Annotated in this window: 88 protein-coding genes (1 of these 88 cut by a window edge); 35 read left to right on the forward strand and 53 right to left on the reverse strand. The window is 70.4% G+C overall.

Annotated elements, in window-relative coordinates:
* Positions 1-12 precede the first annotated feature (12 nt).
* Entirely contained in the window at positions 13-1,233 is a 1,221-nt protein-coding gene (locus tag BHS09_RS00480) for an ABC transporter permease (RefSeq protein WP_140786579.1), read from the forward strand.
* A gap of 97 nt (positions 1,234-1,330) precedes the next feature.
* On the opposite strand, the gene BHS09_RS38775 is transcribed toward BHS09_RS00480, so the two are convergent.
* Positions 1,331-1,501: a hypothetical protein gene (locus tag BHS09_RS38775; RefSeq protein WP_163884368.1), complete on the reverse strand. Its 171-nt coding sequence runs from the start codon at positions 1,499-1,501 to the stop codon at positions 1,331-1,333.
* 156 nt (positions 1,502-1,657) lie between these two features.
* Complete coding sequence (locus BHS09_RS00485) at positions 1,658-2,386, reverse strand: hypothetical protein (protein ID WP_237080480.1); 729 nt, start codon at positions 2,384-2,386, stop codon at positions 1,658-1,660.
* A 147-nt stretch (positions 2,387-2,533) separates the two neighbouring features.
* Here BHS09_RS00485 and BHS09_RS00490 point away from each other — a divergent pair, with 147 nt between their 5' ends.
* The 3 genes from BHS09_RS00490 (at position 2,534) to BHS09_RS00500 (ending at position 5,756) form a co-directional block, all read left to right on the forward strand.
* The gene (locus tag BHS09_RS00490) at positions 2,534-3,781 is read left to right on the forward strand and encodes a phospholipase D-like domain-containing protein (RefSeq protein ID WP_140796879.1); all 1,248 of its coding nucleotides are present in this window, start codon (positions 2,534-2,536) and stop codon (positions 3,779-3,781) included.
* Between the two features lie 35 nt (positions 3,782-3,816).
* The gene (locus BHS09_RS00495; protein ID WP_140796880.1) at positions 3,817-5,133 is read left to right on the forward strand and encodes an outer membrane protein assembly factor BamB family protein; all 1,317 of its coding nucleotides are present in this window, start codon (positions 3,817-3,819) and stop codon (positions 5,131-5,133) included.
* Between the two features lie 92 nt (positions 5,134-5,225).
* Complete coding sequence (locus tag BHS09_RS00500) at positions 5,226-5,756, forward strand: GNAT family N-acetyltransferase (protein ID WP_140786582.1); 531 nt, start codon at positions 5,226-5,228, stop codon at positions 5,754-5,756.
* A gap of 2 nt (positions 5,757-5,758) precedes the next feature.
* Here the strand turns inward: BHS09_RS00500 and BHS09_RS00505 are convergent, their stop codons facing one another.
* Entirely contained in the window at positions 5,759-7,426 is a 1,668-nt protein-coding gene (locus tag BHS09_RS00505; protein WP_237080105.1) for a type VI secretion system contractile sheath small subunit, read from the reverse strand.
* Between the two features lie 273 nt (positions 7,427-7,699).
* Between BHS09_RS00505 and BHS09_RS00510 the strand changes: the two genes are divergently transcribed.
* Positions 7,700-8,803 (forward strand): lytic transglycosylase domain-containing protein, encoded by a 1,104-nt coding sequence (locus tag BHS09_RS00510; RefSeq protein WP_140796882.1) that lies wholly within the window; start codon positions 7,700-7,702, stop codon positions 8,801-8,803.
* 33 nt (positions 8,804-8,836) lie between these two features.
* Here BHS09_RS00510 and BHS09_RS00515 read toward each other — a convergent pair whose 3' ends face one another.
* The 5 genes from BHS09_RS00515 to sitA6 all read right to left on the reverse strand — a co-directional run bounded on the left by BHS09_RS00515 (position 8,837) and on the right by sitA6 (position 15,461).
* Positions 8,837-9,607 carry a cysteine peptidase family C39 domain-containing protein gene (locus BHS09_RS00515; protein ID WP_237080106.1) on the reverse strand — a complete coding sequence of 257 codons (771 nt, stop codon included), beginning with the start codon at positions 9,605-9,607 and terminating at the stop codon, positions 8,837-8,839.
* Positions 9,608-9,696: 89 nt separating this feature from the next.
* Positions 9,697-11,037, reverse strand: a complete 1,341-nt coding sequence (locus tag BHS09_RS00520) for a sigma-54 interaction domain-containing protein (RefSeq protein ID WP_140786586.1) — start codon at positions 11,035-11,037, stop codon at positions 9,697-9,699.
* 58 nt (positions 11,038-11,095) lie between these two features.
* The gene (locus BHS09_RS00525) at positions 11,096-13,849 is read right to left on the reverse strand and encodes a protein kinase domain-containing protein (protein WP_140796884.1); all 2,754 of its coding nucleotides are present in this window, start codon (positions 13,847-13,849) and stop codon (positions 11,096-11,098) included.
* 195 nt (positions 13,850-14,044) lie between these two features.
* Positions 14,045-14,767: a SitI6 family double-CXXCG motif immunity protein gene (gene sitI6, locus BHS09_RS00530; RefSeq protein WP_140796885.1), complete on the reverse strand. Its 723-nt coding sequence runs from the start codon at positions 14,765-14,767 to the stop codon at positions 14,045-14,047.
* A gap of 16 nt (positions 14,768-14,783) precedes the next feature.
* The gene (gene sitA6 / locus BHS09_RS00535) at positions 14,784-15,461 is read right to left on the reverse strand and encodes a SitA6 family polymorphic toxin lipoprotein (RefSeq protein WP_140796886.1); all 678 of its coding nucleotides are present in this window, start codon (positions 15,459-15,461) and stop codon (positions 14,784-14,786) included.
* A 66-nt stretch (positions 15,462-15,527) separates the two neighbouring features.
* Here sitA6 and BHS09_RS00540 point away from each other — a divergent pair, with 66 nt between their 5' ends.
* From BHS09_RS00540 to BHS09_RS00590, 9 genes are all read left to right on the forward strand, one after another.
* Positions 15,528-15,938, forward strand: coding sequence for a hypothetical protein (locus tag BHS09_RS00540; protein ID WP_140786590.1), 411 nt, complete (start codon positions 15,528-15,530; stop codon positions 15,936-15,938).
* 136 nt (positions 15,939-16,074) lie between these two features.
* On the forward strand, positions 16,075-17,601 hold the full coding sequence (locus BHS09_RS00545) for a CoA-acylating methylmalonate-semialdehyde dehydrogenase (RefSeq protein WP_140786591.1): 1,527 nt from the start codon (positions 16,075-16,077) through the stop codon (positions 17,599-17,601).
* A gap of 72 nt (positions 17,602-17,673) precedes the next feature.
* On the forward strand, positions 17,674-18,927 hold the full coding sequence (locus tag BHS09_RS00550) for a GTP cyclohydrolase II (RefSeq protein ID WP_140786592.1): 1,254 nt from the start codon (positions 17,674-17,676) through the stop codon (positions 18,925-18,927).
* Positions 18,920-20,131, forward strand: coding sequence for a DUF1688 family protein (locus BHS09_RS00555; protein ID WP_140786593.1), 1,212 nt, complete (start codon positions 18,920-18,922; stop codon positions 20,129-20,131). The genes BHS09_RS00550 and BHS09_RS00555 overlap by 8 nt, the downstream gene beginning before the upstream one ends.
* 12 nt (positions 20,132-20,143) lie before the next feature.
* A complete protein-coding gene (gene upp, locus BHS09_RS00560; protein ID WP_140786594.1) occupies positions 20,144-20,779 on the forward strand; it encodes a uracil phosphoribosyltransferase in 636 nt (211 codons plus the stop codon).
* Between the two features lie 111 nt (positions 20,780-20,890).
* Positions 20,891-21,406 carry an MXAN_0125 family MYXO-CTERM protein gene (locus BHS09_RS00565; RefSeq protein WP_237080107.1) on the forward strand — a complete coding sequence of 172 codons (516 nt, stop codon included), beginning with the start codon at positions 20,891-20,893 and terminating at the stop codon, positions 21,404-21,406.
* A 389-nt stretch (positions 21,407-21,795) separates the two neighbouring features.
* Complete coding sequence (locus BHS09_RS00575; RefSeq protein ID WP_140796887.1) at positions 21,796-23,118, forward strand: CapA family protein; 1,323 nt, start codon at positions 21,796-21,798, stop codon at positions 23,116-23,118.
* A gap of 132 nt (positions 23,119-23,250) precedes the next feature.
* Positions 23,251-25,287 (forward strand): putative metal-binding motif-containing protein, encoded by a 2,037-nt coding sequence (locus tag BHS09_RS00580; RefSeq protein ID WP_237080108.1) that lies wholly within the window; start codon positions 23,251-23,253, stop codon positions 25,285-25,287.
* Positions 25,288-26,181: 894 nt separating this feature from the next.
* Positions 26,182-28,068, forward strand: coding sequence for a putative metal-binding motif-containing protein (locus BHS09_RS00590; RefSeq protein ID WP_140796889.1), 1,887 nt, complete (start codon positions 26,182-26,184; stop codon positions 28,066-28,068).
* On the opposite strand, the gene BHS09_RS00595 is transcribed toward BHS09_RS00590, so the two are convergent.
* Positions 28,039-29,340 (reverse strand): chloride channel protein, encoded by a 1,302-nt coding sequence (locus BHS09_RS00595; RefSeq protein WP_140796890.1) that lies wholly within the window; start codon positions 29,338-29,340, stop codon positions 28,039-28,041. The genes BHS09_RS00590 and BHS09_RS00595 overlap by 30 nt on opposite strands.
* A gap of 220 nt (positions 29,341-29,560) precedes the next feature.
* Here BHS09_RS00595 and BHS09_RS00600 point away from each other — a divergent pair, with 220 nt between their 5' ends.
* Positions 29,561-30,610, forward strand: a complete 1,050-nt coding sequence (locus BHS09_RS00600; RefSeq protein ID WP_140786600.1) for an SGNH/GDSL hydrolase family protein — start codon at positions 29,561-29,563, stop codon at positions 30,608-30,610.
* A gap of 103 nt (positions 30,611-30,713) precedes the next feature.
* Here the strand turns inward: BHS09_RS00600 and BHS09_RS00605 are convergent, their stop codons facing one another.
* Positions 30,714-31,631, reverse strand: a complete 918-nt coding sequence (locus tag BHS09_RS00605; RefSeq protein ID WP_237077907.1) for a hypothetical protein — start codon at positions 31,629-31,631, stop codon at positions 30,714-30,716.
* Positions 31,632-31,711: 80 nt separating this feature from the next.
* Here BHS09_RS00605 and BHS09_RS00610 point away from each other — a divergent pair, with 80 nt between their 5' ends.
* Complete coding sequence (locus BHS09_RS00610; protein WP_140786602.1) at positions 31,712-32,362, forward strand: hypothetical protein; 651 nt, start codon at positions 31,712-31,714, stop codon at positions 32,360-32,362.
* Complete coding sequence (lnt, locus tag BHS09_RS00615; RefSeq protein ID WP_140796891.1) at positions 32,359-33,996, forward strand: apolipoprotein N-acyltransferase; 1,638 nt, start codon at positions 32,359-32,361, stop codon at positions 33,994-33,996. The genes BHS09_RS00610 and lnt overlap by 4 nt, the downstream gene beginning before the upstream one ends.
* 173 nt (positions 33,997-34,169) lie before the next feature.
* On the opposite strand, the gene BHS09_RS00620 is transcribed toward lnt, so the two are convergent.
* Both BHS09_RS00620 and BHS09_RS00625 read right to left on the reverse strand, forming a co-directional pair.
* Positions 34,170-34,514 carry a hypothetical protein gene (locus tag BHS09_RS00620; protein WP_237080109.1) on the reverse strand — a complete coding sequence of 115 codons (345 nt, stop codon included), beginning with the start codon at positions 34,512-34,514 and terminating at the stop codon, positions 34,170-34,172.
* A 42-nt stretch (positions 34,515-34,556) separates the two neighbouring features.
* The gene (locus BHS09_RS00625; RefSeq protein ID WP_140786604.1) at positions 34,557-36,080 is read right to left on the reverse strand and encodes a GMC oxidoreductase; all 1,524 of its coding nucleotides are present in this window, start codon (positions 36,078-36,080) and stop codon (positions 34,557-34,559) included.
* A 151-nt stretch (positions 36,081-36,231) separates the two neighbouring features.
* Between BHS09_RS00625 and BHS09_RS00630 the strand changes: the two genes are divergently transcribed.
* Positions 36,232-37,098, forward strand: coding sequence for an alpha/beta hydrolase (locus BHS09_RS00630; RefSeq protein WP_140796892.1), 867 nt, complete (start codon positions 36,232-36,234; stop codon positions 37,096-37,098).
* Between the two features lie 3 nt (positions 37,099-37,101).
* Here BHS09_RS00630 and BHS09_RS00635 read toward each other — a convergent pair whose 3' ends face one another.
* From BHS09_RS00635 to BHS09_RS39095, 16 genes are all read right to left on the reverse strand, one after another.
* On the reverse strand, positions 37,102-38,559 hold the full coding sequence (locus tag BHS09_RS00635) for a reverse transcriptase family protein (protein WP_140796893.1): 1,458 nt from the start codon (positions 38,557-38,559) through the stop codon (positions 37,102-37,104).
* A 400-nt stretch (positions 38,560-38,959) separates the two neighbouring features.
* Entirely contained in the window at positions 38,960-40,813 is a 1,854-nt protein-coding gene (locus BHS09_RS00640) for an SWIM zinc finger family protein (RefSeq protein ID WP_140786607.1), read from the reverse strand.
* Positions 40,810-47,346, reverse strand: coding sequence for a HEAT repeat domain-containing protein (locus BHS09_RS00645; RefSeq protein WP_174260628.1), 6,537 nt, complete (start codon positions 47,344-47,346; stop codon positions 40,810-40,812). Before BHS09_RS00645 ends, BHS09_RS00640 begins: the two co-directional genes overlap by 4 nt.
* An 84-nt stretch (positions 47,347-47,430) precedes the next feature.
* On the reverse strand, positions 47,431-48,318 hold the full coding sequence (locus BHS09_RS00650; protein ID WP_140786609.1) for a cupin domain-containing protein: 888 nt from the start codon (positions 48,316-48,318) through the stop codon (positions 47,431-47,433).
* A gap of 15 nt (positions 48,319-48,333) precedes the next feature.
* A complete protein-coding gene (locus BHS09_RS00655; RefSeq protein ID WP_140796895.1) occupies positions 48,334-51,066 on the reverse strand; it encodes a hypothetical protein in 2,733 nt (910 codons plus the stop codon).
* A gap of 18 nt (positions 51,067-51,084) precedes the next feature.
* Positions 51,085-51,939, reverse strand: a complete 855-nt coding sequence (locus BHS09_RS00660) for a phospholipid scramblase-related protein (protein WP_140796896.1) — start codon at positions 51,937-51,939, stop codon at positions 51,085-51,087.
* A 49-nt stretch (positions 51,940-51,988) separates the two neighbouring features.
* Positions 51,989-55,171 (reverse strand): carboxypeptidase-like regulatory domain-containing protein, encoded by a 3,183-nt coding sequence (locus BHS09_RS00665; RefSeq protein WP_140796897.1) that lies wholly within the window; start codon positions 55,169-55,171, stop codon positions 51,989-51,991.
* A gap of 69 nt (positions 55,172-55,240) precedes the next feature.
* The gene (locus tag BHS09_RS00670) at positions 55,241-55,951 is read right to left on the reverse strand and encodes a lysophospholipid acyltransferase family protein (protein WP_174260473.1); all 711 of its coding nucleotides are present in this window, start codon (positions 55,949-55,951) and stop codon (positions 55,241-55,243) included.
* A gap of 103 nt (positions 55,952-56,054) precedes the next feature.
* Positions 56,055-56,819 carry an alpha/beta fold hydrolase gene (locus BHS09_RS00675; protein ID WP_237080110.1) on the reverse strand — a complete coding sequence of 255 codons (765 nt, stop codon included), beginning with the start codon at positions 56,817-56,819 and terminating at the stop codon, positions 56,055-56,057.
* A 185-nt stretch (positions 56,820-57,004) separates the two neighbouring features.
* The gene (locus BHS09_RS40020; RefSeq protein ID WP_140796899.1) at positions 57,005-60,229 is read right to left on the reverse strand and encodes an AAA family ATPase; all 3,225 of its coding nucleotides are present in this window, start codon (positions 60,227-60,229) and stop codon (positions 57,005-57,007) included.
* The gene (locus BHS09_RS00685; RefSeq protein WP_174259157.1) at positions 60,226-61,479 is read right to left on the reverse strand and encodes a metallophosphoesterase family protein; all 1,254 of its coding nucleotides are present in this window, start codon (positions 61,477-61,479) and stop codon (positions 60,226-60,228) included. Before BHS09_RS00685 ends, BHS09_RS40020 begins: the two co-directional genes overlap by 4 nt.
* Positions 61,480-61,711: 232 nt before the next feature.
* The gene (locus BHS09_RS00690) at positions 61,712-62,047 is read right to left on the reverse strand and encodes a hypothetical protein (protein WP_140796901.1); all 336 of its coding nucleotides are present in this window, start codon (positions 62,045-62,047) and stop codon (positions 61,712-61,714) included.
* 144 nt (positions 62,048-62,191) lie between these two features.
* On the reverse strand, positions 62,192-63,073 hold the full coding sequence (locus BHS09_RS00695) for a class I SAM-dependent methyltransferase (RefSeq protein ID WP_140786617.1): 882 nt from the start codon (positions 63,071-63,073) through the stop codon (positions 62,192-62,194).
* On the reverse strand, positions 63,070-63,807 hold the full coding sequence (locus tag BHS09_RS00700) for a hypothetical protein (protein ID WP_140796902.1): 738 nt from the start codon (positions 63,805-63,807) through the stop codon (positions 63,070-63,072). The genes BHS09_RS00695 and BHS09_RS00700 overlap by 4 nt, the downstream gene beginning before the upstream one ends.
* Complete coding sequence (locus tag BHS09_RS00705) at positions 63,804-65,162, reverse strand: sensor histidine kinase (protein WP_140786619.1); 1,359 nt, start codon at positions 65,160-65,162, stop codon at positions 63,804-63,806. The genes BHS09_RS00700 and BHS09_RS00705 overlap by 4 nt, the downstream gene beginning before the upstream one ends.
* The gene (locus BHS09_RS39095; RefSeq protein WP_237080111.1) at positions 65,159-65,581 is read right to left on the reverse strand and encodes a hypothetical protein; all 423 of its coding nucleotides are present in this window, start codon (positions 65,579-65,581) and stop codon (positions 65,159-65,161) included. Before BHS09_RS39095 ends, BHS09_RS00705 begins: the two co-directional genes overlap by 4 nt.
* Before the next feature lie 173 nt (positions 65,582-65,754).
* Here BHS09_RS39095 and BHS09_RS00715 point away from each other — a divergent pair, with 173 nt between their 5' ends.
* Together BHS09_RS00715 and BHS09_RS00720 are read left to right on the forward strand one after the other, a co-directional pair.
* Positions 65,755-66,642, forward strand: coding sequence for an EamA family transporter (locus BHS09_RS00715; RefSeq protein ID WP_140786620.1), 888 nt, complete (start codon positions 65,755-65,757; stop codon positions 66,640-66,642).
* A gap of 88 nt (positions 66,643-66,730) precedes the next feature.
* Positions 66,731-67,372, forward strand: coding sequence for a hypothetical protein (locus BHS09_RS00720; protein WP_237077911.1), 642 nt, complete (start codon positions 66,731-66,733; stop codon positions 67,370-67,372).
* Here the strand turns inward: BHS09_RS00720 and BHS09_RS00725 are convergent, their stop codons facing one another.
* The gene (locus tag BHS09_RS00725; RefSeq protein WP_174260474.1) at positions 67,373-68,113 is read right to left on the reverse strand and encodes a TRM11 family methyltransferase; all 741 of its coding nucleotides are present in this window, start codon (positions 68,111-68,113) and stop codon (positions 67,373-67,375) included.
* Positions 68,114-68,242: 129 nt separating this feature from the next.
* On the opposite strand from BHS09_RS00725, the gene BHS09_RS00730 reads away from it, so the two are divergent.
* Together BHS09_RS00730 and BHS09_RS00735 are read left to right on the forward strand one after the other, a co-directional pair.
* Positions 68,243-69,028 (forward strand): alpha/beta fold hydrolase, encoded by a 786-nt coding sequence (locus tag BHS09_RS00730; RefSeq protein WP_140796905.1) that lies wholly within the window; start codon positions 68,243-68,245, stop codon positions 69,026-69,028.
* A 25-nt stretch (positions 69,029-69,053) separates the two neighbouring features.
* Positions 69,054-69,491: a hypothetical protein gene (locus BHS09_RS00735; protein ID WP_140786624.1), complete on the forward strand. Its 438-nt coding sequence runs from the start codon at positions 69,054-69,056 to the stop codon at positions 69,489-69,491.
* 868 nt (positions 69,492-70,359) lie between these two features.
* Here BHS09_RS00735 and BHS09_RS00740 read toward each other — a convergent pair.
* The 3 genes from BHS09_RS00740 to BHS09_RS00750 form a co-directional block, all read right to left on the reverse strand.
* Complete coding sequence (locus BHS09_RS00740; protein WP_140796906.1) at positions 70,360-70,890, reverse strand: hypothetical protein; 531 nt, start codon at positions 70,888-70,890, stop codon at positions 70,360-70,362.
* Between the two features lie 106 nt (positions 70,891-70,996).
* Positions 70,997-71,692 carry a molybdopterin-dependent oxidoreductase gene (locus BHS09_RS00745; RefSeq protein ID WP_140796907.1) on the reverse strand — a complete coding sequence of 232 codons (696 nt, stop codon included), beginning with the start codon at positions 71,690-71,692 and terminating at the stop codon, positions 70,997-70,999.
* Positions 71,685-72,344, reverse strand: a complete 660-nt coding sequence (locus tag BHS09_RS00750) for a cytochrome b/b6 domain-containing protein (RefSeq protein ID WP_257792130.1) — start codon at positions 72,342-72,344, stop codon at positions 71,685-71,687. Before BHS09_RS00750 ends, BHS09_RS00745 begins: the two co-directional genes overlap by 8 nt.
* A 289-nt stretch (positions 72,345-72,633) precedes the next feature.
* Here BHS09_RS00750 and BHS09_RS00755 point away from each other — a divergent pair, with 289 nt between their 5' ends.
* From BHS09_RS00755 to BHS09_RS00785, 7 genes are all read left to right on the forward strand, one after another.
* The gene (locus BHS09_RS00755; RefSeq protein ID WP_140786628.1) at positions 72,634-73,737 is read left to right on the forward strand and encodes an outer membrane beta-barrel protein; all 1,104 of its coding nucleotides are present in this window, start codon (positions 72,634-72,636) and stop codon (positions 73,735-73,737) included.
* A gap of 108 nt (positions 73,738-73,845) precedes the next feature.
* Positions 73,846-73,935 (forward strand): K(+)-transporting ATPase subunit F, encoded by a 90-nt coding sequence (gene kdpF, locus BHS09_RS00760; protein ID WP_140786629.1) that lies wholly within the window; start codon positions 73,846-73,848, stop codon positions 73,933-73,935.
* Between the two features lie 9 nt (positions 73,936-73,944).
* Positions 73,945-75,666 (forward strand): potassium-transporting ATPase subunit KdpA, encoded by a 1,722-nt coding sequence (gene kdpA, locus BHS09_RS00765; protein WP_140796908.1) that lies wholly within the window; start codon positions 73,945-73,947, stop codon positions 75,664-75,666.
* 1 nt (position 75,667) lies between these two features.
* The gene (gene kdpB, locus BHS09_RS00770) at positions 75,668-77,728 is read left to right on the forward strand and encodes a potassium-transporting ATPase subunit KdpB (RefSeq protein ID WP_140796909.1); all 2,061 of its coding nucleotides are present in this window, start codon (positions 75,668-75,670) and stop codon (positions 77,726-77,728) included.
* A 14-nt stretch (positions 77,729-77,742) separates the two neighbouring features.
* Positions 77,743-78,378, forward strand: coding sequence for a potassium-transporting ATPase subunit KdpC (gene kdpC / locus BHS09_RS00775; protein ID WP_140786632.1), 636 nt, complete (start codon positions 77,743-77,745; stop codon positions 78,376-78,378).
* Between the two features lie 87 nt (positions 78,379-78,465).
* Positions 78,466-79,635, forward strand: a complete 1,170-nt coding sequence (locus BHS09_RS00780; protein WP_140786633.1) for a sensor protein KdpD — start codon at positions 78,466-78,468, stop codon at positions 79,633-79,635.
* Complete coding sequence (locus BHS09_RS00785) at positions 79,632-81,479, forward strand: HAMP domain-containing sensor histidine kinase (RefSeq protein ID WP_140786634.1); 1,848 nt, start codon at positions 79,632-79,634, stop codon at positions 81,477-81,479. Before BHS09_RS00780 ends, BHS09_RS00785 begins: the two co-directional genes overlap by 4 nt.
* 111 nt (positions 81,480-81,590) lie before the next feature.
* Here the strand turns inward: BHS09_RS00785 and BHS09_RS00790 are convergent, their stop codons facing one another.
* Positions 81,591-82,058 (reverse strand): hemerythrin domain-containing protein, encoded by a 468-nt coding sequence (locus BHS09_RS00790; protein WP_140796910.1) that lies wholly within the window; start codon positions 82,056-82,058, stop codon positions 81,591-81,593.
* Between the two features lie 173 nt (positions 82,059-82,231).
* Positions 82,232-83,593 carry a sigma-54-dependent transcriptional regulator gene (locus BHS09_RS00795; RefSeq protein ID WP_140796911.1) on the reverse strand — a complete coding sequence of 454 codons (1,362 nt, stop codon included), beginning with the start codon at positions 83,591-83,593 and terminating at the stop codon, positions 82,232-82,234.
* Between the two features lie 70 nt (positions 83,594-83,663).
* Between BHS09_RS00795 and BHS09_RS00800 the strand changes: the two genes are divergently transcribed.
* Positions 83,664-84,140, forward strand: a complete 477-nt coding sequence (locus BHS09_RS00800; RefSeq protein WP_237077912.1) for a hypothetical protein — start codon at positions 83,664-83,666, stop codon at positions 84,138-84,140.
* Between the two features lie 373 nt (positions 84,141-84,513).
* Positions 84,514-86,109, forward strand: coding sequence for a methyl-accepting chemotaxis protein (locus BHS09_RS00805; protein WP_140796912.1), 1,596 nt, complete (start codon positions 84,514-84,516; stop codon positions 86,107-86,109).
* Between the two features lie 61 nt (positions 86,110-86,170).
* Here the strand turns inward: BHS09_RS00805 and BHS09_RS00810 are convergent, their stop codons facing one another.
* Positions 86,171-87,826 carry a formate--tetrahydrofolate ligase gene (locus BHS09_RS00810; RefSeq protein ID WP_140786638.1) on the reverse strand — a complete coding sequence of 552 codons (1,656 nt, stop codon included), beginning with the start codon at positions 87,824-87,826 and terminating at the stop codon, positions 86,171-86,173.
* A 206-nt stretch (positions 87,827-88,032) separates the two neighbouring features.
* Entirely contained in the window at positions 88,033-88,449 is a 417-nt protein-coding gene (locus tag BHS09_RS39100) for a hypothetical protein (protein ID WP_237080112.1), read from the reverse strand.
* A 153-nt stretch (positions 88,450-88,602) separates the two neighbouring features.
* Here BHS09_RS39100 and BHS09_RS00820 point away from each other — a divergent pair, with 153 nt between their 5' ends.
* Positions 88,603-90,147, forward strand: coding sequence for a sensor histidine kinase (locus BHS09_RS00820; protein WP_237080113.1), 1,545 nt, complete (start codon positions 88,603-88,605; stop codon positions 90,145-90,147).
* Between the two features lie 7 nt (positions 90,148-90,154).
* Here BHS09_RS00820 and BHS09_RS00825 read toward each other — a convergent pair whose 3' ends face one another.
* The 9 genes from BHS09_RS00825 to BHS09_RS00865 all read right to left on the reverse strand — a co-directional run bounded on the left by BHS09_RS00825 (position 90,155) and on the right by BHS09_RS00865 (position 101,088).
* Positions 90,155-91,033, reverse strand: a complete 879-nt coding sequence (locus tag BHS09_RS00825) for a sulfite exporter TauE/SafE family protein (RefSeq protein ID WP_237080481.1) — start codon at positions 91,031-91,033, stop codon at positions 90,155-90,157.
* Complete coding sequence (locus tag BHS09_RS00830; RefSeq protein ID WP_140796916.1) at positions 91,033-91,644, reverse strand: rhodanese-like domain-containing protein; 612 nt, start codon at positions 91,642-91,644, stop codon at positions 91,033-91,035. The genes BHS09_RS00825 and BHS09_RS00830 overlap by 1 nt, the downstream gene beginning before the upstream one ends.
* Positions 91,645-91,661: 17 nt before the next feature.
* Complete coding sequence (locus tag BHS09_RS00835) at positions 91,662-92,366, reverse strand: MBL fold metallo-hydrolase (protein ID WP_140786643.1); 705 nt, start codon at positions 92,364-92,366, stop codon at positions 91,662-91,664.
* A 242-nt stretch (positions 92,367-92,608) separates the two neighbouring features.
* Complete coding sequence (locus tag BHS09_RS00840) at positions 92,609-93,895, reverse strand: sigma-54 interaction domain-containing protein (RefSeq protein WP_140796917.1); 1,287 nt, start codon at positions 93,893-93,895, stop codon at positions 92,609-92,611.
* A 29-nt stretch (positions 93,896-93,924) separates the two neighbouring features.
* On the reverse strand, positions 93,925-95,196 hold the full coding sequence (locus BHS09_RS00845; RefSeq protein WP_140796918.1) for an NAD(P)/FAD-dependent oxidoreductase: 1,272 nt from the start codon (positions 95,194-95,196) through the stop codon (positions 93,925-93,927).
* A 150-nt stretch (positions 95,197-95,346) separates the two neighbouring features.
* Entirely contained in the window at positions 95,347-98,049 is a 2,703-nt protein-coding gene (locus tag BHS09_RS00850; protein ID WP_140796919.1) for a DUF748 domain-containing protein, read from the reverse strand.
* 364 nt (positions 98,050-98,413) lie between these two features.
* A complete protein-coding gene (locus BHS09_RS00855; RefSeq protein ID WP_140796920.1) occupies positions 98,414-98,833 on the reverse strand; it encodes a hypothetical protein in 420 nt (139 codons plus the stop codon).
* Between the two features lie 12 nt (positions 98,834-98,845).
* Positions 98,846-99,469, reverse strand: a complete 624-nt coding sequence (locus BHS09_RS00860; RefSeq protein ID WP_237080114.1) for a hypothetical protein — start codon at positions 99,467-99,469, stop codon at positions 98,846-98,848.
* Between the two features lie 215 nt (positions 99,470-99,684).
* Positions 99,685-101,088, reverse strand: a complete 1,404-nt coding sequence (locus BHS09_RS00865) for an ELWxxDGT repeat protein (RefSeq protein ID WP_237080115.1) — start codon at positions 101,086-101,088, stop codon at positions 99,685-99,687.
* Positions 101,089-101,545: 457 nt separating this feature from the next.
* On the opposite strand from BHS09_RS00865, the gene BHS09_RS00870 reads away from it, so the two are divergent.
* Positions 101,546-103,240 carry a DUF885 domain-containing protein gene (locus BHS09_RS00870; protein WP_237080116.1) on the forward strand — a complete coding sequence of 565 codons (1,695 nt, stop codon included), beginning with the start codon at positions 101,546-101,548 and terminating at the stop codon, positions 103,238-103,240.
* Positions 103,241-103,248: 8 nt separating this feature from the next.
* Here the strand turns inward: BHS09_RS00870 and BHS09_RS00875 are convergent, their stop codons facing one another.
* The 5 genes from BHS09_RS00875 to BHS09_RS00895 form a co-directional block, all read right to left on the reverse strand.
* Positions 103,249-103,689 (reverse strand): fibril protein, encoded by a 441-nt coding sequence (locus BHS09_RS00875; RefSeq protein WP_237080117.1) that lies wholly within the window; start codon positions 103,687-103,689, stop codon positions 103,249-103,251.
* A gap of 112 nt (positions 103,690-103,801) precedes the next feature.
* Complete coding sequence (locus tag BHS09_RS00880; protein WP_140796923.1) at positions 103,802-104,779, reverse strand: 4-hydroxy-3-methylbut-2-enyl diphosphate reductase; 978 nt, start codon at positions 104,777-104,779, stop codon at positions 103,802-103,804.
* A 111-nt stretch (positions 104,780-104,890) separates the two neighbouring features.
* Positions 104,891-107,014 (reverse strand): M56 family metallopeptidase, encoded by a 2,124-nt coding sequence (locus tag BHS09_RS00885; protein ID WP_140786651.1) that lies wholly within the window; start codon positions 107,012-107,014, stop codon positions 104,891-104,893.
* A complete protein-coding gene (locus BHS09_RS00890; RefSeq protein ID WP_026113917.1) occupies positions 107,011-107,406 on the reverse strand; it encodes a BlaI/MecI/CopY family transcriptional regulator in 396 nt (131 codons plus the stop codon). Before BHS09_RS00890 ends, BHS09_RS00885 begins: the two co-directional genes overlap by 4 nt.
* 149 nt (positions 107,407-107,555) lie before the next feature.
* Positions 107,556-108,371, reverse strand: coding sequence for a sterol desaturase family protein (locus BHS09_RS00895; protein ID WP_140786652.1), 816 nt, complete (start codon positions 108,369-108,371; stop codon positions 107,556-107,558).
* A gap of 278 nt (positions 108,372-108,649) precedes the next feature.
* On the opposite strand from BHS09_RS00895, the gene BHS09_RS00900 reads away from it, so the two are divergent.
* Positions 108,650-108,994 carry a hypothetical protein gene (locus BHS09_RS00900; protein WP_140796924.1) on the forward strand — a complete coding sequence of 115 codons (345 nt, stop codon included), beginning with the start codon at positions 108,650-108,652 and terminating at the stop codon, positions 108,992-108,994.
* An 8-nt stretch (positions 108,995-109,002) separates the two neighbouring features.
* On the opposite strand, the gene BHS09_RS00905 is transcribed toward BHS09_RS00900, so the two are convergent.
* From BHS09_RS00905 to BHS09_RS00915, 3 genes are all read right to left on the reverse strand, one after another.
* Positions 109,003-110,106, reverse strand: coding sequence for a hypothetical protein (locus tag BHS09_RS00905; protein ID WP_140796925.1), 1,104 nt, complete (start codon positions 110,104-110,106; stop codon positions 109,003-109,005).
* A 15-nt stretch (positions 110,107-110,121) separates the two neighbouring features.
* Positions 110,122-111,558 (reverse strand): vWA domain-containing protein, encoded by a 1,437-nt coding sequence (locus tag BHS09_RS00910; RefSeq protein ID WP_140786655.1) that lies wholly within the window; start codon positions 111,556-111,558, stop codon positions 110,122-110,124.
* A 113-nt stretch (positions 111,559-111,671) separates the two neighbouring features.
* On the reverse strand, positions 111,672-114,530 hold the full coding sequence (locus tag BHS09_RS00915; RefSeq protein WP_174260475.1) for a PAS domain S-box protein: 2,859 nt from the start codon (positions 114,528-114,530) through the stop codon (positions 111,672-111,674).
* 233 nt (positions 114,531-114,763) lie between these two features.
* Between BHS09_RS00915 and BHS09_RS00920 the strand changes: the two genes are divergently transcribed.
* Positions 114,764-115,343 carry the 5' portion of a sensor histidine kinase gene (locus BHS09_RS00920; protein WP_174259160.1) on the forward strand. It continues 1,145 nt past the right edge of the window, so the window shows 580 of its 1,725 coding nt (coding positions 1-580); its start codon is at positions 114,764-114,766; its stop codon lies off the right edge, out of view.

Raw genomic sequence — 115,343 nt, forward strand, 5'->3', positions numbered from 1 at the left:
GAGACGGCGGCGATGATGGCAATCTGGGACACCCTGCGGCTGGCGTTCGGAACGTTCCGTTCCAACCTGCTGCGCTCATTCCTGACGCTGCTGGGCATCGTCATTGGCGCCACCACGGTGGTGTCGATGATGGGGCTCATCGAGGGCCTGCGCATCCAGGTGAACGAGAGCATGTCCGAGCTGGGCTCCGACTGCTTCCAGGTGCAGCGGCTGCCTTTCGGCGGAAACCTGTCCCTGGCGGAGCTGGCGCGGCGGCCCCGGCTGAACGAGGGCGATTTGGAGGCCATCCGGCTGCAGCCGTCGGTGCTGCTGGCGGCGGCGGAGGACTCCAAGGGTGGACAGAAGGTGTCCACGCAGCAGCGCGAGTCGCGCCCCAATGTGACTATTTGGGCCGGCACGCCGGAGTACTTCCAGACGAACTCGGTGGTGGTGGAGTTCGGGAGGCCCTTCACGGACGCGGAGTACCTGGACGGCCGCCGCGTGGCGGTGATTGGCCAGGACCTGGCGGACACGTTGTTCCCGGGCGTGCAGCCCCTGGGGCAGAACATCCGCATCCTGGGGCGCAGCTTCCAGGTGATTGGCACGCTCAAGCGCCGCGGCAGCTTCATGGGCGGAGGCAGCCAGGACAACCAGGTGATGATGCCGCTGTCCGTCTACAAGGCGCTGTTCGGGGTGCGCAACTACCGGGTGAGCGTCCAGGCCCAGTCGGCGGAGGTGCTCCAGCGCGCGCAGGACGAGGTGACGCTGCTGATGCGGCGGCGCCACAACCTGAAGCCGCTGGAGGAGGATGACTTCTTCGTGTTCTCCAACGAGAGCGCCACGGAGATGTTCAACAACATCTCGAAGGTGATTTCCGCGGCCAGCTTCGGCGTGTGCATGCTGTCGCTGCTGGTGGGCGGCATCGGCATCCTGAACATCATGCTGGTGGCGGTGACGGAGCGCACCCGGGAGATTGGCATCCGCAAGGCGCTGGGCGCGAAGAAGCGCCGCATCCTCGCGCAGTTCGCCATCGAGGCGGTGGTGCTGTCGCTGGTGGGTGGCGTGTTGGGCGTGGGCCTGGGCATGGGCCTGGCGCACCTGGCGAAGTGGATGGTGGGGCTGCCCGCGCAGGTGCCGGCCTGGGCGGTGATGCTGTCGCTGGCCATGAGCAGCGGCGTGGGCCTGCTGTTCGGCATCTACCCGGCCGCGCGCGCCGCGAAGCTGGACCCCGTGGAGGCCATGCGGACGGACTGACGCCACGCCGGTGCCGCAGGGTGGCTGGGAATGAAACGGGGCCTCCTCCGCGCGGTGCGGAAGAGGCCCCAGGTGTTTCAGCACGTGTGTCCGGGGATTACGGACACGGGGTGCCGCAAATCCACTCACCGGTGATGGGGTGCTTGTAGCAGGGCGGCTGGCAGTCGTCGGCGACGGCCGTGGCCGGCGTCATGGTGATTCCCAGGCCCAGCACGGCGGCGGCGGCGGTGAGGACGACGGCGATTCGGAGGTGCTTGCGAGCAGTCATTGCGGTCTCTCCAACAGCGGTGTCCGTACAGCGCGGCGGAGTGTGGAGCCCAGGTCTGACAATCACAATGCGCCGCGTGTCACACGCACTGCGTCTGAGACTGCAAGGACTTGGGCGGTGCACAACGCGTGTGTGTGTGAAGCAGATGCAGCGGAACTATTGCGTGTGTCCGTCTGGGCGAGGTCCACTGCCTGCCCATTGATAGCCCAACGTCGCGCCCACGCCGATGAATCCCAGGGCGATGAGCTGACGGCCGCTCTTCAAGCGGGCGCTGGGCTTGGACAGCTTCACCAGGGACTCGTGGACGATGACGCCCAACAGCGTGCCCAGCGCCGCGCCGCCGAGCGCGCCCAGGTAGGCACGGCCCGGATGGTGACTCTTGCCAAAGGCGAGCTCGCCCAGGCCCCACGTCCCGAGTGCGGTCAGGGGCGGTGTCAGCACGAAGCCGCCGCTGAAGGCCACGGTCTCCAATTCCATCCACCGCCCCGGGCTGGGCGCCGCGGGGCGGAAGAAGAGGAGCCGCGAGGGGATGGCGCCCAGGAGCATTCCCGCCGCCGTCTCCGTCGCGGTGGCACCCACGCGCGTGTCCCCGCCCACGCGGCTGGCGCCCCAGACGCCGGCCACGGGAAGCAACGCGAGCCCTCCGTGCGCCACCCAGGCCCCCTTGGGGAGCGGCACGTCCTCCGGTTCGATGTACGTGGGCACGGCCGCTCTTTCCGGTGACGGGGCGGCGGGCGTGTCGAAGTACTTGGAACGAGGCTCGGAAGGTGGGGTGTCGCGCAGCGGTGCGTCCGCGGCGACCGCGTGACTCACGGTGGGCAGCAGGCAGCCCAGCAGCAGCGTGCACGCGAGGGTGGAGCGTCGGTGAGAAGGCACGTTGGGCATTGGCGACACGCGGTGTGTCCCGAAGGTGAGCACGCGGGGCGGGGGCTTCCACCCTCACGGTGGAGATGTGCCGTTTACGCGGCTCGGGGTGTCTTCCGTGAGACATCGGCAGGTGCGCCGCGGGCCATGGGCGCTTAGCTTCCGGCAGTGAAGCTCGCCTGGCTCGTGCCCGTGGTGTTGATTGCCGCTGGGTGCCCCGCTCCCAATCACCGGCATGACCTGCGCCTGCGCTCATTGCCGGGAAGCAGCCCGGAGGCGCGTTCGCTCGCGTTCTTCCAGTCGCTGGGCGTGGCGCTGGTGCCGGGCCACCGCGTGGAGCTGGTGGAGAACGGCTTCATCTTCGACGCCATCGAAGAGGAGATTCTCGCCGCGCACACCAGCATCCACATCACCAGCTACATCTGGCGGCCCGGTGAGCCGTCGGACCGGCTGGTGCGGGCGCTGGCGGCGCGGCGGCCCGGGGTTGCGTGCCGCGTGCTCGTGGACCCGTTGGGCAGCGTCAACTTCGAGGCGGTGATGCCCGCGCTGGCGGCCAGCGGCTGTGACGCGCGCTACTTCCGGCCCATCCAAGGTGACTTCGTGGCCCTGGACGCGGTCCGTCTCCGGGCGCGGAGCCACCGGAAGCTGGTGGTGCGGGATGGCGAGGTGGGCATCACGGGTGGCTGGGGCATCTGGAAGAGCTGGATGGGGAATGCGCAGGGCGCGGATTACTGGCGCGACATGAACATCCGCGTGGAGGGCCCGGCCGTGCGGGACATGCAGGTCGCCTTCGCCCAGAACTGGCAGGAGTCAGGTGGGGATTTCCTGCCCGCGACCGACTTCCCGGAGCCGCGCTACGCAGGGGACGCGCGCGCGGGCTTCGTGGCCAGCACGGACAACCGGTTCCTGTCGGACGCGCGGCGAATGACGCTGCTCACCATCGCGGCGGCGAAGGAGCGGCTCTGGATTGCGAACTCGTACTTCATCCCCTCCGACGCCATCAGTGACATGTTGTTGGAGAAGGTGAAGCAGGGCGTGGACGTGCGGGTGCTGGTGCCCGGGCGGCACCATGACGTCGGGCCGGTGCACGCGGCGCAGCGGGCGACGTATGCGCGCTTGCTGGAGGGTGGCGTGCGCATCTGGGAGTACGAGCTGTCGATGATGCATTCCAAGACGATGCTCGTGGATGACTCCCTGTCCGTCGTGGGCTCCACCAACATGGACCCGCTGGCGTTGACGACGTTGGAGGAGTGCTCGGTGGTGGTGGAGGACCCGGCGCTGGCGGCGCAGCTCGCCGCATCTTTTGAGAAAGATTTACGCCACTCGCGAGAAATTCACTGGAGCGGGTGGAGGCGGCGCGGGCTCTTGCAGAAGCTGGGCGAGCGGCTGCCGTGGTTCATCGGCAACTATCTCTGACGCAGCAGTGCAGGGCCGGATGGTAGAAACCGGGCATGGCTCGCGCCCGCCCGACATCGCCTCGTTGCCCCCGCTGTCATGCGCCCATCGTCCTCGAGGAAGGCCGGGTGCTCTACACCTGTGGCTACTGCAACGCCTCCATCGACACGCAGGGCGAGAAGGCGCCGCGTCCCGAGTATCAGGCGCCGGCCTCGACGGGGGCGGGAGGGAACACGGGCGGCCTGTTGGTGGGAGGCATCCTGTCGCTCTGCTTCACGGCGGGGCTCGTGGCCTTTTACAGCTTCAGCTCCGTCACGGAGTCCACCAGCGGGCCCACCCCCACGAGCGTCCCGGAGCCGTCTCCCGTCGTCGTGGCGCCGCCACCGGTGGCGGAGAAGAAGGCGAAGTTCCAATGGGACTCCCAGGGTGTTCCCCTCGCCGTGGACCTCAACGGTGACGGAACGGACGACATCATCGGCCGTATCCGTCGCCTCAGTCTCGTTCCCGGAAAGACGGAGACGCGCAACCAGGTTGCCGCGTTCGATGGGAAGTCGCTCGACCTGCTCTGGGAAGCGGACCTCGAGGGGACGATCTCGGACTTGTCCGGCGCGGTGCACGTCGTTCACCAGGGCGGCCGCGTGGTGATGAGTGAGCCGGGCGCGGTGCATCTCCTCGAGCCGAAGACAGGCAAGCCGCTGGGGCGGGTGGCGCTCTCGGACAAGCCCAGCAGGCTCTGCATCCCGAAGGGCGACACCGAGTCCGTCTGGGTCGAGGTGGTGGATGGGCAGAACCTCCTGTTCAACACGAAGACGGCGACCGCCCGGCCCGCCATCGAGCCTCCGCCCCCCTGCGCGCCGGTCAAATGGAGCCACCATCTCTGTTTCGTTCCGGTGTTCAGGAAGAGTCCCGTCCCTTGTGCGCGCCCGCGCAACCTTCCCGCCGTTCCCGGATTCCGGGCGGAGAACGTCTACAAGCTCGAGGACCTGGACGTCGCGATGGGTGCACGGAGCCCTGGGAGCCGGGTGCCCATGGTGGCGGTGTTCCGGCGGGGCGAGAAGGCCGCGCTGTGGGCGGAGAACGTCGCCGACATGGACCCCAGGAACGTGAAGGAGTCCACGGTGGACGTCGTCGACTTCTCCGAGGACTCGCTCTTCATGGTCTACGCGTTGAAGGAGGGCGGGGAGCAGCTCGTTCGTAGGGACCTGCTGAAGGGGAGCGTGGGGTGGGACGTCCCCATTCCCAACTCCCGGAGCGGCTCGGGGGTGTCCCAGATTCGGGAGCACGGTGGGCGCATCTATGTCCCTCACTGGGTGTGGCTGGATGTCTTCGACGCGAAGACGGGCAACCTGATTGGCACCCTGGGCGCGTGGTGACGCCGACGCAGTGTCGGCCTGCACGCAGACATGAGCGCGGCTGGCTGGGGTGAAATCGCGCGGACGCGCGGCCAGTCGTAGAGTTCCGGGCCATGGACACCCGGCATGTCGTGGAGCGGGCCCTCGTTCGCGAGGCACGGCCCGAGGATGACGCGGTGGTGGGGGACTTGTTGGTGGAGGCCTTCCTCACCCAGTACGCGAAGAAGCTCCCGGACGTCGTCTATGGCGACGAGCGCAAGCGCGAGCTGCGGGACGTCGCGTCCCGGCGCAAGGTGGCCACCGTGCTGGTGGCCGAGGTGGACGGGCAGGTGGTGGGCACTGTCGCGCTCTTCAAGCCGGGCGCGCCGGGCTCCGAGGCCTGGCTGCCCAACGCCGCCGACCTGCGCGGGCTGGCCACCGCCGTGAGTCACCATGGCACCGGGCTGGCCCGGCCGCTCATGGACGCCGCCGAGGCCCTGGCCCGGGAGTGGGGCGTGGACGCCGTGTGCCTCCACGTCCGAAGGGGCGCGGAGGGCGTGGGGCGCATGTACCTGCGGCGGGGCTTCGTGCGCGAACCCGTGGGCGACCTGGACCTGCCCACGGTGTTCCTCGAAGGCTACGTGCTGCGCTTCAAGAAGGACTGACTTCAGCCGCGCAGCGGCAGGGTGAAGGCGAGCTGGAAGCGCGTGCCCGCGTGCTCCGGGCGGACGGTCGCGGTGACGTGCACGCCGCGGCCGTTGTCCGTGGCCACCAGCTGGCCGCGCAGCTGCCCGTTCTCCGTGGCGCCCCGGAAGAGGAACACCTCCGCGGCCTGCGAGAAGATGGCGTCCACGTCGTCGCCGCCGGTGCCCGCGGGGAGCTGGTCCCGCACCCAGGTAGCGAAGCGCACGATGCGCCCGGTGAGCAGCTGCGCGGGCAGCGGCACCGCGTAGCCTCCGCCGAAGACCATGGGCGCGGCGGCCAGCAGCACCGCGTCCGCGTTGCGCCCGCTGCCCAGGCCCAGGATGCCGCGCTCCTCCAGCCGCGCCTGCGCCCGGATGGGGAGGAAGTGCTCGGTGGGAATGCTCAGCCCGGTATCGCGGCCGGTGGGCAGCTCCCACATGGCGGGCGCCTTCAGTCCGCCCTGCTGGCCCATGATGCGCGCGAAGGCGCTGGTGTCCCGGAAGCTGGCCGCCAGCATCGCCGCCACCGCCAGCGCGGGGCTGGTGAAGCTCACGCGCCGGGCCGCGCCGCGACCCTCGCTGGCCACCACCGCGCGGTTGATGACGGCGCACAGCCAGCGCGCGGACTCGTCCTGGCGCAGCTCCGTCCAGGCCTCGGAGACCTGCTCGCGTTCCTCTTCCAGCGCCGTGGCCAGCTCCGCCTGCGCCACGCCCAGGAGCGGCGCGGACACGGCGGCCACCACCGGAAGCTGCGCGCGCTCGCCCATCGCCGCGAGCTTGCCCAGGAGGGCGACGTCGTCGGTGGCATCCACGATGAAGACGGCGTCAGGGCGTTCGAAGGGCTCGGCGCCTAGCGCGCCCTGCACGGCGTCCAGCAGCCCGGCGCGCGCCACGTCCAGCACCTCCACGGAGATGCCCGAGGAGGCGGGCACCTGGTCCAGCAGCCACTTGAGGCCGCGCCACCCGGACTCCAACTGGGCCACGGGCTCGGCGCCGAGCAGGTCCTTCGCCGTGAGGAGCAGCGCTTCCTCCACCAAATCCCGGGCCGTCTGCCGGGTGGCGGCCTCCGGCGTGACGACGGGCGCGGGCGTGGCGGGCACGCGCGGATTGATGGCGCGCAGGAAGGCATCCACCGCGCGGGACGCGGCGGCGGGCGTGCTCGCGTCGGCGCGGCTGAGGAGCGTCTCCACCAGGTCCTCGCCAGATTCGGTGGGCGCGGCCGGAGCGGTGGGCGCGGCCGGTGGGGCGGAGGCGGCGCGCAGGGCCTCGGCCACCGCGTCCGGCAGGCGGCCCGGGCCGGTGACGGTGGCCACGCGCGTGGCGGCCTCCTCGGGCGTCAGCGTGCGCAGCGGGTCGGACGTGGACAGCGATTCGTGCAGGTGCTGCAGGGCGCGCAGCTCCGGGACGCGGGTGATGACGTCCGCGAAGCTGAATGCGCGGAGCCGGTCGAAGGACAGCTCGACGGTGCGCGTGTCACCTGCTCCGAGCCGGTCAGCCACGGTGACGCGGAGCCCGCTGGCGGCGCGCGTGAGCTCATCCCCGAAGGTGTTCACCGTGAGCGGGAAGCGCCGACCCGAGGGAGACGGGGAGAAGGCACCCACCACCAGCCAGCGCACGCGCGCGCTCTCGGCACTGCTTCCGTTCTGGCTCATGTCCCGCATCCCCTCCACGACGAGAAGGCCGCTACGTTAGCGCGCCAGCATGTCGGCACGGCTGCCGGACGGAGCCTGGTGACTGCGACCACCGCCCCCCTGACGGCAGTCACCAGGGGCCAGGGCCTCGCGGGGCGCGGGCGCTCCCGGGACTCAAGTGAAATCAATGACTTGGCGGGTGAACGAGGGCTCCTGGTGGTTGGCACACCTGCTGCTACTGGTGCGTGGGTCGCCTACAGCAGCCCTCCAACCCCTCCCCGAAGGAACTTCCCCATGCGCCTCTCTCCTCTCAGCGGCTCCGCCTCTTCCGCCGTCCGCTCCCCGGCCCAGGATGTCTCCGTCTCCCGGCCTTCCGCGTCGCTGTCGGGTCCCTCGAGTGCTTCGGCCCAGAAGCCGTCGCTGGGGCGCATCGGGATGCAGCAGGATGGCTTCGACCTGGGCGGCGGCAAGGCCGCGTCCGTGGGAAAGCTGCTTGAGGGAGCCATGGCGATCATCAGCACGCTCACCCAGCTCCAGCAGGCCATGCAGGGCGGCGCGGCCGGTGGCGCGCAGGGCGCTTCGTGCGGCCAGGGCTCGTCCCCGTCCAAGTGCTTCTCGGACAGCTCCTTCTCGCCCGCGTCGGCCTGCGGTGGCCGTCCTCCCGTGGAGCTGAACCCCAGCGCTCAGGGCCCGTCTCCGTTCATGAATGATCCGGTGGAGGGCCTCATGTCGGCGCCGCCGGCGGGTGGCCCCGCGCCCGCTCCGGTGAGTGGCATCGAGGGCGCGCCTGTTCCGGTGGGTGGCCCCGCGCCTGTTCCGGTGGGCGGCATCGAGGGCACGCCGGTGGGGGGCTCCGCGCCCGCGCCGGTGGGCGGCATCGGCGCGGCGCCCTCGGTGGGCGCGAACACGAGTGCCGGCGGCGCGAGCCTGGGCGGCAACCTGCCTCCGGCGCTGGAGAAGCTGCGTCCGGCGCTCGAGTCCGCGGCGGCCAAGACGGGCGTGCCGGTGGAGATGCTGGCCGCGCAGGTGTGGGCGGAGTCGCGCGGTGACGTGGCCGCCACGTCCACCAACGGTGGCAACGGCCTGACGGACACCGGGCTGATGCAGGTGAACCCCAACACCTTCAAGGAGCTGCAGGGCAAGTACCCCGAGCTGCAGGGCAAGAGCCTCTCCGACCCGGCGACGAACATCCTCGCGGGCGCCTGCTACATGAAGGACATGAAGGAGCAGTTCGGGAACTGGGACCTGGCCCTGCGCGCCTACAACTCCGGTCCGAACGGCGTGGACAAGAGCAACCCGCACGCGATTCCCGCGGGCACGGGTGACGCCATGTACGTGCAGAAGGTGAATCAGTTCGCCAGCACCCTGGCTTCGGGCCAGGGCACGCTGCCGGCGTAGTCGAGGCCGGCAGGTCGGACGGCGGCGGGAGGCTCAGGAAGACTCGCGGCCGAAGCTGCCGCGAGCCCGGGAGCCACCACCGTCGGTGTTGCCCAGGACGCTGGTGTGGAGGGAGCTCTTCTCCACCAGCGTGCCTTCGTCCATGGCGCTCTGCGGGTCGCCGACGACGAGCATGCCGCCACCCTGGTGCAGCTCCCACGCGGAGCCCACGGAGTCGGCAATCTGCTGACCGGACACGGAGTACTTGGAGCCCGTGTTCGTGTCCTTCACCTGGTAGTTGCCCTTGTCGTCCATGGCGTCGACGACGACCCAGTGCGAGCCGCCGGCGACCTTGGAGTCCACGCCCGTGGCGAGCCGGTTGGTGTCCAGTTGGACGACGACTTGCTGCCCGCGGGCCAGCGCCTCGTTCACCGAAGGCATGTCGAAGTTCGAGGTGCCCTTCTTCACCTCCAGGCCCTCGTGCGCGAGCATCTTCGCGAGCTCCTCCGGGGTCGTGCCGCCGCCGTCGGTGAAGCGCGACTCCAGCGCGTCCATCTTCTGCGCCGCCGACGCGGAGTCCTTGCCCGCGGTGCGCGACAGCAGGGTGGCCACCGCGGCGCCGCAGTTGGCGTCCTTGGTCTGCTTGATGACTTCCGATGCGTCCGCGGCCTCGAAGCTGTCGGTGAAGTACCGGGCCACCACGTCGGGGACGGACGGCTGCTGGGGAGCCTGGGCCTGGGCGGGGCCGGACGCGGCGGGCGGGACGCTCTGCTGCGGCCGGGTCTCCGAGGGCCTCGCGATGGACTGGAAGAGGTTCACTCGCATGGGCGGTCTTCCCTGGGGGATGGGCGGAGCCCGCATGGCTCCAATCCGAGGTTATCTCCAAACTCTGGAGAAAGTTGTTTCCGCGGCGCTCAGAGGCCGCCGTTCGGTTCGATACCGTGCTTTTTCAGGAGCTTGCGGAGGTAGACGCGGTCGATGTCGGCCTCGCGGGAGGCGCGGGAGATGTTCCCCTCGCAGCGCTCCAGGAGGTTGCGGAGGTAGTCGCGCTCGAAGCCTTCCACGAGCCGCTCCTTGGCCTCCTTGAAGGGCAGGTCCAGGTCGGCCGCGCTGTGGCCCCGCTCGCTGTCGGCGGACTCGAGCTCCGGGAGGGCCTCCTCGCCCAGGTTCACCACCTGTTCCACCACGTTGCGCAGCTCGCGCACGTTGCCGGGCCAGGGGTACTGGGTGAGCAGCGCGCGCGTCTGGTCCGACAGGGCGCTGGGCGGGCGGCCCGTCTGCTCGAGCATGGTGTCGATGAGCAGGGGGATGTCCTCGGGGCGCTCGCGCAGGGAGGGCATCGTCACGCGGAGCACGGCGAGCCGGTGGTAGAGGTCGCGGCGGAACTTCCCCTGCCGCACGGCGTCCTCCAAATCCCGGTGGGTGGCCGTCACCACGCGCATGTTGACGGTGACGTAGTCATTGGCGCCCACGCGCTTCACCTGGCGGCGCTCCAGCACACGCAGCAGGCGGGGCTGGAGCTCCAGCGGCAGCTCGCCGACTTCGTCCAGGAAGACGGTGCCGTTGTGGGCGCGCTCGAAGGCGCCGGCGCGGTCGCTCTGGGCGTTGGTGAAGGCGCCCTTCACGTGGCCGAACAACTCGGACTCGATGAGCGAGGGGGCCACGCCCGCCAGGTCCACGATGACGAAGGGCCCACTGGCGCGGCGGCTGGCCTGGTGGATGGCTTCGGCGCACAGGTCCTTGCCGGTGCCCGTCTCGCCCTGGATGAGCACGTCCGCGCCGCCCGGGGACAGGCGCTCCAGCAGGGTGAACACCTCGCGCATGCGGCGGCTGTTGCCCACCAGCGCGCCGAAGCGGTCGCGGCTGGAGAGCAGGAGCGTGCGCTTCGCCGTCTCCTCCGGCACCAGTTTCAGCTCGGTGGTGCCCAGGGTGATGACGGTGCCCGGGTGCAGCTCCAACTCAGTGAAGCGGCGGCCGTCACACGAGGAGCCGTTGCGTGAGCCCAGGTCGGTGGCCACCACGTGCTCGTCGTGGACCGTCAGCTTGAGGTGCTCGCGGGAAATCGTCTTGTCGGTGAGGACGATGTCGCACGTGGGGGCCTTGCCCAGCACGTATTCGGGCTTGGTGAGCGCATGGCTCTGGCCGGACTCGGGGCCGGACAGCACCATCAACTTCAGCCGGACCCGGCCTTGCCGCGCGCGGCTCAGCGTCAGCGTCGGGTCCAGCGCGGGATCCTCTTCGTTCGACGGGGCCACGGGGGCGGGACGCTAACACGGTCGACGCGGCCCGCCACCCGTTGGGTCCGTGGCGACTTCACCGCCGAGGCTTGCGACCCGCGGGCCGGGGGGCAGGCTCGGGCGGCAGCGTCGAGAGCCAGGCGTCCACGTCCGCCACCCGCGCCTCCATGCCGGCCTCGGTGAAGCGCGCCCGGGCCTGGGCCGCCTCCCCGCGCGCCGCCGGGGGCTGCTGCGTCATCCACAGGGCGCGAGCCAGGGCGAAGCCGGACTCGGCCAGCACGTCGGGCGGGGCCGACACGAAGGAGACGGCCTGCCGCAGCGGCGCCACCGACTCGTTCGCCTTGCCCAGCTCCAGCAGGGCCTGGCCCACGCCGTCGTAGGAGTACTGGAGCCGCTCGTCGTCGGCGGGCAGCGCCGCGCGCTTGATGAAGAGCGCCTCTTCGTAGGCCTTCAGCGCCTCGTCGTAGCGCTTCATCGCGTGCAGGCACATGCCCACCTCGTCCAGGGCCTCCGCGTACAGGACGCTCGTCTCGCCCCGCGTGGCCTTGCGGACCTGGGCCGCCGCCTGCGCGTGCTTCAGGGCCTTGGCGTCCTGCTTCAGCTCGCGCAGCGTCAGCGACAGCATGCCGTGGCGCTGGGCCATGTCCGGATGCCAGGGGCCCACCGCGGCCTCCGTCAGCGTCAGCGCTTCCTCCAGTAGCTCCACCGCCTTCTCGGGCTGTTCCAGGTCCAGCATCACGCCGCCCAGCAGGAAGGTGGTCCGCGCGCGCTTGGGGTGGCCCAGGGGCAGGGCGCGGGCCTGGAGCGCCTTGGCCTGCTCCAGCAGCGTGCGCGCGTCCTCGAAGCGCTCCTGTGACACCGCGAGGTTGGCCTGGTTCATCCGCACGTCGGCTTCCAGCACGGGCTCGCCGCCCAGGCGCTGGAGAGTGGCGTGTGCCAGCTGGCCCCAATCCGAGGCCTGGGTGAAGTGCTGCTGACCGTCCTCGACGTAGAGCAGCTTGTTGAGGATGGCGACCTTCAGCCGGTCCGCCCGTCCCGCCTCGGCGTCGCGCACGGCGTGGAAGAGCTGCTTCGCGGCCTCGGGGGACTGGCCGTTCTGCTCCTGGAGCCAGCCCAGGTGGAAGCGCAGCTCGGCTGTGAGCGGCAGGTGGCCGGTGGCCAGCACCGGTGCCTCCAGCGCCCGCGCCGTCTCCAAGGCTTTCGGATAGCGGCCCGCGTCCACCAGCGCCTTCACGCCCGCGAGCTGCTCCTCCAACTGCTCGATGTCGGCGCGCTTCGCCGCGTCCGAGGGCAGCCGCTGCTGTTCGGCCAGGGACTCCTCGTCCTCGCATTCGTGCAGCGAGGGCAGGGCGTGGACTGCGTCCACCGACTTCTCCACCAGCGCCGCGTCCGCGCTGGACAGGAGCGCCACCGTGGCGCGCACATCCTTGTGCCGCCGCGCCAGACACACTGTCCGCCGCGTCAGCAGCTCCTCCGTCTGCACGCCGTGGACGTGGGTGGCCTCGCAGGCCTCGGTGCTCTGCTGCTTCCACGCGCTCGCGTAGCCGTCCAGCACCTGGGACACCTTGCCGGCCAGCTCCTGCGCGAAGGGCTTGCCGGTAGCGAGGAAGGCCGCCTCCACTTGCTGCCGCGCCGCCGGGCTCCAGACGTCATCCATGCGCGCGCCCGCTGCCGCGCAGACCTGTGACTGCTGGTAGAGGACGCCGCCCACCAGGGCCACGCCCGCCGCCACGGTGCTCGCGCCCGCCACCCAGCGCCGCCGCTTCGTGAAGCGATGCTCCTGCGACAGGGCGCCCAGCAGCTCCGTCATGGACGCGAAGCGCGCGGACGGGTCCAGCGACAGTCCGCGCATCATCGCCTGCTTCACCCAGGCGGGGACCTTCACGTCGCGCGGCGGCTCCTGGATGAGGACGGGCGGCGGCAGGGGCTTGGGGGCCTCGCGCTCCAGGGGGGCCGTCACGTGCAGTGGCTCGGTGGCCTCGACCACGGGCTGGACCTGGGGCTTCCGCGAAGAGGCATACGCCTCCATCTTCGCGGGCTCGAAGGGCCGCTGACGGTAGAGCGCCCAGTACAGCGCGACGCAGAAGCTGAACTGGTCCGAGCGCGGGTCCAGGTCATCTCCACGGAACTGCTCCGGGGACATGTAGCTGGGCGTGCCGATGATGAGGCCCGCCTCCGTGAGGGGCGTGTCCAGCATGCGCCGCTCGGAGGGAATGAAGGCCTCTGAGTCCTCGGAGAGGGGCTCCTCCTTGGGAAGCGTGCCCACCGGCCGCGCCAGGCCGAAGTCGGTGACGAAGACGCGGCCTGCCTTGCTCACCAGTACGTTGGCGGGTTTGAAGTCGCGGTGCACCAGCCCGGCTTCGTGTGCGGCCTGGAGCCCCCGGCCCGCGGCGAGGAAGGACTCCAGCACCTCGCGCCAGGAGCGCTGTCCCTCCTTCACCCACGAGGCCAGGGTGCCGCCGTCCACCAGCTCCATGGCGAGGAAGACGCGGTCACCCCACACGTCCACGTCGAAGATGGGGATGACGTTGGGATGCGAGACGCGCGCCATGGCCTGCGCCTCGCGCAGCAGCCGCGCCCGGGCCTCCTCGGAGTCCGTGCGCGAGTCCGCGTGCAGCAGCTTGAGGGCCACCTTGCGGTCCAGGTCCGGGTCATAGGCCGCGTACACCACGCCCATGCCGCCTTGTCCCAGGCGCTTGAGGAGGAAGTAGCGCCCTACTTGGGGAACGGGTGGAGCGTCGTCGCGCCGCGACCCAGGGCCGGTGCCGAAGGCGTCATCCTCGCGATTGCCCGTGCCTGCGCGTCCTCTGTCGCTGTCTTTCATGCTCATGGCCGATGCACCTGGTCCGCGACTCTATCCGCGCTTGTCCATCAGGCCCATGTTCCAGCCCGTCCGCATGGTTGCCTACGCACCAGGCCGGTGTCGGTCGTCACCGACGTGTGTGGCCTGTCAGCTGGGGCGCCGTGGGGATGCAGGGGACGAACACTTGAAAACAGAAGAGGCGTGCAGTGCCTCGTCCGGGTGTCAACGGGTGGGCAGCTCGCGGAAGGTGATGCCGTCGAGCTTCTGTCGCCGCACGGCCTCCATGAATCGCTCGGTCCCAACGACCATGGTCGCGAAGTTGCCGACCCGGAACAGGTCGACTCCCGAGGGGATCGAGGCGGCATCCAGGATGGGCGCTTCCGGGCGCGTGAAGCCATGCCGGCCGCATGTCCCGCATGGAGGCGGTACCTCGGGGGGGATGCAGTCGGGATGCAGGCGGCCCAGAGGTTCAATCTGGAGCTCCAGGAACGCGGGTGGGTTCTTCTGACGGAACGTCAGCTCCGTCCGGCAACCCACCAGTCCTTCGACGCCTTCCCCTTGAAGGCGCTCCAACACATCGGGCTGGACCAGCAGCAGCAGTTGCTCGACCCAGGCGATGAGGCCGAAACGTCCCGTGCCCTTGCCCGTCAATGGACCGAAGCCTGTTCCAGGGGGAAGGGCCGCATGCGGAGGTGCCAGAGGGCGCACCAGCTCTCGGAGTCGTGCGAACTCCGGGAGCGGCTCCGGGCGAGGTCGCTCGAACATCTCGCGTTCGGGAAGGTGGGACAGGTCGACGCAGGCATAGTCGTGCCCCACATCACTCCACGTGGCGCCGCACATGGGGCAGTGCACTCCTGGGAGGCCCCACTTGTGCCACGCATCGATGTAGCCGCCCTGGTTCGATGCGACCGTCGCGTCCTCGCCTAGCCAGAAGAACCGTGTCATCGGGGCGTCGAAGTCCTCATGTTCCAGGGCGGGAGTAGTACGACTGGATGGGGCCGCCCAGAAGTTGGAAGCGGTAGATGAGTTCCCCCGCGTGTCGATAGATTTCCTCAGGTGTGGCCCTGGGATTGGCCAGCATGAAGTCGCGCCAAGCCTGATTCCAGGCGCCACCCCGGCCATCGCCGCCGTGAATCTTCCGGTGGAGGTCGCGGGGAATCGGGAGGGTGTAGTTGTGAATCTTGACGCCCTGCCGCTCGAACCACCTGGCGAGCAGCTCGGCCTGCGGGAAGATGTGGTGCTTCTCGAAGCGGCCGGCTGGACGCTGGTGTGAGGGCGGGACTGCGCGCTCACGAGCCCCATTCCAGTTCGGAAAGACCATGACGGGTACAGCGCCGTTCGAGCGCTTCGTGTCGCGTCCCCAGTTCCGGCGGGGCCCGCTTCCTGGCGCGGCTGCGACTGGAGGGCGTGCGGGAGGGAAGCGCACCGGCTGGACTTCAGGGGCAACGTCTTCGCAGAAGTAGAGCCCGCACACGTCGAGGGTGCACTGGACCGCGACACATGGAGCGTCGTCGGAGGGGCGACACACCTCCTGGTCTTCGTTCGGTCCTCTCCGGCGTTCGTCATGCGCAACGGTCGAACAGCCCAGCAGGGACACGGCCAGCAGGAGCCAGAGCGCATGGGGGCGTCGCACAGTCATGGGACCCTCGCCGACGGAAGGCCTGGGCGTGCACGCCCCCCGCTCCGCGGTTACCTTCAGGCCGCCATGTCCCTTCGCAAGGATTACATCGAGCGGCTCATCGAGGAGTTCGCCGCCGCGCTGGCCCGCATCATCAAGGCGCGCCGGGAGAAGAAGCTCGCGGACGCCCAGCGCCTCATCCAGGAGACGGCGCTGTCCACGCTGGGCATGGAGTACACCGCGCTGCTGATGGCGGACCCGATGTCCACCGCGCGACTGCTGGGCTCCCCTACGCGCGTGAAGGTGCTCGCGCGCCTGGTCGCCGAGGACGGAGAGCTGATCGCCGAGCAGGGCGACGCCGCCACGGCCACTTCCCGCTTCCACTACGCGCTCGCGCTGTACGACGAGGTCCAGGTCCTGGGCCTCACGCTGGACGCCGATGACACGGCCACCATCGCCCGGCTGCGCGGCCTGCTGACCGCGCCCGACGCCCACTGAACGCAATCCCTCACACCTGTCCGAGAGATGGGTCCGCTACCTGACAGAGCAGGCACCTGGATGTCTACCATTGGGCGTGTCCGAGGGCACCCTCGGGGACCCCTGGGTTGCATGTCAGTCCATTCCCCTGGTTACAATGGCAGGCCATTTCTTCACGCCAGACACCTGGGGGGTGTGCGTGTCCTTCATCCAGCTTCCGCGGAGCGTTGTCTCGTGCCGTAACCTCGTTGGAGGAAGCTGGCAGGTGCCGCCCGGTGCGGCGCACCTCGATGTCCGGAGCCCTTACACGGGCACCGTCATTGGCAGGGTTCCCCTCACGCCCGCATCGGGAGTCGCCCAGGCGGTGGAGGCCGCGAAGGCAGCGGCCTCTTCCTGGAAGGACACCCCGCTGCGGGAGCGCACGCAGTACCTGTACCGCTTCCGTCAGCTCCTCGAGCGGGATTTGGACTCCCTGGCCCAGCTGGCCGCAAGCGAGGCGGGGAAGACGGTGGCGGAGGCCCGCGCGGGCCTGCTCAAGGGCATGGAGGTCTGCGACTTCGCTTTGTCCCTCCAGAACCTCGACACGGGCGCGCACCTGGAAGTCAGCCGCGGCGTCTCGTGTGAGTACCGCCGCGAGCCGCTGGGCGTGGTCGCCGGAATCACACCCTTCAACTTCCCGGCGATGGTGCCGATGTGGATGTTCCCCATCGCCGTCACGCTGGGCAACGCCTTCATCCTCAAGCCGTCGGAAAAGGTGCCGCTGACCGCGTGCGCGCTGGGCGAGCTCATGTGCGAGGCGGGCTACCCCGCGGGTGTCTTCTCCGTCGTGCACGGCGGCAAGGAGGCGGTGGACGCGCTGGTGGCGCATCCGGACGTGCAGGCGGTGGGCTTCGTCGGCTCGTCCGCGGTGGCGCGCCACCTGTACGCGGAGGGTTGCAAGCGCGGCAAGCGCGTGCTGGCGCTGGGCAGCGCGAAGAACCACCTCATCGTCGTGCCGGACGCGGACCCGGAGCTGACGCCGCAGGCGGTGGTGGACTCGTTCACCGGCTGCGCGGGCCAGCGTTGCATGGCGGCCAGCGTGCTGCTCGCGGTGGGCAACGTGGAGTCCATTCTCCAGGAAGTCGTCCGCCGCGCGGCGAAGCTGGAGGTGGGCCCCGACATGGGCGCCCTCATCGACCGGGGCTCGTTGGACCGCCTGGAGACGGCCCTTGCTCGCGCCGAGGCCGAGGGCGCGCGGGTGCTGCTGGACGGCCGTGGACGCAAGCCGCAGGGCGAGCCGTGGGCCGGTGGCAACTGGCTGGGCCCCACGCTGCTGGACGGCGTGCGCCCGGAGATGGAGGCCGCGCGGCGCGAGCTGTTCGGCCCGGTGCTCTCCATCGTCCGGGTGCCCACGCTGTCCGCGGCGCTGGCGGTGGAGAATGCGTCGCCCTACGGCAACGCGGCGTCCATCTTCACCACGAACGGTGGGGTGGCGCAGACGGTGGTGGAGGGCGTGCGTGCCGGCATGGTGGGCGTCAACGTGGGCGTCCCTGTTCCGCGTGAGCCGTTCTCCTTCGGTGGCACGGGCGATTCGCGCTTCGGGCACGGGGACATCACCGGGCCGTCCAGCCTCGACTTCTGGACGCAGGTGAAGAAGGTCACCCGCAAGTGGTCGGCCCGGTCCGACGGCTCGTGGATGAGCTGAAGCGCGCCCCACGACGCGAAGCACCCCCCCGCACCCCGACTTTGCTCTCGCGCCCGCAAGGAGGGCGCTCCCATGGCCGAGAAGAAGAATCCCAATCACATCCGCCTCACCTCCCACCCGGATGGCGACGTTCCCAGTGTCCCCATCCACTGGGGAGCCGGTGAGCCGACGCGCCGGGGCCCCGTCGTGGCCACGCTGACGGAGGCCGGGCACCGCAACGTCATCGGCACGCATGCCGGCGCGTACGCGGTGTACCGCGCGCTCGCCGTGGCCGCGGGCATGCTGCCGCAGGACCACCGCGCGGACCTGAAGAACACCGCGCCCGCCGCGCAGGTGGGGCCGCATCCGTCGTGGAGCGACCCGCAGCGCATCGTCTCGCTGGACCCGTGGGGTGCCATCGCGCCGCAGGCGTTCCGGCCTTTCGCGGAGCAGGGCATCGACTTCCGGCCGACCATCGCCGTCACCAAGGCGCACATCAACTTCCCCGAGGTGCGCGACGCCATCGAGGCCGGGCGCCTGAAGCCGGACGGGGACCTGCTGCGCGACAACGGCGACATCAAGGTGACCAAGGCCGCGGTGGACCCGGTGTGGTACCTGCCGGGTATCGCGAAGCGCTTCGGCATGACGGAGAGCGCGCTGCGCCGCGGCCTCTTCGAGCAGACGGGCGGCATGTTCCCGGAGCTGATTACGCGCCCGGACCTGCACGTCTTCCTTCCGCCCATCGGCGGGCTGACGTTGTACGTCTTCGGCGGCATCGAGACGCTGGCGGACCGGGACGTGCCGCTGACAGCGCGCGTGCATGACGAGTGCAATGGCTCCGACGTGTTCGGCAGCGACATCTGCACCTGCCGGCCCTACCTGGCGCACGGCATCGAGGAGTGCGTGCGCACGGCGCAGGCGGGCGGCGCGGGGCTCATCGTCTACCTGCGCAAGGAAGGCCGGGCGCTGGGCGAGGTGACGAAGTTCCTCGTGTACAACGCGCGCAAGCGGCAGGAGGGCGGCGACTCCGCGGCCACCTACTTCCAGCGCACCGAGTGCGTGGCCGGCGTGCAGGACATGCGCTTCCAGGAGCTGATGCCGGACGTGCTGCACTGGCTGGGCATCACCCGCATCCACCGCTTCGTGTCGATGAGCGACATGAAGCACGACGCGATTACGCGCTCGGGCATCGAAATCCTGGAGCGCGTCCCCATCCCCGACGAGCTCATCCCCGCCGACGCGAAGGTGGAGATGGAGGCGAAGAAGGCCGCGGGCTACTTCACGCAAGGGCCGGTGGCGGACGCTGCGGGGCTGGCGCAGGTGAAGGGACGGGACCTCGATGTCTGATTCCGCATTGGCCAGGTCGGACCTCTCTCCCGCGGTGGCGTGGCTGCGCACGCCGTCCGCCATCCGGGAGCGGTGCCACCAGCTGTTGGACCTGGGGCTGGCGGGCAAGCTGGAGCACTTCCGTGTCGAGCCGTCGCGGCTGCCCATCGTCGTGGACACGGTGCTGCACGTGACGCGCGAGCACTACCCCACGCTGGACGTGCCGCTGCACAGCCGCTGGCGCCACTTCGACGTGGGCGGCGTGGCCCGGCTGGCGGAGCTGGAGGCGCGGCTGAAGGACGCCTCTCTCCAAGAGCGGGCGCGCGCGAAGCTGGACCTGGTGGTGGTGAGCGTACTGCTGGACGCGGGCAGTGGTCCGCAGTGGCGCTACCAGGAGGCCGGCGGGAAGACGTGGGCGCGCTCCGAGGGACTGGCCGTGGCCAGCTTCCGCATGTTCATGGAGGGGCGCTTCTCATCGGACCCGGACCGGCCGCTGCGCGTGGACGCGGAGGCGCTGGGCCGGCTCACGCGTGAGGCGCTCGCGCAGGGCATGCAGGTGACGGACACCAACCCGGTGGATGGCTTGGAGGGCCGGCTGCACCTGCTGCACGGGCTGGCGAAGGTGCTGCCTCGGCCGGGCGCGTTGCTGGACATCATCACGGCGCAGCAGCGCAGCGTGCGCGCCGCGGAGCTGCTGGGGCTGGTGCTGGAGGTGCTGGGCCCCATCTGGCCGGGCCGGGTGATGGTGGACGCGGTGAACCTGGGCGACGTGTGGCCGCATCCCGCGCTGGGGTCGGTGGAGAGCCTGGAGGCGCTGGTGCCCTTCCACAAGCTGTCGCAGTGGATGACGTATTCCCTGGTGGAGCCGCTGTCCGATGCGGGCGTGGTCGTGACGGAGCTGGATGGCCTCACCGGCCTGCCCGAGTACCGCAACGGCGGCCTGCTGGTGGACCTGGGCGTGCTGTCGCCTCGGGAGCCGCGCCTCTTCACGCAGTCCTTTCACCCGGGTGACGAGCCCATCGTGGAGTGGCGCGCGCTGACGGTGGCGCTGCTGGACCGGGTGGCGGCGCTGGTGCGTGGCCGGCTGGGCCTGAGCGCGGAGGAGCTGCCGCTGGGGAAGGTGCTCCAGGGTGGCACGTGGACCGCGGGCCGGCGCGTGGCGGCGGAGCGGCGTCCCGGGGGTGGGCCGCCCATCCGCGTGGACAGTGACGGCACGGTGTTCTGACGGGAGGACGCAATGGAATTTCCGAACTGCACGGTGGTGGACCACCCGCTGGTGAAGCACAAGCTCACGCAGATGCGCCGCGTGGAGACGAGCACCGCCTCCTTCCGGGCGCTGCTCCAGGAAATCTCACTGCTGCTCGCCTACGAGGCCCTGAGAGACCTCAAGGTGCGCGAGGAGGACATCCAGACGCCCATGGCGCGCACGATGGCGCCGGTGCTGGACGGCAAGAAGCTGGTGCTGGTGGCCATCATGCGCGCGGGGCAGGGCATCCTCGACGGGATGCTGCAGTTGGTGCCCTCCGCGCGCGTGGGGCACATCGGCCTGTACCGGGACCCGGAGACGCTGTCGCCGGTGGAGTACTACTACCGCGTACCCGGCCAGCTCGCGGACCGGGACGTGGTGGTGTGCGACCCGATGCTCGCCACGGGGAACTCGGCGGTGGCCGCGCTCCAGCGATTGAAGAAGAGCAAGCCCGGCTCGCTGCGCTTCGTGTGTCTGCTGGCGTGCCCGGAGGGCCTGACGAACCTGCGCGAGCACCACCCGGACGTCCACGTCTACACCGCGGCCATCGACGAGCGGCTGGACGAGCACGGCTACATCCTCCCGGGCCTGGGCGATGCGGGAGACCGGCTGTTCGGGACCAAGTAGCGCGGTGGAGGAGATACCCATTACCCGGCAACGGTGACTTGGCGTGCGGCCGTGTCCGGGACAGGATGCGCGCCGCGGACGGGGCCGGCGCAATCGGGTTGGGAGCAGTCGATGCAAGGAATGCTTGTTCGCGCCCGGCGCATGACGGCCGGGTTGGTCGGCGCCGGTGTGCTGGTACTGGGACTGTCGGGAATCGCCCGGGCGGAGTCGGAGCCGTGCGCGTGCTCCACATCGAACCAGAGCGTCGTCTCCGAGGTGCCGTGCCTCATTTTCCGCGCGTCCGTCAGCTGCGGACTGAGCAACGTGCGCAACGCCTGTGCGCAGACGGTGACGCTGGTCGACTGGCCGTTGTCGAGCTGTCCGGACAGCGTGTGCACCCAGGCGCTCGCGCCACGTGGAGAGGCGGGCTTCATCTTCGGCAGGGAGGAGTTCGAGAGAGAGCGCTTCGTCGAACAGGCCTACACGGTGCGCGTGGACGGCGTGGACCAGCGGCTCGCCATCAGCGCGGAGGTGACGTGCAGGGACGTCCGCGACTCCGATGGCTGTGCAGCGGCGCCGGGTGCGCTGGGCGCTGCGGGGGGGGCGCTGCTGGTGGGCGCGGTGGCTCGCCGGCGCCGTGGAGCTTGAGCGCAGGCCCTGAGCGGCGCTGTCCGCCGGGACGTACAAGTGTGCGCCGGCGGGCGGTGTGTTGCTGAAGTGGGTGAGCACGGCCACCAGCTCCACGTCCTGCAGGTGGCCCATGGACGACATGGGGGAGCCCCAGCGAGGGCTCGTCAGTCCGTAGAGGTGCGGCTCCACCCGGTATTCGCGTCCCCCCCGGCGCGGGGAAGAGGCGCGCGGTGTCCGTGAGGCCGGGGTACTGGTCCCAGCCCTGGCCTTCGCGGCCGTGGCAGTTGCGGCAGCTACCCGCACGAGAGTGACGCGAGCAGCGACAAGGGCAAGCCGTAGGAGCCGCGGTTCGCCGGCACCCGGGGTCCCCTTCCAGGGATGCCGGGTGTCTGGATTAGGGTGGAGGCGTGTCCGCCTCCGTCCTGCTGCTGTTGCCCCTGCTTTGTGCCTCCGCCCCCACGCGCGTGGAGCTGGTGTTTGGTGGGGATGTGATTCCCCATGGCGAGGTGAAGGAGGTCGCGAGGCTGCACGCCCGCACCGGGGCGCCGCCACCGGAAGGGGGCCGTGCGCCCTCGCTCAACCATGAGGGCTGGGACCATGTCTTCGGGCCCATCGCGGACGTGCTGCGCACCGCGGACGTGGGCGTCGTGAATCTGGAGACGCCCGTCACCGACAACAAGAAGGCGGTCGCGCGGGAGCTCTTGTTCAACGCGCCGTCGGCCATGGTGCACGCGCTGGCCTCGGCCGGGGTGAAGGTGGTGTCCACCGCGAACAATCACGCGAGGGACCAGCACCCCGTGGGTATGTTGGAGACGCTGCGGCACCTGGATGCGGCGGGCATCCGCCATACGGGCACGGGCGCGACGAAGGACGCCGCGTGGGAGCCCGCCTTCGTGGACGTGCGCGGCGTGAAGGTGGGGTTCCTGTCCTTCACGCGCATGCTGAATGGCTTCAGCAATCCGAAGGATGCGCAGGCGCCGCATGTCGCGCTGGTGCCCTATTCGCGGCACGAAGCGCACCGAGGGCTTCAACCCGAACAGGCCGTGGAGGCCGTGCGCGCCGCGGCGGCGCGGTGTGACGCGCTCATCGTGCTGGTGCACTGGGGGACGGAGTACAAGGCCACGCCGCTGCCAGAGGACCGTGCGTTGGGACGCGCGCTGCTGGACGCGGGGGCGAGGGCGGTCATCGGGCACCATCCGCACGTGCTCCAGCCGCTGGAGTCGTACCAGACGGTGGATGGGCGCAAGGGGCTCATCGCGTACTCGCTGGGCAACCTGGTGGCGAACCAGGACCGCTTCTACCGGCACGAGGTGGGGGCGAAGAGCTCGGGGGGCGACCGGCGGGATTCGATGTTGTTGCGGCTGTCGCTGGTGCGGCCCATGCCCGGTGTGTCGGTAGCGCTGGAGGAAGTGGCGGTGCTGCCGGTGTGGATTGAGAACAACGCGGTGGGGCGGGCGCGAAATGAGTCGCGGAACATCCAGCCAGTGCTCATCGACCGGGAGGTGGAGGAGGTGACGGCGCGGCTGGCGTTGCTGGCGGCGCGCCCCGCGCCTCTGGACAAGGAGACTCGCGCGCAGAAGGCCTTGCTGGAGCGGCGGCTGGAAGGCTCCAAGCACCGGCGTGAGCGCATCCTCCGGATGTTGCCGGAAGGGTTCGCGGTGGCGTCGCCCGAGTTGCGTCAGCGTGGGTCGGTAGCAGTGCCCCCAGGGCGGTTGGCTTCACAGCCTTGACGGTGAAGGCACACGGGGATGTGCCTCAGGCCATTCTGGTTGTGAGATGTCCATGGTCTTTCATTCAGGCGGACTTCAGGGTGAGTCGGCTTCTGGGCAAGTCACGCCTGGGGTTGGGGTAGAGTGCACCCTATGCGTCAATCCGCCATTCTCCTCCTGCCTCTGTTGTTGCTGGCCTGCAAGAAGGACTCGAAAGAGCCGGACACGAAGCAGGCTGCGGTTCACGTCAAGATTGGCCACCACCCGAAATTCAGTCAGGGCTGCATCACGGTGGAGGCCCATGGTGGCACCGGTGAGACGGTGCTCGCGGAGTTCAAGGAGCCCGGTCAGTTCGACTCCAACGACCCGGTGTTGAACGTTGCTGTCTTCCGGAAGGCGGACTGGGGGCGGGATGTCGAAATCACCGTCAGGGCTTTCGAGAAGGGCTGCGCGGCGGAGCAGTTGGTGGATGAGCGGAAGCAGACCTTCAGCTTCGCCTCCGCGGGCCGGCAGGAGTGGCTGCTCGAGGACCTGCACACCGCTGACGAGGACGGTGACGGCTTCGTCTCACCGGGTGGTCCGATGAACCGGGGGACGGACTGCGATGACCGGCGGGCGACGGCTTTCCCCGGCGCGCTGGAGCTCTGTAACGGCCTGGATGACAACTGCGACGGCCGGATGGAAACGGGGGTCGCCAACAGGGTCTGGTACCTGGACAAGGACCGCGATGGCTTTGGGCGCAATGTGCCCGGGACGGAGGCTTGTGACCCGCCGAGTGAACTTCATGTCGAGGTGACGGGGGATTGTGACGACGAGCGGGGCGACATCCATCCAAACGCCGTGGAGGCGTGCAACGGCTCGGATGACAACTGCGACAATCGCGTCGACGAGTTGTTCACAGAGGGGCCGGGTGCCCTGGGGACGGCTTGCACGGAGTTCTGCAGCGGGACGTATGCATGCAACGACGCGCAGACGGGGACGGTCTGCGTCGGCACGTCTCCGACGCCGCTCTATGCGGATGCGGACAGCGACGGTGAAGGAGAGAAGGACAGCGCGCCGGCGGGAGAACTGTGCCCTGGCGCACCCATGCCTCCGAAGATGGCGGACAACACGCGGGACTGTGATGACGCTGACCCCGGCACGAACACCCAGGCGACGGAGGTCTGCGACGGGCTGGACAACGACTGCGACGGGCAGGTGGATGGGCAGATGTCCTGCGGCTCGCTGCGGAAGGTGGAAGCCCCCGTGTTGGCAGGGGGCAATTGGACGACGGTGGCTGTTCACCCGGATGGCTACCCGGTGTGGGTGGCAGGATTGGATGGGAAGCTAGCGGTGAAGATGAACGCGGCCTCAGCGTTCGTGAGTCACGGCGGGGATACGACGACTCGGTGTGGGCCGGCCGGAAACACGCTGGACTGGCACGCGGCGTGGGTCAATCCCCATAATGCTTATCTTATCGTGGTTGGCGAAGACGGTTGGATTGGCGAGCACAACGGCGGCTCCTGTTCCCCAATCCAGATCAACCTAACTGGCAACAGCGATTACTTCTCCAGTGTCGTTGGAGTAGGGAACCCAGCTCAAGTATTCGTAGTCTCCACTTTGGGCCACTTGTATGAGTGGACAGGCGCTGCCCAGCGCCACGACTCATCCGGTCGGTACTGGGGGCTCCATGCACTCGGCCAGGATGCACTGTTCGCGGTGGGCTCGACAGGAAAGTCGTCACCGCTGGTACCGGGGGTGAATCTCTATATCCGCGATACCATCTGGGGCACTCCGGCTGCGCACAATCTCCAGGGAACTGAGGGTTACAACGGCGGCCTGCGCGCGGTGTGGGCTGCGAGCCCGAACCTTATCTACGCGGTGGGTGACGGTGGTTTGGTGGTGAAGGGTAGTGGGCAGTCGAGGGACTGGGAGCGGGTGCTCGCTCCGGCGGGGCCTGCAGTCAACTACGTCAGTGTGGCCGTCCCTCCCGGCACCGAAACTGCCTACGTCATTGGCAACGAGGGCACCACGGGACGACTGCAGCGGTTGACCCCTTTCGGTTGGGCCAAGGCGCCAGCCTTCACCCCAGGCGGGCCAATCGTGCCGCTCCGCGACATCGCGATGACCTCCTCAAGCAACTTCTGGATCGTCGGCGACGACGGCCACGTCTACCACTTCCCGGAGCCAGCTCCCTCTACTCAGCCATAGGTTGATGGGTTGGTGTCTGTCTGAACTAAGCTCCAGGCATGCTTGTTGCCATGACCTGGAGGCGGTGCCTGCCTCTCGCCGCATGCCTATGGATTGTCATTCCAGCGCATGCGGCCAGAGCGGATAGCGAATTTGAGCGCCATGTCTCGGAGGCGTGCGCCTCTATGATGACCTCGAGTATGAGCGTGCCCTCGAGCAACTGGATCGTGCTCGAGGGAGCCTCCGAGGGACGCGCGATCGAGTGTCGCTGGCGTTGCATCGCGGCATCATCAGCGCGGACCTCGGGCGGTGGCAGGCGGCGCGTGACGAGTTCCGCTCAGCCCTCCTGCTGGAGCCAGATGCTCGCCTTCCCTTGCGCGTTTCCCCCAAGGTCTCACGGGAGTTCGAGGCCCAGCGTGCGCTCGCGAAGGCTGAGCTGGCGCGTAGGCGAAAGGACTCGCCCACGCGTGAAGCGGCGCGCGTCGAGCAGTCCGAGGTGGAAACGGAGTCGATTGCGGACGCTTCTTCAGGGCTGCCTGCCGCGCTGACACCTGACCAACAGGCTACGGCTTCGAGCCCAATGGAAGTCCAAGGCACGACAGCTACGTCGAGCGCTCCCGGGATGCACATTGGGGGGCGACAGGTGCCGCTTGCAAGTCTGGTGCTGCTGGGTGCTGGCATTGCGGCAGGGGGGACGGGAACTGTCTTCGGCATTTCTTCTCGGGGACAGCTCGCGGACGCTCGGGAGGCAAGGTTCCACGAGCATCTTGTGGAACATCACGGCCGTGCGCAGCGCAGCGCGAGAGCGGCCAACGTCCTCTTTGGTATGGCCGGGGTTGCGGCAGCGGGTGCCCTGGTGACCTGGCTCTTGTTGGGAGAGCGGGACGAGGCCGTCACGCAGCAAGGGGGGGCACGATGATGCGCTGGAACGTGGCATTTCTGCTGCTGCTCACCGGCTGTTTCGTCCCGAGCCTGGAGGAACTCCAAGGCGAACGTCCCCGGGCCTGTGATGCGCAGCATGCTTGTGGTTCGGGGCAGGTATGCGTTTTGGGTGCCTGCCAGGAGAGTCCCTGTGGCTCAGCCTCGCCGACGGTGGCATACCTTGATGAGGATGGGGATGGTTTCTCCGCGGTGAATGCGCCTTCGCGCGTGTTCTGTGGCGCCGTTCCGGCTGGCTACGCCACGACCCTGGGAGACTGCGATGACGCGCGCGCGGAGGCTTATCCTGGCGCGCCGGAACTCTGTAACGGCCTGGATGACAACTGCGACGGCCAGATGGAAACGGGGGTCGTCAACAAGGTCTGGTACCTGGACCACGACCGCGACAGCTTCGGACGCAATGGGCCCGGCACGGAGGCCTGTGACCCGCCGAGTGAACTTCATGTCGAGGTGACGGGGGATTGTGACGACGAGCGGGGCGACATCCATCCAAACGCCGTGGAGGCGTGCAACGGCTTGGATGAAACCTGCGACGGGCGCGCCGACGAGTTGTTCATGGAGGGGCCGGGGGCGTTGGGGACGGCTTGCACGGAGTTCTGCAACGGGACGTATGCATGCAACGACGCGCAGACGGGGACGGTCTGCGTCGGCACGTCTCCGACGCCGCTCTACGCGGACGCGGACAGCGATGGAGAGGGCGAGAAGGACAGCGCGCCGGTGGGAGAGCAGTGCCCTGGCGCACCCATGCCTCCGATGATGGCGGCGAACACGCTGGACTGTGATGACGCTGACCCTGGCACGAACACTCAGGCAACGGAGGTCTGCGACGGGCTGGACAACGACTGCGACGGGCAGGTGGATGAGGAGATGTCCTGCGGCTCGCTGAAGAGGGTGGTGGACCCCGTGCTGGCAGGGGGCAATTGGAGGACGGTGGCCGTGCACCCGAATGGTTACCCGGTGTGGGTGGCGGGATTGGATGGCAGGTTGGCGGTGAAGATGAACGCGGCCTCAGCGTTCGTGAGTCACGGCGGGGATACGACGACTCGGTGTGGGCCGGCCGGAAACACGCTGGACTGGCACGCGGCGTGGGTCAATCCCCATAATGATTATCTTATCGTGGTTGGCGAAGACGGTTGGATGGGCGAGCACAACGGCGGCTCCTGTTCCCCAATCCAGAGCAACCTCCCTGGCAACAGCGATTACTTCTCCAGTGTCGTTGGAGTAGGAAACCCAGCTCAAATATTCGCAATCTCCACCTTGGGCCATTTGTATGAGTTTACAGGGGCGACCCAGCGCCACGACTCGCCCGGTCGGTACTGGGGGCTTCATGCATTCGGTCAAGATGCGCTGTATGCAGTGGGCTCGACAGGAGAGTCGTCTCCGCTGACGCCGGTGGCGAATCTCTATACCCGCAGCACCTACTGGGGCACTGCCGCATCGCACAACCTCCAGGGGACGGCGGGCTACAACGGCGGCTTGCGCGCCGTGTGGGCTGCGGCCTCGACGCTCATCTACGCTGTGGGCGACGGCGGCTTGGTGGTGAAAGGCAGTGGGCAGTCAAGGGATTGGGAGCGGGTGCTCCCGCCTGCGGGACCCGTGCTCAACTACGTCAGTGTGGCAGCCCCGCCGGGGATAATGAATGCCTACATCATTGGAAACGAAGGTAGCGTAGGAAGGTTGCAGCGGTTGACCCCTTACGGTTGGGCCAAGGCTCCAGCCTTCGCTACGGGCGAGCCAATCGTGCCGCTCCGCGACATCGCCATGACCTCCTCAAGCAACTTCTGGATCGTCGGCGACGACGGACACGTCTACCACTTCCCGGAGCCGCAGCCCTCAGCCGCCGCCCCGTCCCTCGGGCCCTGAGGGCGGGGTGCGGTCCTCGCGGGTCAGCTCCCGCAGGGCCACGATTTTCTCCAGCAGCGGCCCTCCGTGTTTCATCCGCGCAATCCGCTGTGACGGATAGATGCCCCGTTGCCCCGTGAGGAGGTACGCCACCGTGGCCACAATCGCGACGTGGGGCAACACGTTCGCCCCCAACAGCTCCACGGCCATGATGGACAGCGCCAGCGGCGTGTTCGCCGCCGCCGCGAACAGGGCCGCCATGCCCACCGCCGCGCCCAAATCCAACGGTAGGCCCAACAGCCGCGCCAGGACGTTGCCCAGCGACGCGCCGATGAAGAACAGCGGCGTCACCTCGCCACCCAGGAATCCCGCGGCCAGCGTCACCACCGTGAAGGCAAGCTTCCACGCGAACGCCGACACGGGCAGCGCCGGGTCCTCGAAGGCCCGCTGGATGCCCGGTACCCCCAGGCCCAGGTAGTCATCCGTACCGGCCAGCAGCCACAGCAGCAGCACGGCCAGACCGCCCAGCGCCATCCGCAGCGGCAACACCTGCACGCGCTGCTCCAGCAGCTTCTTCAGCCGGTGCATCAACTCCACGAACACCACCGCCACCACGGCCACCGCCACCGCGAACACCAGCCACTTCGCCAGCACCGCCACCGTCAGCGGCAGCGCCCCCGGCGCCGGATACGGCGTGTGGTGGATGCCCAGCCCCCGCGTCACCAAGTCGCCCACCACCGACGCCACCAGCGCGGGCAGCAGGGCCTCGTAGCCCATGCGCCCCACCACCACGACCTCCAGCCCGAACACCGCCCCCGCCACCGGCGTGCCGAACACCGAACCGAACCCACCCGCGATGCCCGCCGCCAGCAACTCGCGGCGCGTGTCCGGGCCCACCCGGAAGCGCCGCGCCACCAGGTCCGCCAGACTGCCGCCCATCTGCACCGCTGTGCCCTCGCGGCCCGCGCTGCCGCCGAACAGGTGCGTCAGCACCGTCCCCACCAGCACCATGGGCGCCATGCGCACCGGCACCTGGGCGTCGCTCGCGTGCACTGTGTCCAGCACCAGGTTGTTGCCCCCGCGAATGGGCCCACCCCACTTCCCGTACACCGCCCCCAGCACCAGCCCCGCCACCGGCAGCGCGTACACCAGCCACGGGTGCCCTTCCCGGGAGTGTGTCGCTTCGTCCAGCAGGTACAAAAAGACCGCGGACGCCACGCCGCAGACGACGCCCACCAGCCCACCCAGGAGCAGCCACTGCATCAGCGCTCTCGTGCCACGGGAAAGATTCACGTGAAACACTCCGGACCTGGGTGAAACATGATGAAACACCGCGTCAAAGGCTTGCTCGCGTCATTCTTACGACATCGTTTCAAACACGGGTGAGGTCATGCCAACACCAGCATTTCTGGCATGGTGCGTTATCCTTGTTTAAAGGTGATTTGCGAATCGACGCCATGTAGCCTCCGCGCTCCCCCAACAACCCCCCAGTGGGAATCCAAAGGAGCGGGGCATGTCTTTCCGTCACAGCGGGATGTCCGTCGTCGCCATGTGCGCGGCCTTCACGGTCGGTGGTAGCGCGATGGCGAGCACCCTCAACCAGAACACGTCGTGGACCATCGACCAGCCGTCGACGTCGACGAAGTACCGCGTGGTGGCTTACGGCGACTCCATCTACGCCGGCTACAACGGTTCCGTCTTCTTCTGGAACGTGGCCCGCCGCGCGGCGCCGGTGGTGCAGGGCGAGGACCTGGCGCGGAAGTGGAACGCGGACGTGGAGGTCATCCGCCGCACCAAGTCCGGCGCGAAGGCGGACGACATCTACAACAACAAGATTGTCTCTGAGCGCTCGTACATGCAGGCGGCCAACACCCGCGTCGTCATGTTCGAGATGTGTGGCAACGACTACCTCCAGGCGCGCAGCGCCTTCTCTGGGCAGACGGGCACCTGTAACTACTCCGGCCTGGAGTCCGCCCTGGCGACCTGCACCACGTACATGGAGCGGGCGATGCAGACCATCAACCAGTACGCGCCCGCCACCGCGACCAAGATCATCTCCAACATCTACTACCCGGGCTTCAACGCGGACAACGTGAACACCCAATGCCGGGACTCCGCCACGGGCCAGGTGGTGAACAAGCGGGAGAAGTTCCTGCCGCTGCTGGCGAGGAGCAACTGGCGTGCGTGCAGCCTGGCGGCTCGTCACGGCTTCAAGTGCGCGGACTCGTTCGCGGAGTACATGGCCGCGGATTATGACTCCAACGGCGATGGCAAGGTGGACTCCGAGGCCATTCGCTACATCGAGGGCGAGTCCGAGGCGGCGTACGTCCAGCGCATCTCCGTCACGCTGCGCTCCACGCTGCGCGACTCCAACACGCACTTCGTCAACGCGAGCACCAGCTACGACTACCTCCAGTCTGACGACACCCACCCGACCTACACCGGTGGCACCATCTCCAGCTCTGGCGGCACCGGCGCGCTGCCCGCCGACACCTCGACCTGGAACAAGACTGGCCACGACCGCATGGGCTGGGAGAGCGCGAAGTTCAACCCCACGCCGTAGTCGCTGCGACCGCGCTCACGCCTCGGGTGTGGGCGCGGTGCTTGGGCCTCCGGTTGCCTTCGGGAACCGGGGGCCTTGTCGTTTCCAGCGCCTGGCGCGCACGTCACATCATGAAGCGCGCGCCGATCAACCCCAGGGTGCCGACGTAGTAGACGAGCCAGCAGAACCACTCCGCCGCACGCCGCACGCCGCGCGCCCAGGCTGGCAGAAGCCACGCAGCCAGGAGCGACGCGCCCTCCGCGACGACGCGCCAGAAGCAGGCGAAGAGCAGCAGGCACAACGAGATGGGCGCGTAGTACCGGCCGAACGAACGCAGGTACGCGTCCAATCCGTACATCCTGTACTCACCCAGCGCGCCTCCAAACGAGATGACCTGGTACGAGTAGAAGAGGATGGCCGTGGGCACCAGCGGGAAGAACACGAACTTCACCAGCAGGTGGTACCAGCGCCGGCGCCACAGGGCATGGCGCGCCTGGGCGTAACGAACCAGCGTGTGGGATTGCGCGGCGCCCAGGGCTCCGTGCTGGCCCAGCGCGTTCAGCAGGGGCAGTGCGTCCTCCACCTCCAGCGCGTGGCTGAAAGCGCGGCCTGACCGCATCCGCAGCGCCAGGCCGGGGCCCGGGAGCGGCAGCCGCCAGGGGCGCACCGCGGCCACGGCTTCGAAGGGAATCTCCATCCGGGCGCCGCCGCGCAGCGTCAGGGTCCACTGGTGGGTGTCCACGCCCACGGTGGCCCGGCGGCTGCGGCGCAGCGCGGAGACGAACGCGAGCGGTAGCACGACTCGCAGCACCAGCCCGATGGCGATGGGCACGGGCTGCATCCGCTGGGTCCCTTCGGAAATTTCCATCCAGAGCTGCGCGGTGAAGTGGAGCAGGGCGCCCAGCGCGGCGAGCTGCGTCACCACCGCGAGCCCTCGCAGCCCGGGTGTCCAGGCGTGCACCGCGAAGCGAGCGGGCTCGGGCGTGGTGGCGGGTGGCGTGCCGCCAGGGGCATCGGTGACGAGAATGGACGAAGAGCTCATGAGGGTGAGCGGAAGGCGCTGTGTTTGCCTCGGAGGGAGTGGCTCCGTAGCATACGCAGCCCGGAGGTCTTCGCGCGAACATGAGGCCGCAGTCCCCTGCACCAAAGCGTCGCGTTGACAGCGACGGCGTCACGCACATCACGCCCGCTCGAACGGGGAAGGGTCTGGGCGCGTGGCTCGTGGGCGGCGCGTGTGTCTTCACGCTCGCGTGCATTGGCTTGAGTGTCTGGTGGGGCTCGACCGACATCGAGGTGGAAGCGCCGCCGCTCGCGGAGATGCCGCTGCCCCTTCCGTCTCCCACGCCCGAGGTGCGTGCCCGCGCGCCGCGGACACGACCGCCTCCCGTCACGGCTTCAGCTCCACAGCCTGGCCCCGAGCCTGTTCCCGAACTGGCCACCGATACCGACGTCCAGGAGCCGGCCATGGAATCCGAGCTGACGGGTATGCAGCTCTACCGGCCCGGGACGAAGCCCATCAAGAGGGGCCTCGTCGTCCCCGACGACTTCGAGCTGCCGCCCGGATACGTGCGTCATTTCCAGTACAAGGACTCGGGCGAGCTCGTGTCGGCCGTGCTGATGTTCCACCCCGACCATCAGCCCGTGGATGCGAACGGGCAGCCGGTTCCCAAGCCCGCAGACGGGCTGGTGCCCGAGGAGCTGGCCCCTCCGGGAATGCCTATCCAACGGTTGGAGCTGCCCGAGGGCGCGGAGAGTGGGGCGCCCTCGCCGTGACCGGTGTCCAGGTAGGGGTGGGACGCGGGCGGCGCTTGGCTGCGGCGCTGCTCGGTGTCCTGGGGACGACCGTGCTGTTCGCGCTGTTCGGGCGGTTGGAGGCGCGCTGGTTGGTGCTCGGCTGGGTGGCGATGGTGCCCTGGCTCGCGGCGCTGGACCGGGCTCGCTCGGCGCGTGAGGCGCTGGGCCTGGGCGTTCTGCTCAGCGTGGCGTTCACCGCCGCCGTCTTTCATTGGTTCCCCGGCGCGCTCCAGGCGTACTCACGGGCGCCCACGGTGGTGGGTTGGGCGCTGTTCCTGCTGGTGGCGCCGCTGCTCCAGCTCCAGTTCCCCGCCGCCGCGCTGGCCCGGTACGCGGCGCGGCGTCTGGCGCGGGAGGGGCAGGGCTGGTTGCCGCCCCTGGTGGGGACGCTCGCGTACGTGGGCGTGGAGGGCATCACGCCCAAGCTCTTCGCGGACACGCTGGGGCACGGCCTCTACGCCTCCGAGTGGCAGCGCCAGGGCGCGGACGTCGCGGGTGCGCCTGGGCTCACGCTGGTGCTGCTGCTGGGCAATGAGTGCGTGCTCGCGGCGGTTCGCCGGGCACGGCGGCAGGGTGGGCGTTCCGCCTGGGGGCCCATGGCGGGGCTCGCGGCGCTGGTGCTTGTGTTGTCGGGGTATGGCGCCTTCCGGCATGCACAGGTGCGCGAGGCAACCCGGCGTGAGGGCGGGCTGGTGGTGGGCGCGGTGCAGGCGAACATCACCCGCTATGAGAAGCTGAAGGCGGAGATGGGGGCCTACCAGGTCGTGCGGATGGTGCTCGACACGCACTACGCGATGTCGGACGCGCTGCTACGAGAAGGACCGCTGGACCTGCTGGTGTGGCCGGAGACGGTGTACCCCACGCCCTTTGGGACGCCTCGCAGCGAGACGGGCGCGAAGCTGGACGCGGAGATCGCCGGCTACGTCTCCGAGCGCGGCGTGCCGCTCGTGTTCGGCGCCTATGACTTGGAGGGCGAGCGTGAGTTCAACGCGGCCATGTTCCTGGGGCCGTCGTCACCTGGAGGCTCGCTCGAGCGCGCCGCGTACCGCAAGACGATGCTCTTCCCGCTGACGGAGTGGGTGCCGGACGCCATCGATACCCCCACGCTTCGCGAGTGGCTGCCGTGGACGGGACGCTGGAAGCGAGGGCCCGGGCCTCGGGCGGTGAGCTTCACGCTGCGCGACGGACGCCAGCTCCGGGTGGCGCCGCTCATCTGCTACGAGACCATCTTCCCCGAGTATGTCGCGCAGGGCGTGCGGCAGGGCGCGGAGCTGCTGCTCACGCTGTCCAATGACTCGTGGTTCACCGGCACGCCCGCGCCCCGGCTGCACCTGATGCACGCGGCCTTCCGCAGCATCGAGACGCGGCGGCCACAGGTCCGGGTGACGAACTCGGGTGTGACCGCGCTCATCGACAGCACGGGCGCGGTGGTGGCCGAGGTGGACGACAACCAGCGCGCGGGCCTCACCATGCGCGTGCCGGAGACGGCCGCGCTGACGACGCTCGCGCTGGCATGGGGTGACTGGCTGAGCCCATTGGCGCTGGTGTCAGCGGTGGTGGGCCTCGCGGGCGCGGTACTGGCGCGGCGGAGGGCTCGGCCCCGAGGGGCTTGAGGCCCTCGCGGGGATGCTCCGTGCCACCGGCACACGGGCTCAGGCGGTGCACGGTGGCCGCGAGCCGCTACGCTTCACGGCAAGCTCACAGCCTGGTTCCGCTATCGCGTTAGAGGGTGCGGCGCGTCCAGCCGTGCGAGCCACTGCGAGAAGGATTCGAAGTCCGGCGTTCATCACCCACTGGATTGCGAATCGAGGCGCGCACCCCGCATGGCGCGCACCGAGCGCGTGAGGCTCTCGATGGAGACCGTATGGCCGCGCTGAGCCAACCGCTCGGCGAGCACCGCCATCGATGCGTCATCGCCAAGTGCCATGAGCTCGCGGCAGGAAGGGTCGCTCGCCAGCCACGCGAGCGCCTCGCGTGTCGCGAGTCCCTTGCTTCCGCGCAGCCGATTCTCGACCTCGGGCCACAGCGCTGAGCGCCCTTCATTCGCGAGCGCCATCGCCCGGCCAAAATCGAGGTCGCCGCGTTCATCGAAAGCGGCGGGTTCGAACATCTCCTCAATCATCGCGAGCACGCTAAGGCATGCAGCGCCGGAGCCGCAACGCTCGCCACCACGTCACAGCCGCCCGGCCTTGAACTCCTCCACGATGTGAGCACTGGCACGCACGGCGATGGCCATCATCGTCAGCGTGGGGTTCTGCGGTCCCTGGGACGGGAAGCAGGCACCGTCGTTGATGAAGAGGTTGGGCACGTCCCAGCTCTGGTTGTGGGGATTGAGCACCGACGTCTTCGGGTCCGTGCCCATGCGCGCCGTGCCCACTTCGTGGATGGCCATGCCCGGCGTGGACAACGTGGCGTTGGCCTTCTCCACGGTGAAGCCGGCCGCCTCCATCATCTCCTTGCAGGCCGCCACCGCGTCCTCGGCCATCTTCAGCTCGTTGGCCGAATGCCGGCATTCGATGTGCGCGGCGGGGATGCCCCAGCGGTCCTTCACCGTCGGGCTGAGCGTCACGCGATTCTCCGCGCGCGGCACCATCTCCCCGAAGGGCACGAAGTGGCAGTTGTCTCCAAAGGTGAAGACCTGCACGCCGTAGCCGCGCGCGAAGTCCTGCTCTTTCGTGGCCACGTTGCGGAACTGGGGGATGTACGCCCAGCTATGCTCCTGCCGCTGGGCTTCGGGAGGCAGGTTCATCTTCGCCTCGATGCCCAGCATGTACGTGTGGTCCATCAGGTTGCGGCCCAGCTGCCCCGACGAGTTCGCCAGTCCGTCCGGGAACGCACTGCTGCGCGAGTGCAGCAGCAGGCGGGTGGACTCAATCGCGCCCGCCGCCAGCACCACCACCCGCGCGTGGGCCTCGTAGGACTTGCCCGACCTCGCGTCGAGGTAGTGCACCCCCGTGGCGCGCCCTGTCGCCGCGTCGTACAGCACCTGGTCCACCACCGCGTTCGTGCGCAGCGCGAGCCGGCCCGTCTTCAACGCGGCGGGCATCGTCACGGGCGCTCCCGCCGTGCGGCGGACGATGACGCGGCGCTCGGGCCAGCGGCGCTCCACCTGTTCCTTCAGGCGCTGCTCCGCGGGCGTCATGGTGATGGCACCCGCGAAGACGGAGTCCGGCAGCATGTCCAGGCCATCCGCGTTGCCGTGGATGCCCATCCACCGCTCCACCGTCTCGTAGTGCGGCGCCAGGTCCGCCAGCGTCAGCGGCCAGTCCGGCCCCTGCCCGTCCTGCGTGCCTGCTTTGAAGTTGAAGTCAGACAGCCGGTAGAACTGGCGCCCGTGCGCCTTCACCGACGTGCGCCCGCCCACCTGCCGCGCACGAATCCACGTGAAGGGCTGGTCCTCTGGCGTGGTGTAGGGATTGTCCACGTCGTCGACGAAGGCGTGCGGGTGGAAGGGCCACGCGAAGGTGGTGCTCTGCACCGACTGGCGCACCTTGCGCTGGTCGTCCGTCTCCGCCAGGTAGCCGAAGGATTGGCGCATGCGGTGGAGCATCCACAGCATCCGGTCCGCGCCCATGCCTCGGCCCGCTTCGAGCACCAGGACACGCAAGCCTGCTTCCGTCAGCTGCTTGGCCGTCCAGCCGCCGCAAGCGCCACCACCCACCACCACCACGTCGAACATCGTCCTGGATGTGCCCACAGGTTTCCTGGCGCGACAGTGCCGTCTTTGATGGCACTGTGAGTTGTCTACACGGAGTGTAAGCTGCTCAGTACGTGGTGGAGCAACGTGGGTCCCGTCTGCACGCCTGGGGTTCAAACACCCCAGCTTCCTTCAACGAGGTCCAACGAAGATGAAGTGGCGGTGGCTGCTGGGTGGAGCGCTCGCGCTGGGGCTGCTGGCCGCGCTGGCGGTGTTTGGTAGAGCGCTGCGTCATTCAGAGGCCTACTTCCACTACCCACGTCCCAAGGCCGAGCGCCCCGCTGACTTCGCCGAGGCAAAGGACGTCTCGCTTCAGACGTCGGACGGGCTGACGCTGCGGGGCTGGTACGTGCCGTCCCAGAACCGCGCCGCCGTGGTGCTGGCGCACGGCCTGTCCCAGACGCGCGCGGACCTGCTGCCCGAAGCGCGAATCCTGCGGGCCGCGGGCTATGGCGTGCTGCTCTTCGACCTGCGCGCCCACGGTGAAAGCGAGGGCGATTTCTCCACCTGGGGAGACCTGGAGCGCCGGGACGTGCGGGCCGCGCTGGACTTCGTGCGCGCCCAGCCGGATGTGGACCCGGAGCGGGTAGGGGCGCTCGGCTTCTCGATTGGTTCCGCCGCGGTGGCGGAGGTGGCGGCGGAGGACCCGGCGGTGCGCGCCGTGGTGTTGCTGTCCCCGTTCAACACGCTGTGGCTGGCCGCCGCGTATGACTTCCGCCGCTTCGGCTTCGTGTCGCAATGCGGGGCGCTGGTTCCCTTCTGGCGGCGCGGCATCGCACTGGAAGAGGTGCGCACCATCGACGCGGTGGAGCGCATCCGCCCCCGGCCGCTGCTCATCGTCATGGGGACGGAGGAGTCAGGACAGCCGCTCGCCGACGAGCTCTTCGCCAAGGTGCGTGAGTACGCCCAGACGTGGCGCATCCAGGGCGCCGGACACGGGAACTTCAGCGCCACCGAGCCGGAGGCGTACCCCCAGCGGTTGAAGGCGTTCCTCGACGCGGCGTTGCTCGCGCGCTGAGCGTCACTCCGCCTGCGGAGCCGCGCTCGCCGTGGACTCCAGCTCCGTGAGCTGCGCCAGGAAGGCGCGGCCCTTGGCCGGGTCCGTCATGTGGATGAAGGCGGCCATGCCCTTGAGCTGCTCCAGCGACTCGCCCTCGCGGCCCGGCTTGCCCTTCTTCCGGTTGTGGATGGCGGCGCGCAGCTGGCGCACCACGTCGCGCGGGACTCGGGCCGCCGGCGCGTCCTTGCCCGCCGCATTCACCACCAGCCCCGTCACCCGCTGCCGCGTGCCCTTGCGCGCCACGCGCGTCTTGTCCGGGTGCACGCGGAAGCCCTCCGCCTCCACCACTTCCTGCACGCGCGACAGCAGCACCGCCACCGGGGGACGCTGCGTCCGCCGCGCCTTGGGCTGCTTCGCCTTCGTCCACGAGAAGGTCAGGTCGTCCGCGTAGCGCGTGTACGTGAAGCCCAGCCGCTTCGCGAGCGCGGACAGCCGCTTGTCCAGCTTCAGGCACAGCGCGTTGGTGATGCCCGGCGACGTGGGCGCACCCTGGGGCAGCGCGCGCGGGCCCTTGGCCACGTGCAGCAGCTTGCCCCGGAACTGCACCGCCTCACGCGGCGCTTCCGTGGAGAGCAGCGACAGCAGCGTGGACGTGCCCTCCGGCAGGCCGCCCTTGCGCAACAGGCCCTTCACCCGGCGCCAGGTGACGGAGGGGAAGAAGTCCTTGAGGTCCACCTTCACCACCACGTCCGCGCCCTGGTGGGCCAGCGCGTTGGTGAGGATGGAGCGTCCCGCCACGAAGCCATGCGCCGCGCCGTGCACCGGCAGCCGCTCCACGACGTTGGACAGCACCCAGCGCTGTGCTTCCTTCAGCTCCGGCTTGGGCGACGTAATCGTGCGCTTGCCGCCGTCCCGCTTCGGAATCGTCCAGCTCACGTAGTGCGTGGCCGTGTCCACCTCGCGGTGGAACGCGAACCAGCGCAGCTTGGACACGCTCAGCCCCAGCGCCTTGGCCAGCGCCTCCGCCGAGTCCAGCTCCGTCAGGCCGTTGGCCCGGGCGCGCTCCTCGCGGTGGGGCACGTCGAACGCGTCCGCAGGGCGGTCCTCCACCCAGTGCACGCCCGCGCCCAGGTGGCCCACGTGCGTGGCCTTCCACGCCTCGTGCGCCTGACGCTTCAGCGCGCGGCGCTCGGTGGCCTCGGCCTTCTTCTTCTCCTTCCAGGCCTTCTTGTCCTTCTCGGAGGCGCTGGAGAAGTCCAGGTCCTCCACCGCGAGGCCCTTGGAGACGAGCTGCGCCTGCACCCAGTCGTCGGCGCCGCCCGCTTCGTCGATGGCCTTCGCGCGGACGAGCAGCGCTTCGTGCGCGAGCCGGCGGGCTTCACGCTTCGCGGCCGCGTCTGGCGCGGGAGCGGTGGGTTCGGGCGTGGGCACGGCCTGCGGCGAAGCTGCGGGGACGAACGGGTCCAGCCTGGCGGTCATGTCTGCACCTTGGGCGGGCGCGGCGATGGAGGACGGGACATGGCGCGAGCAGTCGAGGGAGGCCGGGAAAGCACCACCATCTTACCTGGGGCACGGTAGCCTCACCGGCTCTCCCCTCCTAGGCACTACGGCCGGGGTGGGTAAACGGCGGTCGCGTCGTTGGCTCCGCTACCCACCCTGGCCGTAGTGCCTAGGAGGGAGAGAGCCAAGAACAGGCTACCTTGCGGAGAGTGTCCTGCATTTCAACCGGAGCGGCGCAACGCCGCTCCCGCGCTCGAGGCGCTCAGGCTGATGCACTCCGGACCTCTCTCGGCTGCTCGCGCGTGAAGCGCACGTCGTCGTCTCTTCGTCGCACCTGTCCTGCCGGCCGCTCGTGGCGGCCGGGCCGTGGTTGAAGGGTTTACACCAATGCCGAGGCCGCGTCGATGTAGCCGTCAGCCGCCAACTTCTCCAGGCGCGCGAAGTACGCTCCGCGCGCTTCCGCATCCGAGTCGAACCAGAGCCGCTGGTGACGCGGCGTGCCCGTGCGCGGGCCCCACTCCACCGCCACCACCTGACCATCCAGGGAAACCCGGTACACCGTCTCCAGTCCGCTCTCCGCGTCGCGTCGCACGTAGGAACGCGTCTCCGCGCGGATGAGCTTGCGGCCCTCGGGCGTCTGCCGCAGCGCCTCTTCCTCCGCGCGGCGGCGCGCGTAGGCCAGCCGCAGCGCCAGCAGGTGCTCGCAGGGGCCTTCCCGCAGACCGGAGCGCCGGTGGTGCGGGCACCCGCAGCTGGCGTCCTTCACGCGGCCTTCCAAGTCCAACGTGAAGCTGGGGAAGAAGCTGCGCAGGGCCTCGCGGTCCACCACCTCGCCGTGGATGCGGATGCCCTCGCCCACCACGTCGTGCACCTTGGTCAGCTTCACCTCGCCCGCGCCCGGAGCGCCGTCGCCACCCAGCAGGCGGTGCGCTCGCGCTTCCAGCTCGTTGCCGTAGCGGATGACGGCGGCGTCCACCGGCGTGGGCATCAGCTCGCGCGGACGGTACTGGCCGCGCGCCACATCGAAGAGGATGCGCCCGCGCAGGCACTCCAGCTGGAGCGCCGCGCGCACGGACTCCTTGGGCGCGCCGGCGCTGGCGGCGAGCGTGTCGAAGGGCAGGGGGCCTTCGGTCCGCAGCCGGTTGCGAAGCTGCTCCGCCAATCCGTCCGGCACCGCGCGGGGCATCAGCACGTCGAAGGCCGCGGCGGAGGACCAGCCGCTCTCCGTCCATCCCGTGAGGCCCAGCGTGAGCGTGGCCGCGCCCATGTCGATGACCCAGAACACCGGCAGGCCGGGGCCCATCAGCTGTACTCGCACGGACTTCGCGTGGGGCAGCAGGCGCGCGAGCGCGGCCAGCCGCTGACGGCCGAAGGTGCGCACCACCGCGGGCGCGGTGCCGTTGTACGTGCTGCCGTGGCACTCCAGCACCAGCTCCCACGGCTCCAGCACCAGCCGGGGCGGGGCGCCGGGCACCAGCTCGAAGCGCAGCGCGCGGGGGGCCTTCTTCGCCTTGCGAGCGCGCAGGGCGAAGAGGAGGTTGTAGAGGTCGATGGGCGCCAGCTCGCAGGTGCTCGCGGGCAGCGTGGCGGCGGACTGCACCTGGAGGAAGCCGCGCAGCCAGGCGTGGGGCACCTCCACGTTGCGCGGAGCGCGGGCCGGCTGCGAGGCCGGCGTGGCCAGCGCGACGTGCGCCTCCAGGGAGACGGGCACGTAGGTGCGCAGCCGGTCCACGCGGGCGGGCAGCTCCGGTGGCACGTCCAGGAAGGTGGAGCCGTGCGCGGCCTCGCGGCCCTCGAAGAGGCGGTTGTCGAAGGACAGCCGGGCGTAGGCGCTCTCGTCGCGGGAGAAGACCTCCAGGGACACGCTGTCCGGGTCCACCGTGAGCACGGGGTCCAGCACCGCGTCCTGCTTCTTCTCTCCGTCCAGCGCGTTGTCCAGGAACGCCTTCTGCGCCTCCCAGATGAGCGCGCTGGCCCGCTTGCCCTGCTTCATCAGGTAGGCGAGGTACGCGGTGCGGTCCTTGCCCCGGTAGCGCAGGTCGCTGGCGAGGATGCCGAAGGTGGCGGCCAGCGCGTCGCGGAAGAGGGCGGCGTCGGTGACGCGGCCGCTCACGCCCACGGTGCCGCGCGAGCCCTCCAGGGCCAGGCGGACGCGGGAGCCGTCCGTGCCGGACTCGACGTCGCTCGCGGTGGCGTAGCGCAGCTCGACGGGGTGTCGGGTGGCGGTCGTCACGACGGGTTACCTTCCTTCCGGTTCCGGGCGCGCTCAGCGGCGCGGCGTGCTCGTTTATGGGCGCGCCAGGCGGCCTTGCGCAGCTCCACGGTTTGCGACTTGTCGAAGGCGGCCTCGTGCAGCAGCTTCGCCGCGTCGTCTCCGCCCAGGCGGCCCAGCGCGGCCCACGCGTCCTGCCGCGTCTCCGGCTTCGCGTCGGTGGCCAGTGACTTCAGGGGCTCCAGCGCGTGGGCACCCAGCAGCGTTGGCACCGACAGCCGGCGACCCTCGGAGGTGGCCAGCAGCTCCCGCGTCGTCCGGGCACCCATGGGGCCGAAGGCCACCGCGTCGAAGGGCTTCACTTCCAGGGCCCATGCGGTGGCGCGCTCGGGGGCGAGCTTCGCCAGCGCATCCGCCGCCGCCGCCCGCACCCGCGCGTCCGGGTCCACCAGCGACTTGCGCAGCGTGTCCGCCGCGGCGGCGCGCTCCTTCTCGTTCGTCAGCACGGCCGCCGGGGCCTGTCCGGTGAGCGTCAGCGTGCCCCCCGGCGTACCCAGCCTGCCCAGGGCGCGCGCGGCCTCCTGGCGCACGGTGCCCGGAGCCGCCGTCTCTCCACCCTGGAGGAGGGTGCGCGCGGAGTCGGCCATGCCCGCGGTGCCCAGACGGGAGCCCGCCCACAGCAGCCGCTCCCAGGCGCCTTCCAGCACGGCGCGCCTGGACGGCGCGGCGGAGGTCCAGTCCGTGGCCGTGCGGCGCTCGGCCGTCACCAGCGCGCGGGACAGCGCGGCCAGGTCCACCGTGCCGGGCTCGCGGGCCTCACCCGTCCAGGTACCCACCAGCAGCGCGGCCTCCTCGCGGGCCTCCGGCTTGTCGTGGCCCAGTAGCGCCACCACTTCCGGCAGGGGCAGGGCGCCCCGGCGTGCGAGCCCGCGCCGCAGGCGCAGGCGCAGCGTCACGTTGTCCAGCGTGGCCAGCCGGGGCACCAGCAGCGCCGGGTCGCCTTCGTTGGCCAGGTAGGCCGCGGCGGGCGCGGAGATGTCCGGGTAGCGGCTGGCCACCGCGTGGAACTCCACCCGCGTGCGCTCGGTGGGGAACAGCACGTCGAGCGCCTTGCGCGCCTCCTTGCGCAGGTCCTGCTGGGGCGCGTCCAGCGCGGCGGCCAGGGCCGTCTCCGCGGCGGTGTCCTTGAGCTTCCCCAGCTCCTGGGCCGCGGTCAGCTGCACCGGCAGCGCCGTGCTCGTGTCGCCGAGCAGCGCCTCGATTTTCACGCGGGCGCGCTCCCCGCCGATGGCGCGCAGGCCCTTCACGCCGGCCTGCTGCAGCTCCAGCGTGGCGCCCTCCACCGCGGCGGCCTCCACCTTCTCCTCGGCGCGGCGGCGCTCCTCGCCGTCCGGCAGCTTCGCGGCGAGCCGGCCCAGGCCCTCGATGGCGGCCGACACCATGCTCGGCTCCACGGGCGCTTCCGCCGTGCCGCCCGCGGCCACCGTCTCCAACTCGGCCAGGGCGCGCGCGTCACCCAGCGTGCCCAGGGCCAGCAGGGCCCGCTCGCGCTGGCCGTCCTCGCCCGCGCGGGCGTACAGCATCAGGGGCCGCAGCGCGCTGGCGCCGCCCTTGAAGGCCACGCCTTCCGCGGCCGGCAGCATCAGGTCGCGCGAGCCGCCGCGCAGCACCGCCTCCAGCGGCTCCGCCGGGGCGCCGTGCTCGATGACGCGCTTCGCGTAGGCCTCCACGGCCGCGCCGCTCACGGCGGGGAAGCGGTCCGTGAAGAGGCTGACCAGCAGCTCCGACTGGCCGGCCTCCGCGCCGTGCTCCAGGTGCCGCAGGGCCTCCAGCCGCACGGCGACGTCGAAGCTCTTCACGGCCTGCCGCAGGAACGACACGGCCAGCTTCATGTCGCGCTTCTTCACGTCGCTGCCGGCCACCGTCATGGCCGCGGTGACACACTCGCTGCGAATGACGCCCTCTGCGTCCGTCTGGCACTGGCGGGCCAGCACCTCCAGCGCCTCGGGCCGGCGCGTGTTGCCCAGGGCCGTCACCAGCCGCTTGCGCTCATGGGAGTCCTGGGCCGCGGGCAGCCGGGCGGCCAGCGCGGCCACCGCGGCGGGCGTGGCCAGCCGGGCCAGGGCCTCCGTGGCGCGCTTCGCGGCGCTCGCGTTCTCCGCGCGCAGGAAGGTGGCGAGCACCTCCACCGCGCGGTCATCGCCACGCCACGCCAGCAGCTCCGAGGCGCGCAGACGCAGGTCCTCGTGCTCGCTGGCCATGGCGCGTCCCAGCGCCTCGGTGACGCGCGAGTCGTTGGCGCCCGCCAGCCGCTCGATGACGCCCACGCGCAGGTCGGCGTGCTCGCTGCCCAGCGCGGCCAGCAGCGGCTCCAGGCTGCCGGGCGGGCTGAGCTTCTCCAGCAGCTCGAAGGCGTAGCGGCGCACGTCCGTCAGCGGCGAGTTCAGCGCGGCGGTGATGCGCGGCTTCGCGGCGTCACCCCGCGTGGCCAGCTCATCCAGCGCCGCACGCGCCACGTCCGGCGCCAGCGAGGCCAGGGCCAGCGCCAGCGGCTCATCGCTTCCGGCGGGGAAGAGCTCCTTCAGCCCGGCCAGCGCGGCCTTGCGCACCAGTTGGTGAGGGTCTTCCAGGGCGCGCAGCAGGGCGGCCACGGCGGCGGGCGTGCCGGCGAAGCCCTCCTGCGTGAGCTTCACCACGCGGTCCACCGCGTCGCGACGCACGCGGTGGCTCTCATCGTCGCCCGTGGACACCTGCCGCAGCAGGCCGACGTAGGCACCGAAGGCCAGCCGGCGCAGGTGCTGCCGCTCGGCCTGGGCAGAGGCCTCGGGCGAGGCCGCGGGGGCATCCGTCTTCACGGCGGAGAAGATGCGCCGCAGCCAGTTCTTCGCGGGCGTGGCCTGCACAGGCGAACTGGTGGGCGCCGTCTCCGGCTTCCAGGGCGCATCCAGCGTGCTCGGCCGCGCCACCTTCTTGGCGTGGCGGAAGTACTCCAGCGGCTTGTCGCGCAGCAGCAGCACCTGGGCCGCCGCGTAGCGCTGCTCGGGCTGGAGGCTGGACAGGGCCTCCGCGAGCCCGACGACGTACTTCACGCGCTCCTCTTCGGCCGGCCAGTCCTTCATGTCGGCCACCTTCTCCGGCCGAGGCGGCAGCAGGGCTTCCACCAACTGGGCACGCGCCGCGTCCGGCTCCGTGCGCAGCTCCAGCGCGCGGGCGGCCGCGTAGCGGACCTCCGGCCTGCCACTGGAGAGGGCGCTGGTGAGCAGGTCGGGCGGTTCGCCCCGGCGGCTGGCGCGCAAATCACGGGCGAGGACGATGGCGAACACCATCTCCTGCACCTCGCGGGCGCGGTCCTCCAGGCCGTGCAGCAGGCCGCCGTCGCCCTCCGGGCCCAGGGCCGCGAAGGAGAGGATGGCGCCCAGCCGGATGGGGAGGTGGTCGTGGCGCAGGTTGCCGGTGAGCACCGGCAGGGCGCGCACGTCACCCAGGCGGGACAGGCCGTCCGCGGCCCAGGAGCGCACCGCCACGTTGGCGTGGCTCAGCGCGTCCAGCAGGAAGCCTTCGTCGCCCCGGCGAGCGGCGGTGGCGAGCCCGCGGCCGCCCTGCTCCTGGAGGTCGCCCAGCTCGTGCGGCAGCAGCACGGTGGCGAAGAAGGTCAGCAGGCGCCGCGAGCCCAATGACGCCAGGGCCCGCGCGGCGCGGATGCGCAGCGGCACCAGGAAGGCTGGAGGGTAGAGCCGCTCCAGGTCCTTGTCGGTGATGAACGCGCGCATCGGCTCGATGATGTCTTCGGCGCCACGCGGAGCCAGCAGCTCCACCGCGCGCACGCGCACCGGCAGCGGCGCCGCGGAGAGCCCGGCCAGCAGGGGCCCGTTCTCGTTGGGCACCAGCTTGTCCAGCGCCTCCAGCGCGGCCACGGCGACGGGGACTTCCTCGTCCTGGACGCGCTTGAGCAGCGGCGAGCGCAGGGGCTCGATGGGGGCGTGGATGGCGCCCTTCGCGGCGTGCTCCCGCAGCGGCGCGTGCGTGGTGGCCAGCGCCGCGAGGTGGGCCTCCGCGTGCTCCTTGCCCACGTGCTTCACCCACGCGTCATACGCGGCGGTGGCCACGCTGGTGTCGCGGTCCTCCACGGCCTTCTTCAGCCGCTCCAGCGCCCAGCCCTCGGCGGCGCGCTGTGCCAGCACCTCCACCGCCCGGTGGCGCAGGTCGGGGAAGCGGCCCACCAGCGCGCGGTCCAGCGCCTTCTCCGGCGCCTTCTCGTTCCAGGCCCACAGCGTGCGGAAGGCCTCGCCGCGCACCTTGCTGGATTCGTCCTCCAGCGCGTCGCCCAGCAGCGGCTCCGCGCCCGGCGTCGCCGCGCCCAGCTTCACCAGCCGGTCCAGGCCGCGCACGCGCACGTCCTCGTGGCCCGAGCGAAGGGCGGCCTCCGCCGACGCCAGCGGCGCGTCCGCGTCCAGCGCCACCACCGCGTCCAGCGCGGCGGCACGCACGTCCGCGTTCTCGTCGTCCAGCATCCACACCAGCCGCTCGCGAGCGCGCGCGTCCTGGAGTGCCTGGAGGGAGGAGGCAGCCACCCGGCGGATGGCGGCGTCCGGCTCGCGGGAGAGCTGGAGCAGCGCGCCCAGCGCCCGTGCGTCGCCCAACTGCGCCATGCCGCGAGCGCCGCGCACGGCCGTGTCCGGCGTGCGGCAGGCCATGGCGGCCAGCAGCGGCTCCAGGTCGCTCTCGGTGATGGCCGCGCCCGTGGTGCCCTGCGCGGGCATCGCATCGCGTCCGGCCTGGAGCTCCGCGTCGGTGATGGGCGGATTGCCCGCGACGCCCTGCGCACGGCGCGCGCGCTGGACCAGCCAGCGGGAGACTTCCTTGGTGCCCCGGCCGAAGTCCTCGTCACGCGACTCCAGCGCGTGGGACAGCGCCCGGCGCTCCATGACGCGCACGGTGAAGGCCGCGCGGCGAACGCCGGGGTCCGCGTCATCCAACGCGCGGGCCACCAGGGCCTGCAGCTGCGCGTGGCCGAGCAGCCCGCCCGCCGCGGCGCGGATGAGCACCTCCACCTTGAGCAGGGAGGGGCCGCGCTCGAAGGCGGTGCGCAGCGGCTCGGCGCCGTCGCCCGGCACCACCTGGGTGAGCGCGTCCAGCGCGGCCAGTCCGACCGTGCCCTGGTTGTCCGCGAGCTGGCCGGCGATGAGGCCCGGCACCAGCGGGGACGTGCCTCCCAGCTTCGCCAGCAGCTCCAGGCCCAGCACGCGCACTTCCGGGTGCTGCGAGCCCAGCGCCGCGCGCGGCGCGGACAGCGGGGCCTCAGGCTCCAGCGCGACGAGCGCGTCCAGCGCGGCCTTGCGCACCATCGGATGCGAGTCGTCCAGCCGCTCGCGCAGCTTGGGGCGCGCGGCGGTGCGGCCCTTGTCCGCCAGCTCGCGCACGGCGAGCCGCCGGACCTCCGCGTCCTTTTCTGAGGACAGCACCTGGAAGAGGAAGTCCAGCGCCTCCGTCTCCTCCAGCGCGGCGGCCTCGCGCACCGCGGCTTCGCGGCGGGGACGGCCGGCCTTGAGTGACTCCGTCAGCAGGTCGATGCCGTGCTGGGACGTGTCGTGGTCGCCCGCGGGCGAGCCGTCCACCGCGAGGCCGAAGCGGTGCGTGCGGCGGTCATCCCCGCCCGTGAAGACGGAGCCCAGGGACGTCTTCGCCAGCCGCGGATTGGCCGGCGGCGCGAAGGCGAGCGCCTGCACGGGCTTGCCCCCCGCGTCGAGCGAGCGCGGCTTGCGGCGAACGTCCAGGCGCCAGACCTTGACCTGGCCGTCGCTGCCCGAGGACCACACGCGGTCGCCGGGCTCTTCCTCCCCCGGCTTGGCGGTGGCCGTGGGCGGGAAGAGCAGGGCGAGCACCGGGCCGGCATGGCCGGTGTCCTTCTCGCCGCGGACCTCGAACTCCACCGCGCCCACGAGGTACCAGATGCGCAGCTTGCCGTCGTCACCGGCGGACACCAGCCGGCCGTCGCGCGGCGTGAAGGCGAGCGCGCGCACGGCGCCTTCGTGGCCGGCCATGTCGCGCTGCGCGCCGGTGGCCACGGTGAAGACGCGCACCACGCCGTCGTCACCCGCGCCCGCCGCGTAGGTGCCGGAGGGGTCTACGGCCACCGCGCGCAGGGGCTGGGTGGACGCCTTCCACTCGTGCATCTTGCGCGTGGACTCCCAGTCCCAGGCGCGCACGACGCCGTCCGCGCCCGCGCTGAAGAGGAGCGTGCCATCCGCGCTGGAGGCCAGCGCCGTGACGCCGCCGGGGTGCACGTCATTGAGCTGGAACTGCACCTGCCCCTCGGACAGCGTGCCGATGCGCACCGTGCCATCCGCGCCGGCCGCGGCCCACTGTCCACCGGACAGGGCGAGCGCGTTCACCGCGGAGGGCAGCTCCGTGCTCCACAGCACCTTGTTGGTGCCCGGCTCGAACGCGGTGAGGCGGCTGGCGGTGGATGCGCGAGCGCCGCCCACCAGCAGCAGGCGCGCATTGGCCGCGAGTGCGCGGACCTTCTCGATGTTGCCGATGGCGAGTACGGGCATCACGCTCCTCAGTGGCTGCTCTTCTTAGCACCAGCGCCCTCAATAGAAGAGCGCGCAGTGAAGGGGTTCACGGTGCCGCGCGCGTCAGCGCCCGTTGCCCCGGATTCCCGTGGAGCGCAGATAGAACCGGGCCGTCTGCGCGAGGAAGCGCAGGGGGTAGCCGGGGTCGGCGAGCTGGCGCTGGAGTTCACCGCCCAGCTCCGACAGCAACGTCCGCAGCAGCGCCAGTTTGCTCGGGTCGTCCAGCGTGGAGGCACGCCCCAGCGAGGGCATCCGCCGCCGCCACACAGGGCTGCTGGCCAGTGCGGCCCTCACCCCGTCGAGGAGGTCCAGGAGCGTGGGCGGCATCAGGCCGATGGAGATGGACAGCGCCTCCTCGGTTGCCTGCGCCATGTGCCAGTACCCGCCCGGGATGTAGATGAAGTCCCCGGCGCCCAGCGCGTGCGTCTCCACGGGTGTCTTCTCCTGCGCCGCCAGGGAGCCGCTGGGCACGGACTCCGGCAGGGGCACGGGGTGGAGCGTGTTCTCCCTCAGCAGGTAGTCCTTGCGGCCCGCCGTCTGGAGGATGAACACCTCCTCCGGGTCGCAGTGCCAGCCGAAGCCGTGGTGCCCCGCGGGCGTGCAGTAGATGTGCAGGTTGATGCGGCCGTGCAGCTCCGCGCTGAAGGCGCGCGCCAGCTGGGCCAGGTCCGGGTGGTGCAGGTCCGGCTGCCGCAGCGCGAGCGTGTAGCCCTGCGCGAACAGCTCCCGCGCCGCCTTCGCCGTCGTGGGCCTGCCTCCCGGGTAGGGCACCCCCTGGCGCGCGAGCAGCACGTCGCAGGCCGTCTCCTCGACGAGGAAGTCGATGGTCTCCCACGTCCCCAGGCGCTGGAGGCGCTCCGCGGCGGAAGCGCCGGTGAAGGGACGCCGCTGGTAGTGCTCCTGGAGGAAGCGCTCCCGCGGAAAGCCATTCAGCAGTTCATCGAGCAGCATGGGCGTTCAATCTGCTCAGGCGCTGCCGAGTTGCGCATCCGGGTGTGCGGCCCGCAGCTGCACCAGCGAGGCGAGGCAGCTCTGCCATTCCCCCTTGGCCAGCGAGCCAGTGAACTCCTCCAGCACCGGCGCCACCACGCGGGCGAAGGCCGCGTCGTCCAGGCCCAGGTCGCGCACCAGCTCGATGACGCGGCGCTTGGCCACGCTGGCGGACAGGCGCTTCTGCACCTCGCCCTCGCGGGCCTCCTTGGCGCGGCCCGGCGGCAGGCCGAAGAGCATCTTCCGCAGGAAGGTGCGCAGCGCGTCCACGTTGGCGAAGCGCTCCGTGCCACTGGCGGCCGGGGCCTCCTTGGCGCCCGCGGGCTTCCACCCCTCCGGCAGGTGCGTGGGCCGGTGCTTCTCCCAGAGGAGGCGCACCGCGAACAGGCCCACCTCGCGGTCCGCGCTCTGCATCAGCCACGCGAGCCGCTCGGCGCCGCCCAGCCGCGTGTAGTGCCGGCGGATGAGCTCCACCGCGACCTCGCGCGTGCTGCGCTTGGTGCTCTCCGTGAGGGAGAACACCTTCACCGGGTCCAACTCCTCCGGCTGGAGCGTGTGCCGGGCGTCCGCGCCTTCCTCGCCCGCGCGCAGCAGGGCGTCATAGGCCAGGTTGCGGACCTCCTTCGCCTCGGCGTCGGCCAGCTCGTACACGCGCGTGTGCCAACCCCAGGCGCGCAGCTCCGCGCGGGCAATGGCCAGGGCGAAGCGGCGCACGTCGTCCCGCGAATCGGTGAGCGCGGGCCACAGCAGCTCCGGCGTGTACGCCTTGCGCGGCGCGCGGGGCTTGAGGTTGTAGGACTTCGACTCCGGCTGCTCCGGCCCGATGACGGGGTGGTGGCAGCGCAGGTACGTCTGCGCGAAGGCGCGCACGGGCACCGGCTGCTTCGCGCCCAGGGCCAGCTCGAAGAGGCGCTCCAGGCCGGCGGCCGCGTCACCCGAGTCGCTGAAGTCCGCGGGGGCCACGTTCTCCAGCAGGTAGCGGTGCGCGAAGCCGTGCAGCTCCGGGTCGGCGCGGCGGGCCAGCGCCAGCAGCCAGGGCACGGTGAGTTGGCGCGCGGTGAACAGCTTGCGGTTGCCCAGCAGCCCCAGCGCCACGCCCCGGTACTTCGCGCTGAAGACGCGCGCCTTCACCTGCTCCACGTCCAGCCCGGGCAGGCTGTCGGCGCGCATGAGCGCCTGGGTCGCCATGTTGCCGATGCGGGGATGGGCGGCCTTCTCCAGCAGCCACTCCGGACCGATGGCCGCGGCCGGGTAGGCCGACAGCGCCCGCATCGCCAGGCCTTCCACGGGGTGGGGCTTCTTCTGCAGTCGCGGGTCGTCCAGCAGCGCCTTCCAGAAGTCCGCGGGCAGCTCGGTGGCGCCGTACTTGGAGCTGATGAAGCCCTTCACCCAGTTGAGCTGCTCACCAGTGCCCAGGTACATGTCGCGCAGGAAGTCCGCGGGCAGCTCCGCCCGGTCGAACGACTGCGCCAGCGCGCCCGCCGCGAAGCTCGACGTGGCCTTGTGCTGCAGGAGTCGCCCCAGCAGCGCCACGCCCAGCTCGCGCGGGTTGCGCTTCTCCAACGTGGCCGCGGCGTAGGACTTCACGTCCGGGGCGCCCTGGGCCACCAGCTCCTCCAGGCGCTCCGCCGGCAGGTCCTGCGCGTGGGCGCGGGCGTACTCGATGGCGTAGGCGCGGGCCTTGGTGCTGGGGGACAGGAGCAGCGCCAGCACCGCCTCGTGCAGGCCGAGCTCGCGCAGCCGTCCCTGGTGGAACTCGGGCGAGCCTTGCAGCGTCTCCACCAGGAAGTCGTGCGCGCTGCCCAGCGGCCGGCGGGCGAGCCGGTCCAACCACGCGGGCGTCACCTTGCGCAGCGCCTCCGGGAAGTCCTTGCGCAGGCCCTGGATGGCGAAGCTGGCGGCGGGGTCCGACTCACACACGTCCAGCAGGCGCATCAGCGCGTCCGGCGAGCGCTTCCACGCGTCCGGGAAGGCGCGGTGCTTCACCATGTCGCCCGGCGGTGGCATGGCGAAGGAGTCCTGCGAGTACTTGCCGCTGCCGTGCGCCCAGATGTGGTGGGCCACCCAGACGCCGTACCAGGAGGTGTCGGGCGCGTAGTGACGCAGCACCTCCACCGCGAACTGCGGGTAGAGCTCCGGAACGGCGGCGCCCAGGTGGCGCAGGTAGCGCCACGCGCGGCGGCGCAGGTAGGTGAGGGTGCCGCCGGAGACTTCACGGCTGGCGCTGGGGCGGTGGCGCTCCACGTCGAAGCGCCAGGCGAGCACGCCGAACAGCTCCGCGTCGTGGTTGGCCTCCGCCAGCTTGTAGATGCGCTTGAGTCCGCCCCACAGGCCGAAGCGCAGGTCCGCGCGGCGGGCGATGTCCATCAGCGCCGCCCGTGAGGCCTGGGTGCCGCGCTGGTAGAGCGCCACCAGCAGGTCGGCCAGGGCCAGGCGGGGAGGGCGGGGCACGTCCTGCTGCGCCAGGTAGCGCTGCCACGCCTCGGAGGAGGCCTGACGCCGCCCGTCCGACTCGTAGTGCGCCCGGGCCTGGGTGAGCGTCCGGAGGAGCGCGTCGAAGGTGAAGGCATCCTTCGGCAGCGGCTTCTCCGGCGTCTGCTCCGGCTGCTCGAGCAGGGCGAGGACGGCATCGGCCAGGTCAGGGGACTCGGCGCGGACCAGCCGCTCCAGGTCTGCCGCGCTCAGCGCATCGCTCGTGGACGTGGACATGGAGGGGGATTTACCACGCTACTTCTTCCAGAACATCAACGCGTCGAACAGGTCCAGCCCCGGGCCCAGGGCGCCGCGGGGGCTGTTGTTCTCGAAGTACGTCAGGTCGACGAGCAGGGCGACGGCCAGCACCAGCTGCCGCAGCCGGAAGTCGGTGCACTGGGGCTGGAAGTCGAGGGTGAAGGTGTCCGCGGCGGAGAAGCTCTCCTGGAGGAAGCCACTCCAGCGTTTGCGGACCACGGCCACTTCCACGTCATTCTGGAAGATGCGGAAGGTCCAGGGTCTGAAGAGCGGGCCCTTCACGGTGGCGATGACGGCGCCGCCGGGCGTGACGATGTCCAGCTGGCGTCCCAGCAGGGTGAAGCGCTGCTGGATGCGCGCCATCAGCCGGCCGTCCCAGGCCAGGATGTCCGCCTTCGTGAGGAGGATGCTCCAGGGGCGCTCCACCACGAGCGCCACGATGCCGCCCAGCGTCATGCACTCCATCCGGGCCTTGTAGAAGGGCGAGAAGGTCCGCCGGAGCATGGCGCCGATGCCACGGGCCTCCTCCTCCACGTACAGCGCGACGCGCCCCGTGTCGTCGCACACCTCGTAGCGGTTGCGCGTCTGGGCGCCGAAGATGATCTCCAGGCCCTCGCGCATCTGCCTCATGCGCAGCGCGGGCGTCTCCATCATCCCCTGAAGCGACAGGCGCAGCTCGGTGCTCATGTGGCGCGGGTCGCCCGGGAGCCCCTTTCCCGCGCCGGATGGCACCTCGACCTCGGAGAGCGGTTCCAAGGCCGCGCTGGAGGGCGCCTCCGGCTGACGGGGGGCGCGGCCACGCCAGTCCAGCTCCAGCTCGGTCGTGTCCGTCAGGGGGCGCTTGTCGCTCATCCGCTTCACTCTAGGCGTGGGCCGGGCTTCCCGATAATCCCACTCCCGCTCAGGGCAGGGGCCGTGGCGTTACCTGAATGTCCCGCTCCAGCGTCTCTCCCTCCGCGAGGAAGAGCTCCTCTCGGTGGACGGTGAAGCGGGCGGGTTTCCCCTCTTCCAGCAGGACGATGAACGTGTACGCCCCAGCCGGGAGCTGCTCGTACACCAACACGCCATCCTGGCTCTTCGTGGACGCTCGGATGTCTCCGAAGCGGGCCCTCGTGCGCAGCTCCCGCGCGGACACGGCCGGTGACACCGTGCCCGACAGCAACGCCTGGTAGAGCCCTTCGCCCGGCCTGGCCGGAGGCATCCGGATGCCGAGCCGCATCGTGCCGCCGCCGGTGGCTTCCGTGAAGGAGAACGTCACCTTCCCCATGGGGGGAACCTTCACGCGCTGCGGAAGGAAGGCCACGCTGCGGCCTTCCGCGTTCTGTCCCATGGAAGCCGACAGCGTGTAGGTGCCCGCCGGGACGTTCCGGGCCTGGAACGTCCCCAACGCTTCGTCCACCGAGGCGGAGTAGTCCCCGTCGTTGGCCACGAGCTGCACGATGGCTTCCGCGGGCTTTCCGTCGCGGTCCTTCAAGGTGCCGTCCACCTGGGCGCCCGGGTAGATTCGCAGCTCCAGTGTTTCGTCACCGGTGCCAATACGCTGGCGCATCTGGGGGTGGCCCCGGTTCGTCTGGACCAGCAGGTCCAGCGGGCGTGCTTCCAGCGGGGTGAAGGCAAAGGTTCCGTCCGTGTCAGAGGCCTCCGCGGCGATGGGCGCGACCTCCTCCAGCGCGCCACCTTCACCGGGCAGGTGGACCGCGACGACGGCGTCCTCGATGGGGCGCGACGTCTCTGCGTCCACCACCCGGCCGCGCACGTGGCGTCCGGCCTCCAGCCGCACCGCGCCCAGGTCCACGTCCTCGCCCGCGGAGACCTGCACCTCGCGCATCGCGCGTGTCAGTCCGGGAGCCTCGAAGGTCAGCCGCTGCGCGCCCGCGCGCTCGGCGGTGAGCCTGAAGGTGCCCTGGGGGTCCCGGAAGGACTGCTGGTCAATGGTGAAGCGGGTGATGGGCGAGCCATCCCCGCGCACCACGCGGCCGCGGATGTGGCCCTGGCTCCGCAGTATCAGCAGCACGTCGTCCGCCCCGGACCTCGCGAGGACCGCGGGCGGTGAGATGCCGTCCGCCGTGGGGCCCCGGGCTTCGAAGACATATCTGTCCTTCGACGCGCGCAGCGCGCACGCGCCCTCCGCCAGGTGGTGCAGGACGAAGCGGCCTTCCGCGTCGCTGGAGGTGCTCTCGAAGACGCCGTCACGGGGGCTGGGGAAGTTGTTCCCGTCCACCAGCGCGTTCGCCACCGGGCGTCCGTGCTCGTCCACGACGATGCCGGACACCGGGGCTCCCGTCTCCAGCCGCAGCGAGACCTCCACGGTTTCGGTCCCCTGCACGGTGACGGTGCGCATCACCTGGTGGTCGGTGTCGCCGAGGTCCGAACCGGGGATCAGGGTGTACGTGCCCGGGCCCACCTCGGTGAGGGAGAAGCGTCCCTCCGCGTCCGTTTCGGTCTCCTGGGAAGCAACCGTCTCACGGGTGTCCACGAGGCTGAGCGTCATGCCGTGGATGGGCACGCCCTGGGTGTTCGTGACCGTCCCCTCCACCCGGCCCGCCGCGCGCAGCACCACGCTGAGCGCGGGTCCAGGCACGTTCACCTCCACCCGCTCTTCCATGTGCCCATGGTGGGTGAGGACGAGCGTGTAGTTCCCAGGGGTGGGGAACGTGAGCTCGAAGCGGCCGTGTTCGTCCGAGGTGGTGGGGTCGACTTCTTCGCGGAAGGTCTCGGTCTCGGTCTCGGTCTGAATCTCGTCGTCCACGTCGATGTCCACGCCGGACAGGGGGTTGCCCTGGGGGCCGGTGACGGTGCCTTGGAGGAGATGGGCGCGGCGGAGGGTGAAGTCCACGCGCTCGCCGGGGCTGGCGACCGCGTCCCGGAGCTGGCCCTGGTAGCCGGGGGCCATGACGTTGAAGATGTAGGGCTCCAGTCGCAGGGGGCCAATCCGGAACCGGCCATCCTCCGCCGTGGTGACGTAGTCCGCGGGAGGTGCCCGTCCCCTGGCCGCGCCGGCGCCTACCCTGGCGCGAGCAACGGGGCGTCCGGACTCGTCTCGCACGGAGCCTTCCACGTAGACGAGCGTGCCCAGCCGTACGGTGGCCTCCGCGTCCCCGCCTTCCTCGGTCAGCGCCACCGTGGCGAAGCCGTACTCGCCTTGATGCTCCGCGCGCACCTCGTAGTCGCCCGGAGCGAGTGGCTCGAAGGAGAAGCGGCCCTCGTCGTCCGTCACGGTGACATGCGGCGTGTACTCCACGTGGACTTCCGCTCCGGACACCGGCTTGTCCTGGGCGAGCACGCGGCCGGACAGTCGTCGCGGTGGATGAAGGACGACAGGGTTGAGCTTCTCCTCGTCCACCTGTTGGAGCGAATCCGTCAGCAGGCCTTCGCTGGTGGCGACGACGGTGTATTCGCCCGGTGGGAGGGGACCGAAGGCGAAGCGGCCGTCCGCGCCGGCCTGGGCATCGAAGAAGCGGGTGTGGTCCTGGTGGAAGAGCGTCAGGCGCGCACCGGGCAGCGGTGTGCCGGACTCGGCGACGACGCGGCCAGGAAGGAAGCGGCCTGATTCGAGCACGAGCTGCACGTCCTGGGCGTCGGTGCGGACATCCAGCGCCAGCGTGGCGTGGCGCTCGCCGATGGCCCAGAGCGCCACCATGCCCTCGGGGAGGCCTTCGAGAAGGAACGTTCCGTCCGCCGAGGTGTGGGCTTGGGCCACCACGGGCGCGGCGCCGTGACCGGCTTCGACGAGCGCGCGCACCAGTTCCTCGGGCTCGCCGATGCAGCCTCCGGAGGACAAGGGCAGCTCCGGTGAGCGCGTGTCGCAGGAGCGGGCGGACAGGGACTCGCCGGGCATGTCGCGCGTGGCGGTGACCTGGATGCCGGCGGCGGGGCGGCGCCGCGGGTCGAGCACGCGTCCGCGAAGCGAGTGGTTGCCACGCGGTGGGGGCGTCGGGACGCCGAGGTCTCGTCGTGACGGGATGCGCTGCGCGGTGGATGTCGCTGGCCGCTCGCCGGTGTCCTCCCACCGGTGGACGAGCGCCACGGCCAGCAGCAGCGCGAGCCCTCCGAGTGCGACCATCACCAGCGGCTGTTTGCGCATTGCGTCCCCCGGAGCGCGAGCCCCGCCTCGAACCCGGAGCGTATCTTCGCCTGGGGGCTCGGGCTGGCGCTACGGGGTGGCGGCGCCGGGCGTCAGGGCCTCGATGCGCGCCTTTTCCGAGACGATGAGATTCCGGACGTGCTCACGCAGGGACGCCACGTCGGTGAAGGCGCTGGGGTCGACGGGGGGCATGACCTGGACGTGGCAGCGGGCAGTGGTCTCCAGCACCAAGCCATGCTTGGGCAGGGTGCGCGCGGTGCCGGTGAGGACCACGGGGATGACGGGGCAGCGCTGCTTCAAGGCCAGTGCGAAGGCGCCGTCCTTGAAGGGCTTCACGACGCCGTCCGAGGAGCGCGTGCCTTCGGGGAACATGAGGATGGGCACGCCGCGAGACAGCCAGTATTCGCAGGCGGTCATCATCTTCATGATGCTCGCCTTGTCACCGCGCACCAGGGGGACATAGCGGTTGAGCCGCATGTTCCAGCCGATGAGCGGCAGCTTGAAGTTCGACGCCTTGGAGACCCACTTGAAGGGGCGGTAGAGGCCGAAGAGGACCAGGATGTCGCCGAGCGACTCGTGGTTGGACACGAGCACGGCCGGGCCCCGCCAGGGCAGGTGTTCGCGGCCGTCGACCTCCAGGTGCCAGAACGGGTTGACGTAGAAGTAGAGCTGCGCCCAGAAGCACGAATACAGGTGCAGGACGCGTCCGTTGCGGTCGAACGGCAACGTGACGAGCCAGACCAGCACGGCGCCCACGAAGAGCACGGCGCTGGAGAGCATCAGGAACGCCCAGAAGACGATGGAGAAGAGGAGTCGAATGGCGCCCGCAGTGTGCCACAGGCTCGCGACAGGTGGGCTTGTACTTGGATGTGTCGCGCGGGACCTACCGGGCGAGCAATGACGTGAGGATGGGCTCGGCATGCGTCCACAGCAGTGCGCCCCCGGCGCTTGGCTCCACGCGGCGCCGGGCCGTGGGAATCCTCGTCGCGAGCGTCTGTCCGTGGTCGGGTGAGTGAGCAGTGCTGGTATCAAGTGCGCCGTACCAGAGGTCCACGGGTACGGTGAGTGTCTCCAGTTCAAAGGGCCATCGGGACATGGCCAGCACGGTGTCCCGTGCGTAGCCCGCAGTGCCTTGTGAGAAGGCTTCGTCCAGCGCGCGCCGGTACGCTTCGGCGAAACGTGGCTCGGTGTACACGGCGCGGTCCGCTTCGTGGCTCATGCCGATGACCATGTTCCACATCATCTGAGCGCTCATCCCCGCGAAGAATGCCTCGGCTTGGGCGGGATCCGTGGCGGTGAGGTCCACCAGCTTCGCGACGTCCGGATGGAGAAGTGCGCGCACGGCCGGGTGTGCCAGTTCGTCCCCACCTGAAACGAGCGCAACCGCTTCCACCTCCTGCGTGGCCGCGCAAGCCAGCGCGAAAGGCGCGCCCTGTGAGAAACCCACCGCACGAAGTCCGTTCAGCGCCCGAGCAACACGGAAGTTCCGGATGTCACTGGCCCAGTCCAGGAGACTCCGCTGTGGCATGGGCGTGGACGCCCCCAAGCCTGGTCTATCGACGGAGATGAGCCGGACGCCCGTTTTCTCCAACACCGCCGAGCCAAAGCCCAGCCACCGGCTGGTCGCCGCTCCCGGACAGAGCAACACGGGCCTGCCTGTGAGAGGACCCCACTCACTCCAGCCCAACACGCGCCCGTCGGGCAGTCCTGTCGTCCCCTGTCGTTCGGGGTTCCGCATATCGGTGGTCATCATGGCTCGGAGGGTCGCTGCCAGGGACGAACCTGACGTATCTCCGATACGTTTCGGGCACGTCATCCTGGCGCTTCGTTGGGCTAGCCCGTCTTCAGCACGGACACCGGCGCGGGCGGTTCGCTCGTGGAAGCGTCCAGCGCTTGCACCCGCGCGCCCTCGGCGGCGAAGGCGTCTCGCAGCCAGGGATGGCAGGTGAAGGCGATGACCTGCTGGTGCTCGGAGAGCTTCGCCAGCAGGTGGATGGCGCCTCGCGCCCGCTCCGGGTCGAAGTTCACCAGCACGTCGTCGACGATGAGCGGCAGCGCCCCGCGCGTCTCGCCGAAGTCGCGCACCACCGCCAGCCGGAACGCGAGGTAGAGCTGCTCACGCGTCCCTCGGGAGAGCTGCGCCGCGCTCCAGTCTCGCTGGCCATCACCCACGCGCAGCTCGCGCTCCTCTCCCGTGGGGATGAAGACGCGCTGGTAGCGGCCCTGGGTGAGCGCGGCGAAGTGCTCCGAGGCGAGCTGCACCACCCGCGGCTGCTGCTCCTCCTCGAAGCGGCGCCGGGCCCGGGCCAGCAGTGCCAGGGTCAGCCGGTCCGCCGCGTACTGCTTCGCCAGCTCGGCGGCCCGCGCGCGCAGGGACTCCTCGACGATGCGGAGCTTCGCCAGCGCGTCGTCGTTCTCCCACTGCTCCAACTGGTGGCTGAGCGCGCCGCGCTCCGTGAGCACCGCCTTCAGCCGGTCCTGGGCCTCCGCCTGTCTGTCGCGCAGGGACTCCAGTTCCACGCGCAGGCCCTGCTCGCCGCCAACGTCGATGAGCGCTTGCCGCGCGGGTGTCTCCGACAGGCCCGTGCGCGCCTCGATGCGGTGCGACAGCTCCCGCGTCCGGCCCGTCAGCTCCACGTAGCGGCGGGCCTGCGCGGCGCGGCGGCGGAAGGTCTCCTCGTCGGCGCTGCCACCTTCGGCCAGCAGCGTCGCCAACGCCGCTTCTTCGTCGTGGCACAGCCCGTCCAGTCGCGCCTTCTCCGCGCGCAGTTCGTGCCGCCGCTCTTCCAGCGTCCTGCGCTCCATGCTCTGCGCGCGCTCCGCTTCCAGCGCCGCCGCCACCCGCGACGCCAGGGGTTCCATGACACCGGCGTCCAACTCGCGGGCCTCCGTCGCGCCTGGGATGAGCTCCGCCACCACGGCCTCCGCCCACAGCCGTGACGTCACCAGGGCGCAGACCTGCGCGTCCACAGTGAGCGCGGCTTCCTCCGCGCCCACGTCCAGGAGCCGCTGGCGGAGCGCCGCAGCGTCGCGCCACAGCGTCAGCGCCGCGGACGCGGCCAGGGTGGGAGGGAAGCACCGATCGGACAGCAGGGCCGTCAGCTCCGCGCCCAACTGTTCCTGCCGCGACTCCGCCTCTCCCACCGCATCGCTCGCGCGGTGCTCCTCGCGTCGCGCGGCGGTGTGCTCTGCGTGCAGTGTCTCCCGCTCCCGCTGGAGTTGCTCGAGCCGTCCCGCCCGCTCCAGCGCATCCGCCAGCACGGCTTCCCGCGCCGCCATGTCCGCCGCCGTCGCCACCAGGTTGAGTCCGGCCTCGGCCGCAGCGGCCAGCAACTCGCGGTGCAGCAGTTCCTCCCGCGCGGACAGGCTCATCAAGGCCGCTCGGAGCCGCTCCTCTTCCTGTTGCCGCCAGCGCTGGCGCGCGCGTTGAGCCTCCACGTCCGCGTCGCGCGCCGTCTCCACGCGGCGCCGGGCCAGCTCCAGCACGCCCGTCAGAAGCAGTCCGCCCACGAGGCACAGCGCGCCCACCACGTTGCCCGCCAGCAGCCACGCCGTCACCGCGAGTGCCACCACCATCGCCGCGACCGCCGGCACCCACCACGTGGGCAGCACCGCCGCCGTCGCCTGCGGCTCGCCCTGGGTGCGGACGCTCTCGAATTGCCGGTGCATTTCGGCCCGCTGCTCCGACAGGCGCTCCATCTCCGCGCGCACGGTGCGCAGCCGTCCCAGCCCCGCCTGTTGCTGGCGAACTCGCGACGCCCGCTCCTCCGGCAGCGTCGACAGCTCCGCGTCCACCCGCGCCAGCGCGCCATCCAGCCGCTCACGCTCCGAGACGGCGCGGGCCCATGCGCCCTCCGCCTCGCGATGCGCGACCTCGGCCGCTCCCAGCCGGAGCGCCAGCTCCTCCAGCGTCACGCGGACGCTCACGCTCAAGTCCAGCGCCAGCAGGCCGGGGCCATCCACGGGCAGGCCCAGCTCGCGCAAGGCCAGCTCCACCTGCCGCTGCTTCTCCGCCAGGGCGGCCCGGCGGGAGGGCAGGGCGCGCAGCAGCGCGGCGCCTTCGGTGTACGCCGCCAGGGCCTGGCTCAGCGCCTCCTCGCGCCCCCGGACCCCGGACGGCGCGGACAGCCGCACCAGTCCGGCTTCCACTGTGGCCAGTCGCTCCGCCAGCCGGGCGCCTTCCGCGCGATAGCTCCTGCGCCGGTGCAGGCCGTCCTCGAGCCGCGACTCACCCGCCTCGGGGAAGGTCTCCAGCGCGGGCAGCGTCGCCAGCTCGGCCCGGGCCTGCGCCAGCGCCGCCACGTCTCCGAGCGCCGCTTCCAGTCGCGTCAGCCGCTCCAGTCCGGTCCCCGTCTCCAGCAGCTCCGCTTCGAGCGTCCGTTGCTCCTCCACCAGCGCGCCCAGCCGCTCCTTCTCCGCGAAGTAGCGCGCGGGCCGGTCTCCCTCCTGTCGCAGCCGGACCTGGACGTCCTCCAGGGCCTTCAGCGTCTCGTTCAGCGAAGGCTTCACGCCGTTGGGCTTGTAGATGCCCTCGGTGCTCTTTCGGAGCTGGTCCATGACCTCCGGCAACCGGCGCGCACCGCGCATGCTGGCGGCCACCAGTGCCTCGGAGGCACCTCGCTGCTCGGTGAGCCGCTCGAAGCCGGCCAGTTCATCCAGGCGGAAGGCGAACACGTCGAAGAACAGCTCGCGCGACACGTGGGCAAGCGCGCTCTCCAGCGACTCCTTCGAGAGCTCCTTCCCCTCCGCGTCGCGCACCGACAGCTCGCCCTCCGACGAGCGCCGGCTCGCGATGCGCCGCACCAGCAGCGGTCCCGCGTGGGTGGTCAGCGTCAGCTCGCCGCCGAACGCGCCGCCGTGGGCCGGCTCGTAGCGCTCCGGCTGGCCGCGCTTCTCGAAGCCGAACAACATGCTGCGCAGGAAGGCAAGCAGCGTGCTCTTCCCCGCCTCGTTGGGTCCGTACATCAGGTGCAGTCCCGGCCCCAGGTCGTGCGCGAGGCCAGAGAAGCGGCCGAAGCCGAGCACGCGCAGCGCGTCGATGCGCAGCCCCGGCTTCATGACGTCTCCTCCTCATGCAGCGACTCCACGCCGTGCAGCCCCGCTTGCACCACCCACTCCGCGCGGGGCGCCTCCAGCGCGTCCACGCCCAGTCGCTTCAGTCGCTGGCCCAGCGCGCCCAGGGTCTCCTCTTCCCACAACCGCGCCAATGCCTCCGGGTCCTCCGCGAGGAAGCCCACCTCATCCAGCAGCGTGCGCGCGAAGCCGCCCGCCGCGCACACCGCCTCCAGGTCCACCTCTGGCCGGCTGCTGTCCCGCAGCGACTCCAGCAGCACCGGTGGGTGGCTCCTCGCGAGCTGTTCGCGCAGGTCCACTTCCAGTTGTGCCAGCGCGCCAGGGCGGGCCAGCTCGCGGTGCAGCGGACCTCTTCCGGTGAGGGTGAGGCGCACCGCGTGGCCGTCCAACTCGGGCGCGCAGCGCGCCTCCACGCCTTCCATCGCCGTGGCCAGCAGTCCGTCCAGCGTGCTGACGCCGGTCAGCGGCACCTCCAGCTTGTGCCAGCGCACGCCGTCCACCGGGATGAAGCGCCGCCGCATGCCGCCGTCCTCCACCTCCACCAACATGCATCCGCGCGGGCCGGTTTCGTTCGCGTGCCGGCCCTGCGGGTTGCCGGGGTACACCGCCACGCCGCCGCCGGGGAGCATGTGCTCGGCGCGCGTGTGGACGTGGCCCAGCGCCCAGTAGTCCAGCCCGCGCGAGCCCAGCCCCGCGGTGGTGCAGGGCGCGTAGTTCGCGTGGCCCTCCGCGCCGCCCAGGTTGGCGTGCAGCAGTCCCACGCTGAAGCCATCCCCGGTGCGGCGGAAGCGCGCGGAGAGGTCGTCGCGCACCTCCACGTCCGGATAGGAGATGCCCTGCACGCGGCACAGTCGCCGGCCCTCGCGCTTCACCTCCACTTCTTCCCAGTCCGGGCCGAACACCTTCACCGACGGCGGCAGCCCCAGCGCGCCGGTGTCTCCGCTCAGCGGGTCATGGTTGCCGTGGACGATGAAGGTAGAGATGCCGGCCGCGTCCAGCCGGCCCAGCTCGCGTCGCAGCGCCAGCCGCGCGCGCACCGAGCGGTCCTTCACGTCGAAGAGGTCTCCGGCGAGGAGCAGGAAGGCCACCCGTTCTCGCAGGCAGACCTCCGTGATGCGCGCGAGCGCTCGGAACGTCGAATCCTGGAAGCGTCCCAGGAGCGGCCCCTGGGTCGCGACGCCTCGGAAAGGCGTGTCCAGGTGCAGGTCGGCGGCATGAACGAACTTGAAGGGCATGGCGCGCCGCACAACGTACCCGATGCGGGCGGGTGACCCGACATTCCGGCCCGGACGCTCGGTCGCTGGCCGACAGCGACCCCGCCCTTTGTGCCTGGGTGGCGTCGACTCGCCGCCAGAACGGGTGTGACGGGTAGGACAGAGCCGAGCCAGGGCCCAGAAGCGGAGCGGGGCCCGGGAGCATCCCGGACCCCGTGGGTTGCTTGCTCGCGGCGGGTCGCGAGCAGGCGGGCTACTGCTGACCTTCGGGGCTGTGCGTCCCGGTGTCCTGGGTGTTGTGGTCGTTCATCATCCCGGAGCCACCGGTGCCGGCGTCCTCGTTCATCATCCCAGAGCCGCCCGTGCCGGCGTCGTAGCCCTGCATCTCCTGGCCGGAGCCGCCGGTGCCGCCGGTGCCGCCGGTGCCGTCGCTGGGGCGCGGCTGCTTGCCCTGGCCGCTACCGCCGGTGCCCTCCATGCCCGGGGTGGTCGTCGTCCCTTGGTGGTCACGGTTTTGTTCCCTGCATCCTGTAACGGACATCGCCACCGCCACCGCACCGAGCACCATCCACCGATTGAAAGCCTGCATCGCGTTTCCTCCCTGAGTAGCGACTGGCCCAAGGCTGGAGGCGACCCTCGCGTGTTGCACCCCGCCCCGTCGACCGTTGCGCATGTCCGCCCATGCTCCGGCCGGGCGGCCAGGGGCCTGCTTCAATCAGGAGGTGTCGCGGCCTCAGTCCACCCGCCGGAGCACGAGCAGCCCGTACTCCAGACCGCCATCCATCAACGCCTGCTGCAGGCGCAGGTGCTCGCGGCTGGATTCGCCGCGGCCGGCCTGAGCGAGCGCACGCAGGGGATGCTGGGAGGGGTGTGCCGAAGCGCGCTCATGCACCATCAATTCCAGTGTCAGCGACCAGAATCCCACCACGCGTGAGGACACGTCGTCGCGCACCTCCAGCTCCAACCCCGCGGCGTGCGCGGCGGACAGGTACTCATCGAGCGAGCCGATGCGCGTGCGCCAATACCGGTCAAAGCCGGGGGCCAGCTCTGGACGGCAGAGGAAGCAGTCGGCGATGGCCAGCACGCCGCCTGGCTTCAGCAGCGTCCGCGTGCGGCGGAACCACTCGGAGCGCGGCAGGTAGCAGGCGCTCTCCACCGCCACCACCGCGTCGAAGGCCGCGCGGCCCGGCACGGAGAGGGCGTCACAGAGGATGGGGCGCACGTGCGCGCTCACGCCCGCGGCCTCCGCGAAGCCGCGCACCAGCGCGACATGTGAGGGGACGTTCGTCACCGCCGTCACCTGCGCCTGGTGCTCGGTGGCCCAGTACAGCGCGCCGCCGCCCAGGCCACAGCCGATGTCCAGCACCTCTCCGCCATCCGGGAAGCGGCCCACGGCGCGCGCCAGCTCCACCAGCAGCGCTTCCTGCGCGAAATGGACGGTGTCGCGCAGCACCTCCGAGGGCGCGCCGGGCGGCGGCACCACGTCCACCAGTCCGGAGTGATAGTGCACGCGCGGGCCGGGCCCGTAGCGTTGGAGCAGCCGCTCCGTCTTCGCCTCGTAGTACGCGCTCACCTCGTCGCGTCTCCACTCGGGTTGCACGGCTTCGGCTCTCATGACTCCCCCTCTGGCAGCATCGGTTCGATGCGGCGGAGCGCCGCGTCCAGGCAGCGCAGGTCATGGCGGCGCAGCGCCCGCGCGGCGGCGCGCGCCCAATCCACCACCGCGTGACGGTCCGCCTCGGGCATGCTGGTGAAGCGCACGTCCCGCGTGCGGATGTCCTCCGCCACGTGCGCGGCCACGCCCAGCACCCGGCCCGCCGCCGCCGCGCGCGGCTCCAGCACCGTGCCCGCCCACAACACGCGCAGGTACGCGGCCCACTGCTGGCCGGCGATGCCCTCCGCCACCTGGCGGAACAACGGCGCCGTCCATTCGCTGGCGCGCACCTCCAGCGCCTGCGGGCCGGCGGCCACCGCCAGGGTGCGGACCGCCTCTTCCAACACCGGGCCCGGCAGCTGCGCCTGCGCGCCGCACAGCGTGGCGAAGGCCAGGTTCTGGAGGATGAACTGCACGCACGGCCCCACGCGGATGGGCGGGTCGTGGTACGTGCACTCGCCGTCGATGAGGTCGTCGGCGAGGTTGCCCGCGCTGAAGCTGAGGAAGAGTCCGGCGCCGCGCGCCAGCAGGGCCTCGCGAGGCAGGCCGGCCTCCGCGCCCGCCTCATAGAAGAGGGACAGGGGACCCGGCTGCGCCGCCTCCAATGCCGCGAGCACGTCCCGCTCCGACACCTCTGGCAAGCCCAGCCGGCGAAGCGCGCGCAGCGACTCCTGGTACAGGGCTCCGCCGCTCATCGGTACTCCCTGGGAAGGACCATGCGGAGCACGGCGCCGCCCCCGGCCGCGTTCTGCCGGTGCAGCATGCCGCCGCTGGCGCGCAGCAGGCACTCGCTGGTGTAGAGGCCCAGGCCCGTCGCGTGGGGCTTGCTGGTGTACAGCGCCTCGGCGGGGCGGCCGAGCTGGCCGGGCGGGAAGCCGGGGCCGTCATCCGAGATGGTGACCTCCAGGCGCCCGCTGAGTGGCTCCACGCGCGCGTGGATGTGGACCCGCGCCGCGCCTTCCTCGCCGTTGCCCTCGCAGGCGTTGAGCACCAGGTTCTCCACCACGCGGCGCAGCGTGGGCGCGCCGCCGCGCATCAGGGCGAGCAGGGGCGGAGAGGGCGGCTCCACCTCCACCTGGATGTCCACGTCCGGGAAGCGCAGGCCCACGCTGGCCTGCACCGAGTCCAGCACCGGCGCCAGCTCCACGGGCTCCGGTTCCATACCGGCATGGCGACGCCCCTTGTTGCGGGCGTCCATCATCATGTCCCGTATCTGCGTCAGGTTGTCGTTGAGCTGCCGGAGCAGGTCGTCGAACTCGGTGCGGCCGGGGCCCGGGCGGTGCGCGCCCACCACGGCGAGCATGTCCGCCGCGCTGCCCGCCGCCATGAGCGCGTTGTCGATGTCGTGGTGATAGCCCAGGATTTCCGACAGCGCCTGCGACAGGCGGCCCACGTCGCGCTCCTGCTGCTCCAGCAGTTGCGCGTGCACGGCGGCGCGCAGGCGCTCCGCGTCCGCGCGGGCCCGGTCATGCTGCACGGCGAAGGTCCCCAGGTAGAGCTGGGCGGTGAGCGCCGCGGGGCCGATGACGCCGAAGAGGGCCAGGTGTTCGTCGCTTCCGCGCAGGGGCAAGGCCAGCGCCAGGGCCAGCGCGGTGCCCAAGGCGAGGAAGGGCTGGCGCGGCGTCACCCGGTGCAGGCGGCCATGAAAGGCGGTGGTGAAGAGGAACAGCGAGGCCAGGACGGCGGCCCCTGGCGGCGCCGACAGCGCCATCAGCGCGGCCACGAAGAAGTGCATCGCCGCCACGCTGAAGATGAGCCACACCCAGCCCCAGGGCTCGATGCGGCGCCGCCGCCGGTGGACGAGCGAGAACAGGACGCCGCTGGTCAACATGGGCGCGGCGCACAGCAGCGCGGTGCCGAAGTGGATGCCGAAGAAGCTCCGCGCGCCGGGGGCCCAGGCCGTCATGGCCAGCAGGCTCGGCACGAAGGCACAGAGCGCGAGCCACGCGCCCAGGCCCGAGGCGGCCAGCACCTCCGCGGCATCCTGGGCGCGCGTCCACCGCCGGAGCGAGGACAGGAGGGCCTGTCGCCCGGCGGAGCGCGGACTCATACGGTGGCGGACAGGATGTCACCCGCCGTACCCAGGCTGGACGACTCCTCGGTGGCGCGTTCGGCCCGGAGGTTCAGTTCGTTGACGATGTCCGCGTTGCCGCGCTGGAGCAGCTGCACCGACACCTCGCCGCCCGCGAGCAGGTGGTGGAGGGCCTCCAGCACGGGCCGCAGTGCGGGGCTGAGCGTGCGCGCACCCAACGGACCCTCCATCGCGCCCAACTCATTGCAGCGCGCCAGGTAGGCCGTCAGCGCGCTGTCACGGGCGGTGTCGCCGCGCGAGCCGTCGTGCGCTGGCCTGGCCGCGCGGTTTCGAGGCCGCGGCGTCGCGGGCGCGCCCGTGCGGGCATCCCAGCGCGGTGGGCATTCTCGTCGCGTGCGAAGTGGATGGAACCGGATTTCTCGGACTCTTGGCGTCATGCTGGCTCCCCCCCGGGGCCTGGCACAGTCGTTTCACCCCCGAGCAAAGCGAAGGCCCCCCCGCGCCGTCAAACTCCCGGCCAGGCGAGTGTTGTCCAGCGTGTTCTCTTCACCCTTCAGGGCAGGCGGGTGATACGGGATGGACAGCGGGCGCGGTGGAAGAGGTGTGCGGAATGTCTCGAGTCTTGACGAAGCCGGGGCCAGTCACGGTGGCGGTCCTGATGTTGCTCGTCGCGATGGCCTCCATCCAGACGGGCGCTTCGCTGGCCAAGCAAGTCTTTCCCGTGCTGGGCGCGGCGGGGGCCACGGCGCTTCGCGTGTTCTTCGCGGCGCTCATCCTGGCGGCGGTGTTCCGGCCCTGGCGGCAGCGGCTCACCCGCAAGGACTTGCGGGCCGTGGCCATCTACGGCGCGGCGCTGGGCGGGATGAACCTGACCTTCTACCTGGCGCTGGAGCGCATCCCGCTGGGCATCGCCGTCGCCATCGAGTTCACCGGGCCGCTCGCCCTGGCCATCTTCTCCACGCGCCGGGCGCTCGACTTCGTGTGGGCGCTGCTGGCCGTGGCTGGCATCCTGCTGATTCTTCCGCTGTCGGAGACGTCGCGGGCGCTGGACTGGATGGGCGTCTTCTGGGCGCTGGTGGCCGCCACCTGCTGGGCGCTGTACATCCTCTTCGGTCAGCGGGCCGGAGGCGCCGTCCACGGCGGCACGGCGGCGTCGCTGGGCATGCTCACCGCGGCGCTGCTGGTCATGCCCTTCGGCGTGGCGCACGCGGGCATGAAGCTGCTGGACGTGTCGCTGCTGCCGCTCATCCTCTGCGTGGCCGTGCTGTCGAGCGCGCTGCCGTACTCGCTGGAGATGTATGCCCTCAAGGCGCTCCCCACGCGTACGTTCGGCATCCTGATGAGCCTGGAGCCGGCGCTGGCCGCCGTGTCCGGGCTGCTGCTGCTGAAGGAGCAACTGTCGCTGGTGCAGTGGGCGGCCATCGGCTGCATCATCCTGGCGTCCGTGGGCAGCTCCGCGACATCGCGCAAGCCCGCTGAAGCCGCCGCCGCGAGCTGACCGGAAGGGTTCGTCGACACCGTTCTCCGGAGCTGGGCCTGTCTTCGGGCTCGCAATGGGGCCCGGCGCCGGGCTAGAGGACGGCCTCATGCGTGACCGAATCCAGGCCGTGCTCCGCCAGCTTGCCCAGACGCCCGACATGGAGGCGCGCTGGCTCCACACCCTGTCCCTGATGGAGTTCATTGGCGCGCGGAAGATTTCGCGCACCGTGGCGGACCGGCACCCGACGCTGGAGGTGCTGGAGCACCTGGCCGACGAGACGCGCCACGCCTTCGCCTTCAAGCGCCTGTCCGCCGAGGTCGCCGGCGCGGAAATCACCACGTTCCTCTGCCCGGAGGCCGCGGGCCGCTACTTCCAGGCGCTGGACCACGAGCTGGCCACCTGGGCGACGTCCTTCACGGGCGCGCCGGATGTCTACCTGCACTACCTGCTCACGACGACGGCCATCGAGCGGCGCGCCATGGTGCTGTATCCGCTCTACAAGGCCGCGTCCCGCCAGCCGGCCGTGCGCGAGGAGCTGGGGCGCGTCGTGACCGAGGAGCAGAGCCACCGGCGCACCATCGAGGACGCGTGTGTCGCGCGCCTCACCGCCGTGGGCGCCACGCTGGACGCTGCGCTGGCGCTGGAAGAGCGGCTCTTCGCGGCCTTCATCGGTGAGCTGGAGACCGCCGTGGCGCGGGAGTCGGGCGCCCAGGACGCCTTGGTTCCGGCGGCGCCGCCGCGGATGTGACTACAGCGCGTCGTCTTCGCCGCCGGGCGCGCCCGTGCCATGGGCGCCCGAGAGGACAAGCGTGCCGTCCATCAGCTCCGCGCGCAGGTTGCGGGCCTTGCGCGCCCGCTTGCGGCTGAGCTCCACGCCCATCGCGCCCAGACCCAGCGCGTTGGCCACGGCCAGCACGGTGCCGTGGCCACAGAAGGGGTCCACCACCGTCCGCGTCCGCGTGTGCTCCAGGATGAAGCGGCACGCGATGAGGCACGCCTCCACGCCCATGCCGCGCGTCCACGTCACCTCGCCCGCTTCGGGCAGGACGTCGGGCGTGGACTTCGCCATGTCCACGCGGACGCCGCGCGAGAAGCACAGCATGTGGGAGTACGCGGGCCGGCCGAACGTCACCGTCCCGGGCGGCCGCCGGCACACCACCTTGTGCCAGAGCAGGTCGACGCCCACCTCCTCCGCGGCGCGAGCCACCAGGTAGCCCTTGTCCACCCAGGTGCCCTCTTCCTTCACGTCCGTCTGGTAGAAGATGGCCACGCCTTCGGGCGGCACGCGCGCGAGGATGAGCGCCGCGGCGCGGATGAACCAGGCCTTCCACTCCGCCAGCGACAGGGACGGGAACTCGGACCAGTCCGGCAGGGACGCGATGGCCGAGCTGCCCTCCAACACCGGCCGCGCCTCCAGCCACACGAGTGCGTCTTCGCAGTACACCGTGCGCTTCGCTGCGCCCGTGGCGCCTGCCTGTTCGTCCACCATGTGGTGCTGGAGTCTGCCAGAGCCGCGCGCACTCCGCGTCGGGCTGGTCAACACGCCCAAACCGTGGCTTGCTAGCGCTTCCGTAGATTTCTACAATCCTGTTTTATCTCGTTGCAACGGAGAGACGGAATGCCCACGACTTCAGCGAAAGACGGGACTTCGCTCCACTACCGTGTCGTGGGTGAGGGTCCGCGCACGGTCATCCTGGTCCACGGTTGGATGGTATCAGGCGCCGTCTGGGATGCGCTGGTGGAGCGCCTGGACCTGACGGGGCTGCGGCTGGTGATTCCGGACATGCGGGGCTCCGGTCAGTCGGGCCGCCCGGATGGAGGCTTCAGCCTGGAGTCGCTGGCGCACGACGTGCTGGCCGTGGCGGACGCCGTGGACGCGCGGCGCGTCACGCTGGTGGGGCACAGCATGGGCGGCCAGCTGGTGAAGTGGGTGGCCGCGGAAGTGCCGGCGCGCGTGGAGGGGCTGGTGCTCCTCAACACGGTGCCCGCCGCGGGGCTGCCGTTGCCTCCGGATGCGGCGGGGCTGTTCCGCACGTCGGCGGAGAGCCGCGAGAAGAAGCAGACCATCCTCGGACTCGCGTGCAAGCAGCTGTCGCCGGAGGCCCTGGAGGCGTTGGTGAAGGACTCGATGGGCGTCAGCCCGGCGGCCATCGAGCACGTCTTCGACGCGTGGACGGCGGGTGGCTTCGCCGACAAGCTGGCCTCGATTACGGCGCCCACGCTGGTGTTGGCCACGGACGACGCCTTCCTGCCGGCGGCCTTCCTGCGGGAGGCGGTGGTGTCGAGGATTCGCGGCGCGCGCCTGTCGTACCTTCCTGGCCCCGGTCATTACCCACAGGTGGAGCGCCCGGCGGAGACGGCGGCGCTGGTGTCCGCCTTCCTCGCCGGCTCCCTGCCGGTCTGAGCGCCGGTTTCGAGGAGGCAGCACGATGGCCTGGAACATGTCCTTCGAGTACGACGCGCAGAACGACGTCGTCACCGCGTATTTCACCGACTGCATCCTGGTGAATGAGGCGGACGTCCTTCGCTGGCGGAAGGACGTCGAGGAGCGCCTTTCCAAGTACCCGTCCAGGGTGGACCTCCTCATCAACCTGGACGGGCTGGTGGTGAAGTTCACCGCTGGCCGAGTCTTCGGCAAGGAGCGCCGTGAGGTGTTGGAGCGCTACACGCACCGCTCGTACCGCTTCGGTGGTGACGAGATGACGCGCATGTTCGTGCTCACCAGCGGCGCCATCAACGGCGCGGCCGTCAATCACTACGCCACCCGCGACGAGGCGCTGGCCGCGCTCCAGGCCGAGCGCGAGGCGCTGCGCAAGCGGGGCTTCTCGCCCTTTGGCGGTGGTGGCTTCGTCGGCAGCAAGGTCTGAGCCTTGACGGCCAGGGACGGGCGCCGTCGAAGCGGCCCCCGTCCCCCAGCCTCATGAGCAGTGCGTCTGAACACACGCTCCATCGCAGTCGTAGACGCATTGAACGACCGACCGGCAGGTCACCCGCCACACTGCATCGGGGGCCTGGCACGTGCCGTTGCTCCCCGCCCGCAGGCAGCCCCGAGTCTCGAGCGACTGGGAGTAGTAGTAGGTTCCTTCATGGCACATCGCGGGAAAGACGGTGCCAATGCCGCACCACCCGGCCTGATAGGCGTACTCGCTTTCGGCGGAGGTGTAGATCGTCTTCCGGCCATAGGTCCCAGCCCGCGGGTCGCAACCGCGTGTGCACGTGGTTTGATTGAGGTAGATGCCATTGCAGAAGCCGGCGCATGCCGAGGAGCAACCCCAGCTCGTCGCCTGCCAGCCGCTCGGGCAATCACCATCACACTGCGAGAACGTCTCGGTATTGGGGGCGCAAGTGACCTGATTGTAGTTGGGGGTGCCGCTACACGAGCCGCCACAGGCGGTCGGATTGCAGAGCTGGCTCGTCACATGATGCCCTGCAGGGCAGGTTGTGCCACAGAGCGTCAATTCCTGCGCGGCTTCGCCAAGTTCAAGCTCGTTTCCGGACCCTTGAGGTTCTTCGTCCGTCTGGGGGTTGCATCCCCCAAGTACAAACATGCCGCAGAGCGCCGCGGTCAGGGCCGAAAGTCTCATCATTCCTTGCATGGTCGAACGCCTCTTCCTTGGGGGGTGTTTCTTGGAGTGATGAGTGGTCGCACCAGTGGTGAATGTCTGCGTCCATCTGCCTGGTCGGATTTCCGCCCGCGGAAGTGTGTCTGTTGAGGCGGCCGTGCGCCCGGCGCGCTCAGCAGTCTGTCTTCACGCACTCGCCTTCGCAGTTGTAGACGCAGTCGATGCGCGACCGGCAGTTCACCTCCCAGATGGCGTCGGGGTCGCCGCAGGAGCCATTGCTTCCCACGGTGTGGCAGAAGAAGTTCGAGAGCAGGTGGGAGTAGTAGTACGAGCCGTCGATGCAGACGTCGGCGGGCAGTGTGGTGCACCAGTCCTCGTCGTTGGCATACGCGTCGTGGTAGCGGAAGTCGGCCTCCAGTTCCCCGTGCGTTCCTTCACGGGAATCACAGATGGGAGTGCACGTCGTCGCGTTGACGTTATAGGGCTCGGGACAGAACGGACCGCACTCCGGCCTGCAACTGCTTCCGATTGCCTGGAAGTGACTGGGGCAGGTGTAGCCACACATGGTGTCGCTGAGTCCAGCGGCCTGTCCGTCAACCTCCTGCGTCTGGGGGGCATCCGCATATCGTGCATCGCAGCCGCCCAGGACGAGGACGCCGCAAAGGGATGCCCTCAGGAGTGAGTGCGTTTGCGGCTGGCCCATGGCCCTGTCTCCTTGTGAGTTGTTCTCGTGATGCTGGCTCTGAAATGCCGCGAGTGAATGTCTGACTGTCGTTGATGTCGTGGGAGGGTGGCGAGTTCAGGGGGCCTCACACGCCCGCGAACCACTCGTAGCCGCGGTCTTCCCAGTAGCCGCCGGTGGGCTCCGGGAGGAAGTTCACCTCGGTGAGGTACTTCACCATTTTGTAGCCCAGCTTCACGCCCGAATAGAGGCGCAGGGGCGCGCCGTGTCCGGGCGTCAGCGGCTGGCCGTTCATGCCGTAGGCCAGAATCGTCTGCGGATGGAAGGCGCTGGGCCGGTCCCAGGACGAGTAATAGCCCGCGTCGAACGAGCGCAGCTCCACGTAGCCCGCGCGGGTGTCCGCGCCCACGTGCCGGGCCAGCTCGCTCAGGCGAACGCCATGCCAGGACGCCACCGCGCTCCATCCTTCCACGCAGTGGTGGCGAATGCGCAGGTCCGTGCGAGGCAGGCGCTGGAGGGCGTCCAGCGTCAGCACGCCGGGCCGCGCCACGAGCCCGCCCACTCGGAGCGCCCAGCCCGCGGGCGCGAGCGGCACCGTGTCGGAGACGAAGTACTCGGGGAACTTGCCGGGAGGCGTCGTCTCTTCGGGTGGCAGCTCCGGCGCCAGCCGGCGTTCGTCGAACAACACGGCCTGAGCGCGCGCGTTGAAGCGCTCCATGACGCCCAGGAAGCCCTCGCGAGGGCGGCTGCTGTCACACGCGCTGGCCGTGAGCGCGGTAGCGCCCAGCAGTGTCGTGCGCCGTGTGAGGAGGTGCCTAGGCATCTGGCTTCCTTCCGCCCGTCACCATCTCCGCCAGGCTTCGCGGGTGGAGCAGCACCAGGACGATGTGGCCCACGGTGAAGAGGGCGAGCAGCACCAGGATGACGAGGTGGATGGCGCGCGCCGCGTCGTAGCCACCCAGCAGCGAAGTGAGCGCGCCGAGCTGCACGGGCTTGTAGAGGACCAGCCCGGAGAGCACCGCGAGCAGCCCCAGCGCCAGCGTGCCCGTGTACGCCAGCCGCTGAAGGCCGTTGTAGAGCCCCTGCGCGGGTGCGTGCTTTCGCACGCGCAGGTAGAAGGCGAGCGTGTCCAGGGCGTTGCGTGTATCGCGGCGGGGCAGGAAGAGGCGGCGGCGCCACTCACCGCTGAGGGCGAGGTAGAGCACGTACGCCACGCCGTTGAGCATGAGGAACCACGCGAAGGCGAAGTGCCAGTGCCGGGCTCCGGCCAGCCAGTTCCCCAGCCGCATCCATTCGGGCGGAGGGATGCCCTGGAAGGGATACCATCCATAGGGCCGTCCCTGCGGCCCGAGCATGGGATAGGCGACAAGTATCTGGAGTCCGCTGGCCGCCATGATGAGCAGCAGCGGTACGTTGAGCCAGTGGGTGACTCGGATGAGCCACGGCTGGGGCCTGCGTCGTTCAGGGGCTTGCACGCGCGCGGAAGAAAGCACCCGGCGTCACGCGGCGTGGGCTCGGCTTGTCCCGCGTTGGTGGACAGCCGTCATTCAGGGCGGGTGCCGCTCACCTTGCGTCGACGTGAGGACGGGCCCTGGCCTCGCGGGGCAGGAAGAGGCGGCGGGGTTTCAGCTCGCACGATGCTCTCGAGCCCGTTCGTGCAAGTTGCAACCTGGAGAATGGCAGCAGGCACACAATCCCCTGGAATGACAGGGGGCGCGTGAGCCGTGGCCAGGCACGGCGCGTGCTCTTGGGGAAGGCACGACCATGTTCCCTTCTCCACTGCCAGCCCTGGTGTCCTCCCTGTTGCTGTCCCAGGCTCCCCCGCCGGAGCCGTCCCCCGATGCCGAAGCCCCGGGCCTGCTGTCTCGCCTGAAGGTGGAAGGCGGGGTGGACGTGTACTTCGGCTACAACGCCAATCGCCCCGCCGACGGTGCCAGTTTCATCCCTGGCACGGGCACCACTGCCCGGCGGGACAACGAGGTCTCCATCAACCTCGCGTCGCTGGGGGTGTCGCTCGCGCCCGCGCCCGTGGGCTTCAAGGTGCTGCTGGGCTTCGGCACCGGCATCGAGGTGCTGCATCAGGCCGAGCCGGAAGGCCCAGCCATCGGGCCTGAGGTGTGGCGCCATCTCCAGCAGGCCACGGTGTCGTACGCGACGGGGCCCCTGACGTTGGAGGCGGGCGTCTATCCCAGCCACATCGGTCTGGAGTCATTCCAGTCGCAGCTCAACTGGAACTACACGCGCTCGTGGATGGGCGAGCTGTCGCCTTACTACCAATCCGGCCTCAAGGGCACCTGGACCTTCGATGACGCGTGGAGCGCGCAGCTTCACCTGCTCAATGGTTGGCAGACGATTGGGGAGAACAACCGCGGCAAGGCGCTGGGCACGCAGGTGGCCTACGCCGGCCCACGGTTGTCCGCGGCGCTCAACACCTTCGTGGGGGATGAAGGTGACGGCGGCCTCCGTCTCTTCGCGGACGCCGTGGCCACCTGGAAGGTGACGCACGCCTTCGCACTGGCCGCCACGGCGGACGTGGGCCGGCAGGCGCGTTCCGGACAGTCCGCGGCCTTGTGGTACGCGGCGGGCTTCAACGCGCGGGTGCAACTCTCCGACGTCGTGGCCGTTGCCGCCCGGGTGGAGGCCTATCGCGATGAGGACGGGCTCATCACGGGTGCCGTCCAGACGTTGGCGGGCGGCACCCTCACCCTGGAGTTGAAGCCCGCCGAACACCTGGTCCTCAAGATGGAGGCGCGCCGCGACACCTCCACCGCAGACGTGTTCACCGGCCGCGCCACGGGAGGGGATGGCGCGCCCAGGCTCGAGGACGCCGAGACGCTCGGGGTGCTCAGCGCCGTCGCCTGGTTTTGAACGGGAGCCCCATCTCATGGACCTCGTGCTCGTTCTTGTCACCACCGCTTTCTTCGCGCTCGCGTGGGCCTACGTCCACGGCTGCGAGCGCCTGTGAGGCATTGCCCGATGACTTTCGAATACGCCGCTGGCGCCGTCCTGTCCGTGCTGCTCGGTGCCTACCTCATCTATGCGCTGCTCCGCCCGGAGCGCTTCTAGGCCCCCTTCATGTCCTTCATCGGTTGGTCGCAAATCCTGTTGTTCTTCGCCCTGGTGCTGGCGGTGACGAAGCCGCTGGGGGCCTATCTCTTCCGTGTCCTCGAAGGGGATACCCGTCCGCTGCCGCGCGTGCTGGGCCCCGCGGAGCGCCTGCTGCTGCGCCTGTGCGGCGCGGCGGACCGGCGCGAGCAGACGTGGGTGGCCTACGCGAGCTCGCTGTTGGCGTTCAGCCTCTTCAGTGTCCTCATCGTCTACGGCCTCCAGCGCGTGCAGCACCTGCTGCCGCTCAACCCGCAAGGGCTGGGAGCGGTGGGGCCGGAGCTGGCGTTCAACACGGCCGCCAGCTTCACCGCCAACACCAACTGGCAGTCGTACGCCGGTGAGTCCACGCTCAGCTACTTCACGCAGATGGCGGCGCTGGCGTGGCAGAACTTCGTCTCCGCCGCCGCGGGAATCGGCGTGGCGCTGGCGCTGGCCCGGGGCTTCACCCGCCGGCCCGGTCCGGACGGGCAGAAGACGCTGGGTAACTTCTGGGTGGATGTGATGAACGCCACCCTCTACGTGCTGCTGCCGCTGAGCCTCGTCTACGCGCTCTTCCTGGTGTCGCAGGGCGTGCTCCAGAACTTCGCGCCCTATTCGCAGGGGGTGACGCTGGAGGGAGCGAGCCAGACGCTGGCGCAAGGACCGGTGGCCTCGCAGGAAGCCATCAAGATGCTGGGCACGAATGGCGGCGGCTTCTTCAACGCCAACAGCGCGCACCCCTTCGAGAACCCCACGCCCTTCACCAACCTGGTGCAGATGCTGTCCATCTTCGCCATTCCCGCGGCCCTCACGTACACCTACGGGAAGATGGCGGGAGACACCCGGCAGGGCTGGGCCCTGTTCGCGGCGATGTCCGTCCTCTTCCTCGTGGGCGTGGCAGCGGTGTACGCGGCGGAGTCCCAGGCGAACCCGGCCTTGAGCGCCGCGGGACAGGTGGCGCAGGCAGGGAACCTGGAGGGCAAGGAGGTGCGCAACGGCGTCGCGGCCTCCGCGCTCTTCGCCGCCGTCACCACCGCGGCCTCGTGCGGCGCGGTGAACGCGATGCATGACAGCTTCACGCCCCTGGGCGGCCTGGTGCCCATGGTCAACATGCAGCTGGGTGAGGTCGTCTTCGGCGGCGTGGGCGCGGGCCTCTACGGCATCCTCATCATGGTGGTGCTCAGTGTCTTCATCGCCGGGCTGATGGTGGGCCGTACGCCCGAGTACCTCGGCAAGAAAATCGAGGCGCGGGAGATGAAGCTCGCGATGTTGTACGTGCTTGTCTTCCCGCTCTTCACGCTGGGCTTCAGCGGGCTGGCCGCGGTGCTGCCGCAGGGCGTGTCCTCGCTCAACAACGCGGGGCCGCATGGCCTGTCGGAAATCCTCTACGCGTACACCAGCGGAACGGCGAACAATGGCAGCGCCTTCGCGGGCCTCAACGCCAACACGCCCTTCTGGAACATCACGCTGGGCGTGGCGATGCTCGGCGGACGCTTCCTGATGATGGTGCCCGCGTTGGCCATCGCCGGCTCCATGGTGGGCAAGAAGGTGGTGCCAGCGGGCCCGGGCACCTTCCCCACGCACGGCGTGCTCTTCACCGGTCTTCTGGTGAGCGTGATTGTCATCGTCGGCGCGCTCACGTTCTTCCCCGCCCTCTCCTTGAGCCCCATCGTCGAGCACTTCCTCGCCGGGGCCGGAAAGCTCTACTGAGATGTCCTCGCCTGCTTCGAAACCGGCGTCGTTGCTGGACGCCTCGCTGCTCAAACCGGCGCTGGTGGACAGCCTGCGCAAGCTCCACCCGCGCGACGTGGCGCGCAACCCCGTCATGTTCGTGGTGTGGGCCGGGAGTCTGCTCACCACGGTGTTGGTGGTGAAGGACGTGGTGTCGCCGCACCCGGATGCCGCGCCGTTGGGCTTCACCGTGCAGGTGATGCTGTGGCTGTGGTTCACCGTGCTCTTCGCCAACCTGGCAGAGGCCGTGGCGGAGGGCCGCGGCAAGGCCCAGGCTGGCGCCCTGCGGAAGATGCGCAAGGACACCACCGCGCGTCGCTGGAAGGACGGGCGCGAGGAGCGCGTGCCCGCGCCGGACCTGCGCAAGGGCGACGAGGTGATTTGCGAGGCCGGGGACCTCATCCCCGGTGACGGCGAGGTGGTGGAGGGCATCGCCAGCGTGGACGAGTCCGCGATTACCGGCGAGTCCGCCCCCGTCATACGCGAGTCGGGCGGTGACCGCTCGGCGGTGACGGGCGGCACGAAGGTGCTCTCCGACCGCATCCGCGTGCGCATCTCCGCCAACCCCGGCGAGTCCTTCCTGGACCGGATGATTGGCCTCGTGGAAGGCGCGGCCCGGCAGAAGACGCCCAACGAGGTGGCGCTCCACATCCTGCTGGTGGGGCTCACCCTCATCTTCCTGCTGGCGTGCGTGACGCTGGTGCCGCTGGCGCTCTACTCGGGCGTGCCGCTGTCGGGCACGGCGGTGGTGGCGCTGCTGGTGTGCCTCATCCCCACGACGATTGGTGGCCTGCTGAGCGCCATTGGCATCGCGGGCATGGACCGGCTGCTGCGCAAGAACGTGCTGGCCATGAGCGGCCGCGCGGTGGAGGCGGCGGGTGACGTGGACACGCTGCTGCTCGACAAGACGGGGACCATTACCCTGGGCAACCGCATGGCCACGGAGCTGCTCCCCATGCCGGGCGTGCGGATGGAGGAGTTGGCTGAGGCCGCGCAGCTCGCCAGCCTCGCGGACGAGACGCCCGAGGGTCGCTCCATCGTCACGCTGGTGAAGGACACGTACAAGATGCGCCCGCGCGAGCTCCAGGCGCACCACGCCACCTTCGTGCCCTTCACCGCGCAGACGCGCATGAGCGGCTGTGACCTGGTGGACCCGCACCCGCGCAGCATCCGCAAGGGCGCGGTGGACGCCATTGTCACATACGTCTGTTCCCATGGCGGCGCGGTGCCGGACGAGCTGGCGCATGCGTCGGGCCGCATCGGCGACGCGGGTGGGACGCCGCTGGCGGTGGCGGACGGTGCGCGGCTGCTGGGCATCATCCACCTGAAGGACGTGGTGAAGGGCGGCATCAAGGAGCGCTTCGACCGCTTCCGCGCCATGGGCATCCGCACGGTGATGATTACGGGCGACAACCCGCGCACGGCGGCCGCCATTGCACGCGAGGCGGGCGTGGATGACTTCCTGGCCGAGGCGACCCCCGAGGCCAAGCTGGCCCTCATCCGCACCGAGCAGGGGCGCGGCAAGCTGGTGGCCATGACGGGGGACGGCACCAACGACGCACCGGCGCTGGCCCAGGCGGACGTGGGCGTGGCGATGAACACCGGCACCCAGGCGGCGAAGGAGGCCGGGAACATGGTGGACCTGGACTCCAACCCCACCAAGCTGCTGGAGGTGGTGGAGGTGGGCAAGCAGTTGCTGATGACGCGCGGCACGCTGACGACCTTCTCCATCGCCAACGACGTGGCGAAGTACTTCGCCATCCTCCCGGCGCTCTTCATGGGCGTCTTTCCCCAGATTGCGCCGCTCAACGTGATGGGGCTGTCCTCGCCGTTCAGCGCGGTGCTGTCGGCGGTCATCTTCAACGCGCTCATCATCATCCTGCTCATCCCCCTGGCGCTGAAGGGCGTGCGCTACCGCCCGCTGGGCGCCGAGGCCCTGCTGCGGCGCAGCCTGCTGCTGTACGGCGTGGGCGGCGTCATTGTTCCCTTCGTGGGCATCAAGGTCATCGACGTGCTGCTCGGCGCCGTGGGTCTGGCGTGAAAGGACTTATCCCCATGTTCTCCACACTTCTCACCGGTCTGCGCACCTGCGTCGTCACCCTGGTGCTCACGGGCTTGCTGTACCCGCTGGCCGTCACCGGGCTGGCCCAGCTTCTCTTTCCCAGTGAGGCCAATGGTTCGCTCGTGAAGGATGACCGGGGCCGCGTGGTGGGCAGCGCGCTCATCGGCCAGGGCTTCACCCGGGCGGGGTACTTCCATCCGCGTCCTTCCGCCGCTGGCGCGGGCTACGACGGCGCGGCGTCCTCGGGCAGCAACCTGGGCCCCACGTCGCTGAAGCTGAAGGAACGCGCGGCGGCCGAACTGGAGCGCCTACGCCGGGAGAATCCGGATGCGGCGGGCCCCGTGCCCGCCGAGCTGGTGACGACGTCCGCGTCCGGGTTGGACCCTCACCTGTCGCCGGAGGCGGCGCGCTGGCAGACGGCGCGGGTGGCACGGGCCCGCGGCGTGGCGCTGGAGCGGGTGCTGAACGTGGTGGACGCGCTGGTGGAGGGGCGGACCTTTGGCGTGCTGGGCGAGCCGCGTGTCAACGTCCTGCTGTTGAACATCGCGTTGGACCGGCGCTTCGGGCCGCTTCCGGACGCGGCGCCGGGCGTGGGGGGCGGGGCCTCGCCGAGCCAGGGCGCACCTTGAGCCACGTGGGGGCACGCGCATTCACCACGTGAGATTCGCCGGGCGCGAGGGCATCCTCCGCCCGGCGTCCCACCGGATGGGCAAAGGATGACGATGACGCGGCGCTCGCGCGCGGAGGACTTCCTGGAGCTGGTGGAGCGGGGCCGGCGCGGCCGGCTCAAGCTCTACATCGGCTTCGCGGCCGGGGTGGGGAAGACGTACCGGATGCTGGAGGAGGCACACGCGCTGAAGCGGCGCGGCGTGGACGTGGTGCTGGGCTTCGTGGAGCCGCATGACCGCGCGGACACGCAGGCGCTGGTGGAGGGCTTGGAGGTGGTGCCGCGCAAGCAGTACACCTACCGCGACGTCACCGTTGAGGAGATGGACCTGGACGCAGTGCTCGCGCGCAAGCCCCAGGTGGCGGTGGTGGACGAGCTGGCTCACACCAACCTCCCGGTGTGCCGCCACCGTAAGCGCTACCAGGACGTGCAGGAGTTGCTGGACGCGGGCATCAACGTCATCGGGGCCTTCAACGTCCAGCACCTGGAGAGCCTCAACGATTTGGTGGAGCGCGCCACCGGCGTCACCGTGCGGGAGACACTGCCCGACAGCTTCCTCAAGGCCGCCGACCAGGTGGTGAACCTGGACCTGGCGGTGGAGGACCTGCACGAGCGGCTCCGGATGGGGAAGATCTACGCGAAGGACAAGGTGCCGCGGGCGCTGGAGCGCTTCTTCAAGGAGGAGAACCTGGCCACGCTGCGCGAGCTGGCGCTGCGTGAGGTGGCGGAGAGCCTGGACCGCGCCACCGCGAGGCCGCCTCCGGGGGAGGGGGATGAAGGTTCGCAGCGGGGCGCGGCGTGGGGCCGGGTGCTGGTGGCGCTGTCCAGCTATCCCCGGCACGCGGCGACGCTGCTGCGCCGGGGCTCACGGATGGCGGGCCGGCTGAACACGGACTGGTTCGTCGTGTACGTGGAGACGCCGCGCGAGGCGCCGCACCTCATCGACGCGGAGGCGCAGCGGCATCTGTTGACGAACATCGAGAAGGCGAAGGAGCTGGGCGCGGAAGTGGTGCGCCTGAGGGCTCGAGACCCGGTGGAGGGCATCCTGGACTTCGCGCGCTCGCACGGCGTGGGCCACATCATCGTCGGCCGTTCGCATCAACCGTGGTGGAAGCAGCGGCTGGGGCGCGCGGTGGACATGAGGCTGGTGCGCGAAGGCCGGGGCTTCGACATCCACGTGGTGGCCTTCGAGCCGCGCGAGGAGGGACGCCGCCCATGACGCTGCGAGCCCGGTTGTTGTTGGCGCAGGCACCCCTGGCCCTGGCGCTGTTGTTGGTGGGCATGGTGGCCGTGGTGACGTTGTCCCAGCTGGGGCGTTCTGGGCCTCGGGTGCTTCAGGACAACTACCGCAGTGTGCTGGCCGCGCAGGAGATGATGGCGCAGCTGGAGCGCATGGACAGCGGGGCGCTCTTCATCATCGCGGGTGAGCGGCAGCGCGGGCTGACGCAGCAGGCGGCGCAGCGTGCGCGCTTGGAGTCGCAGTTGCGGGTGCAGGAAGGCAACGTCACCGAGCCCGCCGAGGATGCGGCGACGCTCCAGTTGCGCACGGCCTGGCGGCGTTACCAGGAGGTCTACGACGGGTTCCTCGCCCAGTCGTCGCCGGAGGGGGCGCGGGAGGCGTACTTCGGTGTTCTCGAGCCGGCCTTCCAGGAGGTGACCGGCGCGGCCCGGGCCATCCTGGACCTGAACCAGGACGCCATGGTGCGCAAGAGCGAGGCGTTGCAGCGGCAGAGCGCGCGGGTGAACACGGTGATGGTGGCGGCGGTGATGGTGGCCTTCGTGGTGGGGTTGTTCGCCTCGCAGTCGCTGACGCACCGGGCGCTCCGTCCGGTGTCGGTGCTGTCGCAGGCGGTGCGGCGCCTGGGCGAGGGCGACTACGCGGTGCGCGCGGTGGTGGAGGGACAGGACGAAATCGCGCAGGTGGGGCGGGACTTCAACGCCATGGCAGAGGCGCTTCAGCAGTACCGGCGCAGCAGCCTGGGTGAGTTGCTCCAGGCGCAGGCGGCATCACAGGCGGCCATCGACAGCCTGCCGGATCCGGTGGTGGTGTTCGGCGCGGACGGAGGGCTGCTCAACGTCAACCGCGCGGCGGAGGACGTGCTGCGGCTGTCGCTGGAAGCGGGCGGGGACATGCTGGGGCGGGTGGTGCCGGAGGCGCGCGCGGTGCTGGAGCGGGTGCGTGAGCACGTGTTGACGGGGCGAGGGGCGTATCAGCCGCGCGGGTACGAAGAGGCGGTGCGGGCGCCGCTCCCGGAGGGCGACCGGTGGCTGCTGGCGCGTGGCAGCCCGGTGTACGGGGAGTCAGGGGAGGTGGTGGGGGCCACGGTGATTCTCCAGGACGTGACGCGGCTGCGGCGCTTCGACGAGCTGAAGAACGACCTGGTGGCCACGGTGGCGCACGAGTTCCGCACGCCGCTCACGTCGCTGCGCATGGCGCTGCACCTGGTGACGGAGGGCGTGGTGGGGCCGGTGACGGAGAAGCAGGCGGACCTGTTGTTCGCGGCGCGCGAGGACTGCGAGCGACTGCAGGGTATCGTGGATGACCTGCTGGATTTGTCGCGCATCCAGGCGGGGCATCTTCAGTTGGAGATTCGCCGGGTGCCCGCGGAGGAGCTGGTGGACGCGGCGCTGGACGCACAGCGCGCGGCGGCGGAGGAGCGCGGGGTGCGGTTGTCGAAGCAGGTGGGACTGGACGTGGAGCCGGTGGACGTGGACCCGGAGCGGCTGGGGTTGGTGCTGGGGAATCTGGTGGGCAACGCGGTGAAGCACACGCCCACGGGAGGCGAGGTGGAGGTGCGCGTGTCGCGGGACGCGCACGGGGTGCGCTTCGAGGTGAAGGACACGGGGGAGGGGATTGCCTCGGAGCAACAGGCGCGCATCTTCGAGAAGTTCTACCGGGCGCCCGGCGCGCCCGCGGGAGGCGCGGGGCTGGGGCTGTCCATCGCGAAGGACATCGTCCAGGCGCACGGCGGGGAGATTGGTGTGGTGAGTACGCCCGGCCAGGGAAGCACGTTCTGGTTCACGTTGCCCCGGCGGCAGGAGCCCGGGCCGGCGAGCGCGTGAGGACGTGACGCGGGGAGCTGACCGCTGCCAGCCGAGGAACGGTGTGCCACAGGGCAACACCGCGCCCTCGTCTTCACGCTGCTGACGTCCCCGTGAGTTGAACTCGGGCCCTCAGACGTTCGCCTGCCCCTGGAGCTTCTGCATCTCCTCGCGGCGGACCTCGGAGGCGGTGCGGACGATGTCCTTGCACGACATGCCCAGGTCTTCCTCGGTGACCTTCTGACCGAGTTTGGGAAGCACGTCCCGTTCCTCCATCGTCACGTGGTCCTTCACGACCTTCTCCAGTTGACCGAACAGGGAGACCAGCTTCTGCGGGTCGTTGCGGGCGCGGATCATCTGGGCGACGAGCTCCGTCATCTCCCCGTGCTCCTCGACGGAGTCCTGAATCAGCTTGTCCCCCACCACCCGGCGCGCGGCGGGGTACACCCAGCGCTCCTCGATGGTGGTGTGCAACGTGAGCGCCTCCGCGAGCTGGATGCCGAGCTCTCGCTTGCTCGCGTCGTCCTTCGCCGCGCGACAGGCATCGAACAGCGCTTCCACTTCGCGGTGCTGCTGAATCAACAGGTCAATCACGTCCACGTCTGCGCTCCTTGGAATCGGTTCGGTGTCCTCCAACGCTCCGCATGCGCGCAGGACGCCGCAATCGCCGCTCCAGGCACGCGGTGAAGCCCTGCCCGGTCCGCTCCCGTGGAACACCATTGACGAGAGCCGGGCACACGGGCGCTCCCAGGCCCGTGCTCACCCGGCCGCGCTCAGCCCTCGCCCGACTCGTACTTCTTCCGCTTCCGCCACAGCGTGGACGCGTCGATGCCCAGCACCCGCGCCGCCTCGTCCAGCGTGGGCGCCGAGGCCATGACGCGCAGCACGTGCTCGCGCTCGATGCCCTCCAGCGTGTGCGGCCCGCCCAGCGTCATCACAGGACTCCCCGCCGCGGCGATGCGGTCCGGGAATGCCTGCGGCTCCAGCACCTCCGCCGGCCAGACGATGAGCGCCCGCTCCATCGCATTGCGCAGCTCGCGCACGTTGCCCGGCCACCCATAGGCCAGCAGCATCTTCTCCGTCGCGGGCGACAGCTCCGGCGGAGGGCGCTGCGCCGCGCGCGCGAAGAAGGAGACGAAGCGCCGGGCCAGCGAAAGCAGGTCCTCCGGCCGCTCTCGCAGGGACGGCAGCTTCACCTCGATGACGTTCAGCCGGTAGAGCAGGTCCTCACGGAAGCGCCCCTCCGCCACGTCCTTCTCCAGGTCCCGATTCGTCGCCGCCACCACCCGCACGTCCGCCTTGCGCGTGCGTCCCTCGCCCAGCCGTTCGAACTGCTTCTCCTGCAGGAATCGCAAGAGCTGCGCCTGGAGCCCCGGACTCATCTCCGCGATTTCATCCAGGAACAGTGTGCCCCCCTCCGCCGCCTCCACGCGTCCCGGCTGGTCCTTCACCGCGCCAGTGAACGCGCCGCGCACGTGGCCGAACAGCTCGCTGGCCAGCAGTTGCTCGGACAGCGTGGGACAGTTGACGGTGACGAAGGGCCGGCGCCGCCGGGCGCTCATTGAATGCAGCGCGCGGGCGAGCACTCCCTTGCCCGTTCCACTCTCTCCCCGAAGCAGCACCGCCGCGTCGGACGCCGCCGCGCGCGTCAACAGCCCGATGGCCGCGTGCATCGCGGGCGAGGCCGTCTCCAACGTGGCTTCCGGCACCGCTTGGGAAAGCTGCCCCTCCAGGTTCTCCAGTTGCGACGCCAGCTCCTGGTGCCGCCGCGCCTTCTCCACCACATGGCGAATCTGCGCGGGTGTGAAGGGCTTGGGCAGATAGTCCCGCGCCCCGCGCCGCATCGCCTCCACCGCCGTGTCGAAGGTGGCGTAGGCGGTGATGAGCACGACGTCCAGGTGGGGTGACTCGGCCAGGAGGCGCGGCAGCAGTTCCATGCCGCTGGCCGTGCCCAGCCGCAGGTCGACGAAGGCCAGGTCGGCGGGGCCTTGCGCCAGCGCGGCCAGCGCGGCCTCGGGCGTGGCCGCCTCTCGCACCTCACAGCCGAAGCCCTCCAGGCACACGCGGAGGGTGTGGCGGATGTTCCGCTCGTCGTCCACGACCAGCACCCGCATGGGGCGCTCTCGAACGTCCATGGCTTCATCCTAGGTGCAATCCCCGCCGCCGCACGGTCAGACTCCCGTCCAGCGTGCGGGAGCACACGCAATGGCCGCCCAGGTGTTGGCGGTTGCCGCACATCCGCTGCACTCCGTGCTGGCGTTGCTCTCCGGTTTGGGCTGGAACAGGGGGCGTATGCGCTTGATGGGGATGATGGCGGGCGGCCCACCGCCCGAAGACGGTGAAGAGGAGAACGTCTTCTCCCGAGCCCGAGGCCCCTCGCCGGCCGAGAAGCGGACCCGGAAGGTCGTGCTGGTGGGGCTGGTGCTGCTGTTGCTCGGCGGCGTCTGGCTGTACCTCCAGGGCGGGGAGAACCGGGCGCTGAACGCGCTGTCTCCCGTGCAGCGGGCCTCGCTCTTCCAGGAGACGCGCGACTCCTTCCGCGAGATGTGCATGGGCGACGCGGGCACCAGCCGCTTCCCGAAGCGCTGCGCGCAGATGGCTGACTTCCTCACCCGCTTCACGGAATGTGACGCGACCTGCCAGCAGGAGATTGCGCCCGCGCTCCAGCGCTCCGTGCGCTGATACGGGGCTCCACCGGGGAAGCGGCGGCCTGCCCTCCTGCCCGGAGAGCGCGGTGAAACCGGGCTACCGGGACACTCTCCCCGAGGTGGGGTCGGGTCCCACCCGTCTTTCACGGCGCTCCGCGTCTGTCTGCATGACACGGGTGGTGAGAGTTACCAGCCCGCAGACAGTTGGCTATCCTACGACGCGCGGCGTGAGCACCGGCCGCACGAGGATGTGGCTCCCGCGGGAGTCCACGGAAGGATGGCGACATGTGCTGGTGCAGCGGGCCCTGGAAAACGGGGTGGCTCTTCCACAGCCGGATTCTGGCCGCGGCGCGCGGCATGGAGTCGCGGGCGTTGAAGGGTGCTCACGGTAGCGGGGAGGCCAGCGGGTGCGTCTGAAGCTCAAGCAGAAGATGATGTTGTTGCCGGCCGTTGTCGCGGTGTTCCTGGTGGCCATCCTGGTGGCGTTCATCGCCCTGGGCGCGCGCTCCGGCAGCGTGTACGCGCGCATCAGCAGCTCGCAGGTTCCCACCATCGAGCTGAGCCGTGAGGTGATGCACCGTTTCCCGGGCCTGCACCGCAACGTGCTGGCGGCGGTGGCGGCGAAGGCGGCGGGAGGATTGGAGCCGCTGAGCGCGGAGGTGGACGCGCTCCAGTCGAAGCTCGACCTGGCGAGGGCCGTACCGGACGCGAACCTCCAGCGGGTGGATGAACTCAAGTCGTCCCTGGCCACGTACTGGCGGAACTCCACGGCGGCGGTGACGTTCGCGGTGGAGGGTGACGAGAAGGCGGCGTCCACGCTCGAAAGCGTGGAGTCCCTGGCCGCGTCGCTGTCCCATGAGCTGGAGAGGGCCGTGGAAGCGGATGGCCAGGCCATCGCGACCTCCTACGCGGAGGTGGCCGGGCTGCACCGCGCCACCACCTGGACGGTGTGCGTGCTGGTGCTGTTGTGCATCGCGCTGACGGTGGGGCTGGCCTACTGGCTGCACCGCGAGGTGACGCTGCCGCTGGCGAAGCTGACCTACGTGGCCACGCGCATCGCGGAGAAGGGCGACCTGACGCAGGCCATCGACGTGAGCGCCCACGACGAAGTGGGAGAGCTGGCGCGCGGCTTCCAGGTCATGGTGACCCGGCTGCGCAACGTGCCCACCACCATCCAGACGGTGGTGACGGACCTGACGAACGCGGCGAAGACGCTGACGCAGGCCAGCCAGGAGCAGGTGAACTTCCTCACCAATCAGTCCCGCAGCCTCACCGAGGCGAGCACCACCATCGCCGAAATCGCGCAGACGTCCAGCATGGCCGCCAGCCGCGCGGAGATGGTGCTCCGCGTGGCGGGACAGGCGGATGCGTTCAGCGCGTCCGGCCAGGAGTCCATCGAGAAGAGCGCCGAGGGCCTCCAGCAGATTCGCCAGCGCGTGGGCGCGCTGGTGGGCAGCATCGGGCACCTGAGCGACCAGGCCGTGCACGCCGGTGAAATCATCGGCAGCGTGAAGGACCTGGCGGACCAGTCCAACGTGCTCGCGCTCAACGCGGCCATCGAAGCGGCGCGCGCCGGGGAGCAGGGCCGGGGCTTCGCGGTGGTGGCGCGGGAGATGCGCTCACTCAGCGGTCAGTCGCTGCAGAGCACCCAGCGCATCGGCAAGATTCTCCTCGAAATCAACCAGGCCATCCGCCAGACGGTGGGCATCGCCGAGGGCGACAGCGAGAAGATGGAGGAGGGCATCGAGCAGGTGCTCGCCTCGGCCAATACGCTGAAGGAAATCACCACCGTGGTGCAGGAGAGCAGTCAGGCCGCGCGCCAGATTGTGGCCTCTGTCACCCAGCAGAACGCGGGCATCGCGCAGATGACCGAGGTGATGACCACGCTGTCCTCCATGATGGCGGACGTGGTGACGGCCACGATGACCGCCGAGCAGGCGGTGACGCAAATCAACGCGTCGCTGGGGCAGCTCCAGGTGCTGTCCACCGGCTTCCGCGTCTGACGCCGCCTCGGGGCCGCGCGGGTGCCACCGCCCTGGGTGGCACCCCGGCTTGGGGCTCGGCTCACTCCCCCTGCATCAGCCCGGTGACGCGCCCGTCGTCGTGGACGGTGACGCGGCGGGCGGCGGGCTCGCGTGGCAGGCCGGGCATGGTGAGGATTTCTCCAGTGAGCGCCACCATGAAGCCCGCGCCCGCGGACAGCCGCACCTCGCGCACGGTGAGCGTGAAGCCGCGCGGCCGTCCCAGCTTCGTGGGGTCATCCGACAGCGACAGGTGCGTCTTCGCCATGCACACCGGCAGCCCGGCGCCACCCAGCTCGCGGACGGCGTCCAGGTCCTTCTTCGCGCTCGCGGTGAAGGCCACGTCGTCCGCGCCATAGACGGTGCGGGCAATGGCGGCCACCTTCTCCTCGGGCGTCTGCGCCACGTCGTAGAGGAAGCGCGGCTGGGGCGGCGCGGCGTCCGTGCCGTCCAGCATCTCCAGCACGCGGTCGGCCAGCTCCAGCGAGCCGTCACCACCTCGCGAGAAGCCGTCACACACGGCCGTCTCCACGCCGCGGGCCCTGCCGAAGGCGCGCAGCTCTTCCAGTTCGGACTCGGTGTCCTGCGGGAAGCGGTTGACGCACAGTACTGCCGGCAGGCCGAAGGCGGCCACCGACTCCAGGTGCTTCTCCAGGTGGGCGAAGCCGCGAACCAGGGCCTCGCGGTCCGGCTCGGCCACGCGCGCGGGGGCGGCGCCACCGTGGTGCTTCAGCGCGCGCAGCGTCACCACCAGCACCACGCCCCGGGGCCACAGCCCGCTGCCGCGGCACTTGATGTCCAGGAACTTCTCCGCGCCCAGGTCGAAGCCGAAGCCCGCCTCCGTCACGACTTCATCCGCGTACGCCAGCCCCATGCGCGTGCCCAGCACGGAGCTGCACCCGTGCGCGATGTTGGCGAAGGGCCCCGCGTGCACCAGCGCCGGGCCGCCCTCGCGCGTCTGGGCGAGGTTGGGCATCAGGGCGTCCTTGAGCAGCGCCACCATGGCCGCCGCCGCGTCCACGTCGCGCGCGCGCACCGGCTGGCCGTCCCGGGTGTGGCCGATGATGACGCGTCCCAGCCGCGTCTCCAGGTCCTTCAGCCCCTCCGCGAGCGCGAGGATGGCCATGACCTCACTGGCGGCGGTGATGTCGAAGTGGTCCTCGCGCGGCACACCCTGCGCCTTGCCGCCCAGGCCGACGATGACGTTGCGCAGGAATCGGTCATTCATGTCCAGCGCGCGCCGCCAGCGCACGCGCGTGGCATCCAAGGCCACCGGCTGGCCGTAGAAGACGGCGTTGTCCACCAGCGCGGACAGCAGGTTGTTGGCGCTGGTGATGGCGTGCAAGTCGCCAGTGAAGTGCAGGTTGATGTCGGCAGCGGGCTCCAGGCTGGCCTGCCCGCCGCCGGTGCCGCCGCCCTTCACGCCGAAGACGGGCCCCAGGGACGGCTCGCGCAGGGCCGCCACCGCGCGGCGCCCCCGCTTGCGCAAGCCCATGGCCAGCGCCACGGACATGGTGGTCTTGCCTTCCCCCGGCGGCGTGGGGTTGATGGCGGACACGAGCACCAGGCGTCCCTGCCGGCCGCCCCGCTTGCCGAGCGCGTCCAGCGACACCTTGGCGCGGTGGGTTCCCCACGGCAGCACGTCTTCGGGAGACAGGCCCAGTTCGGCGCCCACGTCGGTCATGGCTCTCAGCGTCATGCCGGGAATCTCCGCGCGGACCTGGCGGCGGTCAACGGCGGAGACGCGTGCCTGCTAGAATTCAGGGCCGCGAAGACTTTCGCTCGCGTGTCTGGATTCCTGCTGGTGTCGGAGCTCCCCACGGCGAAGTGTCCCAGCCCGCGTCCGAATGGATGTCGGGCCCGCTGGTCGCGGGTCCCATCACCGGCGACTGCTCGTCGCGCGCGTCAATCCAGGCGGAAGCCTTCGGGGGCGCGAGGGTCCTTCCGCTCATACATGTTGAGGTACATCATCACCGGCTCCTCCAGCCCGTCGTAGGTGACGACGTACACGTCGAGCAGGCCGCTGCCGAAGGGCGCGCCCTCCGACTCGAAGGCGCAGCAGCTCCCGTGCCGCTCGTAGCGGACCTTTTGCCCCTGCGGTCCCCGCAGGTGCTGGAGGTATTCGTGTTCGCCGCCGACACCTCCACCCACGTGGATGGGGTCGTCCTTGCTGTAGCCATAGCCGGAGGGCGCGCTGGACGTGGCTTCGGGGGCCGCCGCTTCCGTCGCGGGCTCGGCCGGCCGGGTGGCGCTGGCGGTGGAAGCACAGCCCGTGGTCAGCACGGGCACCAGGAACAGCATCGCGAGGCGGGAGGTCGTCATACGGCGGGAGCCTACCGCTTTCGCATGGCAAGCGGCCTTGGGGTCGGAGCCCCTTTGGCGGTGGCAGCCGAGCAGGGCGGCCCCTTTCATGCCCTTGGCGGGCGCCGCATCTTTCCGCCGGAAATGTCCCGCCAACGAGGCCGAGGAGCGCCCATGTCGAAGGCCCACATCCATGAGCAAGGAGGGAGCGGATGGGGCGCGCCGGGGCTTGCCGAGGCCCGTCACCCGAGCGGGCCCGCCTTCGCTCCGGTGCTGCTGAGATTGGGGCACGCGCTCCAGGCGGCGCTCATCGTCGACGCGCACGGACGCGTGGTCTGGATGGACGAGGCGCTGACACATGCCACCGGACCGCATGGCGAGCCCATCGAAGGGCTCCACGTGGATGCGGTGCTCGCTCGGCTGCCCTGGCTCGCGCAGGCGATGCGGCCCGCGCTCCATGGCAAGGCCGGTATCCACGAGGAGCCGGGCCTGAAGGCCTTCGTCCTGCCCGTGTTCGACGAGCAGGGCACATTGTTGGGGGCCTGCGCGCGCCTCCAGGTTCCGGAGTCCTCGCCGGGGCAGGCCGCCGAAGGCGGTGTGACGCGGCACGCGCCGGAGAGCCTGGCGCACATGAACTCGGTGCTGCGCGCCACGTTCGACTCGATTGCGGAAGGCGTCATCGTGGTGGACCTGAACAAGCGCGTCACGGCCTTCAACAAGCGCTTCCTCGACATCTGGGGGCTGACCGAGGAGATGATGGTGGACCGCGACGCGGAGCGGGTGCTGGAGCGCGCGGCGGGCGGCGTGAAGGATTCGGAGTCGTTCACCTCGCGAATCCGGGAGCGCTTCGAGGCCTCCGAGCAGGTGGACGTGGAGACGGTGGAGTTGCTGGACGGGCGCATCCTGGAGCGCAAGTCGCTGCCGCAGCGGATGGGGGACACCATCATCGGCCGCGTGTGGAGCTACCGGGAGGTGACGGCGGAGCGGCAGGCCGAGGCCGAGCGCGAGCGGTTGCTGCGCGAAGCCCAGGAGGCCATCCGCGTGCGGGACGACTTCCTGTCCATCGCCGCGCACGAGCTGAAGACGCCGCTCACGCCGCTGAAGCTGCACCTCCAGATGTTGCGGCAACACGGCACCGAGGGGGACGGGGCCTCCGCCCGGCACGTGGACAAGTCGTTGATGCAGGTGAGCCGCCTGACGGGATTGGTGAATGACCTGCTGGACACCTCGCGCATCCAGGAGGGGCGGCTGACGCTGAAGCATGGGCCCGTCGTGTTGCAGGAGTTGGCCCACGACGTCGTCTCCGAGATGCGCCTGTCCAGCGCGCACCACCGGGTCGAGTATGAAGCGCCGGACGCGCCCCTCGTCGTCCTGGGCGATGCGGACCGGCTCGCGCAGGTCCTGGTCAACCTGATGGAGAACGCCTTCAAGTACAGCCCCAGCGGGGGAACGGTTCGCGTCCGGGTGGCCCGGGAGGACCGCCACGCCCACGTCTCCGTCCAGGACGAAGGCATGGGCATTCCGCGGGACCAGCAGGGGTACCTCTTCGAGCGCTTCTTCCGCGCTCGCAATGCCCCCATCTCGGGCTTCGGTGGCCTGGGGCTGGGGCTCTACATCTGCGGAGACATCGTCGAGCGGCATGGCGGCCGTCTGTGGGTGGAGAGCGAGCTGGGACGCGGCTCCACCTTCCACTTCACCGTGCCGCTGGCATCCTCGTGACGGTGCCTCACCGGGGCAGGGCCTGCGCGGTCTGACGCTGGCGGGCCACCCTCAGACGCCACACCGTTACGGGAATGCCCACGGCAAGAGGCGCCACGCTCCAGAGCCACAGCCCCTCCGTCCACACGCGCTCACGCAGGGGCGCGGGAGCCTGGGCGCTCAGGATGAAGGCGGCGGTGGTCAGCACGAACACGGCGAAGCCCTTGCGCAGCAACGCGGGGGGGACGCGCCCCGCGAGCCTTCCTCCCACGAGGCTTCCCGTCATCGCGGCCAGGAGGACTTCGCCGGTGAGCATCCAGGGCAGGTCCAGGTGGCCCAGGTGGCCCACCAGGCCGGCGGCGCACTGGAGCGCGATGACCACCAGGGACGTGGCGGTGGCGACGGGCATGGACAGTCCCGCCAGTGACAGCGCGGGCACGATGAGGAAGCCGCCCCCGGCGCCCACCAGTCCCGACAGCACGCCCACCGCGATGCCTTGTGCGAGCACGCGCGGAGCGGGGAGCGGGGAGACGCTGGTGGCGACGGGCCCGGCTTCCCGGCGGCGAAGCATGGCCACTGCGGCGGCCACCATGACGCCCGCGAACAGGAGCAGCAGCGTGTCGGGCGCGATGTGGGGATTGAGCCGGCCGCCAAGGAAGGCCCCGCCCATGCCACCTGTGCCGAACACGAGCGCGGTGCGCCAGCGGACGCGGCCCGCGCGCGCGTGAAGGAAGGCGCCACTGGCGCTGGTGACGCCCACCACCACCAGGGACATGGCGATGGCCGTCCGAGGCTCGACGTCGAGCACGTAGATGAGCAGCGGCACGGTGAGGATGGAGCCGCCACCTCCGAGCAGGCCCAGCAGGATGCCCACGAGCAGCGAGCCCGCGATGCCCGCGTACAGCATCACCGCTCGCCTTCCGCGCGCGCGGCGGCGAGCAGGTCCCGGTATGTGCGCAGCAGGTGCTCGAAGGCGGCGGCGTCCCGGACATCCGTCGGCCGCGCGGCCTGGAGCGCGTCGAGCACGGCGGTGAGTGCTTCCCGAGACGGGGTCGTCATGGGGGGCACGGTGGGAGCTTCATGGGGCGGCGGCGTCAGGGCGCGGTGGAGGCCGTCGAGCAGTCCGTCGCGGACGGTGCCCAGGGTGGGCAGGGTGTGGGGGACGGGGCGCACCACGGGCAGCCGCGCGGTGTTCCACGCGAGCATCCCGCCTCGCAGGTTCATCACTCGAGTGAAGCCCAGGGTGACCAGGCTCGTGGCCGCCCTCGCCGAGCGCGCCCCGGAGCGGCAGATCAGCACCACGTCCGTGTTACGCGGCCAGGTGTCGACGACGTCCGGCACCGTGGCCAAGGGGGCGTGCCGGATGCCCGCGACGTGGCCCAGGATACCGTCGAGCTCGGCGGCCTCACGCACGTCGACCAACGTGAGCTCGGAGGGCAGGCACGCCGCGAGCTGTCCCACGTCCACGTCGCGGTAGCCCGCGGGATGGGGTGTGGCGTTGTCGAAGAGAGGATGCATGGGGGCTCCGCGTGACTTCAGGCCTGGAGGGAAGGTGAGGGCGGCGTGTGTCCGCAGGCCCGGTTGGCGGGGACGGCCACGTCCAGCTTCCGGGGAGGTGGGAGCTGGAGCGCGTTCATCAAGACGATGAAGTCCGCGCGCGTGCGCCCGGCCAGCCGGGGGTTGTGCTGCTTCTCCTCGCCCACCGTGGACACGGCGTGCCCGGCGTAGTCGTGGCCGGGGTACACCACCGTGTCGTCGGGCAGGGTGAAGAGGACGCGGGTGATGGCGTCGTAGAGTTGGCCCGGGTCGCCGTTCTGGAAGTCCGTCCTTCCGGTGCCTCGGATGAGCAGCGCGTCTCCGGTGAAGAGGCGGCGCTCACAGAGGAAGCTCAGGCTGTCGTCGGTGTGACCGGGCGTTTCGAGGACACGGACTTCGAGGCCGCCCACGCGCACGATGTCTCCGTGGTGCACCGTCTGGTCCACGCAGGGCGCGCCGCGGCTGGAGGCCACCACGGTGGCGCCTGTCCGCTCGCGGAGCACCCCCGCGCCGGTGACGTGGTCGGCGTGGACGTGCGTCTCCAGCACGACGGACAACGTGAGGCCCAGCTCCCGGAGGAGCTTCAGGTCGCGCTCCGTCTGTTCCAGCACCGGGTCGATGAGCGCGGCGGCGCCCGTGGCCTCGTCGGCCAGGAGGTACGTATACGTCGAGGTGTCCGCGTCGAAGAGCTGGCGGAAGAGCATCGTTCGCCTCCGTCGGAGTGGGGGTGCGAGGCCGTCATTGCCAGTGACGTGCCAGCAGGCGGGGCGATGGAGGTGGCGGGACTCGTGTCGAGGGGACACGGATTGCCGGCACTGCGGAAACGGACCCTGCGGGCAAGACGGCATGCTTCAAGTGCGCTCTCGTGAAACGCACCTGAAACAGGAGTGAAACGTCGTTTGAGGGCAATGTTCGTGGTGTTTCGTGGCCGACGCCCGCCCGTCGCTCAGCGTTCCACCGACGCACCCAGGTCGCGCAGGCGCCGCCACAGCGTCACGCGGCTGACGCCGAGCAGGCGCGCGGCCTCGGAGCGGTTGCCGCCCGCCTGGGCGAGCGCGGCGCGGATCCGTTCCGGCTCCAGCGAAGCATCCAGGGGAGGCTGCGTCACGGGAACGGCCTGCCGCGGCTCGGAGAACTCCGGTGGCAGGTCCGCCTCTCGGACCACCGGGCCTTCGCCAATGACATAGGCGTACTCCATCACGTTGCGCAGCTCGCGCACGTTGCCGGGCCAGGGGTGCTCCTCCAGCAATCGGCGGGCGCCAGGAGAGAAGCGCTCCACGCGGCGGGTGCCTCGCTGGTGCAGCTCCTCCAGGAACCGCAGGGCCAGCGGGAGGATGTCGCCTCGTCGCTCCCGCAGCGTGGGCAGGAAGAGCGGCACCACGCGCAGGCGGTACATCAAGTCCGCGCGGAAGCGTCCCGCCTCCACTTCGCGCCGCAGCGGCCGGTGCGTGGCGGCGATGATGCGCACGTCCACGGGCACGGGCTGGCGGCCTCCCACGGGGATGACGGTGCGCGTCTCCAGCACACGCAGCATCTTCGCCTGGAGGTCCAGGGGCATCTCCGCCACCTCATCCAGGAACAGCGAGCCCTTGTCCGCGAGCCGGAAATGTCCTGGACTGTCGCGCACCGCGCCCGTGAAGGCGCCGCGCACATGGCCGAACAGCTCGCTCTCCAGCAGGTTGGGCGGCAGCGCCGCGCAGTTGATGGCGCGAAACGGCCCGCGCGCCCGTGCCGACAGCGCATGCAGCGCGTGAGCGATGTGCTCCTTGCCGGTTCCCGACTCCCCGCGAACGAGCACGCTGGACTCGGTGCGGGCCACCTTCTCGACGATGCGGAAGACGCGCTGCAACTCGGGCGCCTGGGTCCACAGGCCGTGGAACAGCTCCGCGCGACCGTTCGTCTCTTCCTCCGCGTCAGGCGAGAGGAGCAGGGCCCACCCGGATGCCCGAGGCCCACGCGCCAGGGGGACGGCGCGCACCCGCACGGGCTTCGAGCGCCCACCCACGCGCAGGCGGACGGAAGCCTCACGCCCGTTCTTCAGGACGGCGTCCAGCGGCTCCGTGCCGTCAGCGCGTACCAGGACCTGCGCCAGCGGTGTCCCGGCGCGCAGCGTGCCGCCCAGCAGGGTTTCGAGCGCGGGGGTGAGCGCGGTCACCTTCCTCGCGTCGTCCACGAGCAGCACGGGGCCCGCGAGGGCATCCAGGGCGGGAAGCGCGAGGTGGGAGGTGGGCATCGTCGGTGCATAGCCCGGCTCCCGGCGTCTTACGCAAGGCCCCGCATCATGAATGCCCAGTAGAGGCGTGGCAGGCCGTACTTCTTCAGCAGCCACATGTCGCGCCGCTCCTGCATGGTGTCGATGAAGGGGATGGTGGGCGCGGGCTTGCCGTCGTAGTCGAACTCGGCGAGCAGCAGGCGCCCGTAGCCGGTGGTGAGAGGGCAGGACGCGTAGCCGTCATACCGCGCGGGCAAGGGCAGGTCCTTCATGCAGGCCAGGAGGTTCTCCACCAGCACCGGCGCCTGCTTGCGGATGGCGGCGCCCGTTCGGCTGGTGGGCAGGTCCGACGCATCGCCGAGCGCGAAGACGTTCGGATGGTCCGGGTGCTGGAGCGTGTACTTGTCCGCCTTCACCCAGCCGGCATTCGGACCCTCCTGCCAGGACAGCGGGCTGCGCTTGATGAAGTCCGGCGCGCTCTGCGGCGGGGTGACGTGCATCATGTCGTAGGTCAGGGTGATGCGCTCCGTCTGCCCGTCGCGCGGGGCCTCGAAGGTGGCCTCGCGCCGCTCGCCGTCCACGGCGATGAGGTTGTGCTGGAAGCGGGGCGTGATGCCGTAGCGGTGCACCACGCCCTCCAGCACGGAGGCGAAGGGCTTCACGCCGAAGATGGTCTTGGCGCCGGAGCCGAAGACGACGCTGGTGCGCTCCAGCACGCCGGTGCGGCGGAAGTGGTCCGCGGCCAGGTACATGATTTTCTGCGGGGCCCCGGCGCACTTCACGGGCGTGGAGGGCTGGGTGAAGAGCGCGGTGCCACCCTGGAAGTTCTGGAGCAGGCGCCACGTCTTGGGCGCGAGCTGGACGTCGTAGTTGCTGCTGACGTGCGGCGTCTTCAGCGCCTCGCGAAGGCCCGCGACCTTGTCCCAGTCGAGCTGGATGCCAGGGGCGACGACGAGGAAGTCGTAGCCCAGGCGGAGGCCACCGCGGGTGTGGACCTCCCTCGCCTCCGGGTCTATCTCCGTGGCGGCGTCGCGCACCCACTTCACGCCGCGCGGGATGAGGCGGGACTCGTTGCGCACGGTGTCCTCGATGCGCGCCTCCCCGGCGCCCACCAGCGTCCACAGGGGTTGGTAGTAGTGGTGCTGGGAAGGCTCGAGGACGGCGACGCCCTTCTGTCCGGCGCGCGCCAGCCGGGCGGCCACCGCGATTCCGGCCGTGCCTCCTCCGATGATGAGGACGCGATGGTGTTCGCGCACCGGCACCACCACGGGGCTGGACGGCGTCACCGAATCCTCGCGGCCGAAGTCCTCGCTCGTCTGCATGTCGCGCGCTCCCTGTGACACGTGAAACGGGCAGGAAGCCCTAGCAGGGCGCATGCCACACTCGTCCCCGAGGGCAGGCCTCGGGTGACGGGGTGAACAGGGTGTTTCCCGACCGTTTCAGCGTGTTTCAGGGGCCGCGGGCCGCGGCACCTACTTCCCGAAGAGGCCGCGCAGGCGCTTCTTCGCTTCTTCCTCGGCGCGCTTCTTGGCCTCGGCCTCCAGGCGCGCCTTCTCCTCGGCGGCCTTGGCCTCCAACTCCCTGCGCTTGGCCTCGGCCTCGGCGCGAAGCTTGTCTTCGCCGCCTTCGATGAGGCCCTGCACCTGCTGGCCGCGCTCGCCGCCAATCAGGTTGCCCGCCAGCGACGAGGCCGCCAGCTTCGCGATTTGCGTCACCGCTGGCTTCACGTCCAGGCTGGTGATCTCCGGCTTCCACGCGGGGCCCGTCAGCTTCAGGCCCACGGGGATGGCGGCCGGCGGCGTCACCTTGCCCAGCGTCAGCGTCTTCACCGTGGACGGCGACAGCGACACGGAGCCCGTCAGGTCCAGCGCGCCGTCCAGCCGGATGCCGCCGTCGAAGCTCAGCTCCGCCTCCGGCCGCGACCACGTCAGCGGCTTGGAGAGTTGGGCCACGCCGTTCTTGATTTGCACGCTGAAGGGCAGGTCACCGCCCAGCTTCGTCACCTGCTCGTTCTTCAGGCCCTTGGCCGCGATGGGCAGCGCCTTGGCGAGCGGCTCGGACACCGCGGACACCAGGTCCTTGCCCAGCAGCTCGCCATCCAGCAGGTCGCCGTTGATGCCACCGAGCAGCGTCTGCTTGAGCTGGTCGGGCGTGTAGCCCACGCCCTTCACGTCCACGTTGCCGTTGAACTTTCCCGTCACGGCCTTCTGCGGCGTGAATTGCGTCAGCGCCTGCTCCACCGCGACGCCCTCCACCTTCACCTTCGCCTCGAAGGGGCGCTGCTCCGGCAGCGGGCCCAGGCGCACCGTGGTGCCGTCCGCGACGATGCGTCCGCCGTAGACGCCCGTGGAGAACTTCTCCACCGCGATGAGGTCGTCGGTCATCTTCACCACGCCCGTCACGTGGGTCATGTTCATCTCCATGTAGCGCAGCGTGCCCACCGCGAAGCGGATGTCGCCCCGGTAGCCGTTGAAGCGCGTCGGGTCATCCGACGGCGGCTCCTCCGGCGGCGGACCGCCGCGTGCCTGGACTTCCTCCTCGCTCATCATCAGCGCGTCCGCGTCCAGCTTCTGGCTCTTGAGGTCCGCGGAGAACGTCGTGGTCTGCTTCTTCCCCGCGCCCGCGAGCGCGAAGGACGCGCTGCCCGTCATCGTGTCCGCGAGCACGTTCGCGGTGAGCTTGGGGATGTCCACCTTCATGCCGGAGCCCTTGCCGGGCGCGTAGGTGCCCGCGGCGCTCAGGTCCATCCGCTGTCCCGGGGCCTTGTCCACCAGCAGGCCAGGCCGCAGGTCGATGCCGCCCAGGTCCGCCTTCGCGTCGAAGCGCAGGGCGCCGCCGGTGGCCGCCGCGCCGGAGACTCGCGCGGAGAGCTTCATCGCCCCGCCTGCGTCCTTGGTGAGCTGGGCCGGCACGCGCAGCCGCACGGGCGTCAGGTCCACGTTGACGTCAATCGCCTGGGCGTCCTGCGTGCCGCTGCCGCGCACGTCCAGGCCGATGGGGCCGGCAATCATCCCGTTGAGCTGCTTGCGCAGCGGCGGGTAGTACTCGGCGAGCGCGGCCGGGTCCAGGTTGCGGCCCGTCAGCTCGAAGCCCTCCACCGCGGGCTTGTCGGTGAGCAGGCCCTTCACGCTGCCCTTGCCGGTGAGGCTCGCGGGTCCCAGGTCCACCTTCAGCTTGTTGAGGGCCAGGTCACCGGTGGTGATGTCGCCCGCGACGTCGGTGTCCATGACGACGTCCAGCGCCTTGCCACCCTCGGAGCCGGTGAAGCTCAGGCCCAGGGCCTTGATGATGCCCACCAGCTTCGTGGGGCCCTGGCCGCCGGGAACGGCGCCGCCCAGGTCCGCCTGCCAGTCCGCGTCCAGCGTGCCCGCCTGCAGGCCGATGTCCGGCGGCAGGAAGGGGCCCAGCGGGGCGAGGTCGATTTTCTGCGCCTTCAGCGTCACGCGCTCGGGCGTGGGGACCAGCGTGGCCGGCAGCGGCGCGGCGTGCAGGGACACCTGGAGGTTCTGGGTGTCCGCGAGCACGGCGGCGGCCAGGTTCACCACCAGCGGCTTGCCCACGCGGAGGTCCTTCACCTCGATGTCCAGGTCCTTCACGCCCAGCTCGCGGGCCTGCGCTCCGGCGCCGCGGTCCACGAAGCGGATGGCGCCGTCGGTGAGGGCCGCGCGCTCCACGTGGACGCCGGAGAGGTCCATGGGCTGCGACTCTTCAGCCGGAGCCTCCTCTTCCTTGGGCTGCTGTTCTTCCAGCCGCTGGAGCAGGCGCTGCACGTTGGTGGTGCCGTCGGCGAAGCGGACCAGGTTGACGGTGAGGCCAGAGACCTCGGCGTTCTTCACCTGGATGTCCTTGCCGCTGGAGGACAGGAGCGGGCCCGCGGCGACGCGGACGTCAATCAAGGCCAGCTGGGCCAGCGGCAGGTCTTCCCCTTCGGCGGGGCCGACGGTGACGTTCTCCACCTGGGCGCCAATGGTGGGGAAGAGCTTGGTGGAGATGTCCCCGATTTCGATGGGACGTCCCAGGAGCTGGGAATAGGTGGCCGCCTGGTCGCGGGCCGTCTTCAGCAGGATGGCGTCCAGTCGCCAGAGCGCCACGGCCACGACGATGACGAGGAGCGCGAAGACTCCTCCAAGGACATAGGGCCAACGGCGCTTCTTCTTCACCACGGTGTCGGACATCGCTTGAAACCTCCTCCAGCGAGCGGGCCGCAGGCGCCGGCCTGTGCGGTACCCGACGGGCAGGCAGACGCTTAGCCCAGCCCTGGCTCGTCCGCACGCGTCAGACGCACTGGCCCGCAGCGGGACAGCAGCATGACAGTTCTGCCCAAGACGACGCTGGAGGCGGGGAGAAATGCACGGAGGCGTACAATTCCAAGGACGGACGGCCGCTCTGGGAGCACGAAAAAGGGGACACCAGCCGGCTCCTGGTGCCCCCTGCCACTCGACAGTTCTCCGATGTGGGCACCCGGCGCCAGGAAGGGAAGGGGGCCAATGCCGTCCCGGCTGGCCCCTGGGGCTGGCTGCGCCGAGGGCGGGCAGGCGCTTAGTGCTGCACGGCGAGGATGCGCCAACCGCGGGTGTCGACGGCGTAGAGCGCGCCCATGTCGTTGGGAACCGCCTGGGCGCCACAGGCTTGGGGCGACAGGACGATGCTGACCAGGACGACGCCCTCCTGGTAGGGGGCCGCGTAGACGTCGTACGACTCACGCCGGTACAGGCACTCCCTGCCGGGGTGGGACGGGGTCGGCACTTTCTTGTCCCAGGGATAGAAGTCCTCCATGGCGAGCTGGATGGCTCGTGCCATGTCACCTGGAATGCTGCGCAGCCCTTCTTCGGGAATGCCCGTAGGGGGAAACGCGAAACGAGCGGCTTCTTCCGGTGGCGCGTGGACAGGACGTGGCGGGCGCTGGAAGAGCGCGCACGCGGGAAGTGCCAGGATGAGGAACGGCAGCCACCGGGTCATGAAGTCTCCTGCTCAGTCCAGCCCGCCAACGGGGGTCACGATGCCTGCGGCCTTGTTGCTCGGCTTGATGATTCCAATGAGGACCCAGCGTTTCCCTCGCCGGGAGTAGACCTCGCCTGGTGCATCGGGCCTGTCCAGGTAGGGGATGATCTTCTGGATCTGGCAGGCCGAATCAAACTGGATCTTCAAGAAGTAGAGCTGGTTGGCCGCCATCTTGTCCTGTTGGGACAGCGGCGAGGGGAACCAGGGGTGACTGTGGAAGTCAGCGAGAATCGGTGTGACCTTGGCTTCTGGGTCGACGACGCGGCGGACCGGGAAGCACGACTTCTGTTTCGTCTCACCGCGCAGCTGAGGCTCTCCCAACGGTGAGGGATGCGTGGTGCGGTAGATGCCATCACCCCGCGAGTAGATGACGCCGCAGTACTCCTGTCCGAAGTCCCTGGCGGTTGCCCTGTCCAGGCGCATGATTGCCGGACAGAGCTGGTCGATGACCTCGTCCGGGTCGCTCGAAGCCTGGACTTCGGGCCACGGGCCCCTGGCCCAGACATAGCCAGAGTCGATGCTCATGAACCCGTAGGACTCGGTCTCCTGGGAGTGACGCAGGTTGCCGGAGCAACTCAGTGCCAGCGTCAGCACAGCCCCACCTGCAATCCTGTTCGCTTCCCGGTCCCAGCGCCGCCAGCAGGATGCGCGCCCAGTCCAGTGCATGCTCATCCCGGCGCACGTAGTGGGACGCCGGGGGCGATGTCCAGTGCCGTGGCCTGGGGGCCTTCTCGGAGGCAGGCCTGGATTTGAAGGAGGGACCTGCGGCCGCGACCGCAGGTCCCTCATCGTTGCCAGGCGCCTACCGCTCAGAGCCCGCCGTTGCCGCTCATGTCACACATGCCCGCCGGCCGGATGCGCAGCGCGCGCAGCTCGCGGCCGTAGTCGGTGCTGTCGCTGGCGACGAAGTAGAGGTCCCACCCCGAGCGTACGAAGTCGGTCGGGAGCGAGTGCATGTTCCCCGGCGCGATGCCCTGCACCTCGAACGCCCCCTGCTCCCGAGTGTCGCTCACCCACGCCTCCCGGCCCCCGGCCTCCGTGTAGGCGCTGAAGAAGAGGTACTCCTCCACGGCCGTCAGCTCCGAGGGCTCCGAGCCCAGCGCGCCCACGGCGATGTCGGCGTGCAGCTGCGTCCCCGCGCTCGTCCCGTCGCTGCTCCACAGCTCGCGGCCGTGCACCCCGTCATCCGCGACGAAGAAGAGCCGGTCCTTCACCACGGTGAAGTTCGTCGGCTGCGACGGCACCGCGCCCGGGTGGATGTCCTTCACCCGCGTCGTGCCGGACGTCGTGCCGTCGCTGCGCCACAGCTCGAAGTCCACCCCCTCTGCTCCAGTCGCCGCGCTCAGGAAGAGCTTGTTCTTGTACGAGACCATTCCCAGCGGTGCGCCGATGAACGTGTACACGTAACGCACCAGGCTCGACGTGCCGTTGGTGACGTAGAGCCGCGTCTCCGGCGCATCGAAGTTCCAGGTGAAGAACAGCTTGTCCCCCACCGGCGTCAGGTCGCCCAGCATGTTGTCCTCCGTCCCGTCCACCAGACGCACGAAGCTGGCGCCATCGGTCCGGTACAGCTGCACCCGGCTCGACTGGCGGTCGGTCGGTGAGAAGATGTTCACCTTGACGTAGAGGGCGTTCGTCCCCGCGACCAACTCGAAGTGGCTGGAGACCAGGTCTCCCTCCGTGCTGAAGTCACGCAAGAGGAAGGTTCCCTCCTCCGTGCCGTCGCTGCGCCACAGCTCGCGGCCATGCACACCATCGTTCGCCGTGAAGTACAGCACGCCGTCGTAGAAGGTCAGGTGGTCCGGGTCGGAGCCCAGCGCCCCCGGCGAGATGTCATGCACCAGCTCCGTGCCCTTGGTGGTGCCATCCGTCTTCCAGAGCTCGCGGCCATGCACGCTGTTCTTCGCAGCGAAGTACGTCGTCGTCCCGCACTGGAGGAAGGGGCCCGCGTCCGAGCCCTGTCCCCCCGAGTGCACGTCCATCAGCGGACGCGTCCCCGACGCCACGCCCGAGCTCATCCAGGGCTCGCGGCCCCACACGCCATCCGTGGCGGAGAAGAGGAGGACCTCGTTGCCGTGGGTGAGGTCCCGCGGATGGGAGTGCCCCGCGCCCGGGACGATGTCTCGCACGAGCCGGGCCGTCGTGTCGCACAGCTCCCAGCCGGAAGACGCACCCAGGTGCGCGGTGTCTTCCCGGCCGACGGCGGCTTCCACCTCCCCGTGCTCCAGGCGAACCGGGTAAGGGGCTTCGATGCCGCATCCGAGGGTGGCGATGCCTGAAGCGACGGACAACAGCAAAGGAAGGCTTTGTGCGCGAAGACGCATACTCACTCCTTGTTGCGGTGGGGCTGGCTGCGGTGGGGTGCCGCGGTCGCGCAATCTGGCCGGGATGTGACGAAACCCAAGCCGTCCGCGAGTCGGTCCAGGGCTGTCATTGCGTGACAGTCGCCCTCCGCGGACGCCTCGGCGTACGAGAATGGGGACCTTCAGTCGACAGCTCGGGCGAGAGCTGTTCGACGGAGAATCATCCAGACCGCGCTTCCCGCTTTCCGAACCGCCGTTCAATCACGAGACTCGGCGCGCCATGCGCATTCGCTCCGCATTCGTCCTGTTGGCCTGTGTCTCCGCTTGCGCATCGCGCTCGGGGGCCGGGCCGGAGTCCTCCACGGCCATGCCCACCGCTTCAGTCTCCGCCGCGGATGCCGACTATGTCCTCCTCGCGCGCGAGTATCTGGATTGGTATGCGGCGGCGAATCCCACCCGGGCCACGCGGCTCGGCTATCACATGCATGACGCCCACCTGCCGGACGTCTCTTCGGACGCGCTGAAGCGCAAGGCGGAAGCGCTGCGCGGCTGGCTGACGCGCCTGGAGCAGGCGGTGGCGCGCGGTGGCCTGTCGGGAGATGCCGCCGTGGACGTGCGCGTGCTGGAGAACGCGATGCGTGCCGACCTGCTGGAGCTGGAGGAGGTGCGCCCCTGGGAGCGCAACCCGGGCTTCTACGTGGGCATCATCTCCAGCGGGCTGGACGGCCTGTCGTCACGCGAGTTCGCGCCCGTGGCCGAGCGCATGCGCGCCATGCGCTCCCGGATGGCGCGCATCCCTGGCGTGCTCGACGCGGCGCAGTTCAACCTGAGCGGCGTGCCGAAGCTGTGGGCGGAGTACGCGCTGCGCGACGCGCGCGGCACCGTGGCGTACCTGCGCACGGACCTGCCCCGGGCCCTGGCGGCGCAGGGGTATGCCCAGGTACCGCTGAGCGAGCGCGCCGCCTTCTCCGCCGCGCGCGAGGAGGCCGCGCGGCAGATGGAGGCCTTCGCGGTGTGGCTGGAGCGCGAGCTGCTGCCCAAGGCGGACGGCGACTTCCGCCTGGGCCGCGAGCGCTTCGAGAAGAAGCTGGCGCTGGAGGAGCACGTCACGCTGGACGCGGACGCGCTGCGCGACATCAACGAGCGCGCCATCCGCGACTACAAGGCCTGGGTGGCGCGCGAGGCCGCCCGGTTGGACGCCTCCAAGACGCCCGAGCAGGTGATGGCGGAGTTGGTGAAGGACCACCCGAAGGCGGAGGAACTGGTGGCATCGGCGCGGGCGCAGCTGGTGGAGCTGCAGCGCTTCGTTCGCGAGCGGAACATCCTCACGCTGCCGTCGGACCGGCTGCCCGTGGTGCGGGAGACGCCGCCCTACGCGCGGCTGGGCTTCGCGTCCATGGACACCCCCGGCCCCTTCGAGACAAAGGCCACCGAGGCCTTCTACAACATCACCAACGTAGAGCCCGGCTGGACGCCCGAGCAGAAGGCCCAGCACCTGACGTACTTCAACCGCGCGGGCCTGCTGGGCATCACCGTCCACGAGGCCATGCCTGGCCACTTCGTGCAGCTGCTCTACGGCGCGCGGATTCCCACGGACGTGCGCAAGGTCTTCACCCCCGCGTCACTGGTGGAGGGCTGGGCGCACTACTCCGAGCAGATGATGGTGGATGAAGGCCTGGGCAACGGCGACCCGGCCGTGCGGCTGGGGCAGCTCCGCCGCGCCCTCCAGCGGCACGCGCGCTGGTACGCGGCGCTGGCGCTGCACGTGTACGGAGAGCCCGTGGAGGCGGTGGCGAAGCGGTACGCGGAGATTGCGTACTTCGAGCCCTTCCCCGCGCTGCGCGAGGTGGAGCGCGGCACGCTCGACCCCACGTACCTGTATTACGCCGTGGGGCGCATGCAGATTTTCAAGCTGCGCGACGACTACCGCCGCCACCTGGAGTCGCGCGGGAAGACGCTGGTGCTGAAGGACTTCCACGACCGGCTCCTCCAGCTCGGGCTGCCGGTGTCGCTCGCGCGGGAGGTGTTCCTGCCGGGCGACACGGCGCCGTCGCTGGAGTGAGCCGCGGACTATAGCTCGATGACCCGGGGCGTCTCCTCCTGCTCCACCTGCGAGCGGGAGGCGAGCCCCTGGATGCTGAAGCCGTTGGGCGCGTGCACGGCGCCCGCGGTGTTCGGGTCCAGGTAGAGGCTCACCGGCGCGGCGAGCCCGTCGTACGTCACCTCGAAGACCTCCAGCTCGGTGGGCGCGCCGGCGCCGCAGCAGGGGCCCACGCGGCGCCAGGCGATGCGCTGGCCCTGGGGGCCTCGCAGCAGCTCCAGGAAGGCCATCATCCCCCGGTCACCCCAGCCGACGCGGACCGGGTCCTGGGGGTGGAAGCCGTACTCCACCACCTCGACTCGCGGCGCCGTGGACGCCGAGGCGCGGGGCTCAGGCACCGCGGACTTGTTGGTTGATGCACACGCCGCCAGGAAGAGCATCCCGGCACAAGTGGCTCGAAGCAGCGACATTCCGACCCTCCCCACCACCACCGTCCCGGGGGGAAGATGTGTCCGGGCAGCGCCCCGTGCATCCCGGTAGCGGGGCCCGCCGTTCACCGTCGGACGTTGACCGCGCCCGGCGTCACTTTTTCTTCGGCGCCGTCCCCGACATGTCGCGGATGAAGACGCGGTCGATGCCGTGGATGCGCAGGGCCACCAACTCGTCCGGGGTGACGTTGGGGTAGCCCGAATCACGCATCTGCTTCACGAACTCGGGCGTGACGCCGTGGATGCGGAAGGCCAGGATCTGCTCCTGCGTGAGGTCCTTGAAGCCCAGCTCGCGCATCTGCTTCACGAACTCGGGCGTGACGCCGTGGATGCGGAAGGCGATGACGTCATCCGAATCCGTGCTCTGGAATCCCAGTTCGCGCATCTGCTTCACGAAGTCGGGCGTGACGCCGTGGATGCCCATGGCCATCAGCTGATTCCAGGGCAGCTTCGTGAAGCCGGCGCCGGCGAGCTCCTTCACGCGCTGGGGCGTGACGCCGTGGATGCGGCCCTCGACCAGTTCCTTGAACGACAGCCCGGGGAAGCCTGCGTCGGACATGCCGCGCACGTACTCGGGCGTCACGTCGAAGATGCCCACCTGGATGAGCTCCTCCGTGCCGAGCTGCTTGTAGCCCAGCGCGGCCAGGGCCTGGATGCGGGCGGTCGTGACGTTGGTCGCCGCCATCTGGAACTGCGCCTCGGGCGTGATGTCCGAGTAGCCCAGCGTGGCCATCGTCTTGAGGAAGGCGCTGCTGGCATCGAAGCGGAAGTGGCCCGCGCCCTGGCCGTCCTGGAACTGGCCCTCGAAGCGGAAGGTGCCGGCCTCGCGCGGCAGGGTGAAGGTGGTGGCGCCGCCCGTGGTGGACAGCCCCTGGAAGGACGCCCGAGGTTCGGTGAAGCCCATGTTGCGGTGCGGGCTCTGGTGGAGCTGGAGGTTCAGGATGGAGGGGGCGCTGCTCTTGGACGAGGCCGACCAGGTGCCACGTGGCTCGAAGGTGGAAGAGGCCGCGACGGCGGAGGCGGCCATCAACAACAGGGCCACGAGGGACAGGCGTGACGACATGAGACGCATGGTGGGCTCCTTCGGGTAGACCCCTCCCGTGCGGCGCGCGTCCGGTGGGACCTGCGCCGAGCGGGATGGGCGGTCGAGACGTGAGGGGTGATGGTGTGCGGGACGAACGGCTTACTTCGAGTCGGTGCCGCGCATCTTCCGGATGAAGGCCGCGTCCACGCCGCCGGTGCGCAGCCGCACCAGTTCGTCGACGGAGAGGTCCTTCAGGCCCGCGTCGTGGAGTTCGCCCAGGAAGTTGGCGTCCACGCCCGTGGCGCGCAGCCGCTGGAGCGTTTTCGCATCCGTCGTCTGCACGCCCGCCTTGCGCATGCTGGCGAGCCAGCCCGGGTCCACGCCCACGGCGCGAAGCTGCATCAGCTCCCGGGCCTTCAGCTTCGACAGGCCGTGCTTGTTCATCTCTCGGATGTACTCGGGGCTCACGCCCACGGCGCGGAGGTGAGCGAGCTCCTCCAGGGACATGCCGGTGTAGCCGGCGTCCTTGAGGCCGCGGACGAAGTCTTCGTCCACGCCCACGGCGCGCGCGTGGGACAGGGCCTTCGGGTCATCGATGTTGAAGCCCGCGGACTTGAGGGACTGGATGTAGTCGGGCGTGACGCCCAGGTGTCGCAGGTGCGTCAGTTCCTTCACTTCCAGCTTCCGGCCGAAGCGCGTGTTCATGTCCTGGACGTAGTCAGGGGTGATGCCGGCGTGGGTCATCATCACGAGGTTGGAGACGGTCGGCGTGTAGCCCATGGCCGTCAGCTGCTGCACGCGCTCCGGGGTGATGCCCGCGTTCTTGAGCGCGATGAGCTGCGCGACGGAGAGCTGCTGCCCCGCGCCGACCCGTGTCTGCCGGTCCAGCTCCCGCTGGGCGCGCGAACCCAGGCTCCGCGCCTGAGGGGCAGGAGACGGAGCGGACGCCGGTGCCACGCGGGCCGCCACGGCCGCGACACCGGCGGGAGGCGCGGGAGGCGCCGGGGGCGCGGGCGGTGCCACGGGCAAGGGCGCGGGAGGCACCGGCGGGGTGCGCGAGAGCGCCGGGATGGGCGGAGCCTGGACGAGGACGGGCTCGTCGCCCGGCCGCGGCGCGGTGTCCGTCTGTCCCAGCAGGAGCGACGTCAGCGGCGCGGCCACGGCGAGGCTGCTGACCAGGGTGAGTACGGAGGCGCCCGCCGCCCAGCGCGAAGCGCAGCGCGACGTGGGCAGGGTGATGAGCCGCCGCACGCGCTCCGGCAGTGAGCCGCCCAGCGCGGACATGGCGGGGCTCGGCGTTCCCGGCAGCACGCGGAGCGTTTCAAGCGCCGTCAGCGCCCGGGCGTAGGAGACGGAGTTGCCGCTGGCGGCCACCGCGACGTCGTCGCAGCAGTGCTCCCGTTCGACGCGGATGACGTGGGAAATCCAGCGGACCGCGGGGTGGAAGAAGAGCAGCGTCTCCACCAGCACCTGCGCCAGGTTCACCGCGAAGTCGTGACGGCGGATGTGGGCCAGTTCATGGGCCAGCACCATCTCCAGCTGCCGAGCGGGCAGGCCCGACAGGGTGGACACGGGCAGGAGCACCACGGGCGACAGCCAGCCCACCGCGGCGGGAACGTCCACGTCGGAGGACTGGAGCAGCCGCACCGCGCGGCGCAGGCCCATGCGTCGCGACAGGGCGTCAAGCCGCTCCTGCCACGCCTCGGGCGCGGGCAGGGCGCGGTCCGCCAGCCGGCGCAGCTTCATCCATTCCGCCGCCATCCGCCCCGAGCACAGGCCCACGCCCGCCACCCACGCCAACACCAGCCAGTGCAGGTGCGCTTCCACCTGGGACAGCGCGCGTTGCAGCAGCAGTCCGGCCATGACCAGGAACGAGCCCAAGCCGGTCAGCACCGTGCTTTCGAAGCCACTCGCGGCGCCGTCCTCGGCCATGTCCGCGTCAATCCACGCGGGCGACGCCGCGACGGGCGACAACCGCCATGCGGGACGCGCCGCCGTGTCCTTCACGGGGGGCGGATTCGCGTCATCCACCCGGAGTTGCGCGCGCGGCACGGAGAGGTCCATCGCCACTCGCGCGGGCGCGCCGTGGAAGTGCTTCCACCCGGAGGCCACCGGCAACGCGAGCGCCAACACCAGCGCCCCACAGGCCAGCGCGTAACGCGCATGCGCCGCGCGCCGCCCCACCGTGATGAGCGCCACCGCCAGCATCAGCGCCACCAGCGTGCCCTGCCAGAGCGAGTGCAGCAGCGCCCACCCCAGGGACTCCATCAGCAGCCGGCTCATTCCTCGCCTCCTTCCAGGGTGTCGAGCAGCCGGCGCAGCTCCGCCAGTTCCTCGGGACGCGTCTTCTTCGACGACAAGGCCTGCATCGCCAGCCGCGCCGGAGAGCCACCGAAGGCGCGGTCCACCAGGTCCGTCACCAGCTGCCGCTGGGTGCGCTGCTCCGTGGCCCGGGGCCGGTACACGTGCGCGCGCTGGGACTCGTCACGCTCCACCAACCCCTTCTCCGTCATGATTTGCATCAGCTTCAGCACCGTCGTGTACCCGGTGCCCTCCGGCTCGTCGCGGGTGAGGGCTTCGTGCACCTCGCGCACCGTGCTGTCGCCACGCGCCCAGAGGACCCGCAGGATGGCCAACTCCCCATCCGTGGGACGCGGCAGCTTCGTCTCACTCATGACGCTTCCTTCCATGACTCGATTGCCTGGACTCATATTACGAATAGATTCGTAGATGTCAACGAAGCCCTTCGTAGGTGCGGTCCGTCAAAAGCCCCCTGCCTCTGGGTGAGGGAGGGGGCTTGGGGGCACAGGCGGGTGCCCGGCCGTCAGCTGTCCTGTCGCGTCGTGGGCTCCGGCGGCGTCTGGGCGGCGGCCTGGTCCTCCCAGAAGCGGCGCGGGTGGCCGTCACCGCGGGTTCCGCCGGAGAGCCGGTCCACCCAGGGATACCGCTGGGCCTCCTCGGCCGTGTAGCCCAGGTTGAAGACGGTGGGGCTCTTGGGCTTGTCACCAGACTTCTCGTAGAAGGTCCCGAAGAGGCGGTCCCAGAAGTAGTTGGTGATGCCGTAGTTGCCCTGCTCGTTGTGGAAGTGGTGCGACAGGTGCAGCCGCTTGATGTCCTTCAGGAACTGGGACTTGGGCGTGTAGTTCAGGTGCTGGATGCAGTGGCAGAACTCATAAAAGCACGTAATCACCATGGCCCAGCCCAGCGCGGCGGCGGCGCCCGCTTTGCCGCCAATGAGATAGCCAATGGGGGCAATCACGCCGCCCACGGTGGGGAGCACGTTGGCCAGCGCGCCGAAGAGCACGCGCAAGTCGTGCGGGTCCTGGTGGTGGTCGAAGTGGATGCGCTTCCACGTCGCCGCGGTGAGCGGTGATTTGTAGAGGAAGCGGCTGTGCAGGATGTGCTTGTGCACCAGGTACCAGCCGAAGGGGAACGCCACGCTCGCGGCGAGCATCGCCAGCAGCATGCGCAGCGGGTTCTCGAACCACTTCACGGCCAAGGCCAGGCTGATGATGCCCACGGTGATGTAGGCCACCACCGCGTAGTAGGTGAAGAACGAGTAGACCAGGTCGCCCAGCGTCATCCGGTCCAGGTTGTGCTTGCGGTTCTTCAGGAACGAAAAGGGTGCGCTGACTGCCACGGTATCCTCGCAGGGCGCCGCTGCCTCCCATGGAGGCAGACGAAGCAGGAGTGTGTGCGCGCCGTACCCGCCCGGCCACGGGGCTTACGGCGGTGCTGTCAGTACCAGGGGCCCTTGAAATTGCCGCATCCTGAAGGGCGCTCCATAGCGTTTTCCTGGAGCAGGTGAGAAGCAACCCTGCTGAATGAACAGGCGGTGTGTTGCCTGCCTGCCCAGAAGCCGGCCCAGGCGCGGGCTTCCTTCGCGTCCGATAGCAGCCCACTTTCCTGGAGGCCAGGATGACTTTCCGGGAGGCGCGGATGGCGGAGCACGAAGGACAGCAGACCCCCAGGACCAAGGTACGCAGGCGCAGGACATCGACTCCCAAGGCAGTGCGCACTGGTGAACGGAGTGCCGGGCCGGACCGGGGCAGCATCGCCCTGCGCCGCACGGCGTCAGAGTACCGGGCCACGGCGGAGGAGCAGGCGGCGCGCGTGCGTGAGGAAATCGAGGCGGCGCTGGTCCAGGCCCGCAGCACCCGCGAGGCCATTGAACAGCGCATCGCGGATCAACTGCACGCGCCGCCGGTGCGCCACACGCCCCCGCCGCGGCGCAAGCGCGCCACCCGGGCGTCCCGGAAGTAGCGCGTCGTTCAGGGGGCGACGCGCGTGGGGTTCGGCGCGGCCACGGGGGCGACGTCCTCGGGCCCCGCGCTGGAGGCGGGCTCCCCCAGCTGCTTCAGCTTGCGCGCCAGGTCAGCGGCCTGCGCGCCCTTGGCACCCAGCTCGTTGCCCTGCACTCCGATGAAGGAGACCCGGGCTCGCTCCAGCATCGCCACCTGCGCGTGGAGCTGGGCCAGCAGCCGCTCCTTGCGGCGGGCCAGCACGTCCAGGTGGTTGAGCTCCTCACCCAGCGAGGACGCGGCCAGCTCCAACTGCCGGCGGGCCACCGCGTCCTGCGTGGCGGCGGCGCGCTCCCGCAGCTCGCGCACCTGGGCGTCCACGTCGTTGGCCACCACGGAGCCGAGCTGTGCCTCCAGCCCGAAGTGGACCTCCGCCAGTGAGAAGCTGTCGCCCGTCATCTTCTCCAGCACGCCCAGCAGCTCCGTGCGCCCGGTGCTGGGCGGCATCTTCGTCACCACGTCCTTGCACTGGCGGTAGAGCGTCAGCGCCCGCGTGGCGAGGGTGCGCGAGTCGCCCTTGAGCGCGTCCTGCAACTGGCGGCCCCGCGCCTCCACCGCGTCCAGCTCCACGCGGAGGTTGGCCGGCAGCGTGCCGATGCTCCAGAACAGGCCCACGACGAGGAAGCCCACCAGCGCCGACAGCAGGCCGTCGCTCCCCAGGAAGCGCGCCTCCAGCACCTGTTGGACGTAGAGGCCCAGTGGGACGAGCACGCCCGCGGCGGCGGCGCTGGTGGCCACCGCGGCGGGCTGCCCCGGCTGCTCCCGTCCATGGCCCAGCCATGCCACCAGCGCCGCGGCGAGCGCGCCCGCGAGGCTCACGGGCAACGGCTCCGGCGCTCGGAAGAAGTAGGGCAGGGCGGGCAGCACCGTCAGCGCCAGGCGCAGCGCCAGGGGGTGGACCCCGGTGGGCTTCACGCACGCCTGCGCCGCGGCCACGATGGCGACGTACTCCGGTGTCAGGTGCAGGTCCGGAACGGCCCCCGCGACCAGGCCCATGCAGGCGGCACCTCCCAGCGCGCGAAGCGTGCGGGTCTCGAACTCCTCGCGGTGGAAGTACTGCACGGAGAGGGCCATGGGTTCACCGTCCTGCTAGTACGTGTTGTTCTGGCCGAAGTTCTTGATGGACTTCTTGAGGAGGTTGCGCGACTCGGCCTGCGCCTCCTCCGCGCTGGACGCGCCCGCCAAGGCTGCCTGGGAGCGGTTCACGTCCGCAAGCTCCCCGGACAGCGCGTCCGCGGAGGAGCCGAAAATGGTCCGGGCGTTGTCCAGCAGGCTACGGGCCTTCGCCTTGTTGCCGCGCTTCATCTCCTCCGCGGCGGCCACCATGTGCTGGGTGCCCAACGCCCGGGTCGCGTGGACGCGCACCTCCTTGTCCAGGTGCTCGCGCACGAGGTCCAGGTCGCTCGTCACCTCCGCGGTGAGCCGCAGCGCCGTCTCCGTCGGCATGTCACGCGCCACGTCGACGTAGTGCACCCGGGCGTTCAGCAGGGCGAGCGCGCCGGTGGTCCGCGGGGTGTTCAGCGTCAGCTTCGCCATGATGCGCACCGTCTGGGCGCTGGCCATGTCGTACAGCGGCACCTTCAGCACGTTGCCCTCGCGGAAGGACGCCATGCCCATGACCTCCACGTGCTGCACCTCGGGCGGGACGTCCAGCCGCAGCTCCACCAGTCGCGCCACGGTGCTGGTCGCCTGGTCCAGCTCGCGGGAGAAGACCTCCGCCAGCCGCGCCGAGTCGTCGATGAAGCCGGAGAAGCCGCCTCCCTGCTCGGCCATGCCGCGCATCAGCGTCTCCTGGTAGTCCCGGCCCACGCCCAGCGCGCTGACGGTGATGCCGTCGCGGCGCAGCTGGCGGACCTGGTCCAGCAGGCCCGGCTCGGACACGATGCCCGTGGTGGGCTGCCCGTCGCTCAGCAGGATGGCGCGGCTGACGCGGTACTCGCGCATGTGGGGCCGCAGGGCGTTGGCCGCGGCGTCGAGCGCGCCGCTGATGTTGGTGCTGCCGTCATCCTGCAGCCCGGAGATGAGGGTCAGCAGCTCCTCGCGCGCCTCCTCCGTCATCCGCCGGCTGGGCTGCACCCGCACGTCGGTGCCGTAGTCGATGAAGGCGAGCCGGTCCTCGGGCTTCAGGCGCTGCACCAGCTCCGTGGCGGCGCGCCGGGCGTCGGCCAGCTTCTGGCCGTTCATGGAGCCGGAGCGGTCCAGCACCAGCGCCAGGCTGACGGGCACCCGCTGGCCGGTCTCCGCCGGGCGCGCCTTCAGCTCCAGCCACGCGAAGGCCTCGCTGGGCCCCGTCTGCACGTACGCGCCGGACAGCTTGCCCGCCATGTTCAGGGCGCCGTCCTCCGGCTTGGACGTCACCAGCGTCAGCGTCCGCGTGGCGGGCGGGTCCTCCGGGCGCCGCACCGTGTGGCTGGTGTCCGTGACGGCGGGAGGGGGCGGTCCGGGCGGCGTGGGCGGCGTGCCCAGCAGGAGCGCGCCCACGGCGAGCACTCCCGTCGCGGCGACCAGCAGCAATGAGCGGTTCATTCAGGGCCTCGAGGTTGGAAGGATGCGGCACACTCGCCTGGAGTCACCCGAGGCCGCATCGGTCACCAGGAGGAGGGTCCGCCCGTTGCCCGATACGACCTCCGCTCGCGGGCTCAGGCGTCGTGCGCCGGCTGTCGCTGCCGGACGAGCTCTTCCACCACGCCGCGGACGCGGGCTTCGTCGAAGGGCTTCTCCAGCAGCATGTTGGGGATGCTGGCCAGGAAGTCCCGCGCGCCCGAGGTGAACGCGCCACCGGAGACGAACACGAAGCGGCGCTCCAGCCCCGCGTACTCGCGCCGCACGGCCTCGTACACGTCGCGCCCCGTCAGGTCCGGCATCATCACGTCGCACAGCACCGCGTCCGGTGCCAGCCCGCGCTCCAGCAGCTCCAGCGCCTGGCGCCCGCTGCACGCCACGTCCACCTGGTGCTCGCGGAGGATGCGCTGCAGCACCCGGCCCACCGCGGGCTCGTCATCCACCACCAGCACCCGGCCGCGCGGCGCGTGCGGTGCTTGCCGCGAGTCAGGCTCCGAGGGCTTCGCGCGCTCCACCGTCTCCGGCGTGGGCAGCACCACCCGGAAGAGGGTGCCTCGCCCCGGCTCGCTGTCCACGGTGATGTCGCCGCCCAGCCCGCTGATGATGCTGTGGCAGATGGACAGGCCCAGCCCCGTGCCCACGCCCACCGGCTTGGTGGTGAAGAAGGGGTCGAAGATGCGGTCGATGACCTCACGCGCGATGCCCACGCCCGTGTCCGCCACCTCCACCACCACGCGCCCGGCGCCGTCCACCCGCGTGGCCAGCCGGATTTCGTGCCGGTGCGCCGCGCCCTCCGGAATGGCCTGCGCCGCATTCACCACGAGGTTGAGGAACACCTGGCTGAGCTTGCCCTCGTTGGCCATGACGGGCGGGATGTCGCCGTAGTCGCGCCGCAGCTGCGCGCGGTGGCGGATTTCGTTGGCCGCCATCATCGCCACCGATTCCAGCACCGCGTGCACGTCCAGCGGCGACACGCGCTCCTCGTCCGGCCGGGAGAACGTCTTGAGCTGGCGGACAATCTGCCGCACGCGCTCGGCGCCCTCACACGCCTCTTGCAGCACCTCCTGCCATTCACCCAGGTCCGGCTCGCCCTTGAGCCGCGCCTGGAGCGCCGCCGCGCCGTCCCCGGGCGGCAGGCTGCGGTTGAACTCGTCGGACAGGAAGCCCAGGTTGGACAGCACGAAGGCCAGCGGGTTGTTGATTTCGTGCGCGATGCCCGCCGCCAGCGTGCCCACCGACGCCAGCCGGTCCGCCAGCGTCAGCCGCGCCTGGAGCTGGCGCTGCTCCGTCACGTCGCGGGCAATGGAGACCACCGCGGGCTGGCCGTCGAAGCGCAGCGGCAACGACACCACCTCCGCCACGCGGGTGCGCCCGTCCCTGCGCACCAGCCGCCGCTCGCCGGTGAGCGCGCCGGCCCGCACCGCGTCCGGGCTGCGCATGTCCCGCACGAACTCCGTGAGGGGGCGGCCCACCAGCTGGTCCGCCCGCTCGAAGCCCAGCGTGCCCACCAGCGCCGCGTTGGCGTAGACAATCTGGTTGTCCCGTTCGATGGCCGCCGCGTCCGGCACGCCCTCCAGCAGCGCGCGGAAGCTCGCCTCCGACAACCGCAGGGCTTCTTCCGCCTGCCGGCGCACGGTGATGTCGCGCGCCAGGCCCTCCACCGCCACCATGCGTCCGGAGGCGTCCGTCACCGGCGCCACCACGTGCTCCAGCCACAGCGTCCGCCCGTCGGGGTGGAGGAAGCGCACCACCACCGGCGCGCCCTGGAAGGGCTCCGGCGCTTCCAGCAACTGCTCCATCAGCGCGCGGTCCTCCTCGTGCACGCGCCGGTACCACAGCTCCGCGTCCGCGTAGTGCGCCACCGGCCCATAGCCCAGCTTGGTGTGGGCCACGCGGCTGACGTAGGCGAAGCCGCGCGGGGCCTCGCGCCGGTACACGTAGAGGACGTCCGACGCGTTCTCCGCCAGCTGACGGAAGCGCCGCTCGCGCTCGCGCAGCGCCCGCTCTGATTCGCGCCGCTCCAGCGCCATGGAGATGGCGCCCGCCGCCGCCGACAGCAGGTCCACCTCCAGCCGGTCCCACCGCCGCGCCTCCGAGGTGTTGTCGAAGCCCACGAACCCCGTCAGCACGCCGCGCACGCGCAGGGGCAACACCAGCAGGGACAGGATGCCCTGCGGTTCCAGCAGCTCCCGCTCCGGTGCGGGGAAGCTCTCCACCAGGCCCTCGATGACGTCGCCCCGCGACAGCGTCTCCGTCCAGCGCCGCAGCGCGGGCTCCATGGGCACGTTCTGGAGGTCCGGGTTGTCTATTTCGGGCTTCACGCCGGGCGCGCACCACTCCGCGCGCTGGCTGCTCAGGACGGCGCCGTCCTGCGCCCGGTGCAGCTCGAACACGTAGACGCGGCTGGCGCCCGACGCGTGGCCCAGCGGCGCCAGCGCGGGCCCGTAGAGGTCGCCGCCATCCTGCGTGGCCAGCAGCCGCTGCTGCATGTCCACCAGCGCGGTGAGGTAGCGCTCTCTCCGCGCCAGCGCGCCGTCCGCCGCCTTGCGCTCGGTGAAGTCGTTGAGCGTGCCCGCCGTGCCCAGGATGCCGCCGTCGTCGTCGTGCATCAGCCGGGCGAACACCTCCACCCAGCGGTAGCTCCCGTCGCGCGTGAGGTAGCGCATCTCATGGCGCACGAACTCCACTTCCCCCGCGAACAGCTTCTGGAGCGGCTCCGGGTCGCGCTCCCGGTCATCCGGGTGGAGGAAATCCGAGAAGGAGCGGCCCAGGCTCTCCTCCACGCTGAAGCCGGTGATGTCCGTCCAGGCCGGGTTGAGGAAGGTCCACGTCCCCGCCAGGTCTGTCTGGAACACCACTTCCCGCAGGCTGTCGATGACGCCTCGGTAACGGTGCTCGCGGGAGGTCCAGTCAGGCGTGGAGTGCGGCTTCTGCATGATGGAACTCGAGAAAGTGGGCCGCGCGGGTGGACGCAAGGTCACCCGGATGCGCTACAAAGGGACAGAGAATCTGGATTTCCGGGCAGGCAAGCAAGGGGGGCTTCGATGACCCTGGCAGGTGCGGGATGGGGATGGCGCCCCTTCTGCTGTTCTGTGGAAACACGGAGGCTGCCCTTCGTCCGGGGAAGGAGACATGCCTCCATGTTGCCTCTGCTCGCGGGAAGTCCCTCATGGCCTCTGGAAGCGCCCCGCTTTCGATGACGCATCTGGACTCCGAAGAGGCGGACGCCCTGCTGAAGGAGGGCGTCCTCCGGTTGCTGCTCGAGCAGGCGGGCGAGGCGCTCGTGTTGGTGGATGTCACCGGGCGTGTGCTCGCTTTCAACGTGGAGGCCGGGCGTCAGTTCCGCATGAGCCGGCCCGAACGCGCCGAGCAGGGTTGGTTGCCCGGTTGTGTATGGACGCGTGCGGAGGATGCGTCCATGTCGGTGGAGGTGCCGCCCCTGGCACGCGCGCTCACGGGCGAGTGGGTGGCGGAGGCCCGCTGGCGGGTGCGCCGGCCGGATGGGACGCACGTCCTGCTGCGCGCCTCCGCGGTGCCGCTGGAGCACGACGAGGGCCCGACGGCTGGAGCGCTGCTGCGCGCATGTGAAGTGGCCTCGTCCGTGGGGCTGGACGCGGTGGGCTCGGCGCGGCTGCTGGCGGAGGCCGGTGCGCTGCTGGGCGCCGCGTTCGACGATGAGGCCGCGCCGCGGTTGCTCCGCTTGCTGGTGCCCGCGCTCGCGGACGCGGCGGTGCTGTACCTGGGCCTGC

It is taken from the genome of Myxococcus xanthus, assembly GCF_006402735.1.
Lineage (GTDB): Bacteria > Myxococcota > Myxococcia > Myxococcales > Myxococcaceae > Myxococcus > Myxococcus xanthus_A.

Coding starts and splice junctions, on each gene's coding strand:
- BHS09_RS00480 (WP_140786579.1), top strand. CDS start 13: ATGATGGCAATCTGGGACACCCTGCGGCTGGCGTTCGGAACGTTCCGT.
- BHS09_RS38775 (WP_163884368.1), bottom strand. CDS start 1,501: ATGACTGCTCGCAAGCACCTCCGAATCGCCGTCGTCCTCACCGCCGCC.
- BHS09_RS00485 (WP_237080480.1), bottom strand. CDS start 2,386: ATGCCCAACGTGCCTTCTCACCGACGCTCCACCCTCGCGTGCACGCTG.
- BHS09_RS00495 (WP_140796880.1), top strand. CDS start 3,817: ATGGCTCGCGCCCGCCCGACATCGCCTCGTTGCCCCCGCTGTCATGCG.
- BHS09_RS00500 (WP_140786582.1), top strand. CDS start 5,226: ATGGACACCCGGCATGTCGTGGAGCGGGCCCTCGTTCGCGAGGCACGG.
- BHS09_RS00505 (WP_237080105.1), bottom strand. CDS start 7,426: ATGAGCCAGAACGGAAGCAGTGCCGAGAGCGCGCGCGTGCGCTGGCTG.
- BHS09_RS00510 (WP_140796882.1), top strand. CDS start 7,700: ATGCGCCTCTCTCCTCTCAGCGGCTCCGCCTCTTCCGCCGTCCGCTCC.
- BHS09_RS00515 (WP_237080106.1), bottom strand. CDS start 9,607: ATGCGAGTGAACCTCTTCCAGTCCATCGCGAGGCCCTCGGAGACCCGG.
- BHS09_RS00525 (WP_140796884.1), bottom strand. CDS start 13,849: ATGAGCATGAAAGACAGCGACAGAGGACGCGCAGGCACGGGCAATCGC.
- sitI6 (WP_140796885.1), bottom strand. CDS start 14,767: ATGACACGGTTCTTCTGGCTAGGCGAGGACGCGACGGTCGCATCGAAC.
- sitA6 (WP_140796886.1), bottom strand. CDS start 15,461: ATGACTGTGCGACGCCCCCATGCGCTCTGGCTCCTGCTGGCCGTGTCC.
- BHS09_RS00540 (WP_140786590.1), top strand. CDS start 15,528: ATGTCCCTTCGCAAGGATTACATCGAGCGGCTCATCGAGGAGTTCGCC.
- BHS09_RS00545 (WP_140786591.1), top strand. CDS start 16,075: ATGGCAGGCCATTTCTTCACGCCAGACACCTGGGGGGTGTGCGTGTCC.
- BHS09_RS00550 (WP_140786592.1), top strand. CDS start 17,674: ATGGCCGAGAAGAAGAATCCCAATCACATCCGCCTCACCTCCCACCCG.
- BHS09_RS00555 (WP_140786593.1), top strand. CDS start 18,920: ATGTCTGATTCCGCATTGGCCAGGTCGGACCTCTCTCCCGCGGTGGCG.
- upp (WP_140786594.1), top strand. CDS start 20,144: ATGGAATTTCCGAACTGCACGGTGGTGGACCACCCGCTGGTGAAGCAC.
- BHS09_RS00565 (WP_237080107.1), top strand. CDS start 20,891: ATGCAAGGAATGCTTGTTCGCGCCCGGCGCATGACGGCCGGGTTGGTC.
- BHS09_RS00580 (WP_237080108.1), top strand. CDS start 23,251: ATGCGTCAATCCGCCATTCTCCTCCTGCCTCTGTTGTTGCTGGCCTGC.
- BHS09_RS00590 (WP_140796889.1), top strand. CDS start 26,182: ATGATGCGCTGGAACGTGGCATTTCTGCTGCTGCTCACCGGCTGTTTC.
- BHS09_RS00600 (WP_140786600.1), top strand. CDS start 29,561: ATGTCTTTCCGTCACAGCGGGATGTCCGTCGTCGCCATGTGCGCGGCC.
- BHS09_RS00605 (WP_237077907.1), bottom strand. CDS start 31,631: ATGAGCTCTTCGTCCATTCTCGTCACCGATGCCCCTGGCGGCACGCCA.
- BHS09_RS00610 (WP_140786602.1), top strand. CDS start 31,712: ATGAGGCCGCAGTCCCCTGCACCAAAGCGTCGCGTTGACAGCGACGGC.
- BHS09_RS00630 (WP_140796892.1), top strand. CDS start 36,232: ATGAAGTGGCGGTGGCTGCTGGGTGGAGCGCTCGCGCTGGGGCTGCTG.
- BHS09_RS00635 (WP_140796893.1), bottom strand. CDS start 38,559: ATGACCGCCAGGCTGGACCCGTTCGTCCCCGCAGCTTCGCCGCAGGCC.
- BHS09_RS00645 (WP_174260628.1), bottom strand. CDS start 47,346: ATGCCCGTACTCGCCATCGGCAACATCGAGAAGGTCCGCGCACTCGCG.
- BHS09_RS00650 (WP_140786609.1), bottom strand. CDS start 48,318: ATGCTGCTCGATGAACTGCTGAATGGCTTTCCGCGGGAGCGCTTCCTC.
- BHS09_RS00655 (WP_140796895.1), bottom strand. CDS start 51,066: ATGTCCACGTCCACGAGCGATGCGCTGAGCGCGGCAGACCTGGAGCGG.
- BHS09_RS00660 (WP_140796896.1), bottom strand. CDS start 51,939: ATGAGCGACAAGCGCCCCCTGACGGACACGACCGAGCTGGAGCTGGAC.
- BHS09_RS00665 (WP_140796897.1), bottom strand. CDS start 55,171: ATGCGCAAACAGCCGCTGGTGATGGTCGCACTCGGAGGGCTCGCGCTG.
- BHS09_RS00670 (WP_174260473.1), bottom strand. CDS start 55,951: ATGCTCTCCAGCGCCGTGCTCTTCGTGGGCGCCGTGCTGGTCTGGCTC.
- BHS09_RS40020 (WP_140796899.1), bottom strand. CDS start 60,229: ATGAAGCCGGGGCTGCGCATCGACGCGCTGCGCGTGCTCGGCTTCGGC.
- BHS09_RS00685 (WP_174259157.1), bottom strand. CDS start 61,479: ATGCCCTTCAAGTTCGTTCATGCCGCCGACCTGCACCTGGACACGCCT.
- BHS09_RS00690 (WP_140796901.1), bottom strand. CDS start 62,047: ATGCAGGCTTTCAATCGGTGGATGGTGCTCGGTGCGGTGGCGGTGGCG.
- BHS09_RS00695 (WP_140786617.1), bottom strand. CDS start 63,073: ATGAGAGCCGAAGCCGTGCAACCCGAGTGGAGACGCGACGAGGTGAGC.
- BHS09_RS00700 (WP_140796902.1), bottom strand. CDS start 63,807: ATGAGCGGCGGAGCCCTGTACCAGGAGTCGCTGCGCGCGCTTCGCCGG.
- BHS09_RS00705 (WP_140786619.1), bottom strand. CDS start 65,162: ATGAGTCCGCGCTCCGCCGGGCGACAGGCCCTCCTGTCCTCGCTCCGG.
- BHS09_RS39095 (WP_237080111.1), bottom strand. CDS start 65,581: ATGACGCCAAGAGTCCGAGAAATCCGGTTCCATCCACTTCGCACGCGA.
- BHS09_RS00715 (WP_140786620.1), top strand. CDS start 65,755: ATGTCTCGAGTCTTGACGAAGCCGGGGCCAGTCACGGTGGCGGTCCTG.
- BHS09_RS00720 (WP_237077911.1), top strand. CDS start 66,731: ATGCGTGACCGAATCCAGGCCGTGCTCCGCCAGCTTGCCCAGACGCCC.
- BHS09_RS00725 (WP_174260474.1), bottom strand. CDS start 68,113: ATGGTGGACGAACAGGCAGGCGCCACGGGCGCAGCGAAGCGCACGGTG.
- BHS09_RS00730 (WP_140796905.1), top strand. CDS start 68,243: ATGCCCACGACTTCAGCGAAAGACGGGACTTCGCTCCACTACCGTGTC.
- BHS09_RS00735 (WP_140786624.1), top strand. CDS start 69,054: ATGGCCTGGAACATGTCCTTCGAGTACGACGCGCAGAACGACGTCGTC.
- BHS09_RS00740 (WP_140796906.1), bottom strand. CDS start 70,890: ATGGGCCAGCCGCAAACGCACTCACTCCTGAGGGCATCCCTTTGCGGC.
- BHS09_RS00745 (WP_140796907.1), bottom strand. CDS start 71,692: ATGCCTAGGCACCTCCTCACACGGCGCACGACACTGCTGGGCGCTACC.
- BHS09_RS00755 (WP_140786628.1), top strand. CDS start 72,634: ATGTTCCCTTCTCCACTGCCAGCCCTGGTGTCCTCCCTGTTGCTGTCC.
- kdpF (WP_140786629.1), top strand. CDS start 73,846: ATGACTTTCGAATACGCCGCTGGCGCCGTCCTGTCCGTGCTGCTCGGT.
- kdpA (WP_140796908.1), top strand. CDS start 73,945: ATGTCCTTCATCGGTTGGTCGCAAATCCTGTTGTTCTTCGCCCTGGTG.
- kdpB (WP_140796909.1), top strand. CDS start 75,668: ATGTCCTCGCCTGCTTCGAAACCGGCGTCGTTGCTGGACGCCTCGCTG.
- kdpC (WP_140786632.1), top strand. CDS start 77,743: ATGTTCTCCACACTTCTCACCGGTCTGCGCACCTGCGTCGTCACCCTG.
- BHS09_RS00780 (WP_140786633.1), top strand. CDS start 78,466: ATGACGATGACGCGGCGCTCGCGCGCGGAGGACTTCCTGGAGCTGGTG.
- BHS09_RS00785 (WP_140786634.1), top strand. CDS start 79,632: ATGACGCTGCGAGCCCGGTTGTTGTTGGCGCAGGCACCCCTGGCCCTG.
- BHS09_RS00795 (WP_140796911.1), bottom strand. CDS start 83,593: ATGGACGTTCGAGAGCGCCCCATGCGGGTGCTGGTCGTGGACGACGAG.
- BHS09_RS00800 (WP_237077912.1), top strand. CDS start 83,664: ATGGCCGCCCAGGTGTTGGCGGTTGCCGCACATCCGCTGCACTCCGTG.
- BHS09_RS00810 (WP_140786638.1), bottom strand. CDS start 87,826: ATGACGCTGAGAGCCATGACCGACGTGGGCGCCGAACTGGGCCTGTCT.
- BHS09_RS39100 (WP_237080112.1), bottom strand. CDS start 88,449: ATGACGACCTCCCGCCTCGCGATGCTGTTCCTGGTGCCCGTGCTGACC.
- BHS09_RS00820 (WP_237080113.1), top strand. CDS start 88,603: ATGTCGAAGGCCCACATCCATGAGCAAGGAGGGAGCGGATGGGGCGCG.
- BHS09_RS00825 (WP_237080481.1), bottom strand. CDS start 91,033: ATGCTGTACGCGGGCATCGCGGGCTCGCTGCTCGTGGGCATCCTGCTG.
- BHS09_RS00830 (WP_140796916.1), bottom strand. CDS start 91,644: ATGCATCCTCTCTTCGACAACGCCACACCCCATCCCGCGGGCTACCGC.
- BHS09_RS00835 (WP_140786643.1), bottom strand. CDS start 92,366: ATGCTCTTCCGCCAGCTCTTCGACGCGGACACCTCGACGTATACGTAC.
- BHS09_RS00840 (WP_140796917.1), bottom strand. CDS start 93,895: ATGCCCACCTCCCACCTCGCGCTTCCCGCCCTGGATGCCCTCGCGGGC.
- BHS09_RS00845 (WP_140796918.1), bottom strand. CDS start 95,196: ATGCAGACGAGCGAGGACTTCGGCCGCGAGGATTCGGTGACGCCGTCC.
- BHS09_RS00850 (WP_140796919.1), bottom strand. CDS start 98,049: ATGTCCGACACCGTGGTGAAGAAGAAGCGCCGTTGGCCCTATGTCCTT.
- BHS09_RS00855 (WP_140796920.1), bottom strand. CDS start 98,833: ATGACCCGGTGGCTGCCGTTCCTCATCCTGGCACTTCCCGCGTGCGCG.
- BHS09_RS00870 (WP_237080116.1), top strand. CDS start 101,546: ATGCCCACCGCTTCAGTCTCCGCCGCGGATGCCGACTATGTCCTCCTC.
- BHS09_RS00875 (WP_237080117.1), bottom strand. CDS start 103,689: ATGTCGCTGCTTCGAGCCACTTGTGCCGGGATGCTCTTCCTGGCGGCG.
- BHS09_RS00880 (WP_140796923.1), bottom strand. CDS start 104,779: ATGCGTCTCATGTCGTCACGCCTGTCCCTCGTGGCCCTGTTGTTGATG.
- BHS09_RS00885 (WP_140786651.1), bottom strand. CDS start 107,014: ATGAGCCGGCTGCTGATGGAGTCCCTGGGGTGGGCGCTGCTGCACTCG.
- BHS09_RS00890 (WP_026113917.1), bottom strand. CDS start 107,406: ATGAGTGAGACGAAGCTGCCGCGTCCCACGGATGGGGAGTTGGCCATC.
- BHS09_RS00900 (WP_140796924.1), top strand. CDS start 108,650: ATGACTTTCCGGGAGGCGCGGATGGCGGAGCACGAAGGACAGCAGACC.
- BHS09_RS00905 (WP_140796925.1), bottom strand. CDS start 110,106: ATGGCCCTCTCCGTGCAGTACTTCCACCGCGAGGAGTTCGAGACCCGC.
- BHS09_RS00910 (WP_140786655.1), bottom strand. CDS start 111,558: ATGAACCGCTCATTGCTGCTGGTCGCCGCGACGGGAGTGCTCGCCGTG.
- BHS09_RS00915 (WP_174260475.1), bottom strand. CDS start 114,530: ATGCAGAAGCCGCACTCCACGCCTGACTGGACCTCCCGCGAGCACCGT.